The 110,456-nt window shown below is 63.4% G+C and carries 114 protein-coding genes and 3 tRNA genes (2 of these 117 cut by a window edge); 59 read left to right on the top strand and 58 right to left on the bottom strand.

The window, feature by feature from the left end; all coding sequences use genetic code 11:
* Positions 1–919: the 5' end (the start) of a CocE/NonD family hydrolase gene (locus PVU19_RS04095; RefSeq protein ID WP_050663593.1), read on the bottom strand. Its footprint begins 929 nt before the window's first position; only the first 919 of its 1,848 coding nucleotides appear in the window; the start codon lies at positions 917–919; the stop codon falls past the left edge of the window.
* Between the two features lie 138 nt (positions 920–1,057).
* Here PVU19_RS04095 and PVU19_RS04090 point away from each other — a divergent pair, with 138 nt between their 5' ends.
* From PVU19_RS04090 to PVU19_RS04070, 5 genes are all read left to right on the top strand, one after another.
* On the top strand, positions 1,058–1,954 hold the full coding sequence (locus tag PVU19_RS04090; RefSeq protein ID WP_050663592.1) for a LysR family transcriptional regulator: 897 nt from the start codon (positions 1,058–1,060) through the stop codon (positions 1,952–1,954).
* 377 nt (positions 1,955–2,331) lie between these two features.
* The gene (locus tag PVU19_RS04085) at positions 2,332–3,324 is read left to right on the top strand and encodes a serine hydrolase domain-containing protein (protein WP_050663591.1); all 993 of its coding nucleotides are present in this window, start codon (positions 2,332–2,334) and stop codon (positions 3,322–3,324) included.
* Between the two features lie 787 nt (positions 3,325–4,111).
* Positions 4,112–4,603 (top strand): hypothetical protein, encoded by a 492-nt coding sequence (locus PVU19_RS04080; protein WP_152911670.1) that lies wholly within the window; start codon positions 4,112–4,114, stop codon positions 4,601–4,603.
* 84 nt (positions 4,604–4,687) lie between these two features.
* Positions 4,688–5,266: a hypothetical protein gene (locus tag PVU19_RS04075; RefSeq protein WP_050663589.1), complete on the top strand. Its 579-nt coding sequence runs from the start codon at positions 4,688–4,690 to the stop codon at positions 5,264–5,266.
* Positions 5,256–7,511 carry an AAA family ATPase gene (locus PVU19_RS04070; protein WP_160316377.1) on the top strand — a complete coding sequence of 752 codons (2,256 nt, stop codon included), beginning with the start codon at positions 5,256–5,258 and terminating at the stop codon, positions 7,509–7,511. Before PVU19_RS04075 ends, PVU19_RS04070 begins: the two co-directional genes overlap by 11 nt.
* 98 nt (positions 7,512–7,609) lie before the next feature.
* On the opposite strand, the gene PVU19_RS04065 is transcribed toward PVU19_RS04070, so the two are convergent.
* The 3 genes from PVU19_RS04065 to PVU19_RS04055 all read right to left on the bottom strand — a co-directional run bounded on the left by PVU19_RS04065 (position 7,610) and on the right by PVU19_RS04055 (position 11,591).
* Positions 7,610–7,789: a helix-turn-helix transcriptional regulator gene (locus PVU19_RS04065; RefSeq protein WP_082237748.1), complete on the bottom strand. Its 180-nt coding sequence runs from the start codon at positions 7,787–7,789 to the stop codon at positions 7,610–7,612.
* Positions 7,790–9,025 (bottom strand): tyrosine-type recombinase/integrase, encoded by a 1,236-nt coding sequence (locus tag PVU19_RS04060; protein ID WP_160316376.1) that lies wholly within the window; start codon positions 9,023–9,025, stop codon positions 7,790–7,792. It abuts the gene before it with no gap.
* 229 nt (positions 9,026–9,254) lie between these two features.
* Complete coding sequence (locus PVU19_RS04055; protein ID WP_050663586.1) at positions 9,255–11,591, bottom strand: ATP-dependent helicase; 2,337 nt, start codon at positions 11,589–11,591, stop codon at positions 9,255–9,257.
* A gap of 100 nt (positions 11,592–11,691) precedes the next feature.
* On the opposite strand from PVU19_RS04055, the gene PVU19_RS04050 reads away from it, so the two are divergent.
* The 10 genes from PVU19_RS04050 (at position 11,692) to PVU19_RS04005 (ending at position 22,818) form a co-directional block, all read left to right on the top strand.
* Positions 11,692–12,840 (top strand): alpha-hydroxy acid oxidase, encoded by a 1,149-nt coding sequence (locus PVU19_RS04050; RefSeq protein ID WP_050663585.1) that lies wholly within the window; start codon positions 11,692–11,694, stop codon positions 12,838–12,840.
* Between the two features lie 104 nt (positions 12,841–12,944).
* Complete coding sequence (locus PVU19_RS04045) at positions 12,945–13,208, top strand: hypothetical protein (RefSeq protein WP_050663584.1); 264 nt, start codon at positions 12,945–12,947, stop codon at positions 13,206–13,208.
* A 149-nt stretch (positions 13,209–13,357) separates the two neighbouring features.
* The gene (locus PVU19_RS04040) at positions 13,358–13,801 is read left to right on the top strand and encodes a helix-hairpin-helix domain-containing protein (RefSeq protein ID WP_050663583.1); all 444 of its coding nucleotides are present in this window, start codon (positions 13,358–13,360) and stop codon (positions 13,799–13,801) included.
* 183 nt (positions 13,802–13,984) lie between these two features.
* Entirely contained in the window at positions 13,985–17,422 is a 3,438-nt protein-coding gene (locus PVU19_RS04035) for a pyruvate carboxylase (protein WP_050663582.1), read from the top strand.
* Between the two features lie 176 nt (positions 17,423–17,598).
* Complete coding sequence (locus PVU19_RS04030) at positions 17,599–18,396, top strand: phosphodiesterase (RefSeq protein ID WP_050663581.1); 798 nt, start codon at positions 17,599–17,601, stop codon at positions 18,394–18,396.
* A 104-nt stretch (positions 18,397–18,500) separates the two neighbouring features.
* Positions 18,501–18,794, top strand: coding sequence for a ribbon-helix-helix domain-containing protein (locus PVU19_RS04025; protein ID WP_050663580.1), 294 nt, complete (start codon positions 18,501–18,503; stop codon positions 18,792–18,794).
* 98 nt (positions 18,795–18,892) lie between these two features.
* On the top strand, positions 18,893–19,909 hold the full coding sequence (locus PVU19_RS04020) for a TauD/TfdA dioxygenase family protein (protein WP_050663579.1): 1,017 nt from the start codon (positions 18,893–18,895) through the stop codon (positions 19,907–19,909).
* A 331-nt stretch (positions 19,910–20,240) separates the two neighbouring features.
* Positions 20,241–20,636, top strand: a complete 396-nt coding sequence (locus PVU19_RS04015; protein WP_050663596.1) for a VOC family protein — start codon at positions 20,241–20,243, stop codon at positions 20,634–20,636.
* A 57-nt stretch (positions 20,637–20,693) separates the two neighbouring features.
* Positions 20,694–21,218, top strand: a complete 525-nt coding sequence (locus PVU19_RS04010; protein WP_050663578.1) for a twin-arginine translocation pathway signal — start codon at positions 20,694–20,696, stop codon at positions 21,216–21,218.
* A 28-nt stretch (positions 21,219–21,246) separates the two neighbouring features.
* Positions 21,247–22,818 (top strand): GMC family oxidoreductase, encoded by a 1,572-nt coding sequence (locus PVU19_RS04005; RefSeq protein WP_050663577.1) that lies wholly within the window; start codon positions 21,247–21,249, stop codon positions 22,816–22,818.
* Between the two features lie 338 nt (positions 22,819–23,156).
* Here PVU19_RS04005 and PVU19_RS04000 read toward each other — a convergent pair whose 3' ends face one another.
* Positions 23,157–23,483 (bottom strand): DUF1330 domain-containing protein, encoded by a 327-nt coding sequence (locus PVU19_RS04000; RefSeq protein WP_050663576.1) that lies wholly within the window; start codon positions 23,481–23,483, stop codon positions 23,157–23,159.
* A gap of 196 nt (positions 23,484–23,679) precedes the next feature.
* Between PVU19_RS04000 and PVU19_RS03995 the strand changes: the two genes are divergently transcribed.
* The 4 genes from PVU19_RS03995 (at position 23,680) to PVU19_RS03980 (ending at position 26,038) form a co-directional block, all read left to right on the top strand.
* Positions 23,680–23,754: transfer RNA gene (locus PVU19_RS03995), tRNA-Gly, on the top strand.
* A gap of 115 nt (positions 23,755–23,869) precedes the next feature.
* The gene (gene hisB / locus PVU19_RS03990) at positions 23,870–24,457 is read left to right on the top strand and encodes an imidazoleglycerol-phosphate dehydratase HisB (RefSeq protein WP_050663575.1); all 588 of its coding nucleotides are present in this window, start codon (positions 23,870–23,872) and stop codon (positions 24,455–24,457) included.
* A 3-nt stretch (positions 24,458–24,460) separates the two neighbouring features.
* The gene (gene hisH, locus PVU19_RS03985; protein WP_050663574.1) at positions 24,461–25,099 is read left to right on the top strand and encodes an imidazole glycerol phosphate synthase subunit HisH; all 639 of its coding nucleotides are present in this window, start codon (positions 24,461–24,463) and stop codon (positions 25,097–25,099) included.
* On the top strand, positions 25,100–26,038 hold the full coding sequence (locus tag PVU19_RS03980; RefSeq protein WP_050663573.1) for a glutaminase: 939 nt from the start codon (positions 25,100–25,102) through the stop codon (positions 26,036–26,038).
* A 259-nt stretch (positions 26,039–26,297) separates the two neighbouring features.
* Here PVU19_RS03980 and PVU19_RS03975 read toward each other — a convergent pair whose 3' ends face one another.
* Positions 26,298–26,732: a VOC family protein gene (locus tag PVU19_RS03975; RefSeq protein WP_050664417.1), complete on the bottom strand. Its 435-nt coding sequence runs from the start codon at positions 26,730–26,732 to the stop codon at positions 26,298–26,300.
* 62 nt (positions 26,733–26,794) lie between these two features.
* On the bottom strand, positions 26,795–27,184 hold the full coding sequence (locus PVU19_RS03970; protein ID WP_050664418.1) for a DUF2147 domain-containing protein: 390 nt from the start codon (positions 27,182–27,184) through the stop codon (positions 26,795–26,797).
* Positions 27,185–27,321: 137 nt separating this feature from the next.
* Here PVU19_RS03970 and hisA point away from each other — a divergent pair, with 137 nt between their 5' ends.
* The gene (gene hisA / locus PVU19_RS03965; protein ID WP_050664419.1) at positions 27,322–28,044 is read left to right on the top strand and encodes a 1-(5-phosphoribosyl)-5-[(5-phosphoribosylamino)methylideneamino]imidazole-4-carboxamide isomerase; all 723 of its coding nucleotides are present in this window, start codon (positions 27,322–27,324) and stop codon (positions 28,042–28,044) included.
* A 15-nt stretch (positions 28,045–28,059) separates the two neighbouring features.
* Here hisA and PVU19_RS03960 read toward each other — a convergent pair whose 3' ends face one another.
* Positions 28,060–28,512, bottom strand: a complete 453-nt coding sequence (locus PVU19_RS03960) for a DUF302 domain-containing protein (RefSeq protein WP_050664420.1) — start codon at positions 28,510–28,512, stop codon at positions 28,060–28,062.
* Between the two features lie 102 nt (positions 28,513–28,614).
* On the opposite strand from PVU19_RS03960, the gene hisF reads away from it, so the two are divergent.
* The 3 genes from hisF to PVU19_RS03945 are packed head-to-tail and all read left to right on the top strand — an operon-like array spanning position 28,615 to position 30,008.
* Entirely contained in the window at positions 28,615–29,403 is a 789-nt protein-coding gene (hisF, locus tag PVU19_RS03955) for an imidazole glycerol phosphate synthase subunit HisF (RefSeq protein ID WP_050664421.1), read from the top strand.
* The gene (locus PVU19_RS03950; protein ID WP_050664422.1) at positions 29,400–29,714 is read left to right on the top strand and encodes a phosphoribosyl-ATP diphosphatase; all 315 of its coding nucleotides are present in this window, start codon (positions 29,400–29,402) and stop codon (positions 29,712–29,714) included. The genes hisF and PVU19_RS03950 overlap by 4 nt, the downstream gene beginning before the upstream one ends.
* A 3-nt stretch (positions 29,715–29,717) precedes the next feature.
* On the top strand, positions 29,718–30,008 hold the full coding sequence (locus PVU19_RS03945; protein WP_050664423.1) for a Dabb family protein: 291 nt from the start codon (positions 29,718–29,720) through the stop codon (positions 30,006–30,008).
* A 143-nt stretch (positions 30,009–30,151) separates the two neighbouring features.
* On the opposite strand, the gene PVU19_RS03940 is transcribed toward PVU19_RS03945, so the two are convergent.
* A complete protein-coding gene (locus tag PVU19_RS03940) occupies positions 30,152–31,486 on the bottom strand; it encodes an amidase (protein ID WP_050664424.1) in 1,335 nt (444 codons plus the stop codon).
* Between the two features lie 52 nt (positions 31,487–31,538).
* Here PVU19_RS03940 and PVU19_RS03935 point away from each other — a divergent pair, with 52 nt between their 5' ends.
* Positions 31,539–32,792, top strand: coding sequence for an FAD-dependent monooxygenase (locus PVU19_RS03935; RefSeq protein WP_050664425.1), 1,254 nt, complete (start codon positions 31,539–31,541; stop codon positions 32,790–32,792).
* A 256-nt stretch (positions 32,793–33,048) separates the two neighbouring features.
* On the opposite strand, the gene rsmD is transcribed toward PVU19_RS03935, so the two are convergent.
* A complete protein-coding gene (rsmD, locus tag PVU19_RS03930; protein WP_050664355.1) occupies positions 33,049–33,606 on the bottom strand; it encodes a 16S rRNA (guanine(966)-N(2))-methyltransferase RsmD in 558 nt (185 codons plus the stop codon).
* On the bottom strand, positions 33,603–34,808 hold the full coding sequence (locus PVU19_RS03925) for an NAD(P)/FAD-dependent oxidoreductase (protein WP_050664354.1): 1,206 nt from the start codon (positions 34,806–34,808) through the stop codon (positions 33,603–33,605). The genes rsmD and PVU19_RS03925 overlap by 4 nt, the downstream gene beginning before the upstream one ends.
* 90 nt (positions 34,809–34,898) lie before the next feature.
* Between PVU19_RS03925 and PVU19_RS03920 the strand changes: the two genes are divergently transcribed.
* A complete protein-coding gene (locus PVU19_RS03920; protein WP_050664353.1) occupies positions 34,899–35,387 on the top strand; it encodes a peroxiredoxin in 489 nt (162 codons plus the stop codon).
* 109 nt (positions 35,388–35,496) lie between these two features.
* Here PVU19_RS03920 and PVU19_RS03915 read toward each other — a convergent pair whose 3' ends face one another.
* From PVU19_RS03915 to PVU19_RS03900, 4 genes are read right to left on the bottom strand one after another with little or no spacing between them, the layout of a single operon-like run.
* Positions 35,497–35,793 carry a 4a-hydroxytetrahydrobiopterin dehydratase gene (locus PVU19_RS03915; protein ID WP_050664352.1) on the bottom strand — a complete coding sequence of 99 codons (297 nt, stop codon included), beginning with the start codon at positions 35,791–35,793 and terminating at the stop codon, positions 35,497–35,499.
* Entirely contained in the window at positions 35,790–36,974 is a 1,185-nt protein-coding gene (locus tag PVU19_RS03910; RefSeq protein WP_050664351.1) for a GNAT family N-acetyltransferase, read from the bottom strand. Before PVU19_RS03910 ends, PVU19_RS03915 begins: the two co-directional genes overlap by 4 nt.
* Positions 36,975–37,026: 52 nt before the next feature.
* Positions 37,027–37,794, bottom strand: a complete 768-nt coding sequence (locus PVU19_RS03905; RefSeq protein WP_050664350.1) for a glycerophosphodiester phosphodiesterase family protein — start codon at positions 37,792–37,794, stop codon at positions 37,027–37,029.
* On the bottom strand, positions 37,791–38,252 hold the full coding sequence (locus PVU19_RS03900) for a RidA family protein (protein ID WP_050664349.1): 462 nt from the start codon (positions 38,250–38,252) through the stop codon (positions 37,791–37,793). Before PVU19_RS03900 ends, PVU19_RS03905 begins: the two co-directional genes overlap by 4 nt.
* Before the next feature lie 362 nt (positions 38,253–38,614).
* Between PVU19_RS03900 and PVU19_RS03895 the strand changes: the two genes are divergently transcribed.
* Together PVU19_RS03895 and PVU19_RS03890 are read left to right on the top strand one after the other, a co-directional pair.
* Positions 38,615–39,367 carry an MlaA family lipoprotein gene (locus tag PVU19_RS03895; protein ID WP_082238013.1) on the top strand — a complete coding sequence of 251 codons (753 nt, stop codon included), beginning with the start codon at positions 38,615–38,617 and terminating at the stop codon, positions 39,365–39,367.
* Positions 39,357–39,962: an MlaC/ttg2D family ABC transporter substrate-binding protein gene (locus tag PVU19_RS03890; RefSeq protein ID WP_050664348.1), complete on the top strand. Its 606-nt coding sequence runs from the start codon at positions 39,357–39,359 to the stop codon at positions 39,960–39,962. Before PVU19_RS03895 ends, PVU19_RS03890 begins: the two co-directional genes overlap by 11 nt.
* A gap of 51 nt (positions 39,963–40,013) precedes the next feature.
* Here PVU19_RS03890 and PVU19_RS03885 read toward each other — a convergent pair whose 3' ends face one another.
* Positions 40,014–42,146 (bottom strand): transglycosylase domain-containing protein, encoded by a 2,133-nt coding sequence (locus tag PVU19_RS03885; RefSeq protein ID WP_050664347.1) that lies wholly within the window; start codon positions 42,144–42,146, stop codon positions 40,014–40,016.
* Between the two features lie 256 nt (positions 42,147–42,402).
* Here PVU19_RS03885 and PVU19_RS03880 point away from each other — a divergent pair, with 256 nt between their 5' ends.
* Complete coding sequence (locus PVU19_RS03880; RefSeq protein WP_074785879.1) at positions 42,403–42,741, top strand: P-II family nitrogen regulator; 339 nt, start codon at positions 42,403–42,405, stop codon at positions 42,739–42,741.
* 20 nt (positions 42,742–42,761) lie between these two features.
* Positions 42,762–44,087, top strand: coding sequence for an ammonium transporter (locus PVU19_RS03875; RefSeq protein WP_274789886.1), 1,326 nt, complete (start codon positions 42,762–42,764; stop codon positions 44,085–44,087).
* A 70-nt stretch (positions 44,088–44,157) separates the two neighbouring features.
* On the opposite strand, the gene PVU19_RS03870 is transcribed toward PVU19_RS03875, so the two are convergent.
* A complete protein-coding gene (locus tag PVU19_RS03870) occupies positions 44,158–44,535 on the bottom strand; it encodes a rhodanese-like domain-containing protein (protein ID WP_050663483.1) in 378 nt (125 codons plus the stop codon).
* Between the two features lie 15 nt (positions 44,536–44,550).
* On the bottom strand, positions 44,551–45,450 hold the full coding sequence (locus tag PVU19_RS03865; protein ID WP_200901866.1) for an MBL fold metallo-hydrolase: 900 nt from the start codon (positions 45,448–45,450) through the stop codon (positions 44,551–44,553).
* Between the two features lie 144 nt (positions 45,451–45,594).
* On the opposite strand from PVU19_RS03865, the gene mutL reads away from it, so the two are divergent.
* Both mutL and PVU19_RS03855 read left to right on the top strand, forming a co-directional pair.
* Positions 45,595–47,439 carry a DNA mismatch repair endonuclease MutL gene (mutL, locus tag PVU19_RS03860; protein ID WP_050663484.1) on the top strand — a complete coding sequence of 615 codons (1,845 nt, stop codon included), beginning with the start codon at positions 45,595–45,597 and terminating at the stop codon, positions 47,437–47,439.
* Positions 47,436–48,617 carry a DNA recombination protein RmuC gene (locus PVU19_RS03855; RefSeq protein ID WP_050663485.1) on the top strand — a complete coding sequence of 394 codons (1,182 nt, stop codon included), beginning with the start codon at positions 47,436–47,438 and terminating at the stop codon, positions 48,615–48,617. The genes mutL and PVU19_RS03855 overlap by 4 nt, the downstream gene beginning before the upstream one ends.
* On the opposite strand, the gene PVU19_RS03850 is transcribed toward PVU19_RS03855, so the two are convergent.
* The 4 genes from PVU19_RS03850 to PVU19_RS03835 all read right to left on the bottom strand — a co-directional run bounded on the left by PVU19_RS03850 (position 48,614) and on the right by PVU19_RS03835 (position 52,769).
* Positions 48,614–49,387 (bottom strand): IclR family transcriptional regulator, encoded by a 774-nt coding sequence (locus tag PVU19_RS03850; RefSeq protein ID WP_050663486.1) that lies wholly within the window; start codon positions 49,385–49,387, stop codon positions 48,614–48,616. The two genes, PVU19_RS03855 and PVU19_RS03850, sit on opposite strands and share 4 nt — an antisense overlap.
* 13 nt (positions 49,388–49,400) lie before the next feature.
* Positions 49,401–50,762 (bottom strand): TRAP transporter large permease, encoded by a 1,362-nt coding sequence (locus tag PVU19_RS03845; protein WP_050663487.1) that lies wholly within the window; start codon positions 50,760–50,762, stop codon positions 49,401–49,403.
* 1 nt (position 50,763) lies between these two features.
* Positions 50,764–51,432, bottom strand: a complete 669-nt coding sequence (locus PVU19_RS03840; protein WP_050663488.1) for a TRAP transporter small permease — start codon at positions 51,430–51,432, stop codon at positions 50,764–50,766.
* Positions 51,433–51,533: 101 nt separating this feature from the next.
* Complete coding sequence (locus PVU19_RS03835) at positions 51,534–52,769, bottom strand: TRAP transporter substrate-binding protein (RefSeq protein ID WP_050663489.1); 1,236 nt, start codon at positions 52,767–52,769, stop codon at positions 51,534–51,536.
* A 117-nt stretch (positions 52,770–52,886) separates the two neighbouring features.
* Between PVU19_RS03835 and PVU19_RS03830 the strand changes: the two genes are divergently transcribed.
* A complete protein-coding gene (locus PVU19_RS03830; RefSeq protein ID WP_050663490.1) occupies positions 52,887–54,509 on the top strand; it encodes a GMC family oxidoreductase in 1,623 nt (540 codons plus the stop codon).
* On the opposite strand, the gene PVU19_RS03825 is transcribed toward PVU19_RS03830, so the two are convergent.
* Positions 54,494–55,513, bottom strand: coding sequence for a 1-aminocyclopropane-1-carboxylate deaminase (locus tag PVU19_RS03825; protein ID WP_050663491.1), 1,020 nt, complete (start codon positions 55,511–55,513; stop codon positions 54,494–54,496). The two genes, PVU19_RS03830 and PVU19_RS03825, sit on opposite strands and share 16 nt — an antisense overlap.
* 140 nt (positions 55,514–55,653) lie before the next feature.
* Between PVU19_RS03825 and PVU19_RS03820 the strand changes: the two genes are divergently transcribed.
* Positions 55,654–56,130, top strand: coding sequence for an Lrp/AsnC family transcriptional regulator (locus PVU19_RS03820; protein WP_050663492.1), 477 nt, complete (start codon positions 55,654–55,656; stop codon positions 56,128–56,130).
* A gap of 151 nt (positions 56,131–56,281) precedes the next feature.
* Here PVU19_RS03820 and PVU19_RS03815 read toward each other — a convergent pair.
* Together PVU19_RS03815 and PVU19_RS03810 are read right to left on the bottom strand one after the other, a co-directional pair.
* Positions 56,282–56,357 (bottom strand) — tRNA-Ala (locus PVU19_RS03815).
* An 84-nt stretch (positions 56,358–56,441) separates the two neighbouring features.
* Positions 56,442–56,768, bottom strand: a complete 327-nt coding sequence (locus PVU19_RS03810) for a TIGR02300 family protein (protein WP_050663493.1) — start codon at positions 56,766–56,768, stop codon at positions 56,442–56,444.
* A 112-nt stretch (positions 56,769–56,880) separates the two neighbouring features.
* On the opposite strand from PVU19_RS03810, the gene PVU19_RS03805 reads away from it, so the two are divergent.
* The 3 genes from PVU19_RS03805 to PVU19_RS03795 are packed head-to-tail and all read left to right on the top strand — an operon-like array spanning position 56,881 to position 59,421.
* Positions 56,881–57,573, top strand: a complete 693-nt coding sequence (locus PVU19_RS03805; RefSeq protein WP_050663494.1) for a M48 family metallopeptidase — start codon at positions 56,881–56,883, stop codon at positions 57,571–57,573.
* Between the two features lie 30 nt (positions 57,574–57,603).
* Entirely contained in the window at positions 57,604–58,251 is a 648-nt protein-coding gene (locus tag PVU19_RS03800) for a GntR family transcriptional regulator (RefSeq protein ID WP_050663495.1), read from the top strand.
* Between the two features lie 3 nt (positions 58,252–58,254).
* Complete coding sequence (locus PVU19_RS03795) at positions 58,255–59,421, top strand: cation:proton antiporter (protein WP_050663496.1); 1,167 nt, start codon at positions 58,255–58,257, stop codon at positions 59,419–59,421.
* A gap of 6 nt (positions 59,422–59,427) precedes the next feature.
* Here PVU19_RS03795 and PVU19_RS03790 read toward each other — a convergent pair whose 3' ends face one another.
* Positions 59,428–60,390 (bottom strand): acetyl-CoA carboxylase carboxyltransferase subunit alpha, encoded by a 963-nt coding sequence (locus tag PVU19_RS03790; protein WP_050663497.1) that lies wholly within the window; start codon positions 60,388–60,390, stop codon positions 59,428–59,430.
* 355 nt (positions 60,391–60,745) lie between these two features.
* On the bottom strand, positions 60,746–61,351 hold the full coding sequence (locus PVU19_RS03785) for a LysE family translocator (RefSeq protein WP_050663498.1): 606 nt from the start codon (positions 61,349–61,351) through the stop codon (positions 60,746–60,748).
* Positions 61,352–61,424: 73 nt separating this feature from the next.
* Between PVU19_RS03785 and PVU19_RS03780 the strand changes: the two genes are divergently transcribed.
* Entirely contained in the window at positions 61,425–61,877 is a 453-nt protein-coding gene (locus PVU19_RS03780; protein WP_050663513.1) for an Lrp/AsnC family transcriptional regulator, read from the top strand.
* Between the two features lie 94 nt (positions 61,878–61,971).
* Here PVU19_RS03780 and PVU19_RS03775 read toward each other — a convergent pair whose 3' ends face one another.
* From PVU19_RS03775 to PVU19_RS03745, 7 genes are all read right to left on the bottom strand, one after another.
* Positions 61,972–62,589, bottom strand: coding sequence for a LysM peptidoglycan-binding domain-containing protein (locus tag PVU19_RS03775; RefSeq protein WP_050663499.1), 618 nt, complete (start codon positions 62,587–62,589; stop codon positions 61,972–61,974).
* 269 nt (positions 62,590–62,858) lie between these two features.
* The gene (locus PVU19_RS03770; RefSeq protein WP_050663500.1) at positions 62,859–64,871 is read right to left on the bottom strand and encodes a M3 family metallopeptidase; all 2,013 of its coding nucleotides are present in this window, start codon (positions 64,869–64,871) and stop codon (positions 62,859–62,861) included.
* Positions 64,849–65,928: a HesA/MoeB/ThiF family protein gene (locus PVU19_RS03765; RefSeq protein WP_050663501.1), complete on the bottom strand. Its 1,080-nt coding sequence runs from the start codon at positions 65,926–65,928 to the stop codon at positions 64,849–64,851. Before PVU19_RS03765 ends, PVU19_RS03770 begins: the two co-directional genes overlap by 23 nt.
* Positions 65,928–66,383, bottom strand: a complete 456-nt coding sequence (dut, locus tag PVU19_RS03760) for a dUTP diphosphatase (protein WP_050663502.1) — start codon at positions 66,381–66,383, stop codon at positions 65,928–65,930. Before dut ends, PVU19_RS03765 begins: the two co-directional genes overlap by 1 nt.
* Before the next feature lie 40 nt (positions 66,384–66,423).
* On the bottom strand, positions 66,424–67,617 hold the full coding sequence (gene coaBC, locus PVU19_RS03755; RefSeq protein WP_050663503.1) for a bifunctional phosphopantothenoylcysteine decarboxylase/phosphopantothenate--cysteine ligase CoaBC: 1,194 nt from the start codon (positions 67,615–67,617) through the stop codon (positions 66,424–66,426).
* Between the two features lie 67 nt (positions 67,618–67,684).
* The gene (locus PVU19_RS03750; RefSeq protein WP_050663504.1) at positions 67,685–68,455 is read right to left on the bottom strand and encodes a ChaN family lipoprotein; all 771 of its coding nucleotides are present in this window, start codon (positions 68,453–68,455) and stop codon (positions 67,685–67,687) included.
* Positions 68,452–69,330, bottom strand: coding sequence for an RNA polymerase factor sigma-32 (locus PVU19_RS03745; RefSeq protein ID WP_074785847.1), 879 nt, complete (start codon positions 69,328–69,330; stop codon positions 68,452–68,454). The genes PVU19_RS03750 and PVU19_RS03745 overlap by 4 nt, the downstream gene beginning before the upstream one ends.
* Before the next feature lie 108 nt (positions 69,331–69,438).
* On the opposite strand from PVU19_RS03745, the gene cobU reads away from it, so the two are divergent.
* Both cobU and PVU19_RS03735 read left to right on the top strand, forming a co-directional pair.
* On the top strand, positions 69,439–69,960 hold the full coding sequence (gene cobU, locus PVU19_RS03740; RefSeq protein ID WP_050663505.1) for a bifunctional adenosylcobinamide kinase/adenosylcobinamide-phosphate guanylyltransferase: 522 nt from the start codon (positions 69,439–69,441) through the stop codon (positions 69,958–69,960).
* On the top strand, positions 69,957–70,529 hold the full coding sequence (locus tag PVU19_RS03735; protein ID WP_050663506.1) for a histidine phosphatase family protein: 573 nt from the start codon (positions 69,957–69,959) through the stop codon (positions 70,527–70,529). Before cobU ends, PVU19_RS03735 begins: the two co-directional genes overlap by 4 nt.
* A gap of 51 nt (positions 70,530–70,580) precedes the next feature.
* Here PVU19_RS03735 and PVU19_RS03730 read toward each other — a convergent pair whose 3' ends face one another.
* The 7 genes from PVU19_RS03730 to PVU19_RS03700 are packed head-to-tail and all read right to left on the bottom strand — an operon-like array spanning position 70,581 to position 75,969.
* Positions 70,581–71,468 (bottom strand): lysophospholipid acyltransferase family protein, encoded by an 888-nt coding sequence (locus PVU19_RS03730; RefSeq protein ID WP_050663507.1) that lies wholly within the window; start codon positions 71,466–71,468, stop codon positions 70,581–70,583.
* A gap of 52 nt (positions 71,469–71,520) precedes the next feature.
* Positions 71,521–71,799 carry an HPr family phosphocarrier protein gene (locus tag PVU19_RS03725; protein ID WP_050663508.1) on the bottom strand — a complete coding sequence of 93 codons (279 nt, stop codon included), beginning with the start codon at positions 71,797–71,799 and terminating at the stop codon, positions 71,521–71,523.
* Between the two features lie 14 nt (positions 71,800–71,813).
* Entirely contained in the window at positions 71,814–72,206 is a 393-nt protein-coding gene (locus PVU19_RS03720) for a PTS sugar transporter subunit IIA (RefSeq protein ID WP_050663515.1), read from the bottom strand.
* Between the two features lie 8 nt (positions 72,207–72,214).
* Positions 72,215–73,153, bottom strand: coding sequence for an RNase adapter RapZ (gene rapZ, locus PVU19_RS03715; RefSeq protein ID WP_050663509.1), 939 nt, complete (start codon positions 73,151–73,153; stop codon positions 72,215–72,217).
* A 14-nt stretch (positions 73,154–73,167) separates the two neighbouring features.
* Positions 73,168–73,605, bottom strand: a complete 438-nt coding sequence (locus PVU19_RS03710) for an HPr kinase/phosphorylase (RefSeq protein ID WP_050663510.1) — start codon at positions 73,603–73,605, stop codon at positions 73,168–73,170.
* A gap of 4 nt (positions 73,606–73,609) precedes the next feature.
* Positions 73,610–75,322: a sensor histidine kinase gene (locus PVU19_RS03705; RefSeq protein WP_050663511.1), complete on the bottom strand. Its 1,713-nt coding sequence runs from the start codon at positions 75,320–75,322 to the stop codon at positions 73,610–73,612.
* Positions 75,322–75,969, bottom strand: a complete 648-nt coding sequence (locus PVU19_RS03700) for a response regulator transcription factor (RefSeq protein WP_235575860.1) — start codon at positions 75,967–75,969, stop codon at positions 75,322–75,324. Before PVU19_RS03700 ends, PVU19_RS03705 begins: the two co-directional genes overlap by 1 nt.
* A gap of 131 nt (positions 75,970–76,100) precedes the next feature.
* Here PVU19_RS03700 and PVU19_RS03695 point away from each other — a divergent pair, with 131 nt between their 5' ends.
* Positions 76,101–77,453 (top strand): IS1380 family transposase, encoded by a 1,353-nt coding sequence (locus PVU19_RS03695; protein ID WP_274789781.1) that lies wholly within the window; start codon positions 76,101–76,103, stop codon positions 77,451–77,453.
* Positions 77,454–78,065: 612 nt separating this feature from the next.
* Positions 78,066–79,664, top strand: coding sequence for a phosphoenolpyruvate carboxykinase (locus tag PVU19_RS03690; protein WP_050663182.1), 1,599 nt, complete (start codon positions 78,066–78,068; stop codon positions 79,662–79,664).
* 103 nt (positions 79,665–79,767) lie between these two features.
* Here the strand turns inward: PVU19_RS03690 and PVU19_RS03685 are convergent, their stop codons facing one another.
* Entirely contained in the window at positions 79,768–80,352 is a 585-nt protein-coding gene (locus PVU19_RS03685) for a GcrA family cell cycle regulator (protein ID WP_050663181.1), read from the bottom strand.
* Between the two features lie 187 nt (positions 80,353–80,539).
* Here PVU19_RS03685 and PVU19_RS03680 point away from each other — a divergent pair, with 187 nt between their 5' ends.
* Positions 80,540–81,370: an ABC transporter permease gene (locus tag PVU19_RS03680; RefSeq protein WP_050663180.1), complete on the top strand. Its 831-nt coding sequence runs from the start codon at positions 80,540–80,542 to the stop codon at positions 81,368–81,370.
* Here PVU19_RS03680 and PVU19_RS03675 read toward each other — a convergent pair.
* Positions 81,352–81,822: a hypothetical protein gene (locus tag PVU19_RS03675; protein WP_050663179.1), complete on the bottom strand. Its 471-nt coding sequence runs from the start codon at positions 81,820–81,822 to the stop codon at positions 81,352–81,354. The genes PVU19_RS03680 and PVU19_RS03675 overlap by 19 nt on opposite strands.
* A gap of 246 nt (positions 81,823–82,068) precedes the next feature.
* Positions 82,069–82,410: a hypothetical protein gene (locus PVU19_RS03670; protein ID WP_050663178.1), complete on the bottom strand. Its 342-nt coding sequence runs from the start codon at positions 82,408–82,410 to the stop codon at positions 82,069–82,071.
* A gap of 212 nt (positions 82,411–82,622) precedes the next feature.
* Between PVU19_RS03670 and PVU19_RS03665 the strand changes: the two genes are divergently transcribed.
* The 7 genes from PVU19_RS03665 to PVU19_RS03635 all read left to right on the top strand — a co-directional run bounded on the left by PVU19_RS03665 (position 82,623) and on the right by PVU19_RS03635 (position 87,174).
* Positions 82,623–82,964 (top strand): SDH family Clp fold serine proteinase, encoded by a 342-nt coding sequence (locus PVU19_RS03665; protein ID WP_235575842.1) that lies wholly within the window; start codon positions 82,623–82,625, stop codon positions 82,962–82,964.
* Positions 82,965–83,063: 99 nt separating this feature from the next.
* Positions 83,064–83,711 carry a TetR/AcrR family transcriptional regulator gene (locus PVU19_RS03660; protein ID WP_050663177.1) on the top strand — a complete coding sequence of 216 codons (648 nt, stop codon included), beginning with the start codon at positions 83,064–83,066 and terminating at the stop codon, positions 83,709–83,711.
* Entirely contained in the window at positions 83,708–85,012 is a 1,305-nt protein-coding gene (locus PVU19_RS03655; RefSeq protein WP_050663176.1) for a phenylacetate--CoA ligase family protein, read from the top strand. Before PVU19_RS03660 ends, PVU19_RS03655 begins: the two co-directional genes overlap by 4 nt.
* Positions 85,009–85,770, top strand: coding sequence for an enoyl-CoA hydratase/isomerase family protein (locus PVU19_RS03650; protein WP_050663175.1), 762 nt, complete (start codon positions 85,009–85,011; stop codon positions 85,768–85,770). The genes PVU19_RS03655 and PVU19_RS03650 overlap by 4 nt, the downstream gene beginning before the upstream one ends.
* Positions 85,771–85,818: 48 nt before the next feature.
* Positions 85,819–86,484, top strand: coding sequence for a CDP-diacylglycerol--glycerol-3-phosphate 3-phosphatidyltransferase (pgsA, locus tag PVU19_RS03645; RefSeq protein ID WP_050663174.1), 666 nt, complete (start codon positions 85,819–85,821; stop codon positions 86,482–86,484).
* Positions 86,484–86,729, top strand: coding sequence for a molybdopterin converting factor subunit 1 (gene moaD, locus PVU19_RS03640; RefSeq protein WP_050663173.1), 246 nt, complete (start codon positions 86,484–86,486; stop codon positions 86,727–86,729). The genes pgsA and moaD overlap by 1 nt, the downstream gene beginning before the upstream one ends.
* A 4-nt stretch (positions 86,730–86,733) precedes the next feature.
* Positions 86,734–87,174, top strand: a complete 441-nt coding sequence (locus PVU19_RS03635; protein ID WP_050663172.1) for a molybdenum cofactor biosynthesis protein MoaE — start codon at positions 86,734–86,736, stop codon at positions 87,172–87,174.
* Between the two features lie 39 nt (positions 87,175–87,213).
* Here PVU19_RS03635 and hemE read toward each other — a convergent pair whose 3' ends face one another.
* On the bottom strand, positions 87,214–88,248 hold the full coding sequence (hemE, locus tag PVU19_RS03630; RefSeq protein ID WP_050663171.1) for a uroporphyrinogen decarboxylase: 1,035 nt from the start codon (positions 88,246–88,248) through the stop codon (positions 87,214–87,216).
* Between the two features lie 95 nt (positions 88,249–88,343).
* On the opposite strand from hemE, the gene hemC reads away from it, so the two are divergent.
* The gene (gene hemC / locus PVU19_RS03625; RefSeq protein ID WP_050663170.1) at positions 88,344–89,291 is read left to right on the top strand and encodes a hydroxymethylbilane synthase; all 948 of its coding nucleotides are present in this window, start codon (positions 88,344–88,346) and stop codon (positions 89,289–89,291) included.
* A 13-nt stretch (positions 89,292–89,304) separates the two neighbouring features.
* Here the strand turns inward: hemC and PVU19_RS03620 are convergent, their stop codons facing one another.
* Complete coding sequence (locus tag PVU19_RS03620) at positions 89,305–90,732, bottom strand: FAD-binding oxidoreductase (RefSeq protein WP_050663169.1); 1,428 nt, start codon at positions 90,730–90,732, stop codon at positions 89,305–89,307.
* A gap of 103 nt (positions 90,733–90,835) precedes the next feature.
* On the opposite strand from PVU19_RS03620, the gene PVU19_RS03615 reads away from it, so the two are divergent.
* The 3 genes from PVU19_RS03615 (at position 90,836) to PVU19_RS03605 (ending at position 93,904) form a co-directional block, all read left to right on the top strand.
* A tRNA-Met gene (locus PVU19_RS03615) sits at positions 90,836–90,912 on the top strand.
* A 491-nt stretch (positions 90,913–91,403) separates the two neighbouring features.
* Positions 91,404–92,198 carry a redoxin domain-containing protein gene (locus PVU19_RS03610; RefSeq protein WP_082237678.1) on the top strand — a complete coding sequence of 265 codons (795 nt, stop codon included), beginning with the start codon at positions 91,404–91,406 and terminating at the stop codon, positions 92,196–92,198.
* Between the two features lie 491 nt (positions 92,199–92,689).
* Positions 92,690–93,904, top strand: coding sequence for an autotransporter outer membrane beta-barrel domain-containing protein (locus PVU19_RS03605; protein WP_050663168.1), 1,215 nt, complete (start codon positions 92,690–92,692; stop codon positions 93,902–93,904).
* Between the two features lie 104 nt (positions 93,905–94,008).
* Here the strand turns inward: PVU19_RS03605 and PVU19_RS03600 are convergent, their stop codons facing one another.
* Positions 94,009–94,254, bottom strand: coding sequence for an accessory factor UbiK family protein (locus tag PVU19_RS03600; protein WP_050663167.1), 246 nt, complete (start codon positions 94,252–94,254; stop codon positions 94,009–94,011).
* A gap of 100 nt (positions 94,255–94,354) precedes the next feature.
* On the opposite strand from PVU19_RS03600, the gene lgt reads away from it, so the two are divergent.
* The 3 genes from lgt to pgeF are packed head-to-tail and all read left to right on the top strand — an operon-like array spanning position 94,355 to position 97,055.
* The gene (lgt, locus tag PVU19_RS03595) at positions 94,355–95,245 is read left to right on the top strand and encodes a prolipoprotein diacylglyceryl transferase (RefSeq protein WP_050663166.1); all 891 of its coding nucleotides are present in this window, start codon (positions 94,355–94,357) and stop codon (positions 95,243–95,245) included.
* On the top strand, positions 95,242–96,303 hold the full coding sequence (locus PVU19_RS03590) for a class I SAM-dependent methyltransferase (protein ID WP_050663165.1): 1,062 nt from the start codon (positions 95,242–95,244) through the stop codon (positions 96,301–96,303). The genes lgt and PVU19_RS03590 overlap by 4 nt, the downstream gene beginning before the upstream one ends.
* Complete coding sequence (gene pgeF / locus PVU19_RS03585; protein ID WP_050663164.1) at positions 96,300–97,055, top strand: peptidoglycan editing factor PgeF; 756 nt, start codon at positions 96,300–96,302, stop codon at positions 97,053–97,055. The genes PVU19_RS03590 and pgeF overlap by 4 nt, the downstream gene beginning before the upstream one ends.
* 39 nt (positions 97,056–97,094) lie before the next feature.
* Here pgeF and lpdA read toward each other — a convergent pair whose 3' ends face one another.
* The 9 genes from lpdA to sucC form a co-directional block, all read right to left on the bottom strand.
* The gene (lpdA, locus tag PVU19_RS03580) at positions 97,095–98,483 is read right to left on the bottom strand and encodes a dihydrolipoyl dehydrogenase (RefSeq protein ID WP_050663163.1); all 1,389 of its coding nucleotides are present in this window, start codon (positions 98,481–98,483) and stop codon (positions 97,095–97,097) included.
* Between the two features lie 135 nt (positions 98,484–98,618).
* Positions 98,619–99,014 carry an MAPEG family protein gene (locus tag PVU19_RS03575; protein WP_050663162.1) on the bottom strand — a complete coding sequence of 132 codons (396 nt, stop codon included), beginning with the start codon at positions 99,012–99,014 and terminating at the stop codon, positions 98,619–98,621.
* The gene (locus PVU19_RS03570) at positions 99,011–99,244 is read right to left on the bottom strand and encodes a hypothetical protein (protein ID WP_050663161.1); all 234 of its coding nucleotides are present in this window, start codon (positions 99,242–99,244) and stop codon (positions 99,011–99,013) included. The genes PVU19_RS03575 and PVU19_RS03570 overlap by 4 nt, the downstream gene beginning before the upstream one ends.
* Complete coding sequence (locus tag PVU19_RS03565; protein ID WP_050663160.1) at positions 99,241–99,447, bottom strand: hypothetical protein; 207 nt, start codon at positions 99,445–99,447, stop codon at positions 99,241–99,243. Before PVU19_RS03565 ends, PVU19_RS03570 begins: the two co-directional genes overlap by 4 nt.
* An 82-nt stretch (positions 99,448–99,529) precedes the next feature.
* On the bottom strand, positions 99,530–101,074 hold the full coding sequence (gene odhB, locus PVU19_RS03560) for a 2-oxoglutarate dehydrogenase complex dihydrolipoyllysine-residue succinyltransferase (protein WP_050663159.1): 1,545 nt from the start codon (positions 101,072–101,074) through the stop codon (positions 99,530–99,532).
* A 3-nt stretch (positions 101,075–101,077) separates the two neighbouring features.
* Positions 101,078–104,038, bottom strand: coding sequence for a 2-oxoglutarate dehydrogenase E1 component (locus PVU19_RS03555; RefSeq protein WP_050663158.1), 2,961 nt, complete (start codon positions 104,036–104,038; stop codon positions 101,078–101,080).
* Positions 104,039–104,228: 190 nt separating this feature from the next.
* A complete protein-coding gene (gene sucD / locus PVU19_RS03550; protein ID WP_050663157.1) occupies positions 104,229–105,110 on the bottom strand; it encodes a succinate--CoA ligase subunit alpha in 882 nt (293 codons plus the stop codon).
* A gap of 10 nt (positions 105,111–105,120) precedes the next feature.
* Entirely contained in the window at positions 105,121–105,603 is a 483-nt protein-coding gene (locus PVU19_RS03545; RefSeq protein ID WP_152911649.1) for a hypothetical protein, read from the bottom strand.
* Positions 105,603–106,796, bottom strand: a complete 1,194-nt coding sequence (gene sucC, locus PVU19_RS03540) for an ADP-forming succinate--CoA ligase subunit beta (RefSeq protein WP_050663155.1) — start codon at positions 106,794–106,796, stop codon at positions 105,603–105,605. Before sucC ends, PVU19_RS03545 begins: the two co-directional genes overlap by 1 nt.
* Positions 106,797–107,451: 655 nt before the next feature.
* Between sucC and PVU19_RS03535 the strand changes: the two genes are divergently transcribed.
* On the top strand, positions 107,452–107,970 hold the full coding sequence (locus PVU19_RS03535; protein ID WP_160316368.1) for a VPLPA-CTERM sorting domain-containing protein: 519 nt from the start codon (positions 107,452–107,454) through the stop codon (positions 107,968–107,970).
* 77 nt (positions 107,971–108,047) lie between these two features.
* Here PVU19_RS03535 and mdh read toward each other — a convergent pair whose 3' ends face one another.
* Positions 108,048–109,010, bottom strand: a complete 963-nt coding sequence (gene mdh, locus PVU19_RS03530; RefSeq protein ID WP_050663153.1) for a malate dehydrogenase — start codon at positions 109,008–109,010, stop codon at positions 108,048–108,050.
* Positions 109,011–109,166: 156 nt separating this feature from the next.
* Here mdh and PVU19_RS03525 point away from each other — a divergent pair, with 156 nt between their 5' ends.
* On the top strand, positions 109,167–109,910 hold the full coding sequence (locus PVU19_RS03525) for a sulfite exporter TauE/SafE family protein (RefSeq protein ID WP_050663152.1): 744 nt from the start codon (positions 109,167–109,169) through the stop codon (positions 109,908–109,910).
* A gap of 5 nt (positions 109,911–109,915) precedes the next feature.
* Here PVU19_RS03525 and PVU19_RS03520 read toward each other — a convergent pair whose 3' ends face one another.
* Complete coding sequence (locus PVU19_RS03520) at positions 109,916–110,221, bottom strand: hypothetical protein (RefSeq protein ID WP_050663151.1); 306 nt, start codon at positions 110,219–110,221, stop codon at positions 109,916–109,918.
* Between the two features lie 207 nt (positions 110,222–110,428).
* On the opposite strand from PVU19_RS03520, the gene PVU19_RS03515 reads away from it, so the two are divergent.
* Positions 110,429–110,456, top strand: partial view of an HpcH/HpaI aldolase/citrate lyase family protein gene (locus PVU19_RS03515; protein WP_050663150.1) — the start only. Its footprint extends 833 nt past the window's final position; the window shows 28 of its 861 coding nt (coding positions 1–28); it begins with the start codon at positions 110,429–110,431; the stop codon falls past the right edge of the window.

Raw genomic sequence — 110,456 nt, 5'->3', positions numbered from 1 at the left:
CACCGTCCATCCAGCCGGAAACAGAAAGGACGGCCACGTCGGGCCGAATATCTGCCGCATAGTGATAGGGGCTAAAGGAGTGGCTCCCAAAGCTCGGATCGTAGGGCAGGCGATCATCGGTAAAGCGGAACTCGGTGATGAAATCCGGCATGTGAAAGTTGCCAAGATGCTCTTGGATTGCCGCATGTTTCAGGGCGCCGTCCGGATCATCATCCACGGGTTGTGGCCCGGCATAGTCCGGATTGTTGAAATACGAGAACTTCGCCAAGACGTCTCGCCGGTCGTGATCCAGCCCGACCATGATATCGTCATAAGTGGAGGCCAGTTGGTTCAGCAGAACCCCGCCCGGATAGAAGTGATCTGCATAGGTATTCCACACCGCGAATAGAGGCGCGATTGCCTTGACCGCAGGGTGGCCAGTGCTGGCAAGGAAACAAGCCGCTGCGCCCAGATAGGAGATGCCCGTCGATCCGATCGTGCCATCCGACCAATCCTGCGTGATAATCCAATCCGCGATCTCGTGGAAATCGTCGCGCTCCGCCGGTGAACGAAAACTATCGCGTGTTCCGAAACTGGCCCCGGTGCCACGCACATCAACGACTACAAGCGCATACCCGCGAGGTACGAAGAAATCCCGGTAGAGTGCAATGTTGGGGCTGGGCTCGGTGGATGAAGCGCATCCTTCACGCAGCGCAAACCGCCTGTAATATGGGGTCAGAATAAGAATTGTGGGAACACCCTGCTTGGGGATCTGGCCACCGTCGGGAACATAGATATCGACGGCGAGCCTGCAACCATCGCGCATCTCGACATATTGCGACACCGGCCGCTCAGGCAGCGTGAAAGTTTCCGGCCTGCCGGTCAAATACTGCGACGGACTTACCGCCCAAGCTGCGCCCTTGTGATCGCTATCTGACATTCAGCACCCTGTGTTCTCGCCGGATCAACGCCGACATTTTAAGCTTTGCGCCAAGGTGCAGCAGCTCTATCATATGTGTCAAATGCGGTTTTGGCAGATAAACATGCGTAATGCGCATGATTTGCGGAGGTGTCCACGATGAACCACAAGAGCCTTCTTGCGTTCCGAGCCTTCATGGAGGGAGGTTCCGTAAACGACGCCGCTGAACGACTTCACCGGACCCAGCCACAGGTGAGCCGACTACTTGCTTCCTTGGAGGATGAGGTCGGCTTTTCGCTTTTCGTACGCAAAGGACGTCGCCTCAATCCGACTCGTGAGGCGCGCAAACTCTACTCACAGGTTGAGCGTGCGCTATCATCCTTGGATGAAGTTGAGAATGAGGCCCGCCGGATCAAGAATCACCAGCGCAGCCATGTACGTATTCTAACAGCGCCGCATGTAACCAATGTTCTGGTCGCCGAGGCAATCGCGACGCTTACGGAAGAGACCCCACAGTTCACTGCAACCATTGACAGTCGCACCCGTATCGACATCGACATCTGGCTAGGGCGTGAGCAATTTGACATAGGCATATCTGTTTTGCCCCTGGATGATAGTTCAATCGATATCGAACCGATGACTTCGGTGAATGCTGTCGCAGTGATGCACAAGGACAATCCACTCGCTACGCATGCCGAAGTAACGCTGGAAGACCTGATCGACGAACCGTTGGTGATCAACAGTCCACGTACCGTGATGCGTCAGCGTATTGACGCGCTCTTTCGCAAAAAAGGTGCGAGTCCGAATATCCGACTTGAAACACCGAACGGAGTTATCGCGTGTGAACTCGCGGCACGTGGACTTGGAGTGTCGATCGCAGACGGGTTTGTTGCCAGGTCAAGCATGCGGCCTGACATGGTCATTCGCCCCTTCTCGCCAAAGTTGACATTGGAGTATGTCCTGTTCTTCCCCCGATGGCGAACACGAACCCAATCGGTCAACAGGTTGGCTGAGCTTATCACCCTTTCTGCTCAACGGGTCAGCGACGAAAGCTAGCAAGATTTCAGTCCAAGACCTGAGACTCCAAATGGTGCTCAAACGCCACCTTGTTTCATGACATCTTGTTTCTCGGGGCGTCAGGACAGAACGGACGCGAAACATGAATTGATGTTTACAAACAGGCGTATCTATGAAGAGTTCGCGCTGTGGCCTCACCTCACAAGGCCGCCACTGAATGCCCATCGGGGACCGCTTCAGTGATCGTCACCACATCTAGAATAGGTCCCGCCGACTCCCGGTCAGAGACAGGATTGCTTGAGGTGGGGTCCACAAAAAGAAGAAAGCCAGACGTCATGACCTCTTACGCGGCAACTCCACAACTCCAGACTGTCGTCGATTTTGCATTGGCGCATGAGACAGCTTGGCCGCGCAGCATGTATTATCCTGACGGTTCCTATGTCGGCAATGTCGAGTGGAATGAGAGCGGTCCTTGGACCGAGATCATTGGCCCCGTTGCCGAACGTGGCGGGCCCGCAGGGGTCATCCTGCACGGCCGGGAACGGGTTGCCGCGTGGGGTGACACAGGGCGGGCGGACATGACGTTCTCGATCGCGAAGAGTTATCTTTCGGTCCTTGCCGGCCTTGCCGCGAAGGATGGGCTGATTTCAGACCTGGACGAACCAATCAACCATACGGTGGACGGCCTCTATTTCGCCAGCCATCACAATTCCAGGATCACCTGGCGCCACATGCTTCAGATGAACAGCGAGTGGCGCGGCGAAATTTTCGGCAAGGATGATCAGGTCGATCACTACCGTCAGATAGGCGTTGGTGCCGACAATAGCCGTAAAGGGCAACTGCGAGAGGTCGGTCCTCCCGGCAGCTATTATGAATATAATGATGTCCGCGTGAACGCGCTTGCCTACGCTTTGATGAGCCGGTTTCGGCGGCCATTGCCAGAGGTGTTACGCGAACGGATCATGGACCGCATCGGCGCGTCTGATCAATGGCGTTGGGAAGGCTACTCCACCTCCTGGATCGAGATTGACGGGCAGCGCATGCAGTCGGTCACAGGTGGCGGTCATTGGGGTGGCGGGCTGTTCATCAGCGCTGACGATCATGCAAGGTTTGGCGCATTCATCAGCCAGAACGGCGCTTGGGAGGGTGAGCAGATTTTGCCGGAAGACTGGATGAAGCAATCGCTGGAGCCGACGCCGACACTCGACAAATACGGCTTCCTCTGGTGGCTGAATCGCGGCCGTGATTCCAACCCCAAGCTACCATCCACAGCGTTCAGCGCCCTTGGAGCGGGAGGAAACTGTCTCTGGATCAGCCCGGAACAGGATCTTGTCGCCGTGATGAGATGGCTCAACCCCGCAAACACGCAAGAGTTTCTGGAAGCTTTGGTCCGCGCAGTTTCACGCTGATCAAATTTGGTGTCTTCAACTGTACCCTCAACATACAGCCAGATTCGCGCGAGTACTGGCAGCCCGAGGCCATTCCATCCAACCATGCCAAAGAATATTAAGATTACCTAAGTCTGTAACGGTATGTGTTGAATTGCATAACGGATTTGTTGAAGCCTGTAGCGGTGTGTGTTGGCAGATTGGTTCAACATTTCTGTTATGTTTTTCAACACACAGAGTTACAAATTGTAGGAGTAATGGGGAGAGCAGCAGAAAATCTCAAATTGGATCTGTTCGCTTCTAGAAACCGCCAAATCTGAGACAGCGGCACCCCTGACAATCTTGCAGTCGAGTATGTGAGTGAGGTTCCGCATTCATACGAATTCATCGCCTATCTGAATTCACACAGTAAGTATCAGGAAGAAGACATCTAATTGATGCCCCAATGGCAACCCACGAATACACACGGCATCCGCTCTCTGTACGCCAGGACATTATGAGAGACCTGACTCCTCCGCTTTAGATTTCTGCTCCAACCATTCTGCGAGAATTCGGCGTATCATCTCGGGCCGTGTTGGAACATCGGCTTCGTTTCTCCGCACATCGTCGATGCTCTGAAGCATGTCTTCCGAAATACGTACCATTACGCCTTTTGTCTCAGTCTTCGGGCGACCCATTTTTGCCATTGGCTTTAGTTTTCCAGAATCAGGGTTGACTTTATGATATCAATATATCATGATACGCCAAGCGAGACAAGAGGTGGAGCTCCTGTCTCGCTCTAATCAAAACGATCTGAAAGGAGATCATAATGACTAAAAATATTACTACCACCAACACTTTGGCTTCGAAAGACGCTGACAAGGCGCAAACCGATTTGTTTGATCATTTCTGCGAACTCGTGACCCGGATGTTCATGGCCCTCGAAGAAGAGGAGTGGGTCACGGAGGCGGGCTGGGATATCGCCTATGGACGGTCTGTGTCCGATGCCGATGCCGCGTGGACACTGGTCGCGCTGCAGGCCGACACCGTGACAGCCATGTCACCACTCTCGGCAAATGACTTGCTGCTTCACCGTATGGCAGGGCTGGTTCGGCGCGCGCTCGCGGCGACCAACCTGGCCGAGTTGGAGATCGTGCAGACGCGGGCGATGCACTGCCTGGCGCAGGCGCCGATGAGTCTCGCACGCCCGGTGCAGGACCTCGGCCGGGAAACCGTGACCTCCATCGGCCAGATGATCGAGCATGTCCTGACCTGCGATGGCGATCAAATGTCAGAGCCCGCATTGCCGCTGGCCGCCTGAGTTTCCGAGATTTTCGAACACTCGATTTACCCCGTCGGCGCTGTTGCGTCGACGGGCATCCAACATATTCAAAAGGAATGACATATGTCCAAACAACTGCTTTTGAGCGGCTTCGAAGAGCTGTTCTCTTCACGCCCGCCACCCTCCGTCAACGCCATCAGGCGTTTCCCGGATCTGTCACGCGATACGCTGACCCGCCACGCCAAATGGTTTGGCCTGGCAGGCGAACATCTTGTCGACAGTATTCTGCTGCGCTTCGGCATCTACACCTCGCAATTGCCCGAAATGCTGCCCGCCGACCGGATTGTGTACCATCCGAATGGCGACCTGCGACTACAGATCAAGACCTGCTGTCGGTCGCGGGGCGGCTACTTTCACTTCAACCTGGTTAAAGGGTATCACCGCTCACCAACCGGCGTGCAGTCCTATGCAACGAGCGACTTCGATCTCGTGGCCCTGGTGGCCTTGTCGGAAAACGCGGTAAAGTTCACGGCCGAGCGGCATCAATCGCATCGCGTTGCGGTGTCCGAACTGACTGCATTGCGGGCAGACCCCTGCGCCAGCCTCGAGCGCGCCATCGATGATCTGGGGCTGTCGGATAGAAACATGTCCGAGGGGACACCCGCACCAATGTCGGATGAGGGGGCTTCCCATGACCAGTAAGGCTCTCCGCAACACAGCACCCCAGCCCGGCTTCGCGCTGGAGCTTGCGCGCTCTACCGCACAGTGCCTTTTTGAGGCGGCCTGGAACGGGTTCGTCGAGACGCGCCATGCCCCTGGCGAACTGGATGACGATGACGTCCTCGTCAATTTGCCGGACGATATGACCCGGCCAGCCCAAAGGCGATCCTGGCAGGCACCGCAAACGCCGATGGCCAAGTCCATGACACAGGCCGAGATCGCGGCCGCAATCCAGGATGGCTGCGATCCCTGGGCACAAGGCGCCCAAGGGCGCGTCCGGTGTGAAGGGGACCCACCTGCCTCATTGATCGTGACAGCGCTGGCCACCGCCCGGCTCGTTGAGAGCGAAGCCGATCTGCAGGCTCTCTTTGAGCCGGGCCGCGTGACGCATTTCATTTGCCCGGTGGGGCCGGTCATGTGGGGTCTCGAACAGATCCTGCCCAACGTACTCGTGCATTGGAAACGTCACCTATCATTCCAGGACATGGCGGCACCGCATTCCATTGTCGAAGATGATGACCCGATTGCGCGCAGAAACCGGCGGCGGAAACGGAGCATGCTGGATACCCGCGTAGAGCGCAGCCTGGCCCAGAATGCGTCGGTCTTGTTGATCACGACCGGAGAGATGCCACTTTCTGACGCTTTGACAGCGGTCGTCACGCGAACATTCGCGTGGCCGGGTCTCACCCCGGACATCGTGATCGAAACCCTGCGCCTGACCCACAGCGCAACCGGAGAACTAGCGGAGGCAGAGATCCGCAATCGTTTGCCTGACCGGGACGTGTTGAAAACGTTCAGCACCGGTCAGATCGATGCCGCATGCGGGGCTCCGACGACCTTGAGCGTGGTGGACCGGCTCGCGGAGATCGCAAGGAGACTGACACCGCCTGCGCCTGACCTGACGCTCGGTGCGGTGCATGGATTGGGCGATGTCCGTAAATCTCTGGACCGGATGCTGAAGGATCTGAATGCCTGGCGGAATGGTGAGCTTGCATGGTCGGAGGTGACCTCGAGCGCGGTCTTCCACGGCCCGCCCGGAACCGGCAAAACCACCCTGGCCAAGGCCTTCGCAGGCTCTGCCGGGATTCCGATCATTGCCACATCCTATGCAGATTGCCAGAAGCACGGCCATCAGGGCGACATGCTGGCGGCGCTGAACAGGGCTTTTGCGGACGCAAAAGAGGCCGCGCCTGCCGTGCTGTTCATCGACGAGTTGGATGGTTTCTCTCAACGAGACTCGGCACATCAGCACTCGTCCTACATGCGGGGGGTCGTGAACGGGTTGCTCGAACAGATCAACCGCGCCAATGACGTGAGCGGGCTGGTCCTGCTGGGCGCGACAAATGACCTGGATACGGTCGACACAGCCGTCATTCGCAGCGGCCGGTTCGATCTCAAGCTGCATGTTCCTTATCCGGACAAACGCGGGCTTGAAGCCATTCTGGCCGCGAAGCTGGGCACGACCCCTTCCAAGCGGCTGGATCTCGCCTCTCTCGCAGACCGGCTATTGGGTCAGTCCGGGGCCGTGGCCGAAGCCATTGTGCGGGATGCTTCAGGGCGCGCGCGGGCGGATCGGACCCCGGTTCAGCAAGAACATCTCGACAGTGCAGCAGATCAGATTGCACCGGAGCTGGACAAAGAGACACTACGCCGGGCTGCAATCCACGAAGCGGGGCATGTTCTGGTCATGATGGAGCTGGGCTGGCCGCTGCCGAATCGGGTTTGTCTCACGTCACAGGGCGGGCAGGTCGAGCACAGGCCAGTCGGGATGCTGACCCCCAAAACAGCACAAGAGCGCTTGCAGGTTTTGCTGGCGGGCCGTGCCGCTGAAATCGCTGTATACGGCAGTCCGAGTTCGGGCGCGGGCATGGGTGCGCAAAGTGATCTTGCACAAGCGACGACGCTCGCCCTGTCCATCGAGCGGCACTGGGGGTTTGGCGACAGCGGCCTGCTTTGGGACGGACTGTCGGCAGGGGATACGTGGCGCGCCCCGGCGGACGTTCGGGCGCGGGCTGAGGATCATATGCGGAAGGCAGAAGCCGGAGCGCTGAAGCTCATCCGGGCTAAGCAAAGCACCCTCATGCGGCTGGCCAAACAGTTGTTACGCGTCAGAGAGATGTCCGGGCAGGATATCGAGGTGATCGTAAAGAGCCATCCCGACAGCGAACAAAGCTCAGCGCCAGCAGTCGATGCAATTGATCTGCGCGCTACACGCCGAAACGGCTAAGAGCATCCCGAAAACTGACCCGGAGCATTCAACACTGAACACCCCGCCCGGCGCGTCCTGCGGCGGGCGGGGTATTGTGAGATTGGCGTGTCAGGCGATCACACTTCGGGGCGACTGGCCAGCCAGTTGGATATCGTGCTGTAATGCCATCCGATGAGACGTTCGGTCAGTTTGACCGGGGCCGGAAATGTGCCCGCTGCGATATGTCTGTAAATGGTCGAGCGGCTGAGCCCGGTAATAGTCTGAACTGCTTTTTGTCTTAGAATTTTGTCGTGCATTTATGTCCTCTTATTGTTTTGACACGACGGTCTTACCACGCTTCCGGTTAAAGCCACGTTTACGCTTTGTTCAGAAATTCCGGTTACAAAAGCCGCCCAGGCATTCATGTAGGGAGCCCGCTTCATGATATAGGTTGTACGATTATAGGCATCGATGGCGGCATCGCCTTTTCTGACATGGCCAATGCAGGCCTCCGCGATCTCGAACGGGCACTCGCTCTGGTCCGAGAGCCATGTCCGCAGCGAGGTTCTGAAGCCATGGGGGCGTGCCGGAATATCGTTCTCCACAAGATAATTGCGCATCGCCATCTTGTTCAAAGGACCACCTTTTGCATTGGGAAACAGGTACCCGTTGCGTTCATGCGCGTTCGCGAGTTCGATCACATGCAGGGCTTCCCGGCTCAAGGGTACGTCAAACCCATGAGCGCTATCGACGCGACCCTTTACATGGAGCGGTGGGATTTCCCAAATCGGACCCCTGATCTGACCCCGTTGCATGTTATTCACCGAGTCCGCACGAACACCCGTCAGGATCAGCAGTCTCAAGGCGAGTTGTGTCGGGTCATCATCCGACAGGCTCGCGTAGAATGCGGGCACGTCTGACCAGGGTAGCGCGAGGCTTGGCTTGGCGAGTTTCCTGTTTTCTCCGAGAATGATGACGGCTTCCTCGATCACGGCACGGTTGACAAGAAATCCTTTCGCGCGCGCGTACCTGAACACCGTCCGCAGGCGTGACATGGCTTTCTTCGCGGTAACCGGCTTCTCGTACCAGATCGGCGCCAGCGCATGCGCAATGTCGTCCTGGTCGATCTTCACAATCGGCATCTTGCCCAATTTGGGGAGGAGGTGCAGGCGAAGGGGGCTAATCCAGCGTCCGTCTCCGCCAGAATGCTTCAGGTTCCCCTTGTGCTTTTCAAAGGCGGCCCACGAAAGTTGTTCGAGACGGCCGTCATGACCGCTCGACTGCTGCCGCGTCAAACGACGTTGTTTGACCGGATCAGTATCAGCCTGCACCTGTTGACGGGCCCAATCCGCTTTCCTGCGAGCCTCGGCGAGGGAGACATTCTTGAAAGATCCAAGCCCCATCTCTCTTTGCCGACCCCAGAGCTGAAAGCGAAAGACCCATTGTGCGCCTCCGTCAGCGCGCTTATGAAACCACAGACCCTGCCCATCGCAGTGTTTCCCGGCCGGGAGGGACTTGAGTTTTGCAACCGTGAATGCGTTCGATTTTGCCATGCTAATATCCTCTTTGTTATATACGTTCTGGCGTGACGCTGCCCGGTTCATTCCGGGACGCCGTGACACCTTAACCCAAGGGCATTAAAGGAAAGTTTATTCAGATGGCACGTGGTGAGAACGTATGACACAAAAAGAATACCCCTCCGGCGGGAGTATTTGAGGAAAGGTGAAATGCAGATGCGCTTCATCTTTCCGAGAATACTCATATCCCGCCGGTCAGGCCCAATCAGAACGGCACGTCATCGGCCCCGGTGATGAAGCGGGCGACCACCTTCTTGATGCCGGCCTTCTCGAACTCGATTTCCAGCTTGTCGCCCTCAATGCCGAGAATGGCCCCGTAGCCGAATTTCTGATGAAAGACACGCTCGCCCACGGTATGCGAACTGAGCGCCTGTGCGTCGATCACCGGGGAGCGGGCCTCGGTCGGCTGGCTCATGGGGCGCGCGCCGCTGCGCGATTGCAGGCGGCGCCAGCCGGGAGAGTTGTAGACATTGGCCTCGGCCGCACGGGTCTCGATCCCGCTCGCCGCAGCCCCGTAATTGCCGCCGTAGAGGCCCGGCGGGGTGAGCACCTCGACATGCGCCTCGGGCAGTTCATCAATGAAGCGCGAAGGCATCTGCGATTGCCACTGGCCATAGACGCGGCGGTTGCCGGCGAAGGAAATGGTGCAGACCTCCTCGGCGCGGGTGATGCCGACATAGGCCAGCCGCCGTTCTTCCTCGAGGCCACGCGTGCCGCTTTCGTCCATCGAGCGTTGCGAGGGAAATAGCCCGTCCTCCCAGCCCGGCAGGAAGATGACGGGAAACTCCAGCCCCTTGGCGGCGTGAAGCGTCATCAGGGTGATCTTCTCGCCCGCCTCTTCGGTTTCATTGTCCATGATCAGGCTGACATGTTCGAGAAAGCCTTGCAGGTTCTCGAAGCCTTCCAGCGCCTTGACGAGTTCCTTGAGGTTTTCCAGCCGCCCCGGCGCCTCGGGCGTCTTGTCGTTCTGCCACATGGTGGTGTAGCCGCTCTCATCGAGGATGATCTCGGCGAGTTCCATATGGGTGAGATCGGCGTCGCCGGTCATCCGGCCCCAGCGCGCGAGGCCAACGATCAGGTCGCGCAGCGCCGCCGCGCCCTTGCCCTTGATCGCGCCCTGCTCGACCGCCAGCGCCGCGCCATCGACCAGCGAGACGCCATTGTCGCGGGCGATGCGCTGAATGGTCTGCTGCGCCTTGTCGCCGAGGCCGCGCTTGGGGGTGTTGACGATCCGCTCGAACGCCAGATCGTCGGCGGGCGAGGTGACGAGGCGGAAATAGGCCATGGCATCGCGGATCTCCATCCGCTCGTAAAAGCGCGGGCCGCCGATCACGCGGTAGGGCAGGCCGATGGTGAGGAACCGGTCCTCGAAGGCGCGCATCTGGTGCGAGGCGCGCACGAGAATGGCCATGTCATCGAGACCGAAGGCGCGCATGCCGCGTGTGCCGCGTTGCATCGATTCGACCTCTTCACCGATCCAGCGGGCCTCTTCCTCGCCGTCCCAATGGCCGATCAGCCGGACCTTTTCGCCCGCCTCGGCCTGCGTCCAAAGTTCCTTGCCCAGGCGGTCGCGATTGCCCGCGATGACGCCCGACGCGGCGGCAAGGATATGCGGGGTGGAGCGGTAATTCTGTTCCAGGCGGATCACGGCTGCACCGGGAAAATCCTTTTCGAACCGCAGGATATTGCCCACCTCAGCACCGCGCCAGCCATAGATCGACTGGTCATCGTCGCCCACGCAGCAGATGTTGCGGTGCCCGCCCGCCAGCAGGCGCAGCCAGAGATATTGGGCGACGTTGGTGTCCTGGTATTCGTCCACGAGGATGTATTTGAACCAGCGCTGATACTGCGCCAGCACGTCGTCGTGTTTCTGAAAGATCGTCACCACGTGCAGCAGCAGGTCGCCGAAATCGACGGCGTTCAACTCCCTGAGGCGGGTCTGATACTGGCGGTAGAGCGCGGGGCCCTTGCCGTCATACGCGGTGGCCTCGGCGGCGGGAAGGTTGTCGGGGGTCCAGGCGCGGTTCTTCCACTGGTCGATGATCCCGGCGAGCATGCGGGCGGGCCAGCGTTTGTCGTCTATGTCCGCGGCCCGCACCAGTTGTTTCAGCAGGCGCAGTTGGTCATCGGTATCGAGGATAGTGAAGTTGTGCTGCAAACCAACGAGTTCAGCCCTTTTGCGCAGTATCTTGGCAGAGAGAGAGTGGAATGTTCCCATCCACCGAATCGGCTCGCGAATTTCGAAAGGCGTTACGGCGAGACGATTTTTCATTTCTCGCGCAGCCTTGTTGGTAAAGGTTACTGCTAGAATTTCGTAAGGTTTCGCACGGCCCTTTGTTATCAAATGAGCAATCCGTGCCATCAATGCTTTCGTTTTACCTGTTCCGGCCCCGGCCAGCATCAATAGAGGGCCTTCTAGTGTCTCTACCGCCTGCCGTTGAGCGGGGTTCAGATCATCGAGATAGTGCGATGGCCGCGCGGCCATGGCGCGGGCGGCGAGGCTGGCGCCTTCAAAGGCGTCGGATTCGTCGAATGTGCTCATAGCCGAGACAATAGCCCGGGGCGTGTCGGAGATAAAGAGATGTTCGGGGATTGTTCCGCGCGCGGCGTGGCACTGGACAAGCCCCTGAAAACCCGCGCAAATGCGGAGCATGGACCTGCACGCACAATACCCCGCCCTGAGTGACCTGCGCGCCCGTGCGCGCACCCGTATCCCGCGTTTCGTCTGGGAGTATCTCGACAGTGGCACCGGGGTGGAGGCCACCAAGGCGCGCAACCGGGCGATGCTGGATCAGGTGCGGCTGTGCCCGTCGATCCTGCATGGCGAGATCGCGCCGGACCTCAGCACGCACCTGCTGGGCGAGGACTATGCCCTGCCGGTGGGGATCGCGCCGGTGGGCATGTCGGGGCTGATCTGGCCGGATGCGGAGCGGCATCTGGCGCGGTCGGCGACGGCGGAGAGGGTGCCCTATACCCTGTCGACCGTAGCAAGCCAGACGCCCGAGGATGTCGGCCCGCATCTGGAGGGGCGCGGCTGGTTTCAGCTTTATCCGCCGCGCGATCCGGAGATTCGCCGCGATATGCTGGCGCGCGCGCGCAAGGCCGGGTTCGGGGTGCTGGTGCTGACAGTGGATGTGCCGGTGGGATCGCGGCGCGAACGGCAGGTGCGCTCGGGCCTGACGCAGCCGCCGCGGCTGACGCCCCGGCTGATGGCGCAGGTGGCGCGTTGCCCGGCCTGGGCTTCCGAGATGGCGCGGATGGGCATGCCACGAATGCGGCTGATCGACGATTATGCCGGGCAGACCAAGGGGCTGCCGTCGAACAAGCACGCGGGCTATCTGCTGCGCACCTCGCCGGACTGGGAGTATCTGCGCTGGCTGCGCGACGCGTGGGACGGGCCGCTGGTGGTCAAGGGCGTGCTGCGCGGCGAGGACGCGGCGGCGCTGGAGAAAGCCGGGGCCGATGCCATCTGGGTATCGAACCACGCAGGACGACAGTTCGACGCCGCACCGGCCACGATAGAGGCGTTGCCGGAGGTGCGCGCGGCGACCACGCTGCCGGTGATCATGGATGGCGGCGTCGAAGGTGGCCTCGATATCCTGCGGACGATGGCGCTCGGGGCGGATTTCGTGATGATGGGGCGGGCGTGGCACATAGCGCTCGGCGCGCTTGGGGCGGCGGGCCCGGCGCATCTGGCCGATATCCTGCGCGAGGATCTGAAGGCCAATATGGGGCAGTTGGGGTTGCTCCGGGGTTCGGACGCGCCCTCTCGGCTGATCGGATCATCCTGAGCGGGTATTTTATGCTCTAATTCAACGGGCTATGCAGGTGTATTACAATGTATATACAAAGTATATGCAGTGTGTCATCATGTCAGCCGACAGGAGACAGACGGATGCCCGCAGACGGACGCAAGAAACAGGATCGCAAGGACAGCCAGTTGATCATTCGCATCAGCAAGGCGGATCGCGATGCCTTTGTCGATCTGTGCGAGACGCTCGATACCAGTGCGGCGCGCGAGATCCGGCGTTTCATCCGGGATTTCACCCTGTCGCATCAAGGTGCCCCCGACGAGAGCGGTGCGGCACAGGACATCACCGAAAAGGAGCCAAAGCCATGGCCAAAAAAGCGAAAATCAAAGAGCTCAAAAAAGAAGTGAAGCAGCGCGAAGCCAAGGTGTCGCGGCAGAAATCCAAGCTGAAGTCGGCGCGCAAGGCGCTCAAGAAAGCGGCCTGACCGGGCCATCACGCGGCGGGCGCCATCGGTGCACCCGCTATTCCTTTTTTTCCTCAGAGACAGGAGACTGCTGTGTCCTCACTGACAGATATTCGCGGGATCGGGCCCGCCCTTGCCAAGGCGATCGAAGCCCTTGGCATCACCAGCCCCGAACTGCTGGCGCGCGCCGACCCGTCGGCGCTGACGCAGGTGCGCGGCATCTCGCCGGCCCGCGCGCAGGGGTTCATCGACGCCGCCGCCGCACTTGACAAGGCCCCGGCGGCAGCCACCGACGCCGAGGCCAAGCCCGAGGCAAGTGGCAAGAAAGCCGCGAAGAAGAAGGCTGACAAAAAGACGACGTCGAAAAAGGCCGACGCGAAGGCCAAAGACAAGAAGGCCGACGCGAAGAAGACGTCCAAGAAGAAGGACGATACGAAAAAGAGCAAAAAGGACGACAAGTCCTCTGCCAAGTCCAAGAAAAAATCCGGCAAGGCGGCCAAGGGCAAGGCGAAGAAAAAGAAGAAATCCGGCAAGTGACCGCCTGCGCCCCTATCCCTGCCGGGTAGGGGTGCCCACCCTTTGGGACAGGAAATTCCCCCACCCGGCGAATACCCAGAATGGCGGATTGCGCAAAGCTTTCACAAATCTTACAAGGTCATAGCGCCGCAGCGCGGCATCGCCGCGGGTGGCCCAAGACGTGACCAACCGGGGGTAAAGGCCATGGCCGACTTCAAGAAAATCCTGATCGCCAACCGGGGCGAGATCGCCATCCGCATCATGCGAGCCGCCAATGAGCTGGGCAAGCGCACCGTCGCGGTCTTTGCCGACGAGGACAAGCTGAGCCTGCACCGGTTCAAGGCCGATGAGGCGTATCGCATCGGTGAAGGGATGGGGCCGGTCGCGGCCTATCTCTCGATCGAGGAGATTATCCGCGTGGCCCGTGAATGCGGGGCCGACGCGATCCATCCCGGTTACGGCCTGCTGTCCGAGAACCCCGATTTCGTCGATGCCTGCGACGCGGCTGGCATCACCTTCATCGGTCCCAAGGCGGAGACCATGCGCGCGCTTGGCGACAAGGCGAGCGCGCGGCGCGTGGCCGTCGAGGCGGGGGTGCCAGTCATTCCCGCGACCGAGGTGCTGGGCGAGGATATGAAGGCGATCCGCAAGGAGGCGGGTGAGGTCGGCTATCCGCTGATGCTCAAGGCGTCCTGGGGCGGCGGCGGGCGCGGCATGCGCCCGATCAACTCCGAGGACGAGCTTGAGGAGAAGGTGCTGGAGGGGCGACGCGAGGCCGAAGCGGCCTTTGGCAATGGCGAGGGCTATCTGGAGAAGATGATCCTGCGCGCGCGCCATGTCGAGGTGCAGATCCTCGGCGACAAGCATGGCAACATGTATCACCTCTATGAGCGGGATTGCTCGGTGCAGCGGCGCAACCAGAAGGTTGTGGAGCGCGCCCCTGCCCCCTATCTGAGCGAGGCGCAGCGCGAGGAAATCTGTCAGCTGGGCCACCGCATCTGCAAGCATGTCGATTACGAATGCGCGGGCACAGTCGAATTCCTGATGGATATGGACACCGGCGCTTTCTATTTCATCGAGGTCAACCCGCGCGTGCAGGTCGAGCATACCGTGACCGAAGAGGTCACAGGCATCGACATCGTGCAGGCGCAGATCAAGATCGCCGAGGGCAAGACCCTGACCGAGGCCACCGGCAAGGCGTCGCAATACGACATCACGCTGAACGGTCACGCGCTGCAGACCCGGATCACCACCGAGGATCCGCTCAACAATTTCATCCCCGATTACGGCCGTATCACCGCCTATCGCAGCGCCACCGGCATGGGCATCCGGCTTGACGGCGGCACCGCCTATTCGGGCGGTGTGATCACCCGCTATTATGACAGCCTGCTGACCAAGGTCACCGCATGGGCCCCCACCCCCGAGGCCGCCATCGCCCGGATGGACCGCGCCCTGCGCGAGTTCCGCATTCGCGGGGTGAGCACAAATATCGCCTTTGTCGAGAACCTGCTGAAGCACCCGACCTTCCTGAACAACGAATACACCACCAAGTTCATCGACACGACGCCGGACCTGTTCAAGTTCTCCAAGCGGCGCGACCGGGGCACCAAGGTGCTGACCTATATCGCCGATATCACGGTGAACGGGCATCCCGAGACGACGGGCCGTGCGAAACCGGCCGACGTCAAGCTGCCGCGCCCACCCGCGCTACAGGGCGAACCCGCCCCCGGCACCCGCACACTGCTGGACGACAAGGGTGCCAAGGCCGTCGCCGACTGGATGCTGGCGCAGGAGCGGCTGCTGCTGACCGACACCACCATGCGCGACGGACACCAATCCCTGCTGGCGACCCGCATGCGGTCCATCGACATGGTGCGCGCGGCCCCGGCCTATGCCGCCAACCTGCCCGATCTCTTCAGTGTCGAATGCTGGGGCGGGGCGACGTTCGACGTGGCCTACCGATTCCTGCAGGAATGCCCGTGGCAGCGCCTGCGCGATCTGCGCGCCAAGATGCCGAACCTGCTGACGCAGATGCTGCTGCGCGCATCGAATGGCGTGGGCTATACCAACTATCCCGACAACGTGGTGCAGGAATTCGTGCGGCAGGCCGCCGAGACCGGCGTCGACGTGTTCCGCGTGTTCGACAGCCTCAACTGGGTCGAAAACATGCGCGTCGCGATGGATGCGGTGAATGAAAGCGGCAAGATCTGCGAAGGCACGATCTGTTACACCGGCGATATCCTCGATGCGGACCGGGCCAAGTATGACCTGAAATACTATGTCGGCATGGCCCGCGAGTTGCAGGATGCTGGCGCGCATGTGCTGGGCCTCAAGGATATGGCTGGGCTGCTGAAACCGGCCTCGGCCAGTGTTCTGGTGAAGGCGCTGAAGGACGAGTTGGACATTCCCGTCCATTTCCACACGCATGATACGTCGGGCATTGCCGGGGCGACCATCCTCGCCGCTGCAGAGGCGGGGGTCGATGCGGTGGACGCGGCCATGGATGCGTTTTCGGGCGGCACCTCGCAGCCCTGCCTCGGCTCCATCGTCGAGGCGTTGCGCAACACGCCTCGCGATACCGGGCTGAATATCGAGCGTATCCGCGAGATGTCGCATTATTGGGAGGCGGTGCGCGCGCAATATGTGGCGTTCGAGAGCGGCCTCGCGGCGCCTGCATCAGAGGTCTATCTGCACGAGATGCCGGGCGGGCAGTTCACCAATCTCAAGGCGCAGGCGCGCAGCCTCGGGCTAGAGGAAAAGTGGCCCGAAGTGGCCCGCACCTATGCAGATGTGAACCAGATGTTCGGCGATATCGTCAAGGTCACGCCGTCCTCCAAGGTGGTGGGCGACATGGCGCTGATGATGGTCAGCCAGGGCCTGACGCGCGCCGATGTGGAGAACCCCAAGACCGATGTGGCGTTTCCCGATTCGGTCTTCGACATGATGCGTGGCAATCTGGGCCAGCCTCCGGGCGGCTTTCCCGAGAGCATCGTGAAGAAGGTTCTGAAAGACGAGAAGCCCAATACCGAGCGACCCGGCAAGCATCTCGAGTCCGTCGATCTTGAGGCCACGCGCAAGGATGTGGTCGCGCAGTTGGAAGGCAAGTCGATCGACAATGAGGATCTCAACGGCTACCTGATGTATCCCAAGGTGTTTCTCGATTACATGGGCCGTCACCGGATGTATGGCCCGGTGCGCACGCTGCCGACGCGTACGTTCTTTTACGGCATGGAAGCGGGCGAGGAAATCAGTGTCGAGATCGACCCGGGCAAGATCCTCGAAATTCGCCTGCAGGTCGTGGGCGAGACCAACGAGGAGGGCGACGTCAAGGTGTTCTTCGAACTGAACGGCCAGCCCCGGGTGATCCGAGTGCCCAACCGTCTGGTGAAATCGAGCACCGCCACGCGGCCCAAGGCCGAAAACGGCAACCCCAACCATATCGGCGCGCCGATGCCGGGTGTGGTGGCGAGCGTCGCGGCGCAGGCCGGGGCCAAGGTGGGGGCGGGCGACCTGCTGCTGACCATCGAGGCGATGAAGATGGAAACCGGCATTCATGCCGAACGCGACGCGGTGGTGAAGGCCGTCCATGTCCAGCCCGGCGGGCAGATCGACGCCAAGGATTTGCTGATCGAGCTCGAATAGGCGCGGCGCGCGCCTCAGGCACCGTCACCCTCGGGCTCGACCCGAGGGTCTCATGGCCAACAGATCCTCCGGTCAAGCCGGAGGATGACGGGAAGTGGGCAGGCGATCCTAGGGCTTCCTCTTCTGCGGTATTTGGGCCATCTTGCCAGCGGTATCTCCTGTCGCAGGCAGCCCATATGCAGAAAGTCATTGTCTTCACCGATATCCACCTCGTGTCCGAGGGCAAGACGATCATCGGGATCGACCCGTTCGCGCGGTTCATGCAGGGGCTTGCCCATGCGCTCGACAATCACCCCGACGCGGCGCGCGTGGTGCTGTGTGGCGATCTGACCCATAACGCCGCCCCTCCCGAATATGCCCGGCTGCGCGCTGCCCTCGATACCTGTCCCCTGCCCGTCTCGCTGATGCTGGGCAATCACGACCGGCGCGCGCCGTTCCTTGCGGCCTTTCCCGAGGCCGAGCGGATGGAGACGGGCCATATCCAGCATCACGCCGATATCGGGAACTATCGCCTGATCTGCCTCGATACGCTCAATGAAGAGGCCGAGGACACGCATTCCGGCTGGCTCTGCGCGGCGCGGCTGGACTGGCTGAAAGAGCGGCTGACCGAGGCGGGTGACCGGCGGGTGATCGTCTTTACCCACCATCCGCCCATCGAGACTGGCTTCAAGGGGATGGACTGGATCGGGCTGAAGAACCGCGCCGAGCTGACCGCGCGGCTCGCGGCGGGCAATGTGGTGCAGATCGTCTCCGGGCATATCCACCGCACGATCCAGGGGTCGGCGGGCGGCATTCCGGTCGCGATCCTCAAGAGCACCTGCCACCAGATGCCGATGGCGCTCGGCTTTCAGGATCCGAGCCTGTCGATCGACGAGCCCGGCGCCTATGGCCTGCTGCTGCTGACCGAGGCGGGCGTGGTCGTGCATAGCGAGGATTTCACCCTGCCGCCCGGAGAGGCGCAGATTTACACCTGAGCGTGCTGCAGGCTTTCCCAGTTGGAAAAAATCGGCCATGATCCTAGCTCATACTGAGGTCCGGCGCGGGGCTGACTGCCTGCCGGACGAGGGAGGACTGAGACATGTGCCGAATATTCGCCGGGCAGGACCCGGACCGCTACACGTTGGAAACCCGCCGCATGCGCCTGAATGGCCAGAGCACGAGCATCCGGCTTGAGAAATCGTTCTGGGGCATTCTGGATGAAATCGCCGCGAGCGAGGGGCTGAGCACGCCCGGCTTCGTCTCGAAGCTGCATGCCGAGGTGCTGGAATTGCACGGGGAGCCAGCCAATTTCACCTCGCTCCTGCGCTGCACTTGCCTCGTGCACCGCGAGAACCCGCTGGAGGCGGAGACACGGCAGATGGCAGCGGAGTGAGGGGCTCCCTTGCAGGCATCGCCCGCCGTTAACCTGGCCAATCCCTTTAAGGACGGTGGGCCGTCCCCTATGTCTTGCATAGACAAAGGAGGTGCACATTGACCACCGAATACGCGAAACTCCCCCCGCTCGACCCGTCCCGCACCGCCACGATCGAAGCGTTCGGCGCGCGCATTGCCGCGCTGGAGCCGATTGGAGCGCAGGTGTCGGGCACTGATCTTGCCGCCGAGACAGCCCCGCCTCGCGATGTGCTGGATGCACTGGAGATGGAGATGGCGCAGCGCGGCTTTCTGGTGTTTCGCAACGAGACCGAGATCGGGCATGAGGCGTTTTTGCGCGCAAGCTGCTGGTGGGGCGGGCGCGAGTTGCACAGCACCCACGGCATCCATCCGGCCACGCCCGACGGCAACCCGCATATCTTTCGCCTGTCCAACGATCGGCGCCACGGCATCCCCGATGTCGGCCCGCAATGGCACAACGATGGCAGTTTCATCCCCGCCACCTTTTCGCATTCCGGTTATCACATCATCCGGCCGCCCGAGCGCGGCGGCGGCACGCATTTCGCGCATCAGGGCATCGCGCATGACGCCTTGCCCGAGGAGACGCGGGAGCGTTGGGCGCGCCTGTCATCGGTCAATTCCGCATCGGGCGTCGTGCATCCGATGGTGCATACCCATCCGCTGACGGGTCGCAACTGCATCTGGCTGCATCTCGGCATGACCGGCGCGATCATCGAGAAATTGCCGGAGGCTGAGGGCTTTCGCCTGCTCGACGCGGACGAGATGACCGAGGTTTGCCATACCTATAACGACATCCTCAATGCCGGGCTGGAGAACGGCTATGCCACGACGTTCGAGTACCGGCAGAACGATTGCGTATTCATCGACAACCTCGCCGTCGCGCATCGCGCCGCCCCCGAGGCGCATATGCCCGCCGAGCAGCAGGGCCTGCGTATCATGCATCGCAGCACCACAAGGGGCACCCACCCGCTCGCCCCCGGTTTCGGCCTGCCGCAACATGTCGAGATTGACGGCGGCAACCCGTTCGGCAGCGGTGTGTGGCAGGGCGGCGGCATCGGGTTTCGCTGGGAGGAAGGGATACCGATGCGGAACTGAGGGTAGGGCAGAAATGGCTTGGAGCTGCCGTTGCCATGAGCCGCGTATCGTCGTGCCGCGGTGTGGCGATCCTAGGCTAGTTTGACAGTGCTTTATGGCAGCCAAGCCCAAAAAACATCAGAGCGCAGAGCAGGTTGCAGCCAAATCGCCGCGCCGGGGGGGCGGCACGGCGATGCGCGGCGGCCTTACGGCCGCGTTTCGCGCAGGTGCTTCAACCGAAGGTCCGCTCAAGGCCAAAAACTCCCTAACCCCCTGTAGTATCCCTTTACTACCCGCCCACTCGGCCCTTTGGTAAACTTTTCATACCAACTGCAATGATCCGGAGGGCATGATGGCCAAAGCCATTCACAGCATGATTCGCGTTCTCGACGAGGCGCGGTCGGTTGATTTCTACAAACGTGCGTTCGGGCTCGACGTGGCCGACCGGCTGGATTTCGAAAAATTCACCCTCGTCTACATGTCGAATTCCGAAAGCCCCTTCGAGGTGGAACTGACCGTCAACAAGGGCCGCACCGAGCCCTATGACCTGGGCGACGGCTATGGCCATCTGGCCGTTCTGGTCGAGGATCTTGAGGCCGAACACGCGCGGTTCGAGGCGGAGGGTCTGAACCCGCGCAAGATCGTCGAATTCGCGCCCGACGGCAAACTCGTGGGCAAGTTCTTTTTCGTAGCCGATCCGGACGGCTACGAGATCGAGGTCCTGCAGCGCGGCGGGCGCTTCAAATGACAGCACGGGCGCGGCCGGGGAGGGTCGCGCCCGTTTCATTTCATGGGAGGAGAACCAATGACTGATACCAAAGCCCGACAGGGGCTCTCACGGCGCGACCTGCTCGCGCGGTCCATGGCGGCGGGCGCAAGTTTCGTCGTCGGCAGCAGTTTCGTGGCAAGCCATGATGCGGCCTGGGCGACCGAGATGAACGCGCTCAAGCCCGAGACCTTCGCAACACTGGTGCAGATGGCGCGGGATATCTATCCGCATGACCACCTGAGCGACGAGTATTACGTCGTCGCCGTCAAGGGATATGACGTGCCCGATGCGGTGGACACGACCGAAGCGGGCATCGAGATTCTGAACGCCGCCGCGCGCGGCAAGGGTCATGCCGATTACCTGAGCATCGGGTGGGAACGCGACCGCGTCGATATCCTGCGCGGCATCGAGGACAGTCCGTTCTTTCAGCAGGTGCGCGGTGGTCTGGTGACCGGCCTTTATAACCAAAAGGCGGTCTGGCCGCTGTTTGGCTATGAGGGCGAGTCCTATTCCAAGGGCGGTTACATCAATCGCGGTTTCGACGACATCACCTGGCTCTGAGCCATAGCCAACTGAGGAGGACCCAACTATGGCTGCACCTTTTGATCTGAACGACGACTCTGTGATCGTCGTCATCGGCACCGGCGCGGGCGGCGGCGTGCTGTCGAACGAGTTGGCGCAACGCGGCGTGTCCGTGGTGGCGCTGGAAGCGGGCGGGCGCTACCTGCCCGAGGATTACGTCAACGACGAGTGGGATAGTTTCGGGCAGTTGGCTTGGCTCGACCCGCGCACCACAAGCGGCGACTGGCGCGTGGCACGGGATTTTTCGGGGCTACCCGCATGGATCGTCAAGGCCGTGGGCGGCACCACGACCCATTGGGCCGGGGCCTCGATCCGGTTTCAGGAGCATGAATGGAAGGCCAAGACCAATTACGGCCCAGTGCAGGGCGCCAATCTGCTCGACTGGCCCATCGATGGCGCGGAAATGGCGCCGTGGTATGACAAGGCCGAGAAAAAGCTGGGCGTGACCCGCACCAACGACATGCCCGGCCTGCCGGGCTGCAACAATTACAAGGTGTTCGAGGCCGGGGCCAAGGCGCTTGGCTACAAGGAAGTCCATACCGGGCGCATGGCGATCAATTCCGAGGAATATGACGGGCGCATGGCTTGCCAGCAGACGGGGTTCTGCTTTCAGGGCTGCAAATGGGGTGCGAAATGGTCGGCGGCCTACACGGATATCCCGCGCGGCGAGGCGACGGGCAATCTCGAAGTGCGCGAAAAGGCGCATGTGGCGCGCATCCTGCACGATGATGGAGGCAAGGTGACGGGGGTCGAGTATTTCGACGCCGACGGCAACCTGCAGATGCAAAAGGCGCGCGCGGTCTGCGTGGCGGGCAACAGTTTCGAGTCGCCCCGCATACTGCTCAATTCCGCCTCAACGATGTTCCCTGACGGGCTTGCCAATTCCTCGGGACAGGTCGGGCGCAACTACATGCGGCACATGACCGGCTCGGTTTACGGCATCTTCGACAAGCCGGTGAAGATGTGGCGTGGCACCACGATGGCGGGCATCATCCAGGACGAATCTCGGCACGATCCCTCGCGCGGGTTCGTGGGCGGCTATGAGTTGGAAACGCTGGCACTTGGGCTGCCCTTCATGGCCGCGTTTCTCGATCCCGGCGGGTGGGGGCGCGAATTCACCACCGCGCTCGATTCCTACGAGAACATGGCGGGGATGTGGATCGTGGGCGAGGACATGCCGCAGGAGACCAACCGCGTCACCCTCAACCACGAGGTCAAGGACCAGTACGGCCTGCCGGTGGCGAATGTGCATTTCGACGATCACCCCAATGATATCGCGATGCGCAACCACGCCTATGCGCGAGGGGCGGCGATCTACGATGCGGTGGGGGCCACGCGCACGCTGCCGACGCCGCCCTATCCGTCGACGCATAACCTCGGGACCAACCGGATGTCCGAGAACCCGCGCGACGGGGTGGTGAACAAATGGGGTCAGACCCATGACATTCCCAACCTCTTTGTCTCGGACGGGTCGCAATTCACCACCGGGGCGGCGGAGAACCCGACGCTGACGATCGTGGCGCTTGCTATCCGGCAGGCGGATCATATCGCGGGTGAGCTGTCACGCGGCAACCTCTGAGACGAGGCGGCCCGTTCTCTCCCGGTGCCCTCCTCTCCCCAGGGCACCGGGGGAAAGTATGGGCTGGCTGCGGGGAGAGTTGGCCTGTCGCTGCCGTTGCCGTGAGCCGCGCATCGACGGGCTGCGGTGCGGCGATCCGGCGTCAGTTTTGTAGCGCTTTATATCAGCCAAGTCCGAAAAACATCCGATTGCAGAGCAGGTTGCAGCCAAATCGCCGTGCCGGGGGGCGGCGTCATGCCAAAGGCATGCCTCTGGCATGACGATGCGCGGCGGCCTTCGGCCGCGTATCGCGCGGGTGCTGCAATCTAAGGTCCATTCAACGCCAGCATTGCCCGCCCCTACCCTTTCGGCAGATACGGGATCGAACCGGCCACATCGGTATCGTCGATCACCCAGAAATGCCCCTCGCTTCCGGCCTGCCGGGCCTGTGCGAGCGGCGCATATTCGGCATCCTCGGCAAAGGCGCGCGCCGCATCCGCCGAGGGAAACTCGATCAGCGCGATCAGCGTGGTATCCGGGGCCGCGCCCTCGATCGTCTCGATATTGGCGCTGCGCAACAGGTAGCGCCCACCATGCTTTGCGGCAATCTCGTGGGTGCAGGCCGCATAATCGGCCACCCAGGCGTCATCGGTGATCTTGACCTGCGCAATCAGATAGGCGGGCATGTGGTTCTCCTCTAGTTGCCAGGGGCGGGCCCGTGGCCCACCCGACAGCGCAGCAGCCTAGTCACCCTGCGGCAAAACCAAAGACACGTTTGCGTCAGCAGCCGGCCCCGGCCCGCCCCCAAAAAATTCACCACCCCTGCAATTTTCCTCTTGCAGCCGACCGCCAGAGTTTATAGATCACGGCTCACCCAAGGATGCGGGCGTAGCTCAGGGGTAGAGCATAACCTTGCCAAGGTTAGGGTCGGGCGTTCGAATCGCCTCGCCCGCTCCATTTTCTCTCTCAGACCAGACAGATATGGGGCGATCCGCCGGGGCGGTCGTGGCCTTCCCTCTTGGCCTGTGAACCAAGCCGCAGTATAGAGCGCCAAAGCATCAGCGGAGGCCCCATGCGCAACGCCACAATCACGCGAAAGACCGCAGAGACCGAGATCAGCGTCGAAATCGCCATCGACGGCTCTGGCCTCTATGACAATCAGACCGGTGTCGGCTTTTTCGATCACATGCTGGATCAGCTGGCGCGGCATTCGCTGATCGACATGACGGTGCGTTGCGCGGGCGATCTGCATGTCGACGATCACCACACGGTCGAGGATGTGGGCATCGCGCTTGGGCAGGCGCTGAGCCACGCCATTGGCGACAAGCGCGGCATCCGCCGTTATGGCGCGTGCCTGTTGCCGATGGATGACGCGCTGGTGCGTGCCGCCCTCGATTTGTCGGGGCGGCCCTATCTGGTGTGGAACATGGACCTGCCCACGGCCAAGATCGGCACGTTCGACACGGAGCTGGTGCGCGAATTCTTTCAGGCGTTCAGCACCCATGGCGGCATCACGCTGCATGTGGATGCGCTCGCGGGCATCAACAGCCATCACATGGCCGAGGCTGCATTCAAGGCGGTAGCGCGTAGCTTACGCGAGGCGCTGGAAAGCGATGCGCGCAAATCGGATGCGATCCCGTCGACCAAGGGGTCGCTGTAATCCATGACCACCGTCATCGTCGATTACGAGAGCGGCAACCTGCACTCGGCGGAAAAGGCGTTTCAGCGCATGGCGCGCGAGACCGGGGCCGGTGAGGTGGCCGTCACCTCCGATCCGGAGGTGATACGTCGCGCGGACCGCATCGTGCTGCCGGGCGACGGGGCGTTTCCGGCCTGCCGCACCGAACTCTACGATCATCGCGGTGTCTATGAGGCCATCGAGGAGGCGGTGATCGGGGCCGGTCGCCCGTTCATGGGCATCTGCATCGGGATGCAGATGCTGGCCACGCGCGGGATGGAATACAAAGAGACGCCCGGCTTTGACTGGATCGGCGGCACAGTGGAGCATATCGCGCCCTCTGATCCGGCATTGAAGGTGCCACATATGGGCTGGAACGATCTGGTGATCGACCAGCCGCATGCCATCTTCGACGGGATCGCGACCGGCGATCACGCCTATTTCGTCCATTCCTATCATTTCCGGGTGGATGATCCGGCGCATCTGCTGGCCCATGCCGAGTATGGCGCGCCGGTGACCGCCGTTGTCGGGCGCGACACCATCGTCGGCACGCAGTTTCACCCCGAGAAAAGCCAGGCCACCGGGCTGCGCCTGATCGCCAATTTCCTGACCTGGACCCCCTGAATGGGCACGGGTCCGTTGCAGGGCATTCTGGATGAGATCGCGGCGGAGGCACGCGACAGCCTTGAGCGTGGCAAGGTCGCTGATTACATTCCCGAACTGGCCTGTATCGACCCCGATCAGTTTGCCATCGCCATCGCGCGCCCCGGTCAGCCGACCCTGACAGCGGGCGATGCGGGCGTGGCCTTTTCGATTCAGTCGGTGTCCAAGCTCTTCATGCTGGCGCTGGCCCTTGGTCGGCTGGGCGACCGGCTCTGGACGCGCGTCGGGCGCGAGCCATCGGGGCAGGCGTTCGATTCGATGCTGCTGCTGGAGTTGGAAAAGGGCCGTCCGCGCAACCCGTTCATCAACGCAGGTGCCATCGTCACCACCGATGCCGTGCTCGAAGGGGCCAGCCCGCGCGAGGCGCTTGGCGCGCTGTTGCGGTTCATCCGGGCGGCGGCGGGGGATGAGGCCATCCATATCAATGACCGGGTCGCCGCATCGGAAACCGCGACCGGCCACCGCAACCTGGCGCTGGCGCATTACCTGCGGTCGCATGGCAACCTGAGCAACCCGCCCGAGATGACGCTGGGCACCTATTTCCACCAATGCGCGGTGGAATTGAATTGTGCGCAACTGGCCGATGCCGGGCGTTTTCTGGTGGGTGGCCCAGGAGTGCCGCGCCTTGTGTCACAGGCCCGCATCCGGCGGATCAACGCGCTGATGATGACCTGCGGGCATTACGACGGGTCGGGCGATTATGCCTTTCGTGTGGGCCTGCCGGGCAAGAGCGGCGTAGGTGGCGGGATACTCTCGATCGTACCGGGGGTGGCGTCGGTGGCGGTGTGGTCGCCGGGGCTCAATCACTACGGCAACTCCAAGCTGGGCACCGAGGCGATGGAACGACTGACGGCGCGCACCGGATGGTCGGTGTTCGGACCGGAGGTGGCGGGCGGCTGAGAGACGCATGTCTTGATTGGCCTGTTGCTGCCGTTGACCGCTTCACTCATGCGCGGAATCAAGGCCGAAGGCCGCCGCGCATCGCCGGGCCGCCCCCCGGCACGGCGATTTGGCTGCAACCTGCTCTGCGCTCGGATGTTTTTCGGGCTTGGCTGAGATAAAGCGCTACAAAACTGACGTTAGATCGCCGCACCGCGGCCCGTCGATGCGCGGCTCACGACAACGGCAGCTTCAGGCCAGGACCCCGCCACCTTACAGCCTACCGCGCCCACAGCCGTGGCTCTGCCATCTCCAGAGAATTGCCTGCCGGATCGCGGAAATAGATCGAGCGCGCGCCGTTTGGCCAGTGGAAATCCGCCTCGATCTCCACGTCTGCCGCCGCCAGCCGTGCGCACCAATCGTCGAGCGCCGTACCCTCCACCGCAAAGCAGAAATGCCCCGACCCCTGTGCGCCATGGGGCGGCACTGGCAGGTCCGGGTTGCCCGGCGGTTTGCATGTCTCGGATGGGCTGAAAATCAGTAGAACGCCGCCGCCCACGCGGTAGAACACATGCCGCGCATCCACCCGAACGATCCGCTCCAGCCCCAGCACATCGCCGTAAAACCGCTCCGCCGCATCCAGATCATCGGCGTAGAGCGCGGCTTCAAGGATGGCGGCGGGCGGGGCGGCATCGGGCAGGGAATGATCTGTCATAGGGCCATGCTAACGCAAAGGGCGGGCCGACAAAACAGCACCGCCCAAAACGACCGCGCCGCTTATTGCACCTTTTTCCAGGTGCCCCCGTCACGGCAGATGAACATCACGCAGCCGCTGACCTTGAGCCGGTCTCCCTGCAGTTCCAGCTTGGAATTGTAGGTCTTGTCGCGATCCGGAGCATAGACCTTACCCTCGTATTGGCCGTCTCCCACAGGCACGGTCTCAGAAATAATGTTGCGCCCGATATTGTCGCTCGCCGTTTCCTGACCATTGGCGTCAAATGATTTTACCAGTTCACCGCAGAGCGCATTGCCGCAGGGCTTGACCTCGATCAGCCCGGAATTTCCGTTGTCATCCTTGGCCGTCTGCCACGTGCCCAAAAGCGGCTCGGCCATCGCCATCCCGCCCATCAGGCTCAGTGCCGCACTTATCATAACCAGTTTACGCATGTCTCGTCCTCCCTGAGATATGCATCAGAGCCTGAGCCAACCGGGCGCGTCAAATCAAGTCTGACGTCGGGTCGCGTTGCATTTCGCGCGGGTGCGTGCCAAAGGGCACCCGTCACAGCCTGCACGGAGCCCGGCCCATGATCCTCTACCCCGCCATCGACCTCAAGGACGGCAGTGCCGTGCGCCTGCTGCGCGGCGACATGGGTGCTGCCACCGTGTTCAACGACGACCCGGCGGCGCAGGCGATGGAATTTGTCGAGGCGGGCTGCGACTGGCTGCATCTGGTCGATCTCAACGGGGCCTTTGCCGGTGCGCCCGTCAATGCCGCCCCGGTCGAGGCCATTCTGGAGCGGTGCCGCGTGCCCGCGCAGCTGGGCGGCGGCATCCGCGACATGGCCACGATCGAGGCGTGGCTATCAAAGGGGCTGGCGCGGGTGATCTTGGGCACCGTGGCGGTTGAAAACCCCGCCCTCGTGCGCGAGGCCGCACGCGCCTTTCCCGGTCAGGTGGCGGTGGGCATCGACGCGCGCAATGGTCTGGTCGCGACCAAGGGCTGGGCCGAAGAGACGGATGTGGATGCCACGGACCTCGCGAAATCGTTCGAGGACGCGGGCGTGGCCGCGATCATCTATACCGACATCAACCGCGACGGCGCGATGCAGGGGCCGAATGTCGAGGCCACGGCGGCACTTGCCCGCGCGGTCTCGATCCCGGTCATCGCCTCGGGCGGGGTGTCGTCGCTGGACGATCTGATCGCGCTGCGCGATTGCGGCGCATCACTGAACGGTGCGATTTCGGGCCGGGCGCTCTATGACGGGGCGCTCGACCTGAAGGCGGCGCTTGCCGTGCTCAAACCCTGAGCGTGGCAGAGGGCCTTACTGCCCCGCCGCTTTACCCGTCAGCTTGCCAAGCGCGCCACTCATCATCTTGAGGTACTCCGCGTCGTCCGAGATCGAGAGATCGTCGAACATCTCCTTGGGATCTTCATAGGCGAGCCACGTCTGGCCTGCGCCATCTTGATAAACCAGTACCTTCATCGGCAGGAACAGCCCCGCTACCGGATCGTCCTGCATCGCTTGCGTACCGATCTTGGGATTGCCGAAGATCAGCAGCTGTGTCGGGGCCAGGTCCATGTCCACCGAGGCCGCCCCCGCAGCGTGATCGACGCGGGCAAAGACATTGGCCCCTGCGCCGGTGACCGCCGCCTCGAGCCGGTCCATGGTGGTGGCCACGTCGCCGGAGGACTTGACCTTGACGATATCGTCATTGCTGGCCAAGGCAGGCAACCCGGCCAGGGTGATCGCGGCTGCGACAAGAAAACGCTTCATGGTAAACTCCCTCGATTCATAAACAGATAATGGCTGCATCCTCTGGCATCTTGACCTGAAAGCCCATAAACAACGCCGTGAAATTCCTGTAACAGCGACAATATGCTCAAGACCCGTATCATCCCCTGTCTCGATGTCGCCGATGGCCGCGTGGTCAAGGGCGTGAATTTCGTCGATCTGCGCGACGCGGGTGATCCGGTCGATGCCGCGCGCGCCTATGATGCGGCGGGTGCGGATGAGCTGTGTTTTCTCGACATTCACGCCACGCATGAGAACCGGGGCACCATGTTCGACGTGGTGTGCCGCACCGCCGAGCAATGTTTCATCCCACTGACCGTGGGCGGCGGGGTGCGCAGCCCGGAGGATGTGCGCGCGCTGCTGCTGGCGGGGGCGGACAAGGTCAGCTTCAACTCGGCGGCGGTGGCCAACCCGGATGTGGTCGCCCGCGCCGCCGACCGGTTCGGCAGCCAGTGCATCGTGGTGGCGATCGACGCCAAGACCGTGAGCACCCCTGCGCCCCTCCGGGGCGACCCCGGCAAGTGGGAGATTTTCACCCATGGCGGGCGCAAGCCCACAGGGATTGACGCTGTGGAGTTCGCACGGCTTGTCGCCGCGAAAGGCGCGGGCGAGATCCTGCTCACCTCGATGGATCGCGACGGGACAAAAGCGGGATTCAACCTGCCCCTCACCTGTGCCATCGCCGATGCGGTGGACATTCCGGTGATCGCAAGCGGTGGGGTCGGCACGCTCGATCATCTGGTGGAGGGTGTGACCGAGGGCCATGCCTCGGCCGTGCTCGCCGCCTCAATCTTTCATTTCGGCGCCTACACCATTGCAGAGGCCAAGGCACATATGGCTGCCGCAGGTATTCCGATGAGGCTCGCTACATGACGCTCGACGATCTGGCCCGTACCATCGCCGCCCGCGCGAGCGCCGATCCCGACAGCAGCTGGACCGCCAAGCTGCTCGCCAAGGGCCCCGAGAAATGCGCCGAGAAATTCGGCGAAGAGGCCGTCGAGGCAATCATCGAGGCGGTGAAGGGCGACCGCGCGCGTCTGACCTCCGAGGCGGCGGATGTGCTCTTTCACTTGCTGGTCATGCTGCAATCGCGCGGTGTCGCGCTAGATGACGTGATGGCCGAACTGGCGCACCGACAGGGCACCTCCGGCCTATCCGAAAAAGCCTCTCGTTCGAAAGACTAGGACATGATCCGCCATATCGTTTTCTTTTCCGCTGCCAATCCCGAGGACGTGGATCGCGTCCGCGAGGGCCTGATGATGCTCGCCGAAATCCCGCATTCGAGCCATTTCGAAGTCGGGCGCAACCTGCAAAGCGATGCGATTTCGCAAGAGCGGGTGGATCTCGTGGTGTATGGCGAGTTTGATGATGAAGACGCGCTTGCGGCCTACAAGGCGCATCCGATCTATGCCGAATGCATCGCGCTGGTGCGCCCGATGCGCGAATTGCGGATCGCGGCTGATTTCAAGGCTGGCTGAGCGCCGCCGGGGCGGTCAGAGCCTCACATGGCGAGGGTGGGGTTTGGTCTGGAACTGTCATTGCAGTGAGCCGCGCCGGGGTCTGCCGCGCAAAGGTCCGCTTCAGACCAAACCCTACCCTCGCGGACAAAACGACCGAACGCTCACGTAGTCCCGAGCGCCGCTTCCGCCGCCGCTGCCACCCGCAGCAAACGCTCTTCCTGAAACGGTGTGCCGCAGAGCATGATCCCGCAGGACGCAACGCCGGTGGGCAGCGTCACGGCGCAGAGCCCCATCAGGTTGCCGACCCGGGTGTTGCGCAGGGTCAGCAGGTTTTCGGTCACGTAATAGTCTTCATCCTGCATCAGCCGGGCATGATCGGGGGGCAGGTTCGGGGCGGTTGGCATCAGCACCGCGTCATAGCCCGCCACCCGCACGTGCCACGCCGCGCGCAGCCCTTCGAGCCTGTGCCAGCCCGCCACGTAATCCTCCGCCGAGATCGCCTTGCCGCCCCGGAACCGTTCGCGGATGGGGGCGAACATCTTGTCGGGGTCGGCCTCGATCACGTCGCGCCACAACCCATAGGCTTCGCCGGAAAAGAGCGCGGGCGAGAGCGGCATAGCCTCGGCCACTTCCGGGGCTTCGATCTCCTCGATCACGGCACCGGCGTCGCGCAGCCGCGCGCAGGCCGCGGCATAGCCCGCCTCGGGTTCCGACCGTATATCGTCCATCACCACGGTTTGCAGCGCGGCAAAGCGCATCCCCGAGAGCGACGCACCGCGCAAATCCGCCGCCTTGCCGCCTTCGAGCGCCGCGAGCATCAGGGCAGCATCCTCGACCGAGCGCGCCAGCGGGCCCACGGTATCGAATCGCAGGCAGAGCGGCACCACGCCTTGCAGCGAGACGCGGCCCGAGGTGGTCTTGAGGCCCACCAGATCGTTCCAGGCCGCAGGAATGCGCACCGAGCCGCCGGTATCGGACCCGATTCCGCAGGCCGCCAGATCGAAGGCCACGCTGGACGCCGCCCCGGAGGACGAGCCGCCGGGCACTGCGTCCGCGTTGTTCACGCAGGGCGGTGTTGCGGTCACCGGATTGAGGCCCAGACCGGAAAAGGCCAGCTCGCTCATATGGGTCTTGCCGAGGCTGACGAGCCCCGCCGCCGTGCCATTGCGCAGAACCTCGGCATCGTGCCCGGGCACGCGGCCCTTGAGCAGGGCTGATCCCGCCTCGGTCGCCACGCCCGCGCTGTCGAAGAGGTCCTTCCAGCTGACCGGCACGCCATCGAGCGGCCCAAGCCGCTGCCCGGCCTTGGCCCGGGCGGACGCCGCGGCCGCCTCGGCGCGGGCGCGGGTCTCGGTGACGGCGCTGTAGATGCGGTCGCGCAACGGATGGGCGCTGATCGCGGAAAGGTAGGTATCGCAGAGCGCCTCGGGGTCGATTTCGCCCCGGCCAATGCCGCGTCCAAGATCGCCCGCCGTCAGTCTCAGCCAGTCCTGCATCGTGCCGTCCCCTGTGGTTATGCTCAAAACAGTGCTAGCGGCAGAGCGGCGCATGGACAATCCCGCACGCACGGACATATTGAGGGTCATGGAACATGACAGCGATATCCTGATCGTCGGCGGGGGCCTGAATGGCCCGGCGCTGGCGCTTGCCGCGGCACAGGCGGGGCTTTCCTCGACAGTGATCGACGCCCTGCCCGAACCCACCCGCAAGAACGCCACGTTCGATGGGCGGTCCTACGCGCTTGCGCTGGCCTCGGTGCGGCTGTTGCGCAATCTTGGCCTCTGGGAGCGGGTGGCGGAGAACGCGCAACCGATGCTGGAAATCAAGGTCTCGGACGGGCGCGCAGGCGAAGGGCCCTCGCCGTTCTTTCTGCATTTCGACCATGCCGAGATCGAGGAAGGCCCGATGGGCCACATGCTCGAAGACCGCTTCCTGCGCCGCGCACTGATCGAGGCGATGGCCGAGGAGCCGCTGATTGCGCAGGTATCCAGTGACACGGTGACGGCGCAGGAGGCGGGGGCGACCGGCGTCTCTGTCACGCTTGCGTCGGGCAAGGTGCTTGCCGGGCGCGTGCTCATCGGGGCCGATGGGCGCGGCTCGGGCACCGCCGCGCGGGCAGACATCAGGCGCACCGGGTGGGGTTATGGTCAGACCGCGCTTGTCGCGGCCATTGAACATGACCTGCCGCATCACGGCATCGCGCATCAGTTCTTCATGCCGCCAGGCCCGCTCGCCATTCTGCCGCTGCCGGGGAATGTCAGCTCTATCGTTTGGAGCGAGACAGACGCCACCGCCGCACGCTTCGCCGCGCTGCCGGATGCCGAGTTCATGGAGCTGCTGCGGCCCCGATTCGGTGATTTCCTCGGCGGAATCAAGCTACGCGGCAAGCGCTACACCTATCCGCTCAGCCTGACGGTGGCGAACAGCTTTATCGCGGACCGGCTCGCCCTGATTGGCGACGCCGCCCACGGGATGCACCCGATCGCGGGTCAGGGGCTGAACGCCGGGCTGCGGGATGTGGCGGCTCTTGCGCAGGTGATGACCGAGGCCAGCCGCCGGGGTGAGGATATCGCCGCCGCCGACGTTCTCGCCCGCTATCAGCAATGGCGGCGGTTCGATACCGCGACACTGGCGATGGCGACGGACCTCACCAACCGGCTGTTCTCCAACGACAATCCAGTTCTGCGCGCGGCGCGTGATCTCGGGATGGGGGCGATCAACCAGATGCCGGGGCTGCGCCGGGGCTTCATCCGCGAGGCGGCGGGGCTGACGGGGGATCTGCCGGAGTTGATGAAGGGGTGAGGTGGGGGCTGTTGGCCTGGAGCGGTCATAGCACCCCGCCAGAAGGTGTTGCGTGATCGCAGGGCCGGGGACTGGCGATGCAACGGTTATTGCCCGCACTTTATCCCAGCCAAGCCATTCTAAACTCAACACGTTGCGCAAGCTATCAAATCGCCAGGCCGCGGGACGGCCCGGCGATCGCGCGGCACCTTCGGTGCGTTTCGCGCGGGATGCGGCAACGGCAGTTCAAGGCCAAAACCGCCGTCTGAACCCTCGCCTATCCCCGCTCCAAAAACCGGATCATCGTGTCGCCATAGCGCCGCTCTTCGATCAGGCGCAGGCCATCGGGCGGGGTGATCGCGGCGCTTTCCTCCCAGACGATCAGCGCCACCTCGGACACCCATCCCCCGGACAATGCCGCCGCCAGCGCCGCCTCACCCAGCGCCTTGCCATAGGGCGGATCAAGGAACACCAGGTCATGCGACAGGCCGGGATTGGCCCCCGGTTTGCGCGCGTCGGCCGCAAACACCCGGCACGCCGCCTCTGCCCGGCAGAGCCCGATATTCTGCCGAAGGAGCGAAAGCGCCTTGCGCCCGCTCTCGATGAAGCTCACCCCCTCGGCCCCGCGCGACAGCGCCTCGAGCCCGAGGGCTCCGGTGCCCGCGAAGATATCAAGCACATGCGCCCCCGTCACCGGATCGCCATAGCCGCCCGCCAGCACGTTGAAGAGGCTCTCGCGCACCCGGTCGGAGGTGGGGCGCAGATGCGCCGCCGCATCGCCCTTGCCGACACTGGCGAGCGCCCGCCCGCGATGCGCGCCGCCGATGATCCTCACGGTTTCAAGAGCGGTTTGAGATCGGCGCCGGCATCGGCCACCAGCACCGGGTCGGCGGATTTACCAGCGTCGATCAGGCGCTTGCCGACCATGTAGGCGCGCGGGTCGTTCATCGCGTCCACGGCCAGCAATTGATCGCCCTTGTAATACCAGAACGACACCGCTGGCCCCCCGTCGCGGATGACGATCCGGTCATAACCGGTGCTGAGCCCGGCGATCTGCAACTTCACATCGTATTGATCCGACCAGAACCATGGCTGCGGCACGTAATCCTGCGCGCGGCCCATGATATTGCCCGCCACGCACTCGCCCATGTCGATGGCATTGGGCACGCTTTCCAGCCGCAGCCGTCCGCCCTGATGCGGGAAGGACGCGCAATCGCCCACCGCCCAGATCGCCCGGTCCGAGGTGCGGCCCTGCGCATCGACGGCGATGCCGTTGCAGGTCTCAAGCCCGGCCGCCTCGGCAAGCCTTGTGTCCGGCGCGATGCCGACGCCGACGATCACCATGTCCACGTCCAGATCAGACCCGTCCGAGAGCCGCGCGCTGCTGACATGGCCGTCGCCAAAAAGCCGCTCCAGCCCCACGCCCTCGCGGATATCTACGCCGTGGCGGGTATGCAGCGCGCGAAAGTAATCCGAGGTCTCCTTTGCTGCCACCCGTTGCAGGATGCGCTCAGCCATCTCGACCAGAACCACCTGCATGCCGCGCGAGGCCGCCACCGCCGCCGCCTCGAGCCCGATATAGCCGCCGCCGACGATGAGCACCTTTGCGCCCGGCTGAAATCCCGGCGCCATCGCGTCCACATCCGCGAGGGTACGTACCACGTGGACGCCGCCCAGATCGCCACCGATTGCAGCGGGCAGACGGCGCGGCAGCGAGCCGGTGGCCAGCACGAGGTGCTCGTAGCCGAGCCGTTTCTCGCCCATCACCACCTCCTGCGCCGCCCGGTCGATGCCGGTCACGCGCAGGCCGGTGCGCAAGTCGATCCCGGCCTCTGCGTAATAGCTTTCGGGCCGCAGATAGAGCCGCTCCAGCGCCATATCGCCCAGCAGATATTTCTTGGACAGGGGCGGGCGCTGATAGGGCGGCACCGGCTCCTCTCCGATCAGGGTCACCTGGCTGTCGTAACCATCATTTCGCAGCTTCGCCACAAGAGCGGCGCCCGCCTGCCCTGCCCCCACCACAACGACACCTGCCATCTTGATCTCCCGAGTTTCCCGTGGTCACCTGCCTACCATCCGCCTATATCTACATCCACACGCAATCCATCGGAACGACAAGGAGCGACCATGACCCTTTCCACTGGCGACAAACTGCCCGACGCGACCCTGCTGACATTGGGCGAGAATGGCCCCGAAGAGGTGGCGCTGAGCGCCAGGACCGCAGGCCGCAAGGTGGTGATCTTCGCCGTGCCCGGCGCCTACACGCCGACCTGTTCGGCCGCACATGTCCCCAGCTTCATCCGCACCAAGGACCAGTTCGACGCCAAGGGCGTGGACGAGATCATCTGCATCAGCGTCAACGATCCCTTCGTGATGAAGGCCTGGGGCGAGGCCACCGGCGCAACCGAGGCGGGCATCAACCTTCTGGGCGACCCGCAAAGCGCCTTTACCAAGGCGATCGGGATGGAGTTCGACGCGCCACCAGCGGGCCTGCTGGCGCGCTCAAAGCGCTATGCGATGTATGTCGAGGACGGCACCGTCAAGGTGCTGCATGTCGAGGAAAGCCCCGGCACCTGCGAAGTGACAGCGGGCGAATCACTACTGGCTGAAATCTGACCCTGACACCGGGTGCGAGGGGTAAGGCCCCTCGCACGTTCCGGGACATTTGCGGCCAGAAGAAACAACGCCTGTTTCTTTATGGCCCAAATACTCGGAACGCGACGGCTCAGCCCACGAGCCCGTCAAACTTGCGCGCAAGCTTGACGTCGAGCGAACTGAGGCCATCCACGTCATGCGTTGTCAGTGTGATCTGAACCTTGTTGTAGACGTTGAACCATTCCGGGTGGTGATTCCATTTCTCGGCCCAGATCGCGGCGCGGGTCATGAAGCCGAAGGCCTCGGTGAAATCCCCGAACTTGAATTCCTTGTGGATCGCGTCGCGCCCCTCGACCATGCTCCAGCCGTTTTCCAGCAGCGGCTCCAGCGTCGTCTTGCGCGCGGTATCGCTCAGCTTGTCGCTCATTCTTGATCCTCCATCGTGGTTTTTCGGAACGGGCCATAGCCGGTGAGGATCTCGATATCCTCGTCCACGGCGGCGCGTTCGGCCTCCAGATATTGCGCGACGGCCTCGGCAAAGCCCGGGTCGCGCAGCCAGTGCAGCGAGTGCGTGGCCACAGGCAAATAGCCGCGCGCCAGCTTGTGTTCGCCCTGTGCGCCAGCCTCTACCCTTTGCAATCCGTGATCAATGGCGAATTCCATGGCCTGATAGTAACAGAGTTCGAAATGCAGGCAGGGGTGATCCTCGATGCAGCCCCAGTAGCGGCCATATAATGCCGACGCGCCGATCAGGTTCATCGCGCCCGCCACCGGCTGCCCGCCGCGCAGCGCCAGCACCAGCAGGATATCGTCGCGCAGGGTCTCATGCGCGCGCTCGAAAAAACGGCGGGTGAGGTAGGGCGTGCCCCATTTGCGTGCGCCGGTGTCTTGGTAGAAGGTCCAGATCGCGTCCCAATGCTCGGGCCGGATCTGATCGCCGGTCAGCGCCACTATCTCGCCGCCGAAAGCTTGCGCACGGGCGCGTTCCTTGCGGATGGTCTTGCGCTTGCGCGAGGACAGATCGGCCAGAAAGGCGTCGAAACCCTCGTAGCCGCGATTGATCCAGTGATATTGCTGCGTGCGGCGGGGCATCAGGCCAAGGGCTGCACCTGCCTCGGCCTCCGCCTCGGTACAGAAAGTGACATGCAGCGAGGAAATCCCATTTCGTTCGGCCACCTGGCTGGCCCCTTCGATCAGCGCCGCGCGCCCCGCCGCCTCATATCCTGGCCGGGTGAGAAAGCGCCGCCCGGTCACCGGCGTGAACGGCACCGCCATCTGGAATTTCGGATAGTACCGCCCGCCCGCGCGCTCATAGGCATGCGCCCAGTTGTGGTCGAAGATATATTCGCCCTGGCTGTGGGATTTGAGGTAGAGCGGTGCGCAGGCGATCACCTGTCCGCCCGCCTCGGCGGTCAGGTAATGCGGATGCCAGCCGCTGCCGGTGCCGACCGAGCGGCTATCCTCCAGCGCCATGAGAAAACGGTGCGTCGTGAAAGGGTCCTCGGGACGGCCATCTGCGGCCTCTGGGCAGGCACAGGCATCCCAGACCGCCGCCGGGATATCGGCGATCCGCTCGTGCAGGCTGATCGTGATCTCGCTGTCGCTCATGCTTTTGGCCCCGTGCCGTGCCCGGTTCTATCTGGGCTGCGCGTCGCGGGGATCAAGCCGGGATGTCGGGCAGATAGCCCTCGAAGGTGATGTTACGGGCGACCGCCCGGGCGCGCGCCTCCACCTCAGGGCTGCGCACGGTCCAGCACAGGATCGCGGCCCCGTCCCCGCGCAATTCGGCCAGCCGGGGACTGTCCAGATCGTTCACATCATGGCTGACGAAAACAGACCCGCTCGGGCCATACTCCGCCACCGCGCGCAGTTGCTCGCGGGTTTCGGCGCGCAGCAGCGGCCAATCCTCGGGCGTGTAGCCGCAGGTCACGATGCCGCGCGGGATATCCGGGGCGAGCGCCGCCATTCGCAGCACCATATGCGGGTTGAAGGACATCACCGCCACCGGCCCGGCATAGCCTGCAAGAGCCTGCGCCGTGGCCGTTTCCAGCGTGCCGCAGGTCTCGCCCATCTGGCCGTGCTGGTCTTTCAACTCGATCAGGAGCGGCACACGCCCTGCCACGAGGCCGAGGATTTCGGGCAGGCCGGGAATGCCCTCTGCGCCGCCCTTGAGCGGTATGGCGCCCAGATCGGCGGCGTCGCGCTGGCGCACTGGGCCTGTCGCCTCGGTCAGGCGGCCAAGGTCGTAGTCGTGAAACACCATCGCCTGCCCGTCGCGGCTGAGTTGCAGGTCGATCTCGATCCCGTAGCCCGCCGCAATCGCCGCTGTGATCCCGGCGCGCGAATTCTCGGGGCGGGCATCCTCAACATCATGCAAGCCGCGATGCGCCAGCGGCACGCGGCGAAAGACCTCTGGCAATGCGTTCATCTGATCTGGAACACCCCGTCGATCTCGACCGCGACACCGAAGGGCAGCGAGGGGGCCGAGACGGCGGCGCGCGCGTGCTTGCCCGCGTCGCCCAACGCATCGCCGATGAAATCCGACGCGCCATTGATCACCGCCGGTTGCTGGGTGAAATCGGCGGTGGAATTGACGAAACCGGTGAGTTTCACCACCCGCACCAGCCGGTCGAGATCGCCGCCGCAGGCCGCCTTGACCTGTGCCAGAAGGGCGATCGCGCAGACCTTTGCGGCGGCGGCCCCCGCCTCGACATCCATGTCATGCCCCAGCTTGCCGGTGAGCAGTGTGTCGCCGTCCTTGGCGATCTGGCCCGAGACATAGAGCATGTCGCCCGCTTGTACGTAGGGCACGTAATTGGCGGCGGGGGCCGGGGCCTCGGGAAGGGTCACGCCCATCTCGGCAAGCTTTTTCTCGAACTGGCTCATGTTACTTTCTCCCGTGATGTGTTTGCGCCGAACGCTAGCGGCACTTGCCCGGGAAGGAAATCCAAAAATGCCCGCGATATCATCAGGCTGCCGCAGGCAGTTGCGCGCGTTTGCCGATGCCGGGGCGCACCGATTTATGTGATCGCAATTCGCGGCCTCTTAGGCTATTGGGTAGGGTGGTTCAGGAAATGGACCGAGTCGCGACCGCTGTCTCCAATCTGCCACATCATCGTGATGTGACGTGTCGGCATGGTGGGTTTGCTCCTGAAATCGATTATGTAACAAAGACTCATCTTCAATCTGCGGATATTACAGTGCTGCCAATCCCCGCCATAGTTACCCGTCGTATCGTCCAGTCATGTATGCTGTGCGGTGTTCTTGTGCTTGCCGCCTGCGCGCAGCCCACGGCCGATCAGGCCTCGCGCGGGACGTTTGATCCCTATGAGCGGGAAAACCGCAAGATACACGAGTTCAACCGAGGTCTGGATCGCGGGCTCGTGCGGCCGGTGGCCAAGGGCTATGACACGGCGATTCCCGACGATATCGAAAACGCCATCGTGCGCTTTGCGGTCAACACCTCACTGCCCAGCGACATCGTCAACAACGTGCTGCAGTTGAACATGCGCGGCGCGATACAGGACACCGCGCGGTTTGTTGTAAACACGACCGTGGGCCTTGGCGGGCTGTTCGATCCGGCCAGCGAAATGGGCATGCCCGCTGGCACGAATACCGATTTCGGCCAGACCCTGCATGTCTGGGGCGCACGCGAAGGGGCCTATGTCGAATTGCCGCTGCTCGGGCCCTCGACTACGCGTGACACCTACGGCATCTTTGTCGATCTGTTCACCAATCCGCTGTCCTATGTGATCGAAAGCCCCGAGAATCTGGTAATCACTGGGGCGGGCGTGGCGGCGGGCCTGTCGCGGCGCAGCAAGTTCTCGGAAACGATCGACCAGATTCTTTATGAGAGCGCGGACAGTTACGCGCAGTCGCGTTCAATTTACCTGCAAAATCGCCGCTTCGAACTGGGCGGCACCGAGGGGAGCACCTATACTGATCCCTATGACAGTATCGCACCCGCTGCCCCCACGTTGGAGGATCCCTATGACCAGTAACCCATCCCGCCGCCGCTTTGTCGTCTCCGGCCTCGCCCTCGCTGGCGCGGCGCTGGCACCGCTGCCGCTGCATGCGCTGACCGAGGCGCGCGCGCGCGCGCTCGTCGATCAGGTCGTGAGCGAGATCAACCGCGTGATCGCCTCGGGCAAGGGGTTATCCTCGATGATCCGCGATTTCGAACAGATCTTCTCGCGCCATGCCGATGTGAGCATCATTGCGCAATCCACGCTCGGGGCCGACGCCCGGCGGGCCTCCAGCGCGCAGATCCGCGCCTATACGGAGGCGTTTCGTGGCTATGTCGCGCGCAAATACGGCAAGCGGTTCAACGAGTTCAAGGGCGGGCGCATCGAGGTGAACGGCGTGACACAGGTCAAGTCGTGGCACGAGGTGAAATCGACGGCCTATCTGCCCGGCGAGTCGCCCTTCGAGGTTAGTTTTCTGGTCTCGGACCGGTCCGGGCAGGACAAGTTCTTCGACATGATCATCGAGGGCATCAGCCTGCGCCTGAGCGAACGCACCGAGATCGGCGCGATGCTCGACCGGCGCAACGGCGACATCAATGCGCTGATCCAGGACCTCAAGCAGGCGGGCTGAACAACAGGCCCAATGGATGGATTTGAACGGCGTCCCCGGCGGGCGCCGTTTTCAGTTTCCGAAGATGCTGCGCAGGATGTTCTCGATCGGGTTGCCGCCTGCCACAGGGGCGCGGCGTTGCGGCGTGGGGGCCGGGTCGCGGCGCGGGGCGGGGCGCAGCATCGGCAGGGGCTTGGGCGGCACGCCCTCATGCACCCGCACCATCGTCTCGTGCCAGATCTCGGCCGGCAGGCCACCGCCGGTCACGCCGGTCAGCGGCGTGTTGTCGTCATAGCCCATCCAGACCCCGGCCACGTAATCGGCGGTGAACCCCAGAAACCATGCGTCGCGCGCGGCCTGCGTCGTGCCGGTCTTGCCCGCCGCCTCGCGGTCGGACAGTTTCGCGCGGCTGCCGGTGCCGCCATCGACGACGCGGCTCATCATGTAGATCAGTTCGCGCGCGGCCTTTTCCTGGATCACCCGTTCACCGATGCCGCCGCCTGCGCCCATCAGGGGCTCATCCTCGCCCAGCAGTTTCAACTCGGTGAGGCCATAGGGGGTGACCGATGAGCCGCCATTGAGGATGCCGGCATAGGCGCCCGACATCTCGAGCAGCGTGCTCTCTGAGGCACCCAGCGCCAGTGCGGGACCAGCGGCCAGATCGCTTTCGATGCCGAAATCGCTGGCGACCTTGCGCACAAGGTCCCGGCCCACGGTCTCAGACACCTTGACCGCCGGGACGTTGAGCGACTGGCGCAGCGCCTCGGCCAAGGTCACCCGGCCATAATGCTTGCGCGTGTAGTTCTCGGGGCACCAGCGGCCCGAACCGGGCACGTCGAGGCAATAGGGTTCGTCCACAACCACCGAATCGTAGCTGTAGCCCAGTTCCAGTGCCGTGGCATAGACGAAGGGCTTGAACGCCGATCCGGTCTGCCGATTGGCCTGCGTGGCGCGGTTGAAGGCCCCGATCACCTTGGTCTTGCGCCCGCCCACCATGGCGCGCACCGCACCATCCGCGCTCATCACGACGATGGCGGCCTGCGCCTTGGAGCCGTCGCGCACCTTTTCGTCGAACACGGTCTTGAGCGCCTCCTCGGCGGCGCGTTGCAGGCGTTGATCGAGCGTGGTGCGTATGATCACGTCCTCGGTGGTGTCCCGGGTGAAGAATTCCGGCCCCGAGGCCATCACCCAATCGGCGAAATAGCCGCCCGCCTGGCGCTGCGCGGCCTCGGACAATTCGGCGGGATTGGCGAGCGCGACGGCGGCGTCATTGTCGCTCAGGTAGCCCTGCCGCCGCATCAGCCCGACCACAACCGAGGCCCGGTTCTGCGAGCGTTCGAGATTGGCGGTCGGCGCGAGCGTCGAGGGTGCCGTGAGAAGGCCTGCGATCATCGCCCCCTCGGCGGCGTTCAGCCTGGCCGCCGATTTGCCGAAATAGCGCTGCGCGGCCGCCTCGGCCCCGTAAGCGCCGCCCCCGAGATAGGCGCGATTGAGATAGACGGTCAGGATCTCGTTCTTGCTGTACTTGGCCTCCATCGCCATCGCGTAGACCGCTTCCTTGGCCTTGCGCCAAAGGGATGTGCGGCGGCAATCGGACACGTATGCGGCCTCGCTTTCCCATTCGCTCTCGTCATATTCGACGCCGAAGCAGAGCAGTTTCGCGGTCTGTTGCGTGATCGTCGAGCCGCCATTGCCCGAGAGTGGCCCGCGCCCCTCGCGCAGATTGATGCGCATGGCGCTGGCGATGCCGATGGGGTCGACGCCGGGATGCATGTAAAAGCGGCGATCCTCGGTGGCGATCACCGCGTTCTTGAGATGCGGGCTGATCGTCTCGGCGGTGACGACGCCGCCGAACTGGTCACCGCGCCAGGCGAACACCTGCCCTTCGCGATCGAGGAGCGTGACCGAGCCGCGCGCACGCCCGTCCATCAGCGCCTTGTATTCCGGCAGGGTCGTGTAGGTATAGGCCACGGCCAGTCCGACGACGATGGCCACAACCGCTGTCACCCGCCAGCCGATGGCCCAGAGCACGCGCAGCACCCAGGCGACGATGGCACGCACCATCCGCACCAACGGGTTGCGTGACCGCGACCGGCGCTGCGGCTTGCGCTTGGCGGTGGTGCGCCGCGCGGATTTCGGCTTGGCCGCCTTGCGGCTGCGCTTGGGGGCCACCAATGGCGGTTTGCGCCGTCCTGAATTGCTCATGCTTGCCCTGCCCGGCCATCGTTTGTTTGCGCCAGTTTATAGTGCCCGCTGCCAAATGTAGAGACCCGGCGCGCGGGCCGTAGCGTTTTCCATATGCCTATTTATTGCGCATTATTTATTTTCTGCCTGCTATTTGCACAAAATGATCCGCCAAACGGGGCAAAATCCGCGCTTCTCCCTTCCAGACTCTCCCGTCAGCGCCTTTTCTGCACCTGCAAACAGCGCGCTGATTGAGAGAAAACGGAAAGGGACCAACGTGAAACTCATCATTGCAACGATCAAGCCGTTCAAGCTCGAGGAGGTCCGCGAGGCGCTGACCGATATCGGGGTGCGCGGCATGATGGTTACCGAGATCAAGGGCTTCGGCTCTCAATCGGGCCATACCGAAATCTATCGCGGGGCGGAATACGCCGTGAACTTCGTACCCAAGATCAAGCTCGAAATCGCGGTCTCTGCCGCGATGGCGGATCAGGTGGTGGAGGCCATCACCAAGGCAGCACGCACCGGCAAGATCGGCGACGGCAAGATCTTCGTGCTCGACATCCAACAGGCCATGCGCGTGCGCACCGGCGAAACCAACGACGACGCGCTTTGAGCCGTAAGGGGGAAAGACCAATGAATATGAAAAACTTTTCGAAAAAGGGCCTGGCCTCTGCGGCGATGATCGCCGTGCCGTCGCTGGCCCTCGCGCAGGATGCTGCGGCACCGGGGTTCGACGAGATCGGCCCCTATATCATGACAACACTGCTGTTCTGCATGGCAGGGTTCCTGGTGTTCTTCATGGCGTGCGGTTTCGCCATGCTGGAAGGCGGGCTGGTGCGCTCGAAAAACGTCACCATGCAGATGACCAAGAACATCGCGCTCTATTCGATTGCCGCGATCATGTACTGGCTGATGGGCTTCAACACGATGTATCCCGGGGACTTCAATGGCTACTTCGCCATCGGTGGCCCAACCGTGCTTGATGCCGTTGGCGTTGCAGCGGCCGATGCGGCCCTCGACTATGCTTCGGTCGGGTCGGACTTCTTCTTCCAGCTGGTGTTTGTCGCCGCCACCGCCTCGATCGTGTCGGGCGCGCTGGCCGAGCGGATCAAGCTGTGGCCGTTCCTGGCCTTCGTGGTCGTGCTGACAGGTGTCATGTATCCGATCTCCGGGTCCTGGCAGTGGGGCGGCGGCTGGCTCAGCGAGGCAGGTTTCTCGGATTTCGCAGGCTCGACCATCGTGCACTCCGTGGGGGGCTGGGCCGCACTGGCCGGTGCCATCGTTCTTGGGCCGCGCATCGGCAAATACAGCAAGGACGGCAAGGTCATCCCGATCCCGGGCTCGAATCTGGCACTTGCCACGCTGGGCACGTTCATTCTGTGGCTGGGCTGGTTCGGCTTCAACGGCGGCTCGCAGCTCGCGATGGGCACCGTGGGTGATGTTTCGGACGTGAGCCGCATCTTCGCCAACACCAACATGGCCGCTGCCGCCGGTGCCGTGACCGCGCTGATCCTCACGCAGGTGATGTATAAAAAGCCGGACCTCACCATGGTGCTTAACGGTGCGCTGGCCGGCCTTGTGTCGATCACCGCCGAGCCGCTGGCACCGACGCTCTTCGGTGCGCTCTGGATCGGTGCCGTGGGTGGCGTGATCGTGGTCTTCACCGTGCCTCTGCTCGACAAGCTCAAGATCGACGACGTTGTCGGCGCGATCCCGGTTCACCTCTGCGCCGGTATCTGGGGTACCATCGCCGTGATCTTCTACAACAGTGACGCGAGCCTTACGACGCAGCTTCTGGGGATCGCCGCCTACGGTGTCTTTACCTTCGTCGGCAGCCTTGTCCTGTGGTTCATCCTCAAGGCCGTCGTCGGTATCCGGGTCGGTGAAGAGGAAGAGATCAACGGGCTCGACATGTCCGAACTGGGCATGGAAGCCTACCCCGAATTCTCCAAGAGCTGACGTTCCTCCTTCCCGTCAGCTTGAAGAGATCACCCCCGGGCGTTCGCGCCCGGGGTTTTTTCATGGGGGATTACCGGGTGACCGCCTGCGGTGCGCCGGTGGCCATGTTGGTGCCAATATAGGGCTGCCCTGCCTCTTTCCATGCGCCGAAACCACCCTCCATATGGGCGATTCGGCCGATTCCGGCGGCGATCGCGGCGCGGGCCATCTTCTCGGAGCGCACGCCCGAGCCGCAATGGATCACGAGGCGCTTGTCGCTCTGGCCAGGCAGTTTCTCGGGCTTGAAGAAAGGCATCGGCAAGAGCAGCGCGCCCTCGATATGCTCGAACATGTATTCCTGCGGCGTGCGCACGTCGATCAGCACGATCTCGTTGGCGTCCCATGCGCGGGCCACCTCCTCTATCGTCCATGTCTCCAATATGGTGCCGTCGATATCTTCGGTTTTCATCTTTCTCTCCTTCGTTCAGAAACGATTGGCGGGGATCTTGAAATAGCGGTGCCCGTCGCTCTCGGGGTCGGGCAGGCGGCCACCGCGCAGGTTGACCTGCAAGGCGTAGAGGATGCGGTCCGGCAGGCCGAGCGTCGCGTCGCGGTCGTCGCGCACTTGCATGAACGCGTCGCGGCTGGCACCGCCGCCGACATGCGGATTGTCGCGCTTGTGGGCGGCCACGGTCGCCTCCCATGCCGGATCTCGTCGATCACCCACCGGCGGGTAATCATGGCCCACGAAAAGCCGCGTCTCGTCGGGCAGCGCCAGAATCGCCTGCAGGCTGTCATAGAGCATGCTGGACGAGCCGCCGGGGAAATCGGCGCGCGAGGTGCCGACATCGACATGCATGAACGTGTCATGCACGAAGGCCGCGTCAGAACCCACCACATAGGTGATCGAGCCGAGCGTATGCCCCGGCGAGAGCATTACGCGCACCTCCATTTCGCCGATCCTGAACTGCGCGCCATCATCAAAGAGCCGATCGAAATCGCGATCCGGGTCAAAGGCGCCGGGCGTGTGATAGAGGTCTTCCCAGATGCGCGCGATGTCGCGCACTTTGGCCCCGATGGCGTTCGGCGCGCCGAGTTTCTCGCGCAGCCAGCCCGAGGCCATCAGGTGATCGGCATGGGGGTGGGTATCGAGAATCCATTCGACCTCCAGACCTTCACGGGTGACGAAATCGAGAATTTCCTGCGCGCTGTCGTGGTAGGATCGGGCCTCGGCGGGGTCGAAATCCTGCACCACGTCGATCAGCGCCGCCTTGTTCGTGGCCGGGTCTGCGACGACATATTGGATGCTGCCCGACGCCTGATCGTAAAAACCGGTGACGTTTGGGGAGCCGGGGCCACGGGATGGGCTGGTCTGACTGAACATGATCAACTCCTTTGCGATTTTGCATTCACATAATGGAATGTTACAGCCATCCAACCCGAGGCACCGGATTTCTTTTGCTCAAGCCCCGGAATGCGGCATTGGGAATATGGCAGAATCGCTCTGATCCGTGCTAGGTATTGGGGAATGAATAAACCTAGCCCCAATATAAGCCAGCCCTCCCAGGTGATCCGCCAGTTGGATGAGGGCGCCGTCAACCGCATCGCGGCGGGCGAAGTCGTGGAGCGTCCGGCCTCTGCGGTCAAGGAACTGGTGGAAAACGCGCTCGATGCCGGGGCTGGCCGGATCGAGGTGGCGGTGGCGGATGGCGGCAAGACGCTGATCCGGGTGAGTGACGATGGCTGCGGCATGGCGCCCGATCAGTTGCCGCTGGCGCTGGCGCGGCATGCCACCTCCAAGATCGACGGCAGCGATCTGCTGAACATACATTCCTTCGGCTTTCGCGGCGAGGCGCTGCCCTCGCTGGGCGCGGTCGGGCGGCTGACCATCACCTCGCGCGCCACCGGGCACGAGGCCGGTACGATCACCGTGGCGGGCGGGCAGATGGGCGGGGTCACGCCTGCCGCGCTCAATGCAGGGACGGTCGTGGAATTGCGCGATCTATTCTACGCGACGCCTGCGCGGCTCAAGTTCATGCGCAGCGACCGGGCCGAGACACAGGCGATTACCGACACGGTCAAGCGCCTTGCGATGGCGGAGCCGCATGTGGGATTTAGCCTGCGCGATGTCTCGGGCGGGGGCGAGGGGCGGATCACCTTCCGCGCCGACCCTGAGTCGGGCGATCTGTTCGACGCGCTGCATGGCCGTCTGGCGCGTATTCTGGGGGTAGAGTTCGCCGACAACGCCCTGCGCATCGAGGCCATGCGCGAAGGCCTTCGGATGACCGGCTATGCTGCCCTGCCCACCTATTCGCGCGGATCGAGCGTGGCGCAGTATCTCTTCGTCAATGGCCGCCCGGTGCGCGACAAGATGCTCTACGGTGCGCTGCGCGCCGCCTATCAGGACGTGCTCAGCCGCGACCGGCACCCGGCGGCGGCGCTCTTCATCGACTGCGATCCGGTGCTGGTGGATGTGAACGTGCATCCGGCGAAATCCGAGGTGCGGTTCCGCGATCCGGGGCTGGCGCGCGGGCTGATCGTCTCGGGGCTGCGCCATGCGCTGGCCGAGGCCGGGCATCGCGCATCCACGACCGTGGCGGGGGCCACATTGGGCGCGTTCCGGCCAGAGCCGCAAGGCGCGCGCGTCTACCAGATGGACCGCCCGTCGCCGCAGGCACGCAGCCTCGCCTATCAGGCGCAATCCTCCGGTTTCGCCGAGATGGCGGCTGATTGGAGCGCGCGGGTCGAGCCCGAGAGCCAGACTCCGGAGCCGGAGGACGTGCCCGCGACCACCCTGCCCCTCGGGGCCGCGCGCGCCCAGATCCACGAGAATTACATTGTCGCCCAGACCGAGACCGGCATGGTCATCGTCGATCAGCACGCTGCCCATGAGCGGCTTGTCTATGAACGCCTGAAGCGCCAGATGGCCGAGAGCGGCATCGCGGCGCAGGCGCTGCTTATCCCCGAAATCGTGGACCTCTCGGAGGCCGAGTGCGCGCTGCTGGCCGATCATGCCGAGGATCTCGCCACGCTCGGTCTCGTGGTCGAGCCGTTTGGCGCGGGGTCCATCGCCGTGCGCGAAACCCCGGCCATCCTGGGCGAGGTCAACGCGCAGGCGCTCTTGAGCGACATTCTTGACGAGTTGCACGATCAGGGTGCCAGCGACACGCTCAAATCCCGCATCGACGCGATTCTCAGCCGCGTCGCCTGTCACGGCTCGGTCCGGTCCGGCCGCCGAATGAGCGCCGACGAGATGAACGCCCTACTGCGCGAGATGGAGCGCACGCCGCATTCCGGCCAGTGCAATCACGGGCGGCCCACCTATGTCGAACTGCCACTGTCGGACATCGAACGCCTGTTCGGTCGCACATGATCCAGATCGGTGCCTATTCCCTGTCGCTGGACGACCCGCTGGTGCTGATCGCGCTGATTGGCACGGGCGTGCTGCTGCTGATCGTGATCCTGCTGATCACAGCCGTGCGCGCCGCCACGCGCTCGGCGCGCATGACGGAACCGCTGGCGCAGCAGATGAGCCAGCTTGGCCAACGCGTGCAGGGGCTGTCGGACGGGCAGCATCAGCTTGCGGGCGGGCTCAACCACGTCTCCGAGGCGCAGGCGGCCAGCCAGTCGCATATGCTGCAACTGATGGAAAAACGCCTTGCCGAAGTGGGCAACCAGATGACCGAGAACCTGCAAGGCTCGGCCCGCCGCACGGCGCAGAGCCTGGGCGATCTGCAACAGCGTCTGCAGGCCATCGACAAGGCGCAGGACAATATCACCAAGCTCTCGGGCGATGTGCTGTCGCTGCAGGATATCCTGTCGAACAAGCAGACGCGCGGGGCGTTCGGTGAGATTCAGCTCACCGATATCGTGACCAAGGCGCTGCCCTCGGACAGCTATACCTTGCAGGCGACGCTCTCGAACGGCAAACGCGCCGATTGCCTCATCCACCTGCCGAATCCTCCGGGGCCGATCTGCATCGACAGCAAGTTCCCGCTCGAGGCCTATGAGGCGCTGCGCCGGGCCAAGACGGATTGGGAGTTGAACGAGGCCGCGAAATTCCTGCGCAGCTCGGTCAAGAAGCATATCCGCGACATTTCCGAGAAGTACATCCTCGATGGGGAGACCGCCGATGGCGCGCTGATGTTCCTGCCATCCGAGGCGGTCTATGCGGAACTGCACGCGAATTTCCCCGAACTGGTGCGCGAGGGGTTCGCGGCCAAGGTCTGGATCGTCTCACCCACCACCTGCATGGCCACGCTCAACACCATGCGCGCGATTCTGAAAGATGCGCGAATGCGCGAACAGGCGGGCGCGATCCGCCGCGAGTTGGGGCTGCTCTTTGCCGATGTAGACCGGCTCGGAAGTCGGGTCGAAAATCTAGACCGGCATTTCCATCAGGCGGCCAAGGATATCTCGGATATCAAGATTTCCGCCGACAAGGCCGGTCGGCGCGCGCGGCGGCTTGATAATTTCGATTTCGAGGAACTCGCGCCCGAGTCCGAGCCTGCCCTGCCCGCCCCGCATGAGGGGCTGGCGCGCAAGGGCTAGCCGCCGTCGCTGACAAGGCTCGCGAGATCACGGGCGGCGGCATGCATCTGCTCGCGAAACTCCAGCGCCCGCGCGATATCGAACCGCTGCGTCGGGGCGTGGAACGCCAGCGTCGCCATCAAGCGGCCGTTGACGTCTGTAATAGGCACGGCGAGTGCGATCATGTCGCGCATGAATTCCTCGCGGTCGAGGGAATAGCCCTGCGCGCGAATGTCGCCAATCTCTTCGACCAGCCGATCGCGGTCGGTGATGGTGTTGGGGGTGCGCGCCTCCAGATCGGTCGCCGTGAGGTATTTCATCAGATGGGTGCGCGCCAGCGAACTGAGATACATCTTGCCGCTTGCCGTGCAGTAGAACGGCACACGCGTGCCGATGGGCAGCTGGATGCGCAGCGGCCATTCTGTCTCGACCCGCTCCAGATAGATCATCGCGTCGCGATCCGGCAGTGCGATGTTGCAGGTCTCGCCGATCTCGCTGCTGAGCCGCTTGAGAATGGCCTGCCGCGCGGTGCGGATGCGCAGCGACGACAGGATGCCGCCCGACATGGTCCGTAGCCGTGGGCCGGGCGAATAGGTGCGCCCGTCCATGTCGCGTTGCAGGAAGCCCTCTTCCTCCAGCGTGGCAAAGAGCCGGTGGATGGTCGGCTTGGGCAGGCCGAGGGCCACATTCACATCCGTGGGCGTGACCGGCACGCCTGCCCGGGCGATCTCTTCGATCACCAGAAGCAGGCGCAGGTTTGTCGGGATCGTTCCCGTGCTGTCACCGTCCATGAATACCCCATCGTCAGCGGTTCGGAAGCAGGGCTGTCGAAAGCTCCGGTACGAGGGCCACGATGAACCAGACCGAAAGCAAAGCCACAAGATAGGGGACCGTGTAGCGCAACAGGCGGAAATAGGGAACGCCCGTCACACCGGACGCGACATAGAGATTGAGCCCGTAGGGCGGCGTGATGAACCCGATGGAAGCGCCGACAAGGAAGATCACCGCGAATTGCACCGGCTCGACGCCGACCTCATGCGCGATGGGGGCCAGAATGGGCGCGAGGATGATCGTCACCGGCAGGCTTTCGAGTACCATGCCGCAGACGAAGACAATCGCCATCGAGGTGAACAGCACCGCGTAATAGCCGCCCATCGAGGTCACGAAATTGCCGATCAGTTCCTGTGCGCCCAGAACCGACAGGATCTGCTGCATTACCACCGACACCGCGATGAGCGGTGCAAGGATACCGGTGATCTGCGCCGAGCGCATGGTGATCGAGGGCAGTTCCAGCGGGCTGAACCCTTCGACGACAAGCATTTCCGAGACGCGTTTTTCGCTGACGTCGCGGCCCTTGGCCCCGCCCATCATCTTGTAGAGCGGGAGGCTGATGAAACCCACGATCACGCAAAAGCCCACGGTTACGCCCGCTGCTTCGGTGGGTGAGAATTTGCCCGTGTAGATGCCCCAGAGCACGAGGCCGATGGCGAAGAAGCCGAGCCAGGCACCGATCGCGGTCTTGAACACCCGCATCGGGCTGAGCGCGATTAGAATGCCCCACTTGTTGCTAAAGCAGATCAGGAAGGCGGCGAACATCATCGCCCCCACCATCAGCGCGCCGGGAATGATACCGGCGACGAACAGGTCCGAAATCGGCAGGTTGAGCAGGAATCCGTAGACGATGAAGATGATCGAGGGCGGGATGATGATGCCCACGGTCCCGCCCGCCGCCGCCGTCGCGGCCGAAAAGCGCTCGTCATAGCCGCCTTTGACCATCTCGGGATGCAGCATCGAACCTATAGTCGCCGTGGTGGCGGAGTTAGAGCCGGAGATCGCGGCGAAGAGGCCGCAGGCGCCGAGCGAGGCCATCGCCAGACCGCCGCGTATCCAGCCAAGGCAGGCATAGGCGAAATCGCTGAGCCGTCTGGCGATACCGGAGCGATTGATCAGGTCGCCGGTCAGGATGAAGAGCGGCATGGCCAGCAGCGCAAAGCCATCGGTAAACACATCCGCCAGCGCGCCGCCGATATTCTGCAAGGGCATGCCAAGGACGAAGGACACACCGATCACCCAGTAGCCGATCACCAGAAAGACCGGCACGCCCAGCATGAAAAGCAGCGTGACCGCGATGGAAATGAGCGTGACGAGGGTCGAAGGGTCGGTCATGTCAGTCGCCTCCGATCACGGCTTGGGTGATGAGCGTGTCGCCACGTCGGAAATTGGCGATGTCGCGCAGCAGGTTCTCGATCACCCGCGCCACCAGGGTGGTGAAGGCGAGCGGCACCGACAGGAGGAACCACCATTGCATGATATCGTCTGTGCCCAGCATGATCTGGAAATTGGCGGCGGAATTGGCCACCACCTTGGTCGAGGTGACGACCACCACCCAGGAAAACCCGATCCACAGCACCGCATCGAGCATCAGGCAGCCCATCTGCCCGGCACGTGGCATGGCCGTGCGGAATTCGGCAAAGGCGAGATGGGTGCGCAGCTTGACGTTATAGGAGCAGCCGAACCACGTCATGATGAGAAAGAGGAACGGCGGCAGCGTCGTGGACCATGGGGCCTGCTGCGACAGCACGAAGCGGCGGAACACCTCGACAAAGATGATCCCGCCGATGGCGAGATAAGAGATGACCATCAGCGATTGCTCGAAATTGCGCTCGGCCCATGGCACGACGCGGTAGAGGATCAGAAATCCGACCGCCACGACCAGCATCGCGATCAGGCCCAGCGGCCAGACCGCGGGGGCGCGCATCGCTTCGCTCAACATCCATGAATCGCCCGAGGCGAGGGCACTGAAGATCTCTCCCGTGCCCTGAAACCAGCCGGTCATGCCCACTCCTCCCTTTGGGTTGCCGTATGTCTTGGCCCCACGTTTTGGTGGCCTGGGGGTCGGGCCGCGCAGATGGCGCGGCCCGACCCAAGCCTAGCGTGTCAGGCCGACCGCCACCAGCGGCGCGGCTCGACATTCTCGGGCAGGGTATCAATGGGGATCTCGCGCGCGGTGTCGTAGATCTCCTGATAGGTGTCGATGCCCCCGGCCCAGCCGTTGAGCCGCTCGCGCCACTGCGCCCAGGGCTCGGGGTTGAACTCGGGTGAGCACATTTCCTCGGCCATCTTGATCTGATCGTCGGCGAGGAAGGCAGGCCGCACGTTGTTCTCGGCAAAGATCGTACCGGGAAGCTGCGGATCGGAGAAGCCGACGGTCTTGACGAGTGCCGCCTCGTTCGCCGCCTGCACATGGACCTGCGCCAGATAGGCCGATTCCATGATCGCATCCTGCAGATGCGGCTCCATCGCGTCGAAGACGCGCACCGACATGGAGGTGTGCTCGGTCCCGCAGAAGAACTTCAGGTCGACCGATTGGCTGACCACCGGCGACATGTTGGCATAGGCCACCGCCGATGCCCACGTCTCGGCCCCGTCGATCAGGCCCTGCTTGAGTCCGTCGAGCGTCTCTTCCCAGGCCACCGGCACCGGGTTGAGGTTCAGAAGCTGCATCGCGATGCGGCCCAACTGCGTACCCGTCACGCGGTTCTTGGTACCGAAGAGTTCCTCGATCTTGGTCACGGTGGGCTTGTCGGCAAAGTTGTTGCCCATCTGTAGCCCGCGCAATTCGCAATGCGAGAACAGGAATTTCAGACCGTGCCGCTTTTCCAGCGGTTCGCGCAGCACGCGCTGCGAGGCCGGAGAATAGAGGAAATGGTATTGCGCCGCACGGCTGGGGAACATGTAGGCATAATCAAGCACGTTGAGATAGGGCGCACCACCTGCCGAGTTCTGGGTTGACGCGGCATACATGTCGACCACGCCAGTCTGGGTTTTCTCGACACAGTTGAGCTGGCCGCAAATCTGGTTGTCACCGATGAATTCCACACGGATTTCGCCCTCGGTCCGCTCCTCCAGATCGCGGGCGAATTCAAGAACGCCGGCGCGCTCGATCAGCAGGTTGCGCGCGTTGAAGCCGGCAGCACCCAGTTTCAGAGTGTGCTTGGGCTCCTTGGCAAAGCGCTTCTCATAGGTGCTTTCGGCGGCGCGTGCGAGGGAGGGCAGGCTGACCGCCCCCGTCAGCGCGCCCGCGCCCAAGACCACGGATGACAGGCCGAACTGACCCGACAGACGGAATAAATCCCGCCGGGAAATCCCGGCTAGGGCTTTCGATGCTTTCATGGTTTCCTCCCTGATTTTGCAATTTTGATACTTGCAGTCTCAATATTGCTCGACTTATGGTCGATCTGGCAAGGAAAAACTTTTTGACTCTCACGCAGCTTGAAAGGTCATTTGGAAATGTCGGAGATATCAGCGGATTACGTGATTGTCGGCGCGGGCTCTGCCGGGTGCGTTCTGGCGAATCGCCTCTCCGCCGATCCCAAGACCAAGGTCGTGCTGCTGGAGGCGGGCGGGCGCGACTGGAACCCGTGGATTCATATTCCGGTGGGTTATTTCAAGACCATGCACAACCCGTCGGTGGATTGGTGCTATCGCACCGAGCCTGATCCGGGCCTCAATGGCCGCGCCCTCGACTGGCCGCGTGGCAAGGTTCTGGGTGGGTCGTCGTCGCTCAACGGGCTTTTGTATGTGCGCGGACAGCCGCAGGATTACGACCGCTGGGCGCAGATGGGCAACCCGGGCTGGGGCTGGGACGATGTGCTGCCGCTCTTCAAACGCTCCGAGCGGCAGGAGCGCGGGGCGGATGATTATCACGGAGACCAGGGGTCTCTGTCGGTTTCGAACATGCGCCTGCAACGGCCCATCTGCGATGCTTGGGTCGCCGCCGCACAAGAGGCGGGCTATCCGTTCAACCCCGATTACAACGGGGCGACGCAGGAAGGCGTAGGCTATTTCCAGCTGACCACGCGCAACGGGCGCCGGTGTTCCTCGGCGGTGGCCTTTCTCAACCCGGTGCGAGGACGCGAGAACCTGACCATCCTGACCCGCGCGCAGGCCAGCCACATCACATTTGACGGGACGCGCGCGACCGGAGTGGCCTATCGCGACCGCGGAGGGGTGTCGCATGTCGTGCGCGCTGGGCGCGAGGTGATCCTGTCGTCAGGGGCCATCGGCTCGCCGCAACTGATGATGCTGTCGGGACTGGGCGAGGCCGCGCATCTTCAAGAGCACGGCATCGAGCCGCTTTGCGACCTGCCCGGCGTGGGCCGCAACATGCAGGACCATCTGCAGGCGCGGCTGGTGTTCAAATGCAATGAGCCGACGCTGAACGACGAGGTGCGCAGCCTGTTCGATCAGGCGCGTATCGCGCTGAAATACGCGATGTTCCGCGCCGGGCCGATGGCCATGGCCGCGAGCCTTGCCACCGGCTTCATGCGCACCGGCGATCATGTCGAGACGCCCGATATCCAGTTCCACGTGCAGCCCTGGTCCGCCGACAGCCCGGGCGAGGGGCCACATCGCTTCTCGGCCTTCACCATGTCGGTCTGTCAGTTGCGGCCCGAAAGCCGGGGGCAGATCCGCCTCGCCTCGGCCGATCCACGCACCTACCCGAAAATTCACCCCAATTACCTGTCCACCGAAACCGATTGCCGGACCATCGTGGAGGGTATCCGCATCGCCCGCCGCATCGCCCGGCACGCGCCGCTCAATACCAAGATCTCAGAGGAATTCCGCCCCGACGCCACGCTTGATCTCGATGATTACGAGGGCACGCTCGACTGGGCGCGGAACTATTCCACCACGATCTACCACCCCACCGGCACCTGCAAGATGGGGCAAGGCGAGGGTGCGGTGGTGGATGCGCGGCTACGCGTCCACGGGGTCACGGGGCTGCGCGTCGCCGATTGCTCGATCATGCCCGAGATCGTCTCGGGCAACACCAATGCGCCCGCGATCATGATCGGGGAAAAGGCCTCGGAGATGATCCTCGAGGATCACGCCGCTCAGCCGTCCTTGTAGTAATAGCTGTAGCCGTTGAGCGCAGGCGCACCGCCAAGATGGGCATAGAGCACTTTCGAGCCTTTGGGGAAGAACCCCTTCCTGGCAAGGTCGATCATGCCCTGCATGGATTTGCCCTCATAGACCGGGTCGGTCATCATCGCCTCTGTCCGGGCGGCAAGGCGGATCGCATCGTTGGTTTCCTCGGACGGCACGCCATAGGCGGGATAGGCGTAATCGGGATTGATGTGGATCTCATCCTCGCGCACCTTGCGGCCCAGCCCGACCAGATCGGCGGTGTTGTCCACGATCGAGCGGACCTGATCACGCGTCTGATCCACCGTGCCCGAGGCGTCGATCCCGATCACCCGGTCGGCGCGGTCCTGCGCGGCAAAGCCGACGATCATTCCAGCCTGCGTCGAGCCGGTGACGACGCAGACGACGATATAGTCGAAGGTAAAGCCAAGCTCGGCCTCCTGTTCGGCCACCTCTTCGGCAAATCCGACATAGCCGAGCGCGCCGTATTTATGCACCGACGCGCCTGCGGGAATCGGGTAAGGCTTGCCGCCGGCGTCCTCGACGGACTTGATCGCGTCTTCCCAGCTCTTGCGGATGCCGATATCGAACCCGTCATCGACCAGTCGCGAATCCGCGCCCATCAGCCGGGTCAGCATGATGTTGCCTACCCGGTCATAGACGGCATCGTAATGCGGCACCCATTTTTCCTGAATGACCACGCATTTCATGCCGATCTTGGCCGCCGTCGCCGCGACCATGCGGGTATGGTTGGACTGCACCCCGCCGATCGAAACCAGCGTGTCGGCGCCGCTCGCGATGGCGTCGGGCACAATGTATTCCAGCTTGCGCAGCTTGTTGCCGCCAAAGGCCAGCCCCGAATTGCAATCGTCACGCTTTGCGTAGAACTCCACGCCTGCGCCAACAGCCTCGGTCAGGCGCGGCAAATGCTCGATGGCCGTCTTGCCGAAGGTGAGCGGATAGCGGTCGAACGTGTCGAGAAGCGACATGGGGCAATCTCCTGTTTTGCTTTACGGGAGAGGCTAGCAAAAAGCTTGCGAAAGGTGTTCTCGAAATTGCTTCAGAAACTACCGCAATACATTAATCCGTTGCATTGCTGATGTTCATCTGGGATTTTTGAGGCCGCATAATGAAAGAATCTCTCATGCCGGACTTGGACCGAATCGACAAGAATATCCTGCGGCACCTGCAATCGGACGGGCGGCTGACCAATGCCGAGATTGCCAAGGCGGTGAATGTCAGCCCGGCGACCTGTCACAGGCGCACGCAGGCCCTGTTCGAGGCCGGGCACATTTTGCGGGTCATGGGGCATGTGAACCCGGCCTCGGTCGCGCGGGGCACATTGGTGATGGTCGGTGTCGTGCTCGACCGCTCGACCCCGGAAAGTTTCGCCGCGTTCGAGGCGGCAGTGTCGGATATGAAGGAACTGCTCGATTGTCACCTGGTCGCCGGAGATTTCGACTACCTTCTGAAAATCCGGGTAAGCGACATGAATGATTTCAACACGATGCATAACAAGATGCTGATTGCGCTGCCCGGCGTCCGGCAGATTCGCACCTTCTTTGTCCTGAAGGAGATCAAGGAAAACGCACCGCTGGCGTTCTAGGCAGGCCCTTTGATCATGTCTTGGCAGTGGCCAGCGGAAGTAAAAGATACCGTGTCGTGATTGGCTCGGATACGCATGCAGCTTCATATTGTGTCACACCTATGTGTCACACCACTCTAGTATTCAGCTAACATATTGATCTGTAATGTTTTGGTGGAGCCTAGGGGGATCGAACCCCTGACCTCTTGCATGCCATGCAAGCGCTCTCCCAGCTGAGCTAAGGCCCCGAAAACAAGCCCACGTCGGGCCGTGCGCCGCTATCTAGGCAAAGCGGCAGGCGGGATCAAGAGGAAAATCCCGCCCGGTGACCTTTACATCTCGTTGTCTTCAGAGGCGACGTCGGCGATATCGTCAAGCGAGACATCATCGTCTTCATCATCCTCCAGCAGATCGTCGTCGATATCCACATCGACATCGTCCTCATCCTCGACCAGGTCGCTGCTTTCCTCGGAGGTACCGGTCTTCAGCTTCTTGGTTTCCGCGTCCTCGGCATCGGGCCGCATGGAGCGGGTCTTGCCGGTGGCCAGTTCTACCACCTCGCCGGTATAGGGGCTGACGATCGGGGTCTTGTTCAGGTCGTAAAAGCGCTTGCCGGTGGTCGGGCACAGACGCTTGACGCCCCATTCTTCCTTGGCCATGGGTGATCCTCTTTCACTGACATCTCTTGCAGGTGATCCGCGTCCCCTGCCATAACGCCTTTACGCTGTCAAAGGCTTTGCGGCGGCATGCGACACCCGGTTCGGAGGCCATATGGGCCAACATCTCCTTTCAGGCAACCCCCCTGTTGCCGTAAGCCTGCGGCACAGCCCCCGCGCGCGGCGGATTTCGCTGCGGGTCTCGGGGCTTGACGGGCGCGTGACCCTCACAGTGCCGCGCGGGGTAAGCGAGGCCGAGGCGCTGACATTCGCGACCTCCAAGGGGGATTGGCTACGCGCACAACTGGCCGGGCGGCCGGACTGCCTGCGCGTGGCAGCGGGGATTGCGTTGCCGATCGAGGGCCGACTGCTGCGAATCGGCTCCGGGACCGGTCGGGGCGTGCGCCTGACCAGCGATGCGATCGAGGTTTCCGGCCCCGAGGCGCAGTTGCCTGCGCGGCTCGAAGGCTGGCTCAAGGCGCGCGCGCGCGACCGGCTGGCGGCAGCGTCGGACGCCTACGCTGCACAGCTTGGCCGGGGCTATTCCCGCATCACCCTGCGCGACACGCGCTCGCGGTGGGGGTCGTGCTCGTCGCGCAGTGCGCTGAGCTATTCATGGCGGCTGATCATGGCCCCGCCCGAGGTGCTCGATTACGTCGCCGCCCACGAGGTCGCGCATCTCGCGGAAATGAACCATTCCCCCGCCTTCTGGGCAGTGGTGGCGCGGCTCTTGCCCGATTACGAGACGCCGCGCCGCTGGCTGCGTCGCGAAGGCGCTGCGCTGCACCGCTTTCGTTTCAGCGATTGACCCCGGCGCGATTTGTGATCACATGGTCGCATGCTGATTTCGCCCCGCCCCGATCCGGCCCCGGCCGCCCATGACCGCGTTTATCGCGGCTTGCGCAGCCGCATCATGCATGGCGAGATCGCGCCGGGAAAGGCGCTGACCCTGCGCGGCATCGCTGCCGAATTCGAGGTCTCGATGACGCCCGCGCGCGAGGCGCTGCGCCGTCTCTCCGCCGAAGGCGCGCTCACCATGTCGAACTCGGGCCGCGTCTCGACACCCGAACTCAGCAATGAACGGATCGAGGAGCTGGCCGCCCTGCGCTCATTGCTGGAGGTGGAACTGGCGAGCCGCGCGTTGCCGCGCGCGCATATCGCGCTGATCGACCGGCTTCAGACGATCAACGCCCGGATCACCGAGGATATCGCGCGGCAGGATGCCGTCGCCTACATCCGTCGCAATCTCGAATTTCACCGCACGCTCTACCTGCGGGCGCAGGCCCCGGCGATGCTGGCCATGGCCGAAACCGTCTGGCTGCAGCTTGGCCCCACCATGCGCGCGCTCTACGGGCGGCTGCGGCGCAAGGATCCACCGCATTATCACCGTCTGATGATCGCCGCGCTCAAGGCGGGGGACGAGCCAAGTCTGCGCCTCGCGGTACGCTCGGACGTGACGCAGGGCCTGCGCATGCTGGTGGGCTGAGCGATGGAGCTGGCACCGCTTCTGATCACGCTTGGCGCGCTGTTCCTCGTCGGGCTTGCCGCCGATACAGTCGGGCGGCGCACACGGCTGCCCCGGGTCACGCTGCTCCTGGCATGCGGGATCGTGGTGGGCGGCTCTGGCCTCGACCTCATCCCGCCGGAAATGCGCTCGCTCTACGATTTCCTCTCGGTCATGGCACTCACCATGGTGGCCTTTCTTCTGGGCAGTTCGCTGACCCTCGACCGGCTGGCACAGCATGGCCGGGCGATCCTGCTGATCTCAGTCTGCATCGTTCTGATCACCATGGCGGTCGTCAGCCTCGGGCTTTGGCTCGCCGGTCTGCCTGCCCCGGTGGCGCTGCTTTTGGGGGCCATTGCCACGGCGACCGCCCCCGCCGCTACACAGGACGCGATCCGGCAGGCGGGGGCCGAGGGGCCATTCGTGGATCTTATCCTCGGGATCGTAGCCATTGACGACGCCTGGGGGCTGCTGGCCTTTTCACTGGCCGCCGTCGGGGCGCATATGCTCTCGGGGGGCGCGGGCGCGGGGCTGCTCACCGGCGCACTGTGGGAGATCGGCGGCGCGGTGGCGCTTGGCGGCCTCATCGGCTGGCCCGCCGCCTATCTCACCGGACGGCTCAGCCAGGGCGAGCCATTGGAGACCGAAGCCATCGGCCTGGTTTGTCTCACCGCCGGACTCGCGATCTGGCTCGACGTCTCGTTTCTGATCGCGGGCATGGTGGCGGGCATGCTGATCGCCAATCTCGCCCGCCATCACGAGCGTGCCTTTCACGAGATCGAGCACCTGCAATGGCCGTTCATGGTGCTGTTCTTCCTGCTGGCGGGCGCACGGCTTGATTTGTCGCTGCTGTCGGGGATCGGCCTCATTGGCGGGCTTTTCATCCTGTTGCGCAGCGCGGCGCGCATCGCGGGCGGATGGATCGGCGGGCGGCTTGCGGGAGTTCCGGCGCTGGAACGCAATTGGTGCGGGGCCGCACTCCTGCCGCAAGCGGGGGTCGCCGTGGGCATGGCGCTGATCGCGGCGCGTGAGTTTCCGCAGCATGGCGAACTGCTCCTCACCCTGACCATCGGCTCTACTGTGGTGTTTGAGCTGATCGGCCCGGTGATGACCCTGATCGCCATTCGCCGGGTGCAGGGGGCCCGGCGCTGAACACGCTCAGGCCGCGAGGCCCTTCTTGCCCAGATCGAGAAACTTTTGGCGGCGGTCATTGATCAGCGCCTTGCGGTCCTTCTTGGACAATTCGCTCAGCATCGCGTGAATGGTCTTGCCCACCGCTTTGATCGCCGCGCCGGGATCGCGATGCGCGCCGCCCAACGGCTCGTCGATGATCCGGTCGGCCACACCCAGCTTGATCAGGTCCTGCGCGGTCAGGCGCAGCGCCTCAGCGGCTTCGCGCATCTTTTCGGAGTCCTTCCACAGGATCGAGGCGCAGCCCTCAGGCGAAATCACCGAATAGACCGAATGTTCAAGCATCGCGACGCGGTTGGCGCTGGCAAAGGCCACCGCCCCCCCAGATCCACCCTCGCCGATGATCACCGACACCAGGGGCACGCCAATGCCCAGGCACGTCTCGGTCGCGCGCGCGATGGCCTCGCTTTGCCCGCGCTCCTCGGCGCCCTTGCCGGGATAGGCGCCGGGCGTGTCCACCAGCGTGATCACCGGCAGGCCGAAGCGGTCGGCCATCTCCATCAGGCGCACCGCCTTGCGATAGCCCTCGGGACGCGCCATGCCGAAATTGCGGGTCAGGCGGCTCTTGGTGTCGTTGCCCTTTTCGTGGCCGATCACCATCACCGGGCGATCATTCAGACGCGCAAGCCCGCCCATCACCGCCTCGTCCTCGCCGAAGGCGCGGTCGCCCGCCAATGGCGTGTATTCGGAAAACAACGCCTCGATGTAGTCGCGGCAATGCGGTCGCTCGGGATGGCGCGCCACCTGGCATTTGCGCCACGGGGTGAGGGTCTTGTAGAGATCGCGCAGCAACTCGGCAGCCTTGCGGTCGAGCGCTCCCGCCTCGTCCTCGACATCCATCCCCTCGCTGGTGCGCGCCAGCGCGCGCAGTTCTTCGGCCTTGCCTTCGATTTCCGCCAGAGGCTTTTCAAAGTCGAGGTAATTGGTCATCGCGCTCAGCTCATCCCGTTGCGTGTCGCGGCGTTATATGGCTGGCTTGGGCCGGTTTTGCAATGAGAACCCGTTGCGCGCCTGATCGACCTGATCCCGAGGAGACGGGCGACGAGACTGGCCTGACGCTGCCGTGGTCGTAAGCCGCGCATCGTCGTGCCGCGGTGTGGCGATCGTAGGCTTGTTTGGCAGTGCTTTATGCCAGCCAAGCCCGAAAAACATCCGAGCGCAGAGCAGGTTGCACACAAATCGCCGCGCCGGGGGGGCGGCGGCACGGCGATGCGCGGCGGTCTTCGACCGTGTATCGCGCAGGGTGCTTCAATCGAATGCCCCCTTCACGCCACTCGCAACACCCTCAGCCCACGGGCCAGAGCACAGGCACCAGCGTCGCCACCAGCAGCACGGCCATCACCCAGTTGAACACCCGGAGCCGCGTGGGGTTCTTCAAGAGGCGGCGCACCTGCTGGCCCAGAACGGTCCAGCCTGTCGTGCTGATCGCCGAAACGCCCACGTACACCCCCGCAACCCACAGCACCGCCACCAGATCGCGCCCCGCCGCATAGAGCGTGATCGCCGAGAGCGCCATGCTCCAGGCCTTCGGGTTGACCCATTGGAACGCCGCCGATTGCAGGAAGGTCAGGGGCTTGCCTTCCGCCGGTCCCTCGGTCGCCCTCGGCGGTGCGGCATTGGCGATTTTCCACGCCAGAAACAGCAGATAGGCCACCGACACCGCCTTGAGCAGCGTGTAGCTGAGCGGCCATATGTCGAAGACCCGCATCACCCCCATGCCCACGCAAAACACCATCAGCGGGAAGCCCAGACCGATCCCGAGCATATGCGGGATGGTGCGGACAAAACCGAAATTCGTGCCCGACGCCATCAGCATCAGGTTATTCGGCCCCGGCGTGATGACCGTGACGAAGGCAAAGGTCGCGAGTGCGGTGAAAAGGTCCAGTGTCATGTATGCAACCATATGCGATAATTCGCGAATTTGAATTGCGTTTTATTGTGAGATGGTCGTAATTATGCAATTTATGGCGTCTATGGATCATATAAGCGAACGCATATTGCAGGAGCTAACCCGCGACGGGCGGATGAGCAACCTGGAACTGGCCGACCGGGTTGGCCTCTCGCCCTCGGCCTGCCTGCGCCGGGTGCAGGATCTCGAACGGCGCGGGGTGATCGCGGGCTATCGTGCGGTGCTCGATCGCGCGGCGCTGGGGGTGGGGTTCACCGCCTATGTCAGCGTCGGCCTCAACAGCCACACCAAGGCCAGCCAAGAGGCCTTCGAACGCGCCATGGCCCGCGCCCCCGAAGTGGTGGAATGCCACAACATCACCGGTGCCGTCGAATACCTTCTGCGGGTCGAGGTGGCCGACCTGCCCGCCTACAAGAACTTTCACACCGAGGCGCTCGGCACCCTGCCGCAGGTCAACGCGATCACCTCCTATGTCGTGATGGGCTCGCCCAAAGACGCGCGAGGCTGATGGCGATCAGCACGACCCTGAAAATGAAAGGGGGCCGTTGGTTCGGCCCCTCGATCATTCCTGCCATCGTAACCTGTTCTGAGTTCCGGGTTGGTCAGCCGCCGGGCAGGTTGATCACCTGCCCCACTAGAAGGCGCGCGCCCGCCCCTAGCGTATCTGGATTGACCGCGACGATATCCGACTGCCGGTTGAGATCGCCGTAGAAGCGATAGGCGATCGCGGCGAGGCTGTCGCCGGTGGCGACGGTATAGCTGGGCGGAACGCGTGGGCGGGCGGGCTGCGACAGCGCGCTCAGCAGCACGGCGGTATCGACCCGTCCCTCGGGCGTGACCAGCGCGCTCGGCACCTCGACCCGGCCCTTTTGCGCCGCGTCATTGACCAGCGCGTCGATATAGCTTTCGGACTGGCCCTGCCCCAACGCCTCGATCACCATGCCTTCGAGACCAATTGCGGCTTTCGGGGCGGCCGGTTCGGGGCGTGGGGCCTGTGCTGATACTCCCGGGTCAATCGCCGCCTGCATGCTCTGCGCAAGCGGATCGGTCGGCTTGTCCAGCGGGGTGCCGACCTCGGCCAGATCGGGGCCGCTGCGTGTGACCTCCTCGGTCAGGGGCATCTCAGGCGCGGCCATGCGGCGCGGTTTGCCCGGCTGCATCAGCACCAATGCAATAGTCACCGCCAGAAAGGCCGCCGCGATCAGGGACGCACGCAACATGGAAAACTCCTAAATTCGTCAATGACGTTCGGCGACACATGCGGAGCAAACGCAGGCGCTCGGGCGCATGTCAGCCGTCCTTTAGCGCATGAATGCACCGTACACCCCCCATATATGCCGGGGCCACAGCGATTAGAGGGCCCTCGGTTTGAATATCACAAGATATAGTCCAGACAGGACGAATCCGTCAATAAGCACTGATTCGAAAAATGCGGATCGCGTCGGAAAGCCACGCGACCCGCCGCTTTCCAGGCATTTTTTCTGGCCAATCAGGCCGCCAGACCACGCCCGCGCAAGAGCGCCGCGACCCCCGGAAGCCGTCCACGGAACGCGGTATAAAGCTCTGCCGGGTCCGACGATCCGCCCTGCGACAGGATATGCCGCTCCAGCGCCCGCGCCTGATCGGCATCGAACGGCCCCTGCGCCTCCTCGAAGGCGGCGAAGGCATCGGCATCCATCACCTCGGACCACATGTAGCTATAATAGCCGCTGGAATAGCCGTCGCCCGAGAACACATGCGCGAAATGCGGGCTCGCGTGGCGCATCGTGATCGCGTGGGGCAGCCCCAACCGGTCCAGCGAATCGCGCTGCGCCGTCATCAGATCGTCGGGCGGCACGCCTTCGTGAAAGGTGAGATCGACCAGGGCCGAGGCCACGTACTCCACCGTCTGGAAGCCCATGTCATAGGTCGTCGCCTTGAGTAGCCGATCCAGCATCTCGGGCGGCATCGGCGCGCCGGTCTCGACATGGGTGGCGTAGCGTTCCAGCACCTCCGGCACCTCCAGCCAATGCTCATAGAGCTGGCTTGGAAGTTCCACGAAATCGCGCGCCACGGAGGTGCCCGACAGGCTCTCATAACTCACATCCGACAGCAGGTGATGCAGCGCGTGGCCGAATTCATGGAACAGCGTGCGCGCGTCGTCATAGCTCAGCAATGCCGGATCGCCCTTGGCGAAATTGCACACATTGATCACCACCGGCCCCTGCACCTTTGGCAGTTTGGCCTGCCCGCGCATCGACGAGCACCACGCGCCCGAGCGTTTGGAGCCGCGCGCGAAATAGTCCCCGATGAAGACCGCCACATGCCGCCCTTGCCGTGTCACCTCCCAGGCGCGGCAATCGGGGTGATAAAGCGCCACATCGAGCGGTTTGAATTCGAGGCCAAACAGCCGGTTGGCACAGCCGAACGCCGCCTCGATCATCGCGTCGAGCGAGAGATACGGCTTGAGCGCGGCCTCATCCAGATCATGCTCCGCCTGCCGCCGCTTCTCGGAATAATAGCGCCAGTCCCACGGCTCCAGATCGCCGTTGATCCCGTCTTCGCGCATCATCGTAGTGAGCTTGTCTGCATCGGCCTCGGCCTGCGCACGGGCCGGCTCCCACACCGCCATTAGAAGATCGCGCACAGCCTCTGGCGTCTTGGCCATCTCGGTTTCCAGCTTGTAGGCGGCAAAGCTCTCGTAGCCCAAAAGCGCCGCCCGCTCGGCCCGCAGACGCAATATCTCCTCGGCGATGGCGCGGTTGTCGGTCTCACCGCCCATGGCCCCGCGCGAGGTCCAGGCCTCAAACGCGCGGCGGCGCAAATCGCGGCGCAGAGAGAATTGCAGGAACGGCACGATCAGCGAACGCGACAGCGTGATCACGGGGCCATCCGCCGCCTTTTCCTGCCCCGCCGCGTGCGCCGACTGGATTACGAACTCCGGCAGCCCCTCCAGATCGGCCTCGGAGAGCTCGATATGCCAGCCCGCCTCATCTGCCAGCAGGTTCTGTGTGAACGCCGTGCCGAGTTCTGCCAGCCGTGCCATGATCGCGCGCATGCGTTTGTCCTGCTCTCCGGTCAGCGCCGCACCCGCCCGGCGAAAGGCGCGATGCGTCAGCATCAGGAGGCGCTGCTGCTCTGCCGTCAGGTCGAGCGTCTCGCGCGCCTGCCAGACCGCCTCAACCCGCGCGAAAAGCTGCTTGTTGCCATAAAGCTCCGAGGAATAGGCGGCCAGTTTCGGGCCAAAGTCGCGCTGCAATTCCTGCCGCCTCGGGTTGCTGTCCGCGCCCGCCACGGTGAAGAACACCGACAGCACCTTGTCGAGCGCGTCGCCTGACGCCTCCAGCGCCTCAATCGTGTTGGCGAAGGTCGGCGCGTCGGGATTGTCTGCAATCGCCGCCACCTCCGCTCGCGCCTCTTGCATCGCCGCGTCAAAGGCGGGGGCGAAATCTTCGTCCGAAATCGCGTCGAACGGGGCAAGGTTGAAGGGCGTGGCCCACTCAGCCAGCAACGGGTTGGTCATATCTTTCTCCTTTGTCGCCGCAGATCGGGCAATCGGCGCGGCGGTTGAGCGCGATCTTGCGGCTCTCGCCATAAAGCGCGTCGTAAATCAGCATCTCGCCGCGCAAGCACTGCCCCGCCCCGGTGATCAGTTTCACCGCCTCGGCGGCCATCATTGCGCCGACCACGCCGGGCAAGGGGCCAAGAACGCCCGCCTCGGCACAGGACGGCGCAAGACCGGGTGCGGGGGCCTCGGGAAAGATGCATTGATAGCAGGGCGCGCCATGGGCGGGGTCGAACACGCTCAACTGCCCCTCCCATTGCGACAGCGCGCCGGAAATCAGCGGTTTAGCCTGTGCCACGGCGGCGGCATTGGCCAGATAGCGCGTCTCGAAATTGTCGGTGCCGTCGAGGATCAGATCGTAGTCGGCAAAGAGATCTCCGGCGATCTTGGGCGACAGCCGCCGCCGGTAAGGGCGCACTAAGACATTGGGGTTCTGTGCCTGCATCGCCGCCATGGCCGACTGCACCTTGGGCAGGCCGATATCATCATCGCGGTGGATCACCTGCCGTTGCAGGTTGGAATTGTCGACCTCGTCATCGTCGATGACGCCGATGGTGCCGACCCCGGCCGCGGCCAGATACAAGAGCACCGGAGAACCGAGCCCCCCTGCCCCGATCACCAGCACCCGCGCCTGCTTGAGCGCCTTCTGCCCCGGCCCGCCGATCTCTCGCAGCACGATATGGCGGGCATAGCGGCCCAGTTCGGCCTCGGAAAAGAGCGGCTTGGGGCTGGTGTCCGCCTCGGCCTCAGCCTCGCGCCGCCCGGCCCGGGCCCGCAACCGCCGCAGCGCCGCACGATAGACCAGCACCAGCACCGCGGCGCCGCCGATCATCAGCCACAGCGCCGCTTTCTCGCCGGTGGCGAGCCGGATGGGGTGACCTGCGGGCAGGATCAGATGCGCCAGCGTGACCCCGGCCCAGAGCGCCGCGATCATGCCCCAGCGCAGCCGCCGAGGTGTGCCCATCGCCGCCCCGAGGCCCCAGAGCACCGCCGCCATCACCAGAACCAGCAGCATCAGCGCACACCCGTGGAGCCGAACCCACCGGCACCGCGCGCAGTGGCCTCAAGGCTTTCGACCGCCTCAAACCGGGCCTGCACCACCGGGGCGACCACCATCTGCGCGATGCGCGCGCCATGCTCAATCTCGAACGGCTCCTCGCCCGCATTCATCATGATCACCCCCAGGGGGCCGCGATAATCGCTGTCGATGGTGCCGGGGCTATTGGGCAGGGTGATCCCATATTTGAGCGCCAGCCCTGAACGGGGGCGCAGTTGCACCTCGTATCCCGCAGGCACCATCAGCCGCAGCCCCGTCGGCACCAGCGCCCGCGCCCCCGGCTCCAGCATCACTACGCCGCGATCCGGGAAATTCGCGCGCAGATCGGCCCCCGCCGCCCCGTCTGTCTCATAGGCAGGCAGGCCCAACGCGCGATCCGCTCCTTCCTCCCATTGAAACGCGACGGTCAGCATCCACGGTCCCTTTTCATCTTTCTAAAAATACTCAAAATCCTCAGGCCAGCGCCTGCGCGATGCGCTCGGCCAGTTGCCGCGCCACCTGATCCTTGCCCATGCGCGGCCAACTGTCCGCGCCCTCTTTGGTGATCAGGGTCACGGCATTCTCTGCGCCGCCCATGATCCCCGTGGCATGGCTCACGTCATTGGCGACGATCCAGTCACACCCTTTGCGCGCGCGCTTAGCGGTGGCAAGGTCCACCACGTCATGCGTCTCGGCGGCAAAGCCCACCACCAAGGCCGGGCGTCCCTCGGCCATCCGGCTCACCGTCGCCAGAATGTCCGGGTTCTCGGCAAATTCCAGCAGCGGCAACCCGCCCTCGGTCTTCTTCATCTTGCGGTCGCTTTCACTGGTCACGCGCCAATCAGCCACGGCGGCGGCGAACACGGCGGCATCGACGGGCAGCGCGCCTTCGACCGCCGCCAGCATTTCCTGCGCGGTCTCGACGCGGATCACCTCGACGCCCCCGGGCGGCGGCACGGTGGCGGGACCGGTGACAAAGACCACATCAGCCCCGAGCGCGGCCAAAGCCTGCGCTATCGCCGTGCCCTGCGCCCCCGAAGAGCGGTTGGCGATATAGCGCACCGGATCGATGGGCTCATGCGTCGGGCCGGACGTGACAAGCACGCGCCGCCCCTGCAGTGGCCCACCCGACAGCGCCGACCCGATTGCCGTTACGATTTCATGCACCTCGGCCATGCGACCGGGCCCATGCTCGCCGCAGGCCATGTCACCGTCATTGGGGCCGACAAAACCGATGCCGTCGGCCGTAAGCGTCTCCATATTGCGCTGCGTCGCCGGGTGCTGCCACATCCGCACATTCATCGCCGGGGCCAGCAGCACCGGCGTGTCGGTGGCCAGCATGAGGGTCGAGGCCAGATCATCCGCATGGCCCTGCGCCATCCTGGCCATCAGGTCGGCGGTGGCCGGGGCCACGACAATGAGATCGGCCGAGCGGCTGAGCTCGATATGCCCCATCTCGGCCTCGTCGGTCAGGTCGAAGAGGTCCGAGAAGATCTTGCGCCCGGACAGCGCCGACACCGATAGCGGCGTGACGAATTCCGATCCCGCCCGGGTCAGCACCGGCACCACCTCGGCGCCGCGCTCGCGCAGTCGCCGGATGAGGTCGAGCGACTTGTAGGCCGCGATTCCGCCGCCGATGATCAGAAGAATGCGTTTAGAGGCAAGCATGGGCGTTCCTTCCAGGGCCGCGCTGACAGTAGGGCGCGGGAGGCGCGCGTGCAAGGGCACGGGGCCGCTACTGAAATGCCGCGCAGGGGTCGGGGCGCTGGGCGGCGGGGGCGGATTTGACTGTGTCGAAGCCACCCTCCAGCGGGCGCCCGTCCTCAGTCTGTCCCAGGACCCAGACGTCGAGATCGGGGGCCACCTCGGCCAGCACCGCAGGCACGCCCCAGTCGCGGCGCGCATGGCCGTTTCCGGTGATCACCGCGACCGGCATGCCGGTTTCATCAAGCGCGCGGATCACCGCCCGTGCCAGCACCGCGTCACGCAGACGTTGGACGGCGACCATGCCGGGCAGCATCTCCTTGGGCAGCGCGTCGCAATGGGCGGACATCTGCATCGCTTCGCGGATGGCCTGCTCTGCCGGGTCGAGATCGCGGTGCAGGCCGTAGCGCGCGGCCTCGTCGCCGAATGCCTCCGCCGGGCCGATGTCAAACACCTCGCGCGCCACGGGACGTGGAACCAGCGCGCCGTAAATCGCCGCCTCGGGGGCTGCGGTGAAGATCGGATGATACATGGTGAAATCGGGCCAGCCGCTCTCGGCCCAGTCAAGCGCCTCACCCAGCGCCTCGGCATCGTCGCGCAATTCGGGGGTCACGCGCGCGACCTGTGGCTCGGTCAGCATTTCAAACACTATGGCCGAAGGTTGAAGGCGCGCCACCTGCGCGGCCTGTTCGGCGTGGTGGTCGGGATTGTCATGCACTTCGCCCAGTATCGCCACGTCCTGCGCCGCCACCGGAAGGGCGGCGCATAGTCCAATTGTCAGGGCAAGGGCGCGCAGGCTCATGCGAGCAGATTCTGCACCTCACCGCCGTGCTTTTCAAGGTGCTTGCGCATTTTCTGGAACGCCGCCGCCTCGAGTTGACGGACACGCTCTTTCGAGAGGCTCAACTCCTCGCCGAGGCTTTCCAGCGTGCGCGGCGCATCGCGTAGCTTGCGCTCGCGGACGATGAACCGCTCGCGCTCGTTGAGCTTACCCATCGCATCACCCAGCCAATCGCGCAGCGCCTGCAAATCGTGGTCTTTCTCGACAAGCTCGTCGCCGCGTGCGCCCTCATCCTCGATCGTGTCGATCCACTCGCGCCCCTCATCCTCCGACGATTGCGTGGCGTTAAGCGAGAAATCGGAGCCGGACAAGCGGCCTTCCATCATCTCCACATCGCGCAAGGGAACACCGACTTCATGCGCGATCATCTCGCGCAGCTGGTAGCCGTCAAGCTCCTCGCCATTTGCCATCGCCTCGCGCTCGATCCGCGCCTGAACCCGGCGCATGTTGAAAAACAGAGATTTCTGGCTGGAGGTTGAACCGGTGCGCACCATCGACCAGTTGCGCATCACGTAATCTTGGATGCTGGCCTTGATCCACCACACCGCGTAGGTCGAGAAGCGAACGCCCCGGTCAGGGTCGAACTTGTCGGCGGCTTTCATCAGGCCAAGCCCTGCCTCTTGGATGAGGTCGTTCATAGGCGCGCCATAGCGTCGGAACTTGGACGCCATCGAGATGGCGAGCCGCATGTATGCAGTGATCAGGCGGTGCAGGGCCGCCTCGTCACGGTGGTCGCGCCAAGCATAGGCGAGCGCGAGTTCGGTTTCGGCGTCCAGCATTTCTGCCTTCATCGCGGTGCGGGACATGTTGCTTTGCTGCGGTGCATCGAGTGGCATGTGATCCCCCTGTCATGCATCTGTTGCCGAAGTGGTCTTTCTGAGTATTTCACGAGGTGTTACGACGCCAGATGCGAACCGGATCAAAATAAGCGAGGTTTGAGAGTCATGTTACCGTCACTGACCCTGGTGCTCGGAGGCGCCGCGTCTGGCAAATCGGCCTATGCCGAGAGGCTGGTCATAGCGCATGGGGGGGCGCGCGTGTACCTCGCCACCGCCGAGGCCCATGACGCCGAGATGCGCGCCAAACTCGACCGGCACCGTGCCCGGCGCGGGCCCGACTGGCGCACCATCGAGGCCCCGCGTGATCCTGGCCCGGCGCTTGGGCAGGTGGGGCCGGAAGATGTCGTTCTGCTCGACTGCGCGACGATGTGGCTTTCCAATCACCTGTTGGACGAGGGCGATCTGACACAAGCCGAGGTGGCGCTTTTCCACGCGCTCGACACCTGCGCCGCGCCGGTCGTGGTGGTCTCGAACGAGGTCGGATTGTCGGTGGTGCCCGACAACGCCCTCGCCCGCCGTTTTCAGAATGCGCAGGGCGCGCTCAACCAGCACCTCGCGGCGCGCGCGGGGTTGGTGGTGAACGTGATCGCTGGGCTGCCGCAGGTGCTCAAGGGTGCGCTGCCATGAGCCGCTTTTTCTGGGTCCGGCACGGGCCGACACATGCCAAATCCATGGTCGGCTGGTCCGACATTCCCGCCGACCTGAGCGATACCGCGCAGCTGGCGCGGCTCTCGGCGCATCTGCCGGAGGGGGCTGTGATGGTCTCCTCCGATCTTGTCCGCGCACGCGCCACCGCAGATGCCATCGCCGGGCCACGCCTGCGCCTGGCCGACGAGCGTGACCTGCGTGAAATCCATTTCGGCGACTGGGAATTGCAGGGCTTCGACACGATCCCCGATCAGGATCACTTGCGTGCTTTCTGGGAACGTCCCGGTGATATTCGCCCTCCCGGCGGCGAAAGCTGGCACGACGTCTCGGCGCGCGTCTCGGGTGCCGTGGCACGCCTGCGCGCCGCCCATCCGGGGCGCGATATCGTCGCGGTGGCGCATATGGGCGCGATCCTTACGCAGGTTCAGGCGGCGCTCGGGATTAGTGCCTATGACGCCTTCGCCCACCGGATCGACAACCTGTCGGTGACAGAACTGCACTGGGAGGAGAGCGGCTGGCAGGCGCGCGGGATCAATCATCTTCCCTGAGAGGCCGTCGGTTCTCTGACCTGTTGCTGACCTGCAGTCGATGCAACGATGCTACTGCTGACCCTCGCCCAGAGACAGCGTATGCGCGCGCAGCCATTCCATAAAGCCGCGTGGATCGCTTTCGAGCATCTTCATCCTCTCGTCGCTGACCGGGGCACCCACCACCGGACGCTGGGGCCGGTTGCAGCTATGCACCACCTCGTGCAGCAAGAGGCCCTGCCGCAGGGTCGCCGAAACCCGGTTGGCCATCTGATACCAGCGCGAGTTCGATCTAGGAAAGAAGATCGGCACCACCCGCGCGCCGGACCGCCGGATCATTTGCGCGGTGAATACGTTCCACTCCCGCTCCACCGCCGGGCCGAACATGGTGTCCGAGGAGGCCACCACCCCCGAAGGAAAGACGCTGATCACGCCGCCTTCCTTGAGATGCGCCATCGCCTTGGCGCGCATTTCGACGGATTTTCGCTGCGCGTCGGGCTCGTGCGGGAACGGCACCGAGATCATGTAGGACGCCGCCACCTCGTCGATGCCGGTCAGCAGGGCGCGCGTCAGGATCTTGTAATCGCTGCGCCGCCGCCCGATCAGATCGGCCAGGATCATCCCGTCGACCAGCCCATGCGGATGATTGGCCACCACCACCACAGGACCGTCGGCGGGAATGTTCTGCACTTCCTCATCAGGGGTCAGCAGCGGAATCCCCATCGTATCGAGAGCGGCCCGCCAGAACGGCTGTCCGGTGGGGGCCCCGCGTTTCTCGAACTGGCGGATCATGCGGACGATGGTGATCTTGCCGGTCAGCCATTCCATCGACCGGATGATCGCCGATGTCATGGGCGAGTCGAAACTGTTGGCATAAGTCAGGCTGCGGCGGTCATACTTTGTGAATAGGACCGTTTCGCCGGCCTCGGTGCCGGTCTCGTTCTGCGCGTTGGTGCTCACTGCCCCGTCCCTGCTCCGCTCTTCATCCCCGCTTGGGGGGTCTCCCGCGCGTTCACATGTCCTCGCCGAAACGATCTGCGACCAGCGCCGCCATTGCATCGGCAAGCGGTTCCGCATCGGACCCGGCGATTTCGACGTCAATAGTGCTTCCTTTGGCCGCTGCCAACATCAAAAGCCCCATGATGCTGTCGCCCGATGCCGATTGCCCGTTATGCGACACCTCGGCGGTTGCGTCAAATCCCTCGACCACCTCGACCAGTTTGGCGGCGGCGCGGGCGTGCAGCCCCTTTTCGTTCACGATCTTCAACTGACGCGTGACCTTCTCCGTCATCTCGCCGCCCCTTCTTATTCCGTGGTCACATTGTGACTGTCGATATATTTGCGCCCCGCATCCAGCGCGGCGCGCACCGCCTCGGATACGCTCAGATGGCGGCTCTTAGCCAGCTTGATCAACATCGGCAGGTTCGCCCCGTAGAGAATCCGCCGATCATCGGGGCGGCAGGCGCGCAGCGACAGGTTTGACGGCGAGCCGCCAAAAATATCAGTGACCAGCACAACCCCGCCCCCGGTATCGACAGAATCCGCGGCAGCGCAGATTTCATCTTGCTTGAGCGCGCGGTCGTGATCGCCCTCGATAGTGATCGCGACAATACCGGATTGGCGGCCGACCACATGTTCGACCGCCCTCAGATATTCGCGGGCCAGCCCGCCATGCGCGACGATCACGATGCCGATCACGACTTGGGTCACTCCTCAGATGGGGGCGGCGCGGCCCGTTCAGGGCCGCGCCGCTCCAGTTCGCGATGCCTTATAGACACTTGCCAGCCGTCCTGCGCAAGGGTTGCCGCGAGGGTTTCTGCCATCGCCACGCTCCGATGCTGTCCGCCGGTGCAACCAAAACCGATGGCGAGATAGGCCTTGCCCTCGGCCTCGTAGGCGGGCAGCAACTCTTCGACCAGCGCGGTCACCTTGGCGCGAAAGCTCTCGAAACGCGGATCGGACCGCACGAAATCCGCCACCTCGGGCGCGCGCCCGTCGAAACCGCGCAGCGACGGCTCCCAATAGGGATTGTTCAGGAACCGGCAATCCAGCGCGATATCGAGCCCGCGCGGCAGGCCGCGCTTGTAGGAAAACGAATGCACCGATACGGCCAGCCGCACGGCACCGCGCGGGATGAACCAGCGTTCCAGGTCCGCGCGCAGATCATGCGGCGACATGTCGGATGTGTCGATCACCAGATCGGCGCGCGCGCGGACCGGCCCAAGCAGATCGAATTCCCGCGCGATGCCCAGTTCAGGACTTTCCGCAGGGGCAAGGGGATGGCGGCGACGGGTCTCGGAAAAGCGCCGTTGCAGCACCTCGGGTCGGCAATCGAGATACAGCACCTGCAAGGGCAGCCCGGCATGCCAGTCGCGCCGGTCGATCAACTCGATCAATGCATTGGTCGAGAAATCGCGGTTGCGTACATCAAGACCCAGCGCCAGCGGCTTGTCCGGCGGTGCGCTGCCCTCCAAAAGGCGGGGCAGCAGGCTTAGTGGCATGTTGTCGATCGCCTCGAACCCCATATCCTCGAGCGCCCGAATGGCGGTACTGCGTCCGGCCCCGGATGGGCCGGTCACCAAAACCAGCCGTGGGCGCCCATCCCCGGTCACGTCTGTTGCTTCTTTGTCCGCCTTGATGGTCATGCTGGCATCTGGCCTCAACTCATCGTTCCATACCTGAGATATAGCAGGATCGCGGCAGGAAAATGCGGATGCGGCGATTTTCCGAAGGACGGCAGGTACAGATCCATCACGGTTTCATGACGAAGGGGCGGCAACCGGTCGGTTTCATTGCGGTCCAGATCGACCACGCAGGCCACGGGCGCGGGCCCGGTCTGCGGCAGATGCAGGATGCCCAAGCCGCGCGCCTCGATCCGGCCACGGATCGTGTCGGGCGCATCGGCCATCAGCCGATCCCCGTCCCGCCAGAGCCGGGTACGATCATCGGCGACCAGCGTGGCCCCGAGCGCAATGAGTTGCAGCGCCAGCCCCGACTTACCCTGCCCCGCCGTACCGCGAATGAGCGCGGCGCGTCCCTCCAGCGCCACGCAGGTGGCATGAACGACACTCTCTTGCGCGGGCGCGTGGGTGGTCACCGGATCAGACCGGCAGGCCCACGACAAAGCGCGCGCCGAGCGGATCGGAGGTTGCATCGGCATGGGTGGGGCGAATGTTCTCGGCCCAGATCACACCGTCATGCGCCTCGACGATCTGCTTGGAAATCGCAAGGCCCAGCCCTGAATTGTTGCCGAAATCGCCCTCGGGCCGCTCTGAGTAGAAGCGTTGAAACACCTTTTCCAGCGCCTGATCCGGAATGCCGGGACCGGTATCTTCGACCACGACCAGCACCCGGTTGGCGCGCCGCCGGGCCCAGACCCGGATCGCGTCACCCTCTTCGCAGAAACTGATCGCATTGGTGATCAAATTGACGAACACCTGCGCCAGTCGCGCCTCGAGCCCGGTGATGACAATGGGCTGCTCGGGGAAATCGGTGATGAAATCGACGCCCTTCTTCTCGGCCTCTTCGCCCAGATACTGACCCAGATTGCGCAGCATCGTCAGCAGGTCGAACGCTTCCTGCTCTTCCTTGACCAGTTCACTGTCCAGCCGCGATGCGTTGGAAATGTCGCTCACCAGGCGGTCGAGACGGCGCACGTCATGTTCAATCACCTCCAATAGGCGCTCGCGCTGATCCTCGCGCTTGGCGATACGCATCGTGCCCACCGCCGAGCGCAGGCTCGCCAGCGGGTTCTTGATCTCATGCGCCACGTCGGCGGCGAACTGCTCGTTGCTCTCGATCCTGTGGTAAAGCGCGCCGACCATGCCCCGGAGCGCGCCCGAGAGACGCCCGATCTCGTCGGGCCGCGCGGTGAGGTCGGGAATGCGGATGCGCCCGCCCGCGCCCTTCTGGCGATTGCGTTCGCGCCCGATCTCGGCGGCTGCGGCCAGATCGGCCAACGGGTTCGAGATGGTCGAGGCGAGGATCAGGCTGAGCCCAACCGAAATCAGCGTGGCGATCAGGAACATCTGCAAGACGCGCTCGCGCTCTATCCGCGCGAGCTTGTCGATCTCGCCCGAAGCATTGGCCAGCGCCACCACCGCAACCGGAGTATTGCCCTGCAAAACCGGGGCCGCCGCCGACAGGATCGTGCCGCTCGGCCCGGCGGCACTGCGCACCTGCACACCGTCGGCCACCGCCGAGTCGACCATGTCGCGCACCATGTCCTCAAGGCTGCGCACGGCGTCGGCGTCAGTACCGCCCGAGAACGGGGCCGACATCCAGTCCCAGAACCGTCCGAGGAAATCCGTCATCGGCGTCGCCGGCAGCGCGCGCTCTGCGTCGGGGCGTGCCACGTCGCCGGATTTTTGCCCTAACAGCATGCCGGTGCGATCAAACAGCAACAACTCGGTGCCGGTCTCGACATTGAGGCGCGCCAGCGTGTCCTCCACATCAAGCCCGTCGCCGGTGGCGAAATTGACCGGTGCGGTCGCCGGCAGCCGCGCCTCGACCACGTCCGACATCAGCGACGCGCTCTGCGTGAGGCTGTCGACGCGCTGTCGGACCATCGTGTCATGCGACCCGCTGAGATAGAGGATGCCCACGACCAGCACGTTGAGCGCGATGAGGTTGAAGGTGACGATCTTGCGCGTCAGCGAGGATTCGCGCAGCGATAGAAAGCCGCGCCGCGCGCGCCGCGCGGTCAGTTCGGCCTCATCGACACGGTCGGGGGCCACGAAATCATCCCCAAGGACGAGATCGCTGTCTTTTCGCGGCGGCAAATCGCGCACGTCTATCCCCTCGGCAAGGGTCATTATTCTTCGTTGTACCGATATCCGATACCATAAAGCGTCTCGATCGCCGAGAATTCGGCATCGACCACGCGCAATTTCTTGCGCAGACGTTTGATATGGCTGTCGATGGTGCGGTCGTCGACATAGACCTGATCGTCATAGGCCACATCCATCAGCTGATCGCGGCTCTTGACGAAACCGGGGCGCTGCGCGAGGGCCTGCAACAGCAGGAATTCGGTCACCGTCAGCGACACGTCCTGCCCTTTCCAGCTGACCGCGTGGCGCAGCGGGTCCATCCGCAGATAGCCACGCTCGATCACCTTGGTCTCTTCGGTTTCGGCCACGACCTCGCCGTTCTGCGCATCCTGACGCCGCAGAAGGGCGCGGATGCGCTCCACCAGAAGCCGTTGGGAAAACGGCTTTTTCACGTAATCGTCGGCCCCCATGCGCAGGCCAAGAACCTCGTCGATCTCGTCGTCCTTGGAAGTCAGGAAGATCACCGGCATCTGCGATTTCTGGCGCAGACGCTGCAACAGGTCCATCCCGTCCATCCGCGGCATCTTGATGTCGAGCACGGCCATGTCCGGCAATTTCTTGCTGAACGCGTCGAAGGCCTGTTGCCCGTCATTATATGTTTCTACCTCGAACCCTTCGGCCTCGAGTGTCATGGCTACGGATGTCAGAATATTCCTGTCATCGTCCACACCCGCATTCCCCAAGTAAATCTGTGATTTCGCTGTCCTGAACTCGTTATTTCCTATATAAATCATAGTGTTGATGGCTGAGAGGGACGTGTTTTATGGATCACCCAGAGGGTGCGAGTTCGGATCGGGGTGATCGGGTCGATTTCGACCGCCGCGTGCGGCTGGAGTTCCGGGGTGCGCAGATCAGTTCGGACGGCGGCTTGCTGGTGATGCGCGAGCTCGATGACGCGCTCGGGCTGTCGGGCCTTGCGTCAGAGGCGCTACGCGATAACCGCACCGGCAAGAACACCGTCCATCGGCTCGACGGGCTGTTCCGGCAGTCAGTGTTCGGGCGGCTGGCCGGATACGAGGACGTCAACGATGCCGACCGTCTCGCGCTCGATCCCGTGATGCGTCAGGTTGTCGGTGGTCGGGCTGTCGATACACAGGCTGCCTCGGCCTCGCAAATGGGGCGGTTCGAGACCGAGACGCTGGCCTTGGCTGAGAACCGGGCGGCGTTGGCAGACCTGAACGGCCAATGGATCGACCGCTTCCACGACCGCAACGGGCTGAAGTATATCGTGCTGGACATGGACAGCTCTGTCAGCCCCACCCATGGCGACCAGGAGGGCTCGGCCTGGAACGGGCATTTTGACTGCACCTGCTATCACCCAAACTTCCTGTTCAACCAGTTCGGCATGCTGGAGCGCTGTGCCCTGCGCAATGGCAACGTCCACAGTGCTGACGGCTGGCAGGATGTGCTCGATCCTGTCATCGCCCGATATGCCAAGCGCGACCTCATGCGCTTCTTCCGTGCCGACGCCGCCTATGCGATCCCTGCGATCTACGCGCGGCTGGAAGAGACGGGCTATTTCTACACCATCCGGTTGCCCTCCAATGCAGTGCTCAAGGAGAAGATCGCGCATCAACTGGCCCGGCCTGTGGGGCGTCCGTCGCTGACCAAGGTCAAGCGCATCTACGAGGACATCGAGTATCAGGCGCAAAGCTGGGATAAGCCACGCCGGGTGATCGCCAAGATCGAATGGCATCCGGGCGAGCTGTTCCCAAAAGTCGGCTTCATCGTCACCAATATGCCGATGGACCCGGACTGGGTGGTGCGCTTCTACAACCAGCGTGGCACCGCCGAGCAGCATATCAAGGAAGGCAAATACGCCTTCCGCTGGACGCGGCTGTCATGCAAGCGGTTTCGTGACAACGAGGTCCGGCTGCAACTGCACGCCCTTGCCTACAACTTGGCAACGTTCCTGCGCTGCATCGAGCTCCCAGAGGCCATGGCTGACTGGTCGCTGACATCCCTCCAGCTCAAGCTGATCAAGATGGGGGCCCGCGTCGTGCGTCACGCCCGCGCCATCACCTTCCAGCTTGCCGAAGTCGCGGTCACCGGCCCGATGGTCCGCGCCATTCTTGCCGCGATCCACCGATTGCGAGCGCCACCCTCATGCGCGTGAAAAAAACCAGGCCCAAACCGAACGAAAGCGGCTGGACAGGTCCGCCTGCCGCGCTGAAAAACGCAGTCGTTGCCGCAGGATGACGCCGGTTCACGGCCCGATCCGCCCAAATCGGCGTCCTCGCACGGCAGTCGCGGCCATCACGAGCACAATACGCTTGACCCACTGGGCCCTGTCAGGCAATTTTCGCTTCAAGCGGCAGGCCATTTGGGGAATGTCGGCCACAAGGGCGATCCTGGACATTGTTTTATTCCTTATTGCTGCTCAGATTACCTGCATTTTTTGTGCCATTATGTGCCGTTTCCCACTGCGTTATCAATCCAAAACTGCGAATCACCGGTGTCGCGCCATCCCATTGGGGCAAAAAATTGTTGCGAATGGCTAAATTGACTCACTTTTCCCCGAGAGCGCGACCCGCGTTTTCGCAAACATCCACGTGGTTGCGCTAACTTGACGTTGGTTGCGCTAACTGCGTGAAACCGTCCTGTTATTTTACGGAAACGTCATGTTAAGAGGCGCGCAGCCGGGCAAGGTGCCCGACCGGCGCCGCCCGCCGGCGCCCCCTCTCTGATCCCGCGTTTCCGCGGATTCGACGAACAGGAGCAAGGCAACATGACATTCGGACGGGTCAACCCGCAATTCCGGCTGGAAGATCAAGGCATCACCGGGCTGGGCAATGTCTATTACAACCTCATCGAACCGGCGCTGATCGAGGCCGCGCTCAAGCGCGGCGAAGGCACCCTCGGCAATGGCGGCGCATTCCTCGTGACCACCGGCACGTTCACCGGCCGCTCGCCCAAGGACAAGCATATCGTCAAGACCGACAACGTCGCGGACAGCATCTGGTGGGAGAATAACGCCGCCATGTCGGCGCAGGGGTTCGATGCGCTCCATGACGACATGCTGGCCTATATGAAGGACGGCGACTATTACGTGCAGGACCTCGTTGGCGGGGCCGACCCCGCGCATTCGATCAACGTGCGGATGATCTCGGAGCTGGCCTGGCACAGCCTGTTCAACCGCACCATGCTGCGCCGTCCCGAGCGCGAGACGCTCGACAGTTTCATCGCCGATTTCACGCTGATCAACTGCCCCGGCTTCAAGGCCGACCCCGCCAAGCATGACTGCCGGAGCGAAACCGTCATCGCGATGAATTTCGAGCGCAAGATGATACTCGTGGGGGGCACCGAATACGCTGGCGAGAACAAGAAGTCCGTGTTCACCCTGCTTAACTACCTGCTGCCGGAAAAGGGCATCATGCCGATGCACTGCTCGGCCAACCATGCCAAGGGCAACCCGGTCGATACCGCCGTATTCTTCGGCCTGTCGGGCACCGGCAAGACGACGCTTTCGGCCGATCCCGCGCGCACGCTGATCGGCGATGACGAGCATGGCTGGTCGGATCGCGGCACCTTCAATTTCGAGGGTGGCTGCTATGCCAAGACGATCAACCTCGATCCGGATGCAGAGCCTGAAATCTATGCCACCACGTCGAAATTCGGCACGGTGGTCGAGAACATGGTGTTCGACGAGGACACGCTCGAACTCGACTTCGCGGATGACAGCCTTACTGCGAACATGCGCTGCGCCTACCCGCTGCATTATATCTCCAACGCATCGGAGACGGCGCTTGGCGGACATCCCAAGAACATCATCATGCTGACATGCGACGCCTTCGGCGTGCTGCCGCCCATCGCGCGGCTGACACCGGCGCAGGCGATGTATCACTTCCTTTCGGGCTTCACCTCCAAGGTGGCAGGCACGGAGCGCGGCGTGACCGAACCCGAGCCCACCTTCTCCACCTGCTTTGGCGCACCCTTCATGCCGCGCCGCCCCGAGGCCTATGGCAACCTGCTGAAAGCCAAGATCGCCAAGCATGGCGCGACCTGCTGGCTGGTCAATACCGGCTGGACCGGCGGCGCCTACGGCACCGGCTCGCGCATGCCCATCCAGGCGACGCGCGCGCTGCTGACCGCAGCACTCGACGGGCCGCTCGGCGATGTGGAATTCCGCAAGGACGAGAATTTCGGCTTTGACGTGCCGGTGGCCGTGCCGGACGTGGCCGAAGTGCTGCTCGACCCGCGCCGCACTTGGGACGACCCGGCGGCCTATGACCGCCAGGCCGCCAAGCTGGTGCAGATGTTCGCCGACAATTTTGCGCAATACGTCCCGTTCATCGACGAGGACGTCAAGGCAGCGGCCATCGGCTGATCGATATGGCCCCGGGTTATCGACCCGGGGCCAGATCCGCAGGAAAAAAAGAATGCGCCCCGGCATCACAGCGGGGCGCATTTCCTTTAATCTAAGAAAACCCTCAGCGCTTGCGGTCGCGCCGGTTCGACATCGGCTGGAACGCGACGCCGACATGCGCCTCGCAATAGGGCTTGCCCGCCTGAACCGGCAAGCCACAGAACCAGAAATCCTCAGTCGCGGGATCGCCCACCGGCCATTTGCAGGTGCGTTCGGTCAGTTCCATCAAAGTCAACCGCTTGGCCTTCTTCTCGATCTCGCTCACCTTGGCGAGCGCCTCGGGATCGATCTCGTTGGCCGAGGGCTGCGGCGGCAGGGGCTGGCCTGCCGGGATGATCGCCTTGATGCGCGAGACCGGGGCCGGGGCCGCCTCTGCCGGGGCCTCGGGCTTGGCGGCGGGTTTCGGCGCAGTCTTGGGGGCAGGCTTCGGCGCGGGCTTGGGCTTGGCCTCGGCGGCAGGCGCGGGCTTCGCCTCACTCGCCGCACCCGATGCACCAGAGCCATTGCGATTGGACAGGCCGAGGCGATGCACCTTGCCGATCACCGCGTTGCGCGTCACACCGCCCAACTCCTTCGCGATCTGGCTGGCGGATTGCCCCTCGCCCCACATCTTCTTCAACAGATCTACGCGTTCGTCATTCCACGACATCGGGGCTTCCTTGCATCAGGTCTTGCATCTAACGGCATCAAAAGGCGGCCCGGCCATTGGCCCGCCGCCTTGTCATTCGGATCGATGGCCTATTCTAATCACTGGTGTGTGAGTTACAAGGCATCGAATCGTCCACGCGCCCATCCACGCGCAGTTTTCACGCCAAACCGACAGGCAGGGAGCCCCCATGAGAGACCACGCGACACAGACAGCCACCACCGGCCTTGCCGAGATGGGCACCCGCCGCTTTGGCCGGGTCAACTGGCTGGGCTTGATGACGCTGGCCGAGCGCGAAAACCGCCGCTTTCTCGCGGTCTGGACACAGACGCTGCTGGCCCCGCTGATCACGGCGGGCCTGTTCATGGTGATCTTCTCCATCGCCATCGGGCCGCGCCGGGGTGACGTGATGGGTGTGGATTTCACCACCTTCATCGCGCCGGGCATCCTGATGATGACGGTGATCCAAAACGCGTTTGCCAATACCTCGTCCTCGATCGTGATCTCGAAGGTGCAGGGCAATATCGTCGACACGCTGATGCCGCCGCTGTCGGGCGGAGAACTGGTGCTGGGCTATCTTGCCGGGGGCGTCGGGCGCGGTGTGTTCGTGGCGCTCGCGATCAGTGCAGGGCTGTTCGCGGTACTCGGCATTGTCCCGGCGCACCCGGTCTGGGCGTTGATCTTCGTGCTGCTTGGCGCGACCTTCATGAGCGGGGTCGGCATCGTCGCGGGGATTTTCGCGAACAAGTTCGACCAGATGGCGGCGATCACCAACTTCGTGGTGACACCGCTGGCGTTCCTGTCGGGCACCTTCTACTCGGTCGAGGCATTGCCGCCGGGCCTCTATTCGATCACCCATTTCAACCCGGTCTTCTACCTGATCGACGGGGTGCGCTTCGGGGTGATCGGCGTCTCGGACAGCGCGCCGATGCTGGGCCTTGCGGTCGGTGCGGGCTCCACACTCGCCGTCAGCCTTCTGGCATGGTGGATGCTGGCACGGGGCTACCGGCTCAAGGCGTGATGTAGATGCGGGCTTCCGCGCGTGCCTGCCAGTAACAACAGCGGCAGCATGGCAAGGCCTAGGGCCCCCAATCCGCCGCCACCGTCATCAGCATCGTCCACCGCCGCAGCGGTGCTCTCGTCCTCGGATGGCGGCCCTTGCGCAGGCAGCACCGGCAGGCCCAGCAAGATCGCCTCGCCCTGATCCGCGCTCTCGTCAGGGCCGGTTTCTTCGCCACTCATCAGGAATGACAACAGGTCCGGCTCTGCCGCCTCGGCTTGCGGTGTGCCCTCTATCGTCAACTCCCCGATCACCGGATCAAGCTTCTCCGATACCCCGGCCAGCGCCTCGGCGGTCTCGTCAAACGTGCCATCGGCCCCCAGACGGTCTCCGGTGGCAAGGATGTTTCCGCCGAAATGCGCCGAGGTATAGGCGTTCTGCGCGATCTCTTCGAGGGCAAGATTGAACGTCATCCCGACACTCCACTTCCATAGAGCCCGGCACCGGCAACGCACGGCGCGAGGGTGCGATCCTTCTGGATAGCAAAATCCCATTTGATGTGATTATTCACGTTATTTAGGGCAAAACTTTAGTGGAAAGCAACTATTTTTCACGCATAACGGGAAGAATATAACATTGCTCGCCCCTTGGGTCAGGGCGCGCAAGGTTTGAAAAAGGGTGTTTCAGACGAGTCTCGGGCCCGAACCGGGCGCAGCGCATCAGGCGCAGACGCGTTCCGCCTGCTCGGCATAGGCGGTGTAGACGCGCCAGAACCGTTCGTCGCCGGGACGGTCCGATTGCCGGATTTCCTGCGCGGCATGCGGGTCGCGGTAAAAGCTGACGGCGCGGCGCTGATCTCGTCCGCTCAACGTATCGTTGGCCACTGCCTGAATACAGCCGCAGAGCGCGCGCGAGCGTGCCTTGCGATCCGATTGCAGGCAGGCATCCGAAACCGGCCCCGAGGCCATGGGCCGCGCCGCGCGGACGTCGCCGCCAAACCGGTTCGCACCGCCACAGCCCGATACGCCGAAGATCATGAGTAGAATAAAGACCTGTTTCATCGCCCGTGCCTCTTGGACTTGTGTTACGCGTCTCTTTCCGAGACATTTAACCGACTGCCATCATTGTAGCATCGCGCATGATTTTTCAATTCACTTACCACCCAGTGATTGCAGCAGATGTAGCAAAACCGGATCCGACTCTTATCTGAACCCGAGGCAAGTGTATGGAATTCAATCTTTCTACCCTCCTCGTCCTCGCTTGTCTCGCGTTGATGCTGCAACCGCTTTTAACCGGGCGGATGTTCACCCTGCGTCGCGCCCGGGCCATCCGTGGCATCGAGAAACGCCGTCGCAGCCGGGTCATCACCATGATCAATCGGCCGGAAAAGCGCAGCCTGTTCGGCTTCAACATGTCCAACATGATTGGGCTGGAGGATGCCCGTTCCATCATTTCCGCGATCAAGGCCACGCCGCGCGACATACCAATCGACCTCGTGCTGCACACCCCCGGCGGCCTCGTGCTCGCCGATGTGAGCGAAAAGGCCAGCGCGCAGGTCAAGCGCGGCGCGGTCGAGTTCCTGCCCTTCGACCCGCCGGGGTGCCGCATGGGCTGAACAAGCGGCAACAGGCGAGTCCGCGATCACCCCAAACCTTCTTGACAGATTGCTAAAGAATATGAACATGAATTCAGCTTCATAAATTATCGTGCCCCCATGCCCCCGTCTCACAGCTATCCGCAGACCCTTGCCGACGAGGCCATCCACCTCCCCAAGGGCCAACGCACCGCGCAGGCCATCCGGATCGCCACCTGCCATCTGCTAGAAACGTGCGCACCGCAGGATCTGACCATCGCCGCCATCTGCCGCGAGGCGGGCGTGGCCAATGGTACGTTCTACCTCTACTTTTCCGATCAGGCGGATTTGCTCGACGATCTTCTGCAAGGCTTCGCGAATTTCCTGCAGATCCACATGATCGACGCGGGCCGCACCAAACCCGACGCGCCCATGCGCGCCGCAACGCAAGCCTATGTCACCCTCTTCGAAGACAATCGCGGGCTTATGAAATGCCTTATCCACCACCTTGACGCGTTTCCGGCGGCGCGCGCGGCGTTTCACCGGCTCAACCGCGACTGGATCGCCACCGTGGTCAGGGCTACCCACCGCCGCCACGCCCGCGACGGGTTTGACACGCTGCCCGAGGCCGAACTCACCCGCCGCGCCTATGCGCTTGGCGGCATGACTGATCACTACCTCTCCAGCCTGCATCTCTCGGGCGAGCCGGGGCTGATTGCGGTCTCATCCGACCGCGCGGCAGTCATCACCACGCTCACCACCCTCTGGGAAAGGGGATTGCAGCCATGAGCCTTCTCGACCAAGCCGAATTCGCCGGCCCTGACCGCCTGCGCGCCCATCAGTCCGCCGCCTGGGCCACTCAGGCCGGTTACGTCGCCCGCCATTCGGGCTTTTACCGAGACCTGTGGGAGGGCGCCGCGCCGCCCGCTGATCTGACCAATCTGCCCGCCCTGCCCCTCTCGGACAAGGCGCAACTGCGCTTGGCACAGGCTGAACACCCGCCCTTTGGCAATTACATGGCCGCGCCCCGCCGCGACGCGGTGCGCCTGCACCGCACCTCGGGCACCACCGGGCAGGCGATGAACCTCGCGCTCTCGGCGCGCGACTGCGCGGTGACCGAGGCCGTAGGCGGGCGCTGTCAATCCGCCGCCGGGCTGACGCCAGATCACACGGTGGTGCATTGCCTCAACTACCAAATGTGGATGGGCGGGCTGACCGATCACATGACGCTACAGGCCACCGGCGCGCTGGTGGTGCCCTTCGGCACCGGATCAACCGAGTTGCTGGTGCGCACCATCCGCGAGGTGGGGATCACCGCGATCTCCTGCACGCCGTCTTATCCGTCAGTGCTGGAGCGTGTCATCGCAGAGCGTTTCCCCGATCTCAGCCCTCGTGATCTCGGCCTGAAACTGGGGCTGTTCGGCGGCGAGGCAGGGCTTGACGACCCGGCCTTCCGCGCCCGCCTGAAGGACGTCTGGGGGATGGAGCCGCGCAACGCCAATTACGGCGTCTCGGACGTGTTCTGCAATTTCGCGGCGCAATGCGAGCATGATAAGCGCCTGCATTTCATGGGGGCAGACGTGCTCTGGCCCGAACTGATCGAGCCCGAGAACGGCGCTCCCCTGCCCCTCACCGCAGGACAGACCGGCGAACTGGTGCTCACCCACCTCCTGCGCGACTGCCAGCCGCTGGTGCGCTTTCGCAGCGGCGACATCATCACCGTGGACGAGACCGCCCCCTGCAGCTGCGGGCGCACGGGGTTTCGGTTTCGCGTGGTAGGTCGCTCGGATGACATGGTGGTGGTGCGAGGCCTCAACCTATTCCCCACCATGGTCGCTGCCATCCTCAACCGGTTCTCGACGCTCTCGGGCGACTACCGCATATCGCTCGACACGCCCCCGCCCCATGACAGCCTGCCGGTCGCGGCGGAACTGGCCAAGGGGCAGGACGCCGCACCGGGGCTGGCCGAAGAGGTGGCGCAGGCCATCAAGCGCGACCTCGGCGCAACCGCCCGGGTGACGCTGGTGCCGCACGGCACCTTCCCGCTGACCGAGGGCAAGACGAGCCGCGTGCAAAGGACATACCCATGACCGACTTCACCTATGGCACCGTGCTGAGCGCGTTGCACGAGGGCGCCGTGCGCCGCATCACCCTCAACCGTCCCGACCGGCTCAACGCGATGAACCGGGCGCTGATCGACGACGTGGCCCGCGCCTTCGACGCCGCCAATGCCGACCCGGGCACCCGCGCCATAGTGTTCACCGGCGCGGGCAAGGCGTTCTGCGCAGGCGACGACCGGCAAGATCATGTTCACCCCGGCTCGGAGGCGGAGGCACGCGATCTGGTGCTGGCGATCCAGCGCGCGACGCTTGCGATCGCATTCGGGCCGAAGCCCGTGGTCGGCGCGATCAATGGCTGGGCGGTGGGCGGTGGCTTTGAATGGGCGATCAACTGCGATTTCCCGATCTGGGCCGACAGCGCGCGCGGCTTTTTCCCCGAGGTGTCACTCAACCTCTTCGTGACCGGCGGGGTGACAGCGCTCTTGCCCGCGCTCGTCGGACTGGCTCGGGCACGCGAGATGCTCACCTTCGGCGACCGCTACGACGCGGCGACGCTGCACGACATGGGGCTGGCATGGAAAACCGCGCCCGACGGTGACCTGCTAGAGACAGCCCACGCCACCGCCCGCCGCCTGGCCGAACTGCCGCCGCTCTCGGTGCGGGCGATGAAACGGGTGCTGGGCGCCACCGCAACCCCCGACCTGCGCCGCGCCATGGACCGCGAGACCGAGGCCACCATCGCAGGCTTCATGGACCCCGAAACCACGCGCCGCCTCAGCGATTTTTAGATGGCGACTGCGCTTTCCCTTGGCAACGCGACAGGCTAGAACCGTGCCATGACATGGACCTTGCCGAATATCCTGACCATGCTGCGCCTGCTGGCGGCCCCCGCCGTGGCGGTGATGTTCCTCTATTTCACCCGGCCCTATGCCGACTGGTTTGCGCTCGTCCTGTTCGTCAGCGCAGCCATCACGGACTGGTTCGACGGCTATCTCGCGCGCAGCTGGAAACAGGTCACCAAGATCGGCACGATGCTCGACCCGATCGCCGACAAGGCGATGGTAGTGATCGCGCTGATGGTGATCGTCGGATATTCCTCGATGTCGCCCTGGCTGGTGCTGCCGGCCACGGTTATTTTGTTCCGCGAGGTTTTCGTCTCGGGCCTGCGTGAATATCTTGGGGATACGGCGGGTACGCTCAAGGTCACGCAACTGGCCAAGTGGAAGACCACCGCGCAGATGGTCGCCATCGCGGTGCTCTTTGCGCAGGGCGTGTTCGAGCATTATTTCGGCATGTCGACCTTCGGCATGGATAACCAGATCGTGGCGGACATTCTCGGCGGGCGCACCGAAGACCTTCACGGTCTGTGGTGGAAATATCACGGCATGGTCTGGGCCGGGCATCTGGGCATCTGGCTGCTGTGGCTGGCCGCCGCGCTGACACTGATCACGGGTGCGGATTACCTGCGCAAATCCGTGCCGCATCTGAAGGATGAACACTGATGGATGTGCTTTATTTCGCATGGGTGCGCGAACGCATCGGCCACCCCAAGGACCGGGTGGACAGCACCCCCGCAACGGTGATGGACCTGATCGAGGAGTTGTGCGCGCGCGAAGAGCGTTATGCCGTCGCCTTCTCCGACCTCACGGCGCTGCGCGTCGCGGTCGATCAGGAGTTGCGGGATTTCGACGCGCCGCTTTCCGGCGCGCGCGAAGTGGCGTTCTTTCCGCCGATGACCGGAGGCTGAACCGATGGATATCCGTGTGCAGGAGGCACCGTTCGATCTCGGGGTCGAGGCCAATGCCTTTGCCGCGCGCCAGAGCGGTATGGGCGCGGTCGTGACCTTCACCGGCATCGTCCGCGACCTTGGCGGCGATCTTTCCGCGATGGAGATTGAGCATTACCCCGGCATGACCGAAAAAGCCCTGCACGCCATCGCCGACGAGGCGGCAAACCGCTGGCAGATCGGCGATGCGCTGATCCTGCACCGCCATGGCCGCCTTGCCCCCGACGAGATGATCATGATGGTCGCCACCGCCTCGCGCCATCGCGCCGACGCCTTTCAGGCTGCCGAGTTCCTCATGGATTTCCTCAAGTCCCGCGCCCCCTTCTGGAAGAAGGAAGTGACGGACGCGGGGGCCGACTGGGTCGCGGCCCGCACAGAGGACGAAGACGCGCTCACCCGCTGGTAGGGTGCATGCGCGCTGATCAGACGCGCCGCCGCCACATGCTCAGGCCCCGCGCACCGTGTCGATCATCAGTTGCACATTGTCCGGATCGGCATCCGGCGTGATCCCGTGTCCGAGGTTGAAGATATGCGGCCCGTTCTTCAGCGCCTCGACGATTTTGCGGGTCTCGCGCACCAGATCGTCGCCTCCCGTCACCATATGCGAGGATTTCAGATTCCCCTGCACGCAGCCATCGGGCTGTACATGTTCCGCCACCCACGCGGCGGTCACGGAATCGTCCACGGCCACGCAATCGGCCCCGGAATTCTCGTGAAATCCGATATACTTGTCCCCCGCCTGACGCGGGAAGGCGATGACCGGAATGCCCGGATGCCGCGCCTTCAATTCCGCGATGATGCGCTTGGTCGGCGCCAGGGCGTACCGGTCGAAATCCTCGCCCTTGAGCGAGCCCGCCCAACTGTCGAAGATTTTCACCACCTCCGCCCCGGCCTCGATCTGGCTTGACAGATACTCGATGGTGCCTTCGGTCAGCCGGTCGATGATCGCTTCAAAAACCGGCTTGTTTTCCGCCTTGAGCGCATGCGCGGGACCCTGATCCGGCGTGCCCTTGCCCGCGATCATGTAGGTCGCCACCGTCCATGGTGCCCCGGCAAAGCCGATCAGCGTCACGTCCTTTGGCAATTCTCCCGCCAGATTGCGCACCGTTTGATAGATCGGGTTCAATGTCTCGTGGATGTCCTCGACCGGTTTCAGCTTGTCGAACCCGGCCTGATCCGTGATCGTCGAGAGGCGCGGCCCCTCACCCGTGACGAACCACAGATCCGCGCCAAGCGCCTGCGGCAAAAGCAGAATATCGGCAAACAGGATCGCCGCATCGAACCCGTAGCGCCGGATCGGTTGCAGCGTCACCTCGGTCGCAAGATCACTGTTGTAACACAGTGACAGGAAATCCCCGGCCTGTGCCCGCGTCGCGCGGTATTCCGGCAGGTAACGCCCCGCCTGCCGCATCATCCAAATGGGCGGGGTGGGCAATGTCTCGCCCGAAAGGGCGCGCAGAATGGTCTTTTGAGCGGGCATGAAATCCTCCGTTTTAAGTCTCGTCGCCGCCCCCGCCCCCGATGTCAAGCATCTCGCCGCTTGTCACCTTCCTTTGTCGCGTCTAAACCTTCGTCATGACACGTGAATTGCCCACCCCGACCAAACCGTTCAAGATCGGCACACGCGGCTCTCCGCTGGCGCTCGCGCAGGCGCACGAGACCCGCGCGCGGCTACAGGCCGCCTTTGATCTGCCCGAGGATGCCTTTGAAATCTCGGTTATAAAGACGACCGGCGACCGGATCATCGACCGCCCGCTGAAGGAGATCGGCGGCAAGGGGCTGTTCACCCGCGAGATCGAGGAGGCGCTCTTGTCCGGCGAGATCGACATCGCCGTGCATTCGATGAAGGACATGCCGGTGCTGCAACCCGGGGGGCTTTTGCTCGACACCTACCTGCCGCGCGAGGATGTGCGCGACGCCTTCGTGTCGCCCCACGCGCCCGCGCTTGCCGATCTGCCAGCGGGCGCCAGGGTCGGCACCTCGTCGCTGCGCCGCCGGGCACAGGTTCTGGTCGCCTACCCTCATCTGGAGGTGGTCGAATTTCGCGGCAACGTGCAGACGCGGTTGAAGAAACTCGACGACGGTGTTGCCGCCTGCACCTTCCTCGCCATGGCAGGTCTGAACCGGCTGGACCGTGCCGATGTGGCGACGGCGGCGATTGCCCCCGAGGTGATGCTACCTGCCGTGGCGCAAGGGGCCATCGGGATCGAGCGGCGCGCCGACGACCACCGCGCCGCCGAGATGCTGAGCGCGCTGCACGACACAGAAACCGGCCAGCGCCTCGCCGCCGAACGCGCCTTTCTCGAGGCCCTTGACGGGTCTTGCGAGACGCCCATTGCGGGGCTTGCGGAGCTTTCGGGCGGCACGCTGCGCCTGCGCGGCGAGATCCTGCGCCCCGATGGCAGCGAATGCCTGAGCGACGACCAGAGCGCGCCGATTGAAGATGGCGCGGAACTGGGCCGCGCGATGGCCGCCAAGCTGCTGTCGCAGGCCGGCGAAGGGTTCTTCGACTGGCGCGAGTGAGGGCTGCTGCGGATCACAGGTCGGGCAAGACCTTGCCGGGATTGAGAATGCCGTTGGGATCGAGTGCGGCCTTGATCGCGCGCATCGTGGCAAGTGCGACCGGGTCCTTATGCGCCGCCATCGCCGGGCGCTTCGACAGCCCGATGCCATGCTCGGCCGAAAAGCTGCCGCCAAGCGCGATCACTTCCGCCTCGACCGCCTCCTGAATGGCACGGCACAGCGCCGGATCATCGCGCGAGGGCCAGCCCACGTAATGCAGGTTGCCATCGCCCAGATGCGCCACGCCGGTATTTTCGACACCCGGATCAATCGCGCGGCTCACGGTCTCGATCCTTTCCAAAAGCACCTCCATCCGGTCCGTCGCGACGGCGATGTCGTTCTCCACCACCGGGCTGCGCATCCGCAGGATCTGCGCCGAGGCCTCACGCCGCGCCCATATCTCGGCCCGTTGCGCCGCGTTCTGCGCCACGGTGGCATCGAGCACCTCGCCCGCCTCATATCCGGCGGCCAGCACCGCCTCCAACTGCGTCACGACGGGCAGTTCCCCATCCGCGCCCGGTGTCACGTCACGTGGCGCGCGCGCGCCCAGTTCTACCAGCACGTTCACCGCGTGACGCTCGGCAAAAGGCGGGCGGATGTCGGGAAAGCGCTGCAGGAGCGCGTCCAGAAAGCTGCGCGGCATGTATTCGAAGGCCTCGACTGCGCCGCCGGTGTCGTCCTGCAAGCGGTTGAGCAGCTGGAGCGCGACGCCGACCGAGGGCACCGCCACCATCGCCGTGGCATGGGCGCGCACGCGCGGGAAAAGCTTGAACACGGCGGCGGTGATGATGCCGAGCGTGCCTTCGGCCCCGATCATCAGGTGGCGCAAATCATAGCCCGCGTTGTTCTTGTGCAGCGCGCTCATCAGGTTCATCACCTCGCCCGTTGGCGTGACCACCTCCAGCCCCAGGCACAGATCGCGGGTATTGCCATAGCGCAGCACATTCGCGCCGCCCGCATTGGTCGAGAGCACGCCCCCCACCATGGCCGATCCGCGCGCGCCGAAGCTGAGCGGGAAAAGCAGGTCATGCGCCTCGGCGGCGTGTTGGAGTGCCTCGACGATCACCCCCGCCTCGACCACAGCGATGCGCGCCTCGGGCCGGATCTCGCGGATCGCGTTCAACCGCGCCAGCGACAGCATCAGCGTGCCATTCGCGTGCGTGGCCTTGACAAGATTCGTGTTCCCCGAGACCGGCACCACCGGCAGGCCGCAGCCATTGGCGAGCCGCAGGATGGCGGCCACCTCCTGCGCATCGGCGGGTTGCAGCACGGCGCGCGGCTGCCATTCCGTATGCCCGGCCCAATCGCGTGACCAGGGGGGCATATCGGTGCCGGTTAGCACATGGCGGGCGCCAATCAGGCTGCGCAATTCTTCGAGGGCGGGATCGCTCGTGCGTGTCATGCGCCGATACTGCGGCAAAGCCCGGGCCGCCACAAGTTCGGCAAACGTGGGCATTTTCCACCTTGACGCCCCGGCGCGCCTATCCTAACTACCGCCATGGTTTGGCGGAGTAGCTCAGTTGGTTAGAGCAGCGGAATCATAATCCGCGTGTCGGGGGTTCAAGTCCCTCCTCCGCTACCAAATTTTCCCAGTTTTTGAGCGACTTCCTCCTATGTGGGCCTGAGTTGACGTCTTTGGAAAGCTTCTTTGGGTGGCACTGGGGTGGCAGTCCCCTTGGACGAAGCTCCCGGGTGTGGACACCCTCCCTGCATAGAGCATTTTGTCCGACGCAATTAAATTTCTAGATTGAAATCTTAGTGTTATCGTTCGCCGAATACGTTGGGTTCCGCGCATTCGTAAATGTTCCTACCTCCTTCTTGTGTATAAAGCGAAGTGACTTCATCGCGTTTAACTACCGCTCTGGGAATCTCGGCACATCACACTTGGCCTGATATAGACAACCGCCTGTCCCGCTAAGCGTCTGGTTTGTCAGGCAGGTCAAAGTCGTCTTTTTGCTAGAATTTGCATATTTTTACACGTGTTTGCACACGGCCCTGAAATGCAGGCGTTAAAGTCACTCTATCTCTGGCTGCAACAGCACTCGAATTCTTCGACGGAACAAGGGGCGTAATATGAGCATCCAGTTTTTCTCTCCTCGCGGCGCGGATGGACGCAACATGCGTATCCCGAGCGCCTATAGGCGTTCGGTGAAATGGCTGCCGCAGATCGGGGATATATTTCCAAATTTTGCCGTAGATACCACTCAAGGTGCGTTGGACCTTTGGGATTGGTCCGCGGGTAGTTGGACGTTCCTGTTCAGCCATCCGGCTGCGAGTACTCCTGTGTGCACAACTGAACTCGGTGCGATCTCCGGAAACAAGGACGACTTCAATGCTCTTGGCGTCAAGGCACTCGGTCTGACAGGCTCCACGATTCAAGAGCAGCTCGACTGGCACAAGGAAATAGAGGCGTTTTTTGACACGGAGGTCTGGTTTCCGACGGCCGCCGACCCCGAAGGACGACTCGCCGCTCTGTTCGGAATGCGCCATGATGAGGAACACAAGACATGGCCTATTCGAAAGTCTTTCATACTCGATCCACAGATGCGCATACGGATGATTTTCGAATACCCGATCTTCATCGGGCGCAGTATCGAGGAAACCCTGCGGGTGGTCGAAGCCCTGCAGCTTCGCGACCGGACAGGTGCCGCGACGCCTGCAGACTGGCAGGAACTCGACCCCGTCATCATACCCGATAGCAGATGCGAACTTGACGTTATGCGCGACTTTGGTGTGGGGTCTCATTATCTGCTGCCCTACCTCCGTGTGGTCCAGGGTGATGCGCAGGGCTGCAGGCTCACTCCCGTCCCGCTGCAGGTCGTACCATCAGGTAGCGCTTGCCCGATCGAACAAGCCGATCAACAATGACAGCGCCTCGGCGACTGAAATCACCTTGTCGCGTTCTGCCTGATCGGGGTGGCCAAAGGGCCGTCGGGTTGCACGACCCGGTTTGGTCATCCCAAAGCAAGGGTCACGACTCTGTCAGCAACCGGCCAAGGGTGGCAATCTCGGCGTCTGATGATCGCAATGGCCAGAAGTTCCGAAACTGGGTATCTCAGGAGGCGTTCGAAGTTGATTTCTCTTCGGACCTCGGTCCCCTGCTTGCGATGATCGGCGATACGCCGCATAGGTGGTCTACGCTAATTCTCGATGTGGCCAACCTTCATGAGCTCGGCAATGTCGCGGCCATTGTCGAGATGCATCGCCACATTTTTATGAGACTCTTCATCATCTTCCTTTGCAATCGACATGAGCAAGACATAATCAACGGTGACACGACGGGCGCGCCCACGTGGAACAGACCGATAGGTGCCGGGCCCGGCTTGTCGGGCTCTGGCAACGCGACACCGTTTCAGACCGTGAACGTGACGATCACGCAGCCGCTGTCATTCTCGGCAGAGACGACAGTAGCCGGTTTCGACACTTATCTGCACCTCTACCAGACCGGCTTTGACCCCAATGCGCAGCTGACGAACCTTGTCGCGGGCGACGATGATGGCGGGGCGGGCTTTTTGTCTTTGATCAACGCGGCCAGTGACGGGCCCTTCACGCCCGGGCAGTATATTGTCGTGGTTAGCGGCTTCAGCAATGGCTCTTTCGGCACTTATACGCTGGAGATCAACGGGGCGATTCTCGGGTTTACAGGGTCGCTGCTCGACGAATTGGAAGCGACGGCGGGCACGCTCGCGCGTCTGACCACCCGCCAGAGCTTTGGCAACACGCGTAGCGGCGCGCAGAACAGTTTTGCAACCCGTGACCTGCAATCGCCGCTCGGCTTTGGCGGAAATGCCGAAGGCGCGCCGGTCGTATCGTCGAAAAACGGCCCACTGATGGGCAGCCTTTATGTGTGGGGCGAATTCTCGGGCTTTCGTGCGGACCACAAGGGCAGCAAGAGCCCGCGCCAATTCCTGAGCACGGGCCTTCAGGTCGGTGCCGACGTCGCGCTCGACGACAATTTCGTCGCGGGCCTCTCTGCCGGATACAACGACCTGGAAGAGCGCAGCACAAACATCGAAACCGAGGGCGATTTCTTCTACGTTCAGCCCTATCTCGGCTATCGCCGCGGGGCATGGTCGGCAGAGGCGTCGCTGATGTACGGCGAAGCCGACTATGACCAGATCAGCATCGGCGGCAAGGGCACGGCGGACAGTGATGTCTGGGCCATCGGCCTGTCAGTCGCGCGCGATCTCGAGATGAGCAATTCGATCACGCTGACCCCGATGGCCTCTGCCCGCTACGGTGAAGAGGATATCACCGGCAAATCCGGAACGCTTGCCGGGGCAGGCTCGACAACGGTCGATTTCAGCGAATACTCGGTCGGCGCACGCTGGACCCGGACCACACAGAACGGAGTGAACTACATCGGTCTGCATGCCGACTACGTTGACAGCAGCGCGCCGCAGGCGCTGGCCGGGGGCGGTTTCGACCCCGAAGGCCTGAGCGGGCGCGTGGAATTCGGCGGCGGCGTTCGAGTGACTGCGAACAGCGACCTGAGCATGGGCTTTCAGATCGGCGGTATCGGCTCGGATCTTCCGGATTATGCCGCGCAGGTGCGTTACGGCATGAATTTCTGAGCGCCTGACGCCATCGTAAACAGCACGGGCGGAGACAGCGATGTCTCTGCCCTTTTTTCATGTCATCCGGGCCATGATCCGTCGCCCGGCAGGCCGCAATCGGCTCAGGACTTGCCCTGTTCCAGTGCGTCTATCCGGGCCTTGAGCGCCTCGTTTTCCTCACGGGCCTTTTGCGCCATGGCGCGCACCGCGTCGAATTCCTCGCGGGTGACGAAATCGCGATCGGCGAGCCAGCGGTCGATCATCGACTTCATCGCTGTCTCGGCCTCGTCCTTGGCCCCTTGGGCCACGCCCATGGCATTGGTCATCAACTGGCTGATATCGTCGAGCATCTTGTTTCGGGTCTGCATGGCATGTGCCTCCGGCGTTACATCTCATCCCCATATATGGCCCGAGGGCGGTCGATCACAAGGTTGACTTTCCCCGCAGCACAAAGGCACAGAGACACCCATGCAGGCCATGATCCCCTTCCCCGATATCGCGCCGGAGATCTTCTCGATCTCGCTCTTCGGCATGGAGTTCGCGCTGCGCTGGTATGCGCTGGCCTATATCGTCGGGATCGTCATTGGCTGGCGCATTGTGGTGGCCAGCGTCCGGCGACCGGCGCTCTGGCCCGATAACACCGCGCCGACGGATGCACGCGCGGTCGAGGATCTGCTGACATGGGTGATCCTCGGTGTGATCCTGGGTGGCAGGCTGGGGTATGTGCTGTTTTACCAGCCCTCCTATTACCTCGCCAATCCGGGAGAGATCCTCGCTGTCTGGCAGGGCGGCATGGCGTTTCACGGCGGGCTGATGGGTGTCGTGCTGGCGGTGGTGGTGTTCTCGGCGCGGCGCGGCATTCGCTGGCTGTCGGTGGCGGATGTGCTCTGCATGGTGACGCCGGTTGGTCTGTTGCTGGGACGAATCGCCAATTTCGTCAACGCAGAACTCTGGGGGCGGCCCACCGACCTACCCTGGGGCGTGGTCTTTCCAAGTGCCGCGGCACAGGATTGCCCTGACATACTAGGCCTCTGCGCGCGCCACCCCTCGCAGCTTTACGAGGCGGCACTCGAAGGGCTGATCCTCGGGGCGGTGTTGCTATGGCTGGGCTGGCGGCGCGGCGCGCTGAAAACCCCTGGCACGCTGACAGGGCTATTCTTTGCAGGCTATGGTGCGGCGCGGTTCTTGGTGGAATTCGTGCGCCAACCCGACGCGCAATTCGTCAGCGACGGCAATCCACTGGGGCTGGCGTGGCATGTGGCGGGCTATGGCCTGACCATGGGGCAAATCCTGTCGCTGCCGATGATCGTCTTCGGCATCGGCATGATCCTCTGGGCGCGCAGGGCCCGCCCTTCGTGACGGCGCTCGGGCGTCATATCACCGCGCGGATCACCGCCACCGGGCCGATCACGTTGGCCGATTACATGGCGACCTGCCTTATGCATCCCGAGATGGGCTATTACGCCACGCGCGATCCGTTGGGGGCAGCGGGCGATTTCACCACAGCGCCGGAGATCAGCCAGATGTTCGGTGAATTGCTGGGGCTGTGCCTGGCGCAGACATGGCTCGATCAGGGGCGGCCCGCGCCCTTTGCCTTGGCTGAACTCGGGCCGGGACGTGGCACGCTTATGGCCGATATCCTGCGCGCCACCAAGGGCGTTCCGGGGTTCCACGCAGGCGCGCAGGTGCATCTGCTAGAGACCTCCCCCACCCTGCGCGAGAAACAGGCGGAGAGCATTCACCATGAGAGCGTGACATGGCACGAGAGGGTCGAGGACTTGCCCGACCTGCCGCTCTTTCTGGTGGCGAACGAGTTTTTCGATGCCCTGCCGATCCGGCAATTCCAGCGGCAGGGCGCAGCCTGGCACGAGCGGGTCGTGTGGCTGCGCGAGGGCGCACTGACCTTCGGCCTCGGCGGGCCGGTAACGCCGCCCGATCTGGCGCATCGGCTGGCGGACACGCAAGACGGCGACATCGTCGAAACCTGCGCCCCGGGCCGCGCCACAGCCCAAGAGATCGGCACCCGGATCGAGGCGCGCGGCGGTGCTGCACTGATCGTCGATTATGGCGACTGGCGCTCGCTCGGCGATACGTTTCAGGCGGTGCAGGACCACGCCCCGACCGATCCACTGGCCGCACCCGGCGAGGCCGACCTGACCGCGCATGTGGATTTCGAGGCGCTGGCCGGGGCCGCCCCCTGCGCGCATGCCCGCCTCATCCCGCAGGGCACGCTACTGTTTCGTTTGGGCATCGAGCCGCGCAAGGAGGCGCTGGCGCGCAATCTGAGCGGCACCGCGCGCGACAGCCACCTGGCGGCATTTCAACGCTTGACCGGCCCCGAGGAAATGGGGAGGCTCTTCAAGGTGCTCGCCCTGCATCCAAAGGCCCTGCCACCCCCGCCCGGATTTGACCCATGACGCTTGAAATCCTGACCTCGGACAGCCTCGCGCCCTTGCGCCACGGGTTCTTTACCCGGAGGGGCGGGGCATCGTCGGGTGTGTTCGCGGGGCTCAATTGCGGGCCGGGATCATCGGATCAATCCGAGATCGTGACGATCAACCGCGCCCGCGTGGCCCAGGCGATGGCGGTGCAGCCTGCGCAGCTCGTGACGGTGCATCAGGTACATTCGGCGGATGTGGTGACGGTCGATGGCCCGTTGGCCGAGCGACCCCGCGCCGACGCGATGGTGACGGCGACCCCCGGCGTGGCGCTTGGCGTGCTGACGGCGGATTGCCAACCGGTTCTATTCGCCGATGCGCGGGCCGGGGTGATCGGTGCCGCGCATGCGGGCTGGCGCGGCGCGCTCGACGGGGTGCTGGAGGCGACGGTCACGGCGATGGAGGGGCTGGGTGCCGCGCGCGACAGGATCACCGCCGTGATCGGCCCCTCGATCAGCCAGGCGGCCTACGAGGTGGGGCCTGAGTTCCTTGAGGATTTCATGGCCGAAGACCCCGCCTATAGCCGGTTTTTCGCCTCAGGAGAAAACGGGCGCTATCAGTTCGATCTACCCGGTTTCGGGCTGCATTGCCTGCGCCGCGCGGGCGTGGGCGAGGCGGAATGGACGCGGCATTGCACCTATGCCGACCCCGCGCGGTTCTATTCCTACCGCCGCGCCACCCATGCGGGCGAGGCCGATTACGGGCGCCTGATCTCGGTGATCCGGCTTTAGGGGTCGCCCCGCCCTGAAGGACGGGGCAAGCGACATCCCTCAGCTGTGGATCGGGCCGTCGCCGCAGGCGAGGGCGGCTTCGCGCACGGCCTCGGAATAGGTGGGGTGTGCGTGGCACGTCAGGGCCAGATCCTCGGCGGCGGCACCGAATTCCATCGCGACGCAGATCTCGTGGATCAGATCACCCGCCATAGGCCCGATGATATGCGCGCCCAAAATGCGGTCGGTCTCCTTGTCGGCAAGGATCTTGACGAACCCCTCGCCCGCGAAATTCGCCTTGGCGCGGCCGTTGCCCATGAAGGAGAACTTGCCGACCTTGTAGGCACGTCCTTGATCTTTCAGGTTTTCTTCGGTTTCGCCGACATTCGCGACCTCCGGATGCGTGTAGATCACGCCGGGGATGACGCCATAGTTCACATGGCCATGCTGACCGGCCAGAACGCAGGCGACGGCCATGCCTTCATCCTCGGCCTTGTGGGCGAGCATGGGCCCCTCAATGGCGTCGCCGATGGCGTAGACGCCCTTGACGGAGGTCTGCCAGTGGTCGTCGGTCTTGATCTGGCCGCGCTCTGTCATCTCGACGCCCAGGCTGTCGAGGCCGAGGCCATCGACATAGGGTTTGCGGCCCGTGGCGACGAGGACCACATCGGCGTCAAGCTGGTGTTCGCTGTCGTCCTTGCGCAGTTTGTAGTTGACCTTGGCCTTGGTCTTGAGCGCGTCGACAGATTGCACGGCGGCGCCCATGACGAACTTAATTCCCTGTTTTTTCAGGATTTTCTGGAAGTTCTTTTGCACCTCGCCATCCATGCCGGGGGTGATCGCGTCGAGATATTCGACCACCGTCACCTCCGAGCCGAGCCGGGCATAGACCGAGCCCATCTCGAGCCCGATGACGCCCGCGCCGATCACCACCATGGTCTTGGGGACCTTGGGCAATTCCAGCGCGCCGGTGGAGGTGACGACCACCTTTTCGTCGATCTCGACACCCGGCAGGCTGCTGGATTCAGAGCCCGATGCGATGATGAGATGCTTGGCCTCGTGGGTCTCGTCACCGACCTTGACGCGGCCCGCCTCGGGGATCGAGCCCCAGCCCTTGAGCCAGTCTATCTTGTTCTTCTTGAAGAGAAATTCGATGCCCTTGGTGTTCTGTCCGATGACGTCATCCTTGTAGGCGAGCATCTGTTTCCAGTCGACCGAAGGCGACTTGCCCTTGAGGCCCATCTTGGCGAAATTATGCTCGGCCTCGTGCAGCATGTGGCTGGCGTGCAAGAGCGCCTTGGAGGGGATGCAGCCGACGTTGAGGCAGGTGCCGCCCAGGGTTTCGCGGCCCTCGACCACGGCGGTTTTCAGGCCCAGCTGGGCGCAGCGGATGGCGCAGACATAGCCGCCGGGGCCGGAGCCGATGATGATCACGTCATAGGATGCCATGGGTCAGAGTCCTTTCGTTTTTGCGCGTCGGTATCGCGTCGGTATTCTGTCGGTATCGCGTCGGTGGGGTTTGGGGGCGCTGCCCCCGTCGCGCGATGCGCGACTCCCCCGGAGTATTTTGGGCAAGATGAAGCATCAGACGAGCGCCGCCAAGAGCATGAGCAGGGTGGCGAGGAAGCCCACCGCCCAGATCAGTGAGCGCCACGGGCGCAGGCCGAGGTAGTAGGCCGGGATATAGACCACGCGGGCGGCGAGGTAGGTCCAGGCGCAGGCGGCGGTGAATGGGGTGGACTGATCGGAGAGCGTGATGGTGACGCAGGCGATGGTGAAGAGGATCAGCCCTTCGAAATGATTGCTCAGCGCCCGGCCCAGACGGGCGGTGCCGTCGGACATCGGTTTTGACGGTTCGCGGTCGCGCGCCGACATGGTGTAGCCGGGGCCAAGTTCGAGATTGGCCGGGACCGCGTAGAGCAGGTATTGGATGGCCTGTAGCAGGGCGGCGAGGGTGAGGGTGAGGAGTTCAGGGGTCATGTTGTCTCCAACAAATGATGGGCGGAGGGGCCGTGACCGAGACCGGATTCCTTTTCGACCCAGGCCTTTGCGCGCTCGGAGTCGTTCACATCTAAAAGAACCCAATGCGCGCCCGTGCCCTCGCGCCACATCTGAAGCTGGGTGAGCCCGGCGTTGGCGCGGTCCTCGGCGCGGGCGTCGTGGGTTTTCTGATCGAAGCTGTCGTAGCGGAGGAGGAGTTGGGTGGTCATTTCATCACTTCAAGTGTTTCTCGCGCCTGCGCAATCGCATCATCCACGGAGCGGCCCTCCTCATGTTCCTCAACGATCCGTTGCAGCACGGCGCGCAGGTGGGCGGCTTCGCCGGGGGCGGCGGGGCGGGCGCGGGCGAAGAACTCCGCGTCTAGGTGCGGGTTTTCGTCAATTCCTTCGGGTGGCTTGGCGCGGGCGGTCATGGAGTTTCCCTCCGGTGGGTGTGGTGGTGGGTTTGAAACCCACCCTACGGCCAAGCGGTAGGGTGGGGTTTCGCCCCACCTGTTACAGATCCATCAGCAATCGCCGGGGGTCTTCGAGCGCCTCTTTGACGCGGACGAGGAAGGTTACCGCGCCCTTGCCGTCGACGATGCGGTGATCGTAGCTGAGGGCGAGGTACATCATCGGCCGGGCCTTGATCTCGCCGTTGACGACCATCGGGCGCTGCTGGATCTTGTGCATGCCGAGGATGCCCGATTGCGGCGGGTTGAGGATCGGTGAGGACATCAGCGAGCCGTAGACGCCGCCGTTGGAGATGGTGAACGTGCCGCCCTGCATTTCGGCCATGGAGAGCTTGCCGTCGCGGGCGCGGGCACCCTTTTCGGCGATGGCCTTTTCGATGGCGGCAAAGCCCATCTGGTCGGCGTCGCGGATCACCGGCACGACGAGGCCGGTGGGGGTGCCCGCCGCGATGCCGATATGCACGAAGTTCTTGTAGACGATATCGGTGCCGTCGATCTCTGCATTGACCTCGGGCACTTCTTTCAGGGCGTGGCAGCAGGCCTTGGTGAAGAAGGACATGAAGCCGAGTTTCACGCCGTGCTTCTTGTTGAACTCGTCCTTGTACTCATTGCGCAGGGCCATCACCTCGGTCATGTCCACCTCGTTATAGGTGGTGAGCATGGCGGCGGTGTTCTGGCTGTCCTTGAGACGGCGGGCGATGGTCTGGCGCAGGCGGGTCATCTTGACCCGTTCCTCGCGCTCGGCATCCTCGGCCGGGCTGGCCGCGCGCGGGGCCTGTGCCGGGGTCGAGGACGCGGCGGGGGCCTGCGTGGCGGCGGCAGCGGCCTTGGCCACGTCGTCCTTCATCACGCGGCCATCGCGGCCCGAGCCCTGCACCTGATCGCGGCTGACGCCCTTTTCGGCCATTGCCTTTTTTGCCGAGGGGGCATCTTCGACATCCTTGCCGGAGGCGGCGGGTTTGTCGTCGCTGGCCTCATCGGCGGGCTCGGGGCGTTTTTGCGGCTCGATCGTGCCATCGGCGGAGCCGGAGAGGATGGCAAGCTTGCCACCGGCCTGCACCGTGTCGCCCTCTTGCGCGAGGATTTCGCAAAGCGTGCCTGCGGCGGGGGCGGGCACCTCGACCGAGACCTTGTCGGTCTCCAGCTCGCAGAGCATCTCGTCCTGTGCCACGCTGTCGCCGACCTTTTTGAACCAGGTCGAGACGGTGGCCTCGGAGACAGATTCGCCAAGCGTCGGGACCATCACGTCGGTGTTGCCCTTGTCGCCATTGCTGCCCGAGGCGGCCTGTGCGGTCTTGGCCTTGTCGTCCTTGGCCTCTTTCGCCGGGGCGGATTTCGACTTGCTGGCTTCGCCCTCGGTGATGGTGGCGAGGAGCGCATCGACGCCCACGGTCTCGCCCTCGGCGGCAACGATCTCGCCCATGGTGCCGGCGGCGGGGCTGGGCACCTCGACGGTCACCTTGTCGGTTTCCAGCTCGCACAGCATCTCATCCGCGGCGACGGGATCGCCGGGCTTCTTGAACCATGTGGCCACGGTCGCCTCGGAGACGGATTCGCCAAGGGTGGGGACACGAACTTCGGTGCTCATCACTTATTTCCCTTCGATGGTCAGCGCGGCATCCACCAGCGCCTCTTGTTGGTCTTTGTGCTGCTTGGCCAGGCCCGTGGCGGGCGAGGCGGCGGCGGCGCGGCCCGCGTATTGGGGCCGCTTGTGCTTGGCCTTGATGCGCGTGAGCACCCATTCGATATTCGGCTCGATGAAGGACCACGCGCCCTGGTTCTTGGGCTCTTCCTGACACCAGACCATTTCGGCCTGCTTGAAGCGCTCCAGCTCCTTGACCAGGGACATGGCGGGGAACGGGTAGAACTGTTCGACGCGCATCAGGTAGACATCGTCGATGCCGCGCTTGTCGCGCTCTTCCAGCAGGTCGTAATAGACCTTGCCGGAGCACATGACGACGCGGCGGATCTTCTTGTCGGGGGCAAGTTCGGTGTCGGAATTGCCATATTGTGCATCGTCCCAGAGCACCCGGTGGAAGGAGGAGCCGGTGGTGAATTCCTCGGTCCTGGAGACCGCCATCTTGTGCCGCAGCAGCGATTTCGGGGTCATCAGGATGAGCGGCTTGCGGAAGGTGCGGTGCAGCTGGCGACGCAGTATGTGGAAGTAGTTCGCGGGCGTGGTGCAGTTGGCCACGATCCAGTTGTCGCCGCCGCACATCGTCAGGAACCGTTCAAGACGGGCGGAGGAGTGTTCGGGCCCCTGCCCTTCATAGCCATGCGGCAGCAGGCAGACGAGGCCGGACATGCGCAGCCATTTGCTCTCGCCCGAGGAGATGAACTGATCGAACATGATCTGCGCGCCGTTGGCGAAATCGCCGAACTGCGCCTCCCACAGAGTGAGGGCGTTGGGCTCGGCGAGGCTGAAGCCATACTCGAACCCGAGCACGGCGTATTCCGAGAGCATCGAGTCGATGACCTCGTATTGCGCCTGCCCCTCGCGGATGTGGTTGAGCGGGAAGTAGCGGTCTTCGTTGTCCTGATTGATCAGGCCGGAATGGCGCTGGCTGAAGGTGCCGCGCGTGCTGTCCTGCCCCGACAGGCGCACCGGGTAGCCCTCGGTGAGCAGCGAGCCGAAGGCGATCGCCTCGGCGGTGGCCCAATCGAAGCCGGTGCCGGATTTGAACATCTCGGCCTTGGTTTCGAGCAGGCGCGAGACGGTCTTGTGCAGGGTAAAGTCCTCGGGCGCGGTGGTCAGGGCGCGGCCGATTTCCTTGAAGGTTTCGGGTTTGACCGCGGTTTCGCCGCGCTGGTAATCCTCGTCCTTGCGGTCGAGATGGGACCATTTGCCATCGAGCCAGTCGGCCTTGTTGGGGCGGTAGTCCTTGCCCGCTTCGAACTCGTCGGCGAGATGCGACTGGAACGCCGCCTTCATGTCCTCGATCTCGCCCTCGGGGATGAGACCGTCCTTGACCAGACGTTCGGTATAGAGGGCGAGCGTGGTCTTCTGCTGCTTGATCTTCTTGTACATCAGGGGGTTGGTGAACATCGGCTCGTCCCCCTCGTTATGGCCGAAGCGGCGATAGCAGATGATGTCGATCACCACGTCCTTGTGGAACTTCTGGCGGAATTCGGTGGCGACCTTGGCGGCATGCACCACCGCCTCGGGGTCGTCGCCGTTGACGTGAAAGATCGGCGCCTCGACCATCAGCGCGATATCCGTGGGATAGGGCGAGGAGCGGCTGAAATGCGGCGCGGTGGTGAACCCGATCTGGTTGTTGACCACGATATGCATGGTGCCGCCGGTCTTGTGCCCCTTGAGGCCCGAGAGGCCAAAGCCCTCGGCCACCACGCCCTGTCCGGCAAAGGCCGCGTCGCCATGCAGCAGGATGCCCATGACCTTGGTGCGGTCCGCGTTGCCAAGCTGATCCTGCTTGGCGCGGACCTTGCCCAGAACGACGGGGTTCACGGCCTCGAGGTGGCTGGGGTTGGCGGTGAGCGACAGGTGCACCTTGTTGCCGTCAAACTCGCGGTCATGGCTGGCGCCAAGGTGGTATTTCACGTCGCCCGAGCCGTCGACCTCATCGGGCTTGAAGCTGCCGCCCTGAAACTCGTTGAAAATGGCGCGGTAGGGCTTGCCCATCACATTGGCCAGCACCGACAGGCGGCCCCGGTGAGGCATGCCGATCACGATCTCCTCGATGCCGAGATTGCCGCCGCGCTTGATGATCTGCTCCATCGCCGGGATGAGGCTTTCGCCGCCATCGAGACCGAAACGCTTGGTGCCCATGTATTTCACATGCAGGTATTTCTCGAAGCCCTCGGCCTCCACGAGCTTGTTGAGGATCGCCTTGCGCCCGTTGCGGGTAAAGCTGATTTCCTTGTCATAGCCCTCGATCCGCTCCTTGAGCCAGGACGATTGCTCGGGGTCGGAGATGTGCATGTATTGCAGCGCGAAGGTGCCGCAATAGGTGCGTTTGACGATGGCGAGGATCTCGCGCAGGCTCGCGACCTGAAGGCCGAGCACGTTGTCGATGAAGATCGGCCGGTCCATGTCGGACTCGGTGAAGCCGTAGGATTTCGGATCCAGTTCCGGGCGGTGGCCGTGATCGCGCAGGCCGAGCGGGTCAAGCTCTGCGATGAGGTGGCCCCGGATGCGGTAGGCGCGAATGAGCATCAGCGCGCGCACGCTATCGAGCACGGCGCGCTGGATCGCCTCGTCGGTGACCTCGACGCCTTTCTCGGAGGCCTTGGCGGCGATCTTCTTGCCTGCGTCCTTGAGTTCCGCCTCGGCGGGCCATTCGCCGGTCAGCGCGGCGGTGAGGTCATCCGAGGGCATCGGCGGCCAGTCGGCGCGCGCCCAGGAGGGGCCTGCGGCCTCGGCCTTCACGTCGTCATCGCCGTCGCCGAGCGCGTCGAAAAAGCCGCGCCACGCCTCGTCCACCGCATTCGGATCGCTCGCGTAGCGGGCGTAAAGCTGCTCGAGATACTCGGCATTGTGCCCCTGCATGAAGCTGGAAGCGTGGAAAAGATCATTAGGACTCTGGTCCGTCATTTGTGGTCCTCCCGACCGGTCGCGATGAAGCCTCGGGAAAGAGGCCCGTGTGCCGGGCCCCTGTCGCGCTGCTTCGTCTGAAGGGTTGGGGCCGGGCGGGGAAGGCTTTTGCAAAAGCCTTCCCAAGCGGTTTCGAAACCGCTTGGACGCCGCTTGCAAGCGGCGTTCTGGTCCGCCCGGCCGATTGGCATCAGCCGATCGCCTTGAGCACGGCCTCGCCCAAGCCAGCAGGGCTGTCGGCGACGACGATTCCGGCGGCTTTCATCGCCTCGATCTTGTCGTCGGCGCCGCCCTTGCCGCCCGCCACGATGGCACCGGCATGGCCCATGCGGCGGCCCGGGGGGGCGGTGCGCCCCGCGATGAAACCGGCGGTGGGTTTCCAGCGGCCGCGCTTTTTCTCGTCGGCGAGGAACTGTGCGGCGTCTTCTTCGGCGGAACCGCCGATCTCGCCGATCATGATGATCGATTCCGTCTCGTCATCGGCGAGGAACCATTCCAGCACGTCGATATGCTCGGTGCCCTTGATCGGGTCGCCGCCGATGCCGACGCAGGTGGATTGGCCGAGGCCCACATCGGTGGTCTGCTTGACCGCCTCGTAGGTCAGCGTGCCGGAGCGCGAGACCACGCCGCAGGAGCCGCGCTTGTGGATATGGCCGGGCATGATGCCGATCTTGCAGGCATCGGGGGTGATGATGCCGGGGCAGTTCGGGCCGATGAGCTTGGAGGTGGAGCCCTCCAGCGCGCGCTTGACGCGCATCATGTCCAAGACCGGGATGCCTTCGGTGATGCAGACAATGAGTTCCATCTCGGCGTCGATCGCTTCGAGGATACTGTCGGCGGCGAAGGGCGGGGGCACGTAGATGACGGAGGCGTTGGCCCCGGTCTCGTGGCGCGCTTCGTGCACCGAGTTGAAGACGGGCAGGTCGAGATGCGTCGCGCCGCCCTTGCCGGGGGTGACGCCGCCGACCATCTTGGTGCCATAGGCGATGGCCTGTTCAGAGTGGAATGTGCCCTGCGAGCCGGTGAGGCCCTGACAGATGACTTTTGTATTTTCGTCTACGAGGACTGCCATGTTTTGGCTCCTATGATACTTTTTGGTTCAACGGACCGCCTAGGATTAAATCCCGTGCGCTCCCGTACTTTAGGTATGTGTGTGCCAGACTTGCCAAGTGTACGCACTTTCTCGGGTAGCGGTCAGTTTCAAACATGAGCCCTTTGACGAGCTTACCCGAAGCGGATTTGAAGGTTGGATGCTCTTGCTCGATGTATTCGGAATAGAGGTAATGCGAATGGATGATCCCATGCAAAACTCTAAGCAAGTTGGTTTCCAACGGATAGGTCGGTTTGTATTCCTTATCCATCAGTTCAATCTCAATGCTTGAGGCCTCTGGGTGGGAGTCTGCCAGGAATCTACGAGCATTGATTGCAAACTGAATTGCCGTATCGACAATGTCTTGGTCTGCAAGAACGAACAAATGGGATTCGTCATCGGGAAACAGCGTTTCGGCAAATGCGATAAGCCGAAACGCTAGTGTTTCTGCGCGACGAGCAGAAGAAACCGTCATCAGCCCTTAACCGCTTTCACGATCTTTTCGGCGCCGTCCTTGAGGTCGTCGGCGGCGATCACGTCGAGGCCGGAGGTGGAGATGATCTCCTTGCCCTTCTCGACATTGGTGCCTTCGAGACGCACCACCAGCGGCACCTTGAGACCGACCTCTTTCACTGCAGCGATCACACCCTCGGCGATGACGTCGCAGCGCATGATGCCGCCGAATATGTTGACGAGGATGCCTTTGACCTGCGGGTCGGAGGTGATGATCTTGAACGCCTCGGTGACCTTTTCCTTGGTCGCGCCGCCGCCCACGTCGAGGAAGTTGGCAGGCTCTGCGCCGTAGAGCTTGATGATGTCCATGGTGGCCATCGCCAGACCCGCGCCGTTGACCATGCAGCCGATCTCGCCATCCAGCGCGATGTAGTTGAGGTCGTATTTCGAGGCTTCGAGTTCCTTGGAATCCTCTTCGGTGGTGTCGCGCAGCTCGGCGATATCCGAGTGGCGATACATGGCGTTCGAGTCAAAGCTCATCTTGGCGTCGAGACATTTCAGATCGCCCTTGTCGGTGACGATCAGGGGGTTGATCTCGAGCATCTCCATGTCTTTTTCGATGAACATCTTGTAGAGCGTGCCCATCAGCGCCACGCATTGCTTGATCTGCGCACCGGTGAGGCCGAGGTTGAAGGCGATGCGGCGGCCGTGGAACGGTTGATAGCCGGTGGCGGGGTCAACCGAGAAGCTGAGGATCTTTTCAGGCGTGGAGGCGGCGACCTCCTCGATATCCATGCCGCCCTCGGTGGAGGCGACGAAGCTGACGCGGGAGGTCACGCGGTCGACCAGCAGGGCGAGATACATTTCGGTCTCGATGCCGGAGCCGTCCTCGATATAGATGCGGTTGACCTGCTTGCCGGGCGCGCCGGTCTGCTTGGTCACGAGGGTGCGGCCAAGCATGCGCTTGGCCTCGTCGGCGGCCTCTTCCACGGATTTCGCGAGGCGCACACCGCCTGCGTCACCGGCGCCGGCCTCCTTGAACTTGCCCTTTCCGCGCCCGCCGGCGTGGATCTGCGCCTTTACCACCCAGAGCGGTCCGTCGAGCGCGCCCGCGGCCGTCTTGGCCTCTTCGGCGCGCAGAACCACGCGGCCATCCGACACCGGGGCGCCGTAGGAGCGAAGCAATGCCTTCGCCTGATACTCATGGATATTCATGAAACTGTCCCGTTTTGCTGCGATCAGGACAGGTATAGACATAGAATGGCACCCGCCTTAAACGCTTTTTTGCGGTTTCGGGCCATTTCGGGTGCATAAAGGGATTTTGTGATCACGCGGCCAAAACGTGTGATCACAAATTAGCCGTGCTTAAAATCCTAACAGAAACGAATCGAGGCTCTTCGGAGCGCGCTGTTTGCATTCCGTTACAGATTTACTTTCCAATAGGTAGTTTTCCAAAGTCAGTATGCACCTCAAGACTGCACGACGCCGCAGAATCGAGGTCGAATCAAGGCAAAAACAGTCTGTTTCTGGCAAGTTTGACAAAATTGAGACAGAGATCCGGCTGATTCATGTTAATTTCTTTGTACACATTTTGTTGATCGGGTGAATGCGTCGGCGAACATCCTCGTGGGGGCGAGGAAAGGCGACAATTGGTGACACTCGGGTCGCAAAACCACGATTAGGGGAGATTAAGACATGACATTCAGGTTTAAGACTGCGGTCGGTGGGCTGTTGCTCAGCAACGGCAGGTTCGGCGGGAACGATTAGTTTCTTTGATATAGCCGGTGGTGCAGGGTTCACAGATTCCACAAACACAGCCCGGTCCGGCGGCGAGGCAGACTGGAACACCCGCGTTGGGGCCGGGGTCGGGGTGCTCGACACCTCAACCGGTATCAGCGTCGTGGGCAGCGCGTCGCGCAGCGACGCAGGAAGCGCGCTGGCATATTTCGACGGCGGTGCCGGTCTGGGCGTTTGCAGTATCGTTACGACTTCGGGGCAGTGCAACCCTCCCAACGACGACAACGTCGGAGCCATCGGTGGCTCGGCTAATGCCGGTGATGGATCATACGAGGAGTTGACCTTGACCTTCAGCAGTTCGGTCAATCTCGAAAGCGTGACCTTCCGCGCTGAAGGTCACGGGCTGTTTGGTGGCTCGGTCAAGATAAATGGCACGGATACCACGATCACGGGTGGACTGTTCGACACGGTTCTGACCGGCACTGTGTTCAACTTCCAGTACCTGCCTGTAGCCCAGAATCAGAACCCGACCAACGAATTCTACATCGACTCGGTGCAGATCTCGGCGGTGCCCGTCCCTGCTGCAGGCCTCCTGCTTCTGACCGCCCTCGGCGGGCTGGGACTGGCGCGGCGGCGGCGGCGCGCAGCCTGACATTTGTCTAGGTACAGCAAAAAGGCCGTCCCGAGTGATCGGGGCGGCCTTTTCGTTTCCATCTTAGCGAGGCCGGATCAGGCGAGCGAGCCGTCGATTTCCTTGCAGGCCGAGACGAGGCCTTTGACGGCGTCGACGGATTTGTCGAACATCTCCTGCTCGTCCTTGTTGAGCGAGATGTTGACGATGCGCTCGATGCCGCCCGCGCCGATCACGGTGGGCACGCCGACATACATGCCCTTCACGCCCAGTTCGCCATCGCACCAGGCGGCACAGGGCAGGACGCGTTTCTGATCCTTGAGATAGGCCTCTGCCATCTCGATCGCCGAGGTGGCGGGGGCGTAGAAGGCCGAGCCGGTCTTGAGCAGGCCGACGATTTCGGCACCGCCGTCACGGGTGCGCTGCAGGATCGCGTCGAGTTTTTCCTGCGTGGTCCAGCCCATCTTGATCAGGTCCGGGAGCGGGATGCCCGCCACGGTGGAATAGCGCACGCAGGGCACCATCGTATCGCCATGCCCGCCCAGAACGAAGGCGCTGACATCCTTCATCGAGACGTTGAACTCGACGCTGAGGAAGTGGCGGAAGCGGGCAGAGTCGAGCACGCCGGCCATGCCGCAGACCTTGTTCGCGGGAAGGCCTGAGAATTTCTGCAGGGCCCAGACCATCGCGTCGAGCGGGTTGGTAATGCAGATGACAAAGGCGTCAGGCGCGTTGGCGGCGATGCCCTCGCCCACCGATTTCATGACCTTGAGGTTGATGCCCAGAAGGTCATCGCGGCTCATGCCCGGCTTGCGCGGGACACCGGCGGTGACGATGCAGACATCCGCGCCCGCGATATCCTCGTAGGACTGCGTGCCCTTGAGGGCCGCGTCGAACCCTTCGGAAGGGCCGGATTCCGCGATGTCGAGCGCCTTGCCCTCGGGGGTGCCTTCGGCGATGTCGAAAAGCACGATATCGCCCAGTTCCTTGAGCGCGGCGAGATGGGCGAGGGTGCCGCCGATCTGTCCGGCGCCGATCAGCGCAATCTTGGGTCTGGCCATTGGATAGTCTCCATCGGTTGAAAAGTTGCGCTTGGGCGTAGTCGGATTTTTGGCTTCATGCAAGGGTGCTGCGCTGCGGCAAATGCGGGGGCCGGGCTGTTGTATGCGCGCGCATGCCGCTAAAGTGCAGAAAATCGCTGGATTTAGGGGAGGTCCATGGGCTGGGACGTGTTTGCAATCGGGGTGCTGGCGGCGCTCTTCGCAGGTGTGTCCAAGGGTGGATTCGGCTCTGGCGCGGCGTTTGCGGGGGCGGCGATTCTGGCGCTTTTCGTGGAGCCGGGGATGGCCTTGGGGATCATGTTACCACTGCTGATGCTGATCGACGTGGCCACCCTGCGGCCCTATTGGCGGCAATGGGGGCGCGAGGAGGCGTGGTTCCTGATCCTCGGGGGGCTGCCGGGCGTGGCGCTGGGCGTGGTGTTCTACCGGGTGGCGGATGCCGATCTGTTGCGCCTGCTGATCGGGGGGATCGCGATCGGGTTCGTGCTCTGGCAGGTGCTGGTGCGAAGCGGCGTGATCCGGGGCGCGCGCCGCGCCTTGCCGGGATGGGCCGGGATGCTGGCGGGGATGGTCGCGGGATTTACCAGTTTCGTGAGCCATGCGGGCGGGCCGCCCGCCGCCGTCTACCTGCTGTCGCGCGGGATCGACAAGACGCGCTATCAGGCGACCACGGTGATCCTGTTCTTCGTGCTGAATATCGCCAAGGCGGTGCCCTATGCGGTGCTGGGCCTGTTTAGCGCGCAGACCCTGCTGATCGACCTGGCGCTGGCACCCTTTGCGCTACTCGGGGCGTGGATCGGGGTGCGCGCGCACCGGATCGTGCCGGAGCGGGCGTTTTTCGGCATTACTTATGTGTTGCTGACGGTGACCGGGTCCAAGCTCATTCTGGATGGGTTGTGACGCGCTCAGGCGTCGCTGCCGGGTTTGGGCAGCGGGGCGGCCATCGCCTCGAACGCCCGACCGCTGGCGATGAGACAGGTCAGCCCGTCGGGCAAAGTCACGGTGATCGTCCAACTGCCGGAGGTTTGCGAGGCGAACACCTCCATCACCGCGCCCTGCGCACCGAGGCCCATGGACTGCCGGGTTTCGCCGTAAGCGGTGGCGAGGCGGTCGACCACAACCTCGCGCGGGGCGCAGTTGCCGGGTTGCGCCTGCGCGCCGCCCGCGATCAGGGCAAGCGTGGCAAGGCCCGGGATCAGTCGTCTCAGCATCGTCTCATCCTTTCTGCGATCTGTCCCTGCCGTCCGGGAACGAGAGTGACCAAGGAAAGGTGAACACGCGGTTAACGCGGCGGGCAAAGCCGGGGACAGGCGCGCGATGCTGCGTCGCGGCGAGAAAAGGCTTGAACGTTTCCTCCGAAAAGTGCCATTCCTGCGCAAGAAAATTACAAGCAACAGAATCCAAGAGAGGGCAGACCCATGGACAGCAACGCGCATCCCTATCGTT

The sequence above is a fragment of the Roseovarius tolerans genome (assembly GCF_028885395.1).
GTDB lineage: Bacteria > Pseudomonadota > Alphaproteobacteria > Rhodobacterales > Rhodobacteraceae > Roseovarius > Roseovarius tolerans.
Note: the sequence above shows the minus strand (reverse complement) of the source record. Positions and strands in the feature narration are given on the sequence as shown.

What these genes read in the sequence shown, in the direction of transcription:
- PVU19_RS04090 (WP_050663592.1), top strand. Translation starts at nt 1,058, where the DNA reads ATGAACCACAAGAGCCTTCTTGCGTTCCGAGCCTTCATGGAGGGAGGT.
- PVU19_RS04085 (WP_050663591.1), top strand. Translation starts at nt 2,332, where the DNA reads ATGTATTATCCTGACGGTTCCTATGTCGGCAATGTCGAGTGGAATGAG.
- PVU19_RS04080 (WP_152911670.1), top strand. Translation starts at nt 4,112, where the DNA reads ATGACTAAAAATATTACTACCACCAACACTTTGGCTTCGAAAGACGCT.
- PVU19_RS04075 (WP_050663589.1), top strand. Translation starts at nt 4,688, where the DNA reads ATGTCCAAACAACTGCTTTTGAGCGGCTTCGAAGAGCTGTTCTCTTCA.
- PVU19_RS04070 (WP_160316377.1), top strand. Translation starts at nt 5,256, where the DNA reads ATGACCAGTAAGGCTCTCCGCAACACAGCACCCCAGCCCGGCTTCGCG.
- PVU19_RS04065 (WP_082237748.1), bottom strand. Translation starts at nt 7,789, where the DNA reads ATGCACGACAAAATTCTAAGACAAAAAGCAGTTCAGACTATTACCGGG.
- PVU19_RS04060 (WP_160316376.1), bottom strand. Translation starts at nt 9,025, where the DNA reads ATGGCAAAATCGAACGCATTCACGGTTGCAAAACTCAAGTCCCTCCCG.
- PVU19_RS04055 (WP_050663586.1), bottom strand. Translation starts at nt 11,591, where the DNA reads ATGAGCACATTCGACGAATCCGACGCCTTTGAAGGCGCCAGCCTCGCC.
- PVU19_RS04050 (WP_050663585.1), top strand. Translation starts at nt 11,692, where the DNA reads ATGCGGAGCATGGACCTGCACGCACAATACCCCGCCCTGAGTGACCTG.
- PVU19_RS04045 (WP_050663584.1), top strand. Translation starts at nt 12,945, where the DNA reads ATGCCCGCAGACGGACGCAAGAAACAGGATCGCAAGGACAGCCAGTTG.
- PVU19_RS04035 (WP_050663582.1), top strand. Translation starts at nt 13,985, where the DNA reads ATGGCCGACTTCAAGAAAATCCTGATCGCCAACCGGGGCGAGATCGCC.
- PVU19_RS04030 (WP_050663581.1), top strand. Translation starts at nt 17,599, where the DNA reads ATGCAGAAAGTCATTGTCTTCACCGATATCCACCTCGTGTCCGAGGGC.
- PVU19_RS04025 (WP_050663580.1), top strand. Translation starts at nt 18,501, where the DNA reads ATGTGCCGAATATTCGCCGGGCAGGACCCGGACCGCTACACGTTGGAA.
- PVU19_RS04015 (WP_050663596.1), top strand. Translation starts at nt 20,241, where the DNA reads ATGGCCAAAGCCATTCACAGCATGATTCGCGTTCTCGACGAGGCGCGG.
- PVU19_RS04010 (WP_050663578.1), top strand. Translation starts at nt 20,694, where the DNA reads ATGACTGATACCAAAGCCCGACAGGGGCTCTCACGGCGCGACCTGCTC.
- PVU19_RS04005 (WP_050663577.1), top strand. Translation starts at nt 21,247, where the DNA reads ATGGCTGCACCTTTTGATCTGAACGACGACTCTGTGATCGTCGTCATC.
- PVU19_RS04000 (WP_050663576.1), bottom strand. Translation starts at nt 23,483, where the DNA reads ATGCCCGCCTATCTGATTGCGCAGGTCAAGATCACCGATGACGCCTGG.
- hisB (WP_050663575.1), top strand. Translation starts at nt 23,870, where the DNA reads ATGCGCAACGCCACAATCACGCGAAAGACCGCAGAGACCGAGATCAGC.
- hisH (WP_050663574.1), top strand. Translation starts at nt 24,461, where the DNA reads ATGACCACCGTCATCGTCGATTACGAGAGCGGCAACCTGCACTCGGCG.
- PVU19_RS03980 (WP_050663573.1), top strand. Translation starts at nt 25,100, where the DNA reads ATGGGCACGGGTCCGTTGCAGGGCATTCTGGATGAGATCGCGGCGGAG.
- PVU19_RS03975 (WP_050664417.1), bottom strand. Translation starts at nt 26,732, where the DNA reads ATGACAGATCATTCCCTGCCCGATGCCGCCCCGCCCGCCGCCATCCTT.
- PVU19_RS03970 (WP_050664418.1), bottom strand. Translation starts at nt 27,184, where the DNA reads ATGCGTAAACTGGTTATGATAAGTGCGGCACTGAGCCTGATGGGCGGG.
- hisA (WP_050664419.1), top strand. Translation starts at nt 27,322, where the DNA reads ATGATCCTCTACCCCGCCATCGACCTCAAGGACGGCAGTGCCGTGCGC.
- PVU19_RS03960 (WP_050664420.1), bottom strand. Translation starts at nt 28,512, where the DNA reads ATGAAGCGTTTTCTTGTCGCAGCCGCGATCACCCTGGCCGGGTTGCCT.
- hisF (WP_050664421.1), top strand. Translation starts at nt 28,615, where the DNA reads ATGCTCAAGACCCGTATCATCCCCTGTCTCGATGTCGCCGATGGCCGC.
- PVU19_RS03950 (WP_050664422.1), top strand. Translation starts at nt 29,400, where the DNA reads ATGACGCTCGACGATCTGGCCCGTACCATCGCCGCCCGCGCGAGCGCC.
- PVU19_RS03945 (WP_050664423.1), top strand. Translation starts at nt 29,718, where the DNA reads ATGATCCGCCATATCGTTTTCTTTTCCGCTGCCAATCCCGAGGACGTG.
- PVU19_RS03940 (WP_050664424.1), bottom strand. Translation starts at nt 31,486, where the DNA reads ATGCAGGACTGGCTGAGACTGACGGCGGGCGATCTTGGACGCGGCATT.
- PVU19_RS03935 (WP_050664425.1), top strand. Translation starts at nt 31,539, where the DNA reads ATGGACAATCCCGCACGCACGGACATATTGAGGGTCATGGAACATGAC.
- PVU19_RS03925 (WP_050664354.1), bottom strand. Translation starts at nt 34,808, where the DNA reads ATGGCAGGTGTCGTTGTGGTGGGGGCAGGGCAGGCGGGCGCCGCTCTT.
- PVU19_RS03920 (WP_050664353.1), top strand. Translation starts at nt 34,899, where the DNA reads ATGACCCTTTCCACTGGCGACAAACTGCCCGACGCGACCCTGCTGACA.
- PVU19_RS03915 (WP_050664352.1), bottom strand. Translation starts at nt 35,793, where the DNA reads ATGAGCGACAAGCTGAGCGATACCGCGCGCAAGACGACGCTGGAGCCG.
- PVU19_RS03910 (WP_050664351.1), bottom strand. Translation starts at nt 36,974, where the DNA reads ATGAGCGACAGCGAGATCACGATCAGCCTGCACGAGCGGATCGCCGAT.
- PVU19_RS03905 (WP_050664350.1), bottom strand. Translation starts at nt 37,794, where the DNA reads ATGAACGCATTGCCAGAGGTCTTTCGCCGCGTGCCGCTGGCGCATCGC.
- PVU19_RS03900 (WP_050664349.1), bottom strand. Translation starts at nt 38,252, where the DNA reads ATGAGCCAGTTCGAGAAAAAGCTTGCCGAGATGGGCGTGACCCTTCCC.
- PVU19_RS03895 (WP_082238013.1), top strand. Translation starts at nt 38,615, where the DNA reads ATGCTGTGCGGTGTTCTTGTGCTTGCCGCCTGCGCGCAGCCCACGGCC.
- PVU19_RS03890 (WP_050664348.1), top strand. Translation starts at nt 39,357, where the DNA reads ATGACCAGTAACCCATCCCGCCGCCGCTTTGTCGTCTCCGGCCTCGCC.
- PVU19_RS03885 (WP_050664347.1), bottom strand. Translation starts at nt 42,146, where the DNA reads ATGAGCAATTCAGGACGGCGCAAACCGCCATTGGTGGCCCCCAAGCGC.
- PVU19_RS03875 (WP_274789886.1), top strand. Translation starts at nt 42,762, where the DNA reads ATGAATATGAAAAACTTTTCGAAAAAGGGCCTGGCCTCTGCGGCGATG.
- PVU19_RS03870 (WP_050663483.1), bottom strand. Translation starts at nt 44,535, where the DNA reads ATGAAAACCGAAGATATCGACGGCACCATATTGGAGACATGGACGATA.
- PVU19_RS03865 (WP_200901866.1), bottom strand. Translation starts at nt 45,450, where the DNA reads ATGTTCAGTCAGACCAGCCCATCCCGTGGCCCCGGCTCCCCAAACGTC.
- mutL (WP_050663484.1), top strand. Translation starts at nt 45,595, where the DNA reads ATGAATAAACCTAGCCCCAATATAAGCCAGCCCTCCCAGGTGATCCGC.
- PVU19_RS03855 (WP_050663485.1), top strand. Translation starts at nt 47,436, where the DNA reads ATGATCCAGATCGGTGCCTATTCCCTGTCGCTGGACGACCCGCTGGTG.
- PVU19_RS03850 (WP_050663486.1), bottom strand. Translation starts at nt 49,387, where the DNA reads ATGGACGGTGACAGCACGGGAACGATCCCGACAAACCTGCGCCTGCTT.
- PVU19_RS03845 (WP_050663487.1), bottom strand. Translation starts at nt 50,762, where the DNA reads ATGACCGACCCTTCGACCCTCGTCACGCTCATTTCCATCGCGGTCACG.
- PVU19_RS03840 (WP_050663488.1), bottom strand. Translation starts at nt 51,432, where the DNA reads ATGACCGGCTGGTTTCAGGGCACGGGAGAGATCTTCAGTGCCCTCGCC.
- PVU19_RS03835 (WP_050663489.1), bottom strand. Translation starts at nt 52,769, where the DNA reads ATGAAAGCATCGAAAGCCCTAGCCGGGATTTCCCGGCGGGATTTATTC.
- PVU19_RS03830 (WP_050663490.1), top strand. Translation starts at nt 52,887, where the DNA reads ATGTCGGAGATATCAGCGGATTACGTGATTGTCGGCGCGGGCTCTGCC.
- PVU19_RS03825 (WP_050663491.1), bottom strand. Translation starts at nt 55,513, where the DNA reads ATGTCGCTTCTCGACACGTTCGACCGCTATCCGCTCACCTTCGGCAAG.
- PVU19_RS03820 (WP_050663492.1), top strand. Translation starts at nt 55,654, where the DNA reads ATGAAAGAATCTCTCATGCCGGACTTGGACCGAATCGACAAGAATATC.
- PVU19_RS03810 (WP_050663493.1), bottom strand. Translation starts at nt 56,768, where the DNA reads ATGGCCAAGGAAGAATGGGGCGTCAAGCGTCTGTGCCCGACCACCGGC.
- PVU19_RS03805 (WP_050663494.1), top strand. Translation starts at nt 56,881, where the DNA reads ATGGGCCAACATCTCCTTTCAGGCAACCCCCCTGTTGCCGTAAGCCTG.
- PVU19_RS03800 (WP_050663495.1), top strand. Translation starts at nt 57,604, where the DNA reads ATGCTGATTTCGCCCCGCCCCGATCCGGCCCCGGCCGCCCATGACCGC.
- PVU19_RS03795 (WP_050663496.1), top strand. Translation starts at nt 58,255, where the DNA reads ATGGAGCTGGCACCGCTTCTGATCACGCTTGGCGCGCTGTTCCTCGTC.
- PVU19_RS03790 (WP_050663497.1), bottom strand. Translation starts at nt 60,390, where the DNA reads ATGACCAATTACCTCGACTTTGAAAAGCCTCTGGCGGAAATCGAAGGC.
- PVU19_RS03785 (WP_050663498.1), bottom strand. Translation starts at nt 61,351, where the DNA reads ATGACACTGGACCTTTTCACCGCACTCGCGACCTTTGCCTTCGTCACG.
- PVU19_RS03780 (WP_050663513.1), top strand. Translation starts at nt 61,425, where the DNA reads ATGGCGTCTATGGATCATATAAGCGAACGCATATTGCAGGAGCTAACC.
- PVU19_RS03775 (WP_050663499.1), bottom strand. Translation starts at nt 62,589, where the DNA reads ATGTTGCGTGCGTCCCTGATCGCGGCGGCCTTTCTGGCGGTGACTATT.
- PVU19_RS03770 (WP_050663500.1), bottom strand. Translation starts at nt 64,871, where the DNA reads ATGACCAACCCGTTGCTGGCTGAGTGGGCCACGCCCTTCAACCTTGCC.
- PVU19_RS03765 (WP_050663501.1), bottom strand. Translation starts at nt 65,928, where the DNA reads ATGCTGCTGGTTCTGGTGATGGCGGCGGTGCTCTGGGGCCTCGGGGCG.
- dut (WP_050663502.1), bottom strand. Translation starts at nt 66,383, where the DNA reads ATGCTGACCGTCGCGTTTCAATGGGAGGAAGGAGCGGATCGCGCGTTG.
- coaBC (WP_050663503.1), bottom strand. Translation starts at nt 67,617, where the DNA reads ATGCTTGCCTCTAAACGCATTCTTCTGATCATCGGCGGCGGAATCGCG.
- PVU19_RS03750 (WP_050663504.1), bottom strand. Translation starts at nt 68,455, where the DNA reads ATGAGCCTGCGCGCCCTTGCCCTGACAATTGGACTATGCGCCGCCCTT.
- PVU19_RS03745 (WP_074785847.1), bottom strand. Translation starts at nt 69,330, where the DNA reads ATGCCACTCGATGCACCGCAGCAAAGCAACATGTCCCGCACCGCGATG.
- cobU (WP_050663505.1), top strand. Translation starts at nt 69,439, where the DNA reads ATGTTACCGTCACTGACCCTGGTGCTCGGAGGCGCCGCGTCTGGCAAA.
- PVU19_RS03735 (WP_050663506.1), top strand. Translation starts at nt 69,957, where the DNA reads ATGAGCCGCTTTTTCTGGGTCCGGCACGGGCCGACACATGCCAAATCC.
- PVU19_RS03725 (WP_050663508.1), bottom strand. Translation starts at nt 71,799, where the DNA reads ATGACGGAGAAGGTCACGCGTCAGTTGAAGATCGTGAACGAAAAGGGG.
- rapZ (WP_050663509.1), bottom strand. Translation starts at nt 73,153, where the DNA reads ATGACCATCAAGGCGGACAAAGAAGCAACAGACGTGACCGGGGATGGG.
- PVU19_RS03705 (WP_050663511.1), bottom strand. Translation starts at nt 75,322, where the DNA reads ATGACCCTTGCCGAGGGGATAGACGTGCGCGATTTGCCGCCGCGAAAA.
- PVU19_RS03700 (WP_235575860.1), bottom strand. Translation starts at nt 75,969, where the DNA reads ATGACACTCGAGGCCGAAGGGTTCGAGGTAGAAACATATAATGACGGG.
- PVU19_RS03695 (WP_274789781.1), top strand. Translation starts at nt 76,101, where the DNA reads ATGGATCACCCAGAGGGTGCGAGTTCGGATCGGGGTGATCGGGTCGAT.
- PVU19_RS03690 (WP_050663182.1), top strand. Translation starts at nt 78,066, where the DNA reads ATGACATTCGGACGGGTCAACCCGCAATTCCGGCTGGAAGATCAAGGC.
- PVU19_RS03685 (WP_050663181.1), bottom strand. Translation starts at nt 80,352, where the DNA reads ATGTCGTGGAATGACGAACGCGTAGATCTGTTGAAGAAGATGTGGGGC.
- PVU19_RS03680 (WP_050663180.1), top strand. Translation starts at nt 80,540, where the DNA reads ATGAGAGACCACGCGACACAGACAGCCACCACCGGCCTTGCCGAGATG.
- PVU19_RS03675 (WP_050663179.1), bottom strand. Translation starts at nt 81,822, where the DNA reads ATGACGTTCAATCTTGCCCTCGAAGAGATCGCGCAGAACGCCTATACC.
- PVU19_RS03670 (WP_050663178.1), bottom strand. Translation starts at nt 82,410, where the DNA reads ATGAAACAGGTCTTTATTCTACTCATGATCTTCGGCGTATCGGGCTGT.
- PVU19_RS03665 (WP_235575842.1), top strand. Translation starts at nt 82,623, where the DNA reads ATGCTGCAACCGCTTTTAACCGGGCGGATGTTCACCCTGCGTCGCGCC.
- PVU19_RS03660 (WP_050663177.1), top strand. Translation starts at nt 83,064, where the DNA reads ATGCCCCCGTCTCACAGCTATCCGCAGACCCTTGCCGACGAGGCCATC.
- PVU19_RS03655 (WP_050663176.1), top strand. Translation starts at nt 83,708, where the DNA reads ATGAGCCTTCTCGACCAAGCCGAATTCGCCGGCCCTGACCGCCTGCGC.
- PVU19_RS03650 (WP_050663175.1), top strand. Translation starts at nt 85,009, where the DNA reads ATGACCGACTTCACCTATGGCACCGTGCTGAGCGCGTTGCACGAGGGC.
- pgsA (WP_050663174.1), top strand. Translation starts at nt 85,819, where the DNA reads ATGACATGGACCTTGCCGAATATCCTGACCATGCTGCGCCTGCTGGCG.
- moaD (WP_050663173.1), top strand. Translation starts at nt 86,484, where the DNA reads ATGGATGTGCTTTATTTCGCATGGGTGCGCGAACGCATCGGCCACCCC.
- PVU19_RS03635 (WP_050663172.1), top strand. Translation starts at nt 86,734, where the DNA reads ATGGATATCCGTGTGCAGGAGGCACCGTTCGATCTCGGGGTCGAGGCC.
- hemE (WP_050663171.1), bottom strand. Translation starts at nt 88,248, where the DNA reads ATGCCCGCTCAAAAGACCATTCTGCGCGCCCTTTCGGGCGAGACATTG.
- hemC (WP_050663170.1), top strand. Translation starts at nt 88,344, where the DNA reads ATGACACGTGAATTGCCCACCCCGACCAAACCGTTCAAGATCGGCACA.
- PVU19_RS03620 (WP_050663169.1), bottom strand. Translation starts at nt 90,732, where the DNA reads ATGACACGCACGAGCGATCCCGCCCTCGAAGAATTGCGCAGCCTGATT.
- PVU19_RS03610 (WP_082237678.1), top strand. Translation starts at nt 91,404, where the DNA reads ATGAGCATCCAGTTTTTCTCTCCTCGCGGCGCGGATGGACGCAACATG.
- PVU19_RS03600 (WP_050663167.1), bottom strand. Translation starts at nt 94,254, where the DNA reads ATGCAGACCCGAAACAAGATGCTCGACGATATCAGCCAGTTGATGACC.
- lgt (WP_050663166.1), top strand. Translation starts at nt 94,355, where the DNA reads ATGCAGGCCATGATCCCCTTCCCCGATATCGCGCCGGAGATCTTCTCG.
- pgeF (WP_050663164.1), top strand. Translation starts at nt 96,300, where the DNA reads ATGACGCTTGAAATCCTGACCTCGGACAGCCTCGCGCCCTTGCGCCAC.
- lpdA (WP_050663163.1), bottom strand. Translation starts at nt 98,483, where the DNA reads ATGGCATCCTATGACGTGATCATCATCGGCTCCGGCCCCGGCGGCTAT.
- PVU19_RS03575 (WP_050663162.1), bottom strand. Translation starts at nt 99,014, where the DNA reads ATGACCCCTGAACTCCTCACCCTCACCCTCGCCGCCCTGCTACAGGCC.
- PVU19_RS03570 (WP_050663161.1), bottom strand. Translation starts at nt 99,244, where the DNA reads ATGACCACCCAACTCCTCCTCCGCTACGACAGCTTCGATCAGAAAACC.
- PVU19_RS03565 (WP_050663160.1), bottom strand. Translation starts at nt 99,447, where the DNA reads ATGACCGCCCGCGCCAAGCCACCCGAAGGAATTGACGAAAACCCGCAC.
- odhB (WP_050663159.1), bottom strand. Translation starts at nt 101,074, where the DNA reads ATGAGCACCGAAGTTCGTGTCCCCACCCTTGGCGAATCCGTCTCCGAG.
- PVU19_RS03555 (WP_050663158.1), bottom strand. Translation starts at nt 104,038, where the DNA reads ATGACGGACCAGAGTCCTAATGATCTTTTCCACGCTTCCAGCTTCATG.
- sucD (WP_050663157.1), bottom strand. Translation starts at nt 105,110, where the DNA reads ATGGCAGTCCTCGTAGACGAAAATACAAAAGTCATCTGTCAGGGCCTC.
- PVU19_RS03545 (WP_152911649.1), bottom strand. Translation starts at nt 105,603, where the DNA reads ATGACGGTTTCTTCTGCTCGTCGCGCAGAAACACTAGCGTTTCGGCTT.
- sucC (WP_050663155.1), bottom strand. Translation starts at nt 106,796, where the DNA reads ATGAATATCCATGAGTATCAGGCGAAGGCATTGCTTCGCTCCTACGGC.
- mdh (WP_050663153.1), bottom strand. Translation starts at nt 109,010, where the DNA reads ATGGCCAGACCCAAGATTGCGCTGATCGGCGCCGGACAGATCGGCGGC.
- PVU19_RS03525 (WP_050663152.1), top strand. Translation starts at nt 109,167, where the DNA reads ATGGGCTGGGACGTGTTTGCAATCGGGGTGCTGGCGGCGCTCTTCGCA.
- PVU19_RS03520 (WP_050663151.1), bottom strand. Translation starts at nt 110,221, where the DNA reads ATGCTGAGACGACTGATCCCGGGCCTTGCCACGCTTGCCCTGATCGCG.